General features: G+C 32.2%; 111 protein-coding genes and 2 tRNA genes (2 of these 113 running past the window's edge). 57 read left to right on the top strand and 56 right to left on the bottom strand.

What is annotated here, in order from left to right; translation table 11 throughout:
- Positions 1 to 222, top strand: partial view of a hypothetical protein gene (locus tag T1L09_RS09470; RefSeq protein ID WP_322550717.1) — the 3' portion only. It extends 87 nt beyond the left edge of the window; only the last 222 of its 309 coding nucleotides appear in the window; its start codon lies beyond the left edge, outside the window; it ends in the stop codon at positions 220 to 222.
- Between the two features lie 399 nt (positions 223 to 621).
- Here the strand turns inward: T1L09_RS09470 and T1L09_RS09465 are convergent, their stop codons facing one another.
- From T1L09_RS09465 to T1L09_RS09450, 4 genes are read right to left on the bottom strand one after another with little or no spacing between them, the layout of a single operon-like run.
- Positions 622 to 2,022, bottom strand: coding sequence for an efflux transporter outer membrane subunit (locus tag T1L09_RS09465; protein ID WP_322550716.1), 1,401 nt, complete (start codon positions 2,020 to 2,022; stop codon positions 622 to 624).
- Entirely contained in the window at positions 2,012 to 5,182 is a 3,171-nt protein-coding gene (locus T1L09_RS09460) for an efflux RND transporter permease subunit (RefSeq protein WP_322550715.1), read from the bottom strand. Before T1L09_RS09460 ends, T1L09_RS09465 begins: the two co-directional genes overlap by 11 nt.
- A gap of 8 nt (positions 5,183 to 5,190) precedes the next feature.
- Complete coding sequence (locus tag T1L09_RS09455; RefSeq protein WP_322550714.1) at positions 5,191 to 6,333, bottom strand: efflux RND transporter periplasmic adaptor subunit; 1,143 nt, start codon at positions 6,331 to 6,333, stop codon at positions 5,191 to 5,193.
- A gap of 17 nt (positions 6,334 to 6,350) precedes the next feature.
- Positions 6,351 to 6,839 (bottom strand): GbsR/MarR family transcriptional regulator, encoded by a 489-nt coding sequence (locus T1L09_RS09450; RefSeq protein ID WP_322550713.1) that lies wholly within the window; start codon positions 6,837 to 6,839, stop codon positions 6,351 to 6,353.
- A gap of 245 nt (positions 6,840 to 7,084) precedes the next feature.
- Between T1L09_RS09450 and T1L09_RS09445 the strand changes: the two genes are divergently transcribed.
- Positions 7,085 to 8,131: an endonuclease/exonuclease/phosphatase family protein gene (locus T1L09_RS09445; protein WP_322550712.1), complete on the top strand. Its 1,047-nt coding sequence runs from the start codon at positions 7,085 to 7,087 to the stop codon at positions 8,129 to 8,131.
- Positions 8,132 to 8,247: 116 nt separating this feature from the next.
- On the opposite strand, the gene T1L09_RS09440 is transcribed toward T1L09_RS09445, so the two are convergent.
- Positions 8,248 to 8,321 (bottom strand) — tRNA-Arg (locus T1L09_RS09440).
- A gap of 70 nt (positions 8,322 to 8,391) precedes the next feature.
- Between T1L09_RS09440 and T1L09_RS09435 the strand changes: the two genes are divergently transcribed.
- Positions 8,392 to 8,904, top strand: a complete 513-nt coding sequence (locus T1L09_RS09435) for an adenine phosphoribosyltransferase (protein WP_322550711.1) — start codon at positions 8,392 to 8,394, stop codon at positions 8,902 to 8,904.
- Here the strand turns inward: T1L09_RS09435 and T1L09_RS09430 are convergent.
- From T1L09_RS09430 to T1L09_RS09415, 4 genes are all read right to left on the bottom strand, one after another.
- Positions 8,901 to 9,041 (bottom strand): SsrA-binding protein, encoded by a 141-nt coding sequence (locus tag T1L09_RS09430; RefSeq protein ID WP_322550710.1) that lies wholly within the window; start codon positions 9,039 to 9,041, stop codon positions 8,901 to 8,903. The genes T1L09_RS09435 and T1L09_RS09430 overlap by 4 nt on opposite strands.
- A gap of 63 nt (positions 9,042 to 9,104) precedes the next feature.
- Entirely contained in the window at positions 9,105 to 11,132 is a 2,028-nt protein-coding gene (locus T1L09_RS09425; RefSeq protein ID WP_322550709.1) for a M56 family metallopeptidase, read from the bottom strand.
- 8 nt (positions 11,133 to 11,140) lie between these two features.
- Positions 11,141 to 11,494, bottom strand: a complete 354-nt coding sequence (locus T1L09_RS09420) for a BlaI/MecI/CopY family transcriptional regulator (RefSeq protein ID WP_322550708.1) — start codon at positions 11,492 to 11,494, stop codon at positions 11,141 to 11,143.
- A gap of 77 nt (positions 11,495 to 11,571) precedes the next feature.
- A complete protein-coding gene (locus T1L09_RS09415; RefSeq protein WP_322550707.1) occupies positions 11,572 to 12,819 on the bottom strand; it encodes an MDR family MFS transporter in 1,248 nt (415 codons plus the stop codon).
- Between the two features lie 72 nt (positions 12,820 to 12,891).
- Between T1L09_RS09415 and T1L09_RS09410 the strand changes: the two genes are divergently transcribed.
- The 3 genes from T1L09_RS09410 (at position 12,892) to T1L09_RS09400 (ending at position 14,930) form a co-directional block, all read left to right on the top strand.
- Complete coding sequence (locus tag T1L09_RS09410; RefSeq protein WP_322550706.1) at positions 12,892 to 13,482, top strand: DUF1684 domain-containing protein; 591 nt, start codon at positions 12,892 to 12,894, stop codon at positions 13,480 to 13,482.
- Entirely contained in the window at positions 13,475 to 14,137 is a 663-nt protein-coding gene (locus T1L09_RS09405; protein ID WP_322550705.1) for a TatD family hydrolase, read from the top strand. Before T1L09_RS09410 ends, T1L09_RS09405 begins: the two co-directional genes overlap by 8 nt.
- A 64-nt stretch (positions 14,138 to 14,201) precedes the next feature.
- The gene (locus T1L09_RS09400; protein WP_322550704.1) at positions 14,202 to 14,930 is read left to right on the top strand and encodes a tRNA threonylcarbamoyladenosine dehydratase; all 729 of its coding nucleotides are present in this window, start codon (positions 14,202 to 14,204) and stop codon (positions 14,928 to 14,930) included.
- A gap of 53 nt (positions 14,931 to 14,983) precedes the next feature.
- On the opposite strand, the gene T1L09_RS09395 is transcribed toward T1L09_RS09400, so the two are convergent.
- Positions 14,984 to 16,009: a GyrI-like domain-containing protein gene (locus tag T1L09_RS09395; RefSeq protein WP_322550703.1), complete on the bottom strand. Its 1,026-nt coding sequence runs from the start codon at positions 16,007 to 16,009 to the stop codon at positions 14,984 to 14,986.
- Between the two features lie 298 nt (positions 16,010 to 16,307).
- On the opposite strand from T1L09_RS09395, the gene T1L09_RS09390 reads away from it, so the two are divergent.
- On the top strand, positions 16,308 to 16,691 hold the full coding sequence (locus T1L09_RS09390; RefSeq protein ID WP_322550702.1) for a nucleoside triphosphate pyrophosphohydrolase family protein: 384 nt from the start codon (positions 16,308 to 16,310) through the stop codon (positions 16,689 to 16,691).
- 53 nt (positions 16,692 to 16,744) lie between these two features.
- On the opposite strand, the gene T1L09_RS09385 is transcribed toward T1L09_RS09390, so the two are convergent.
- Positions 16,745 to 17,812 carry a branched-chain amino acid aminotransferase gene (locus tag T1L09_RS09385; protein ID WP_322550701.1) on the bottom strand — a complete coding sequence of 356 codons (1,068 nt, stop codon included), beginning with the start codon at positions 17,810 to 17,812 and terminating at the stop codon, positions 16,745 to 16,747.
- Between the two features lie 240 nt (positions 17,813 to 18,052).
- Here T1L09_RS09385 and T1L09_RS09380 point away from each other — a divergent pair, with 240 nt between their 5' ends.
- The 4 genes from T1L09_RS09380 (at position 18,053) to T1L09_RS09365 (ending at position 20,068) form a co-directional block, all read left to right on the top strand.
- Positions 18,053 to 18,544 carry a DUF4920 domain-containing protein gene (locus tag T1L09_RS09380; RefSeq protein WP_322550700.1) on the top strand — a complete coding sequence of 164 codons (492 nt, stop codon included), beginning with the start codon at positions 18,053 to 18,055 and terminating at the stop codon, positions 18,542 to 18,544.
- Entirely contained in the window at positions 18,544 to 19,011 is a 468-nt protein-coding gene (locus T1L09_RS09375) for a hypothetical protein (RefSeq protein WP_322550699.1), read from the top strand. The genes T1L09_RS09380 and T1L09_RS09375 overlap by 1 nt, the downstream gene beginning before the upstream one ends.
- A gap of 64 nt (positions 19,012 to 19,075) precedes the next feature.
- On the top strand, positions 19,076 to 19,741 hold the full coding sequence (gene mnmC2, locus T1L09_RS09370) for a tRNA (5-methylaminomethyl-2-thiouridine)(34)-methyltransferase MnmC2 (protein WP_322550698.1): 666 nt from the start codon (positions 19,076 to 19,078) through the stop codon (positions 19,739 to 19,741).
- A 132-nt stretch (positions 19,742 to 19,873) separates the two neighbouring features.
- Positions 19,874 to 20,068, top strand: coding sequence for a hypothetical protein (locus T1L09_RS09365; protein WP_322550697.1), 195 nt, complete (start codon positions 19,874 to 19,876; stop codon positions 20,066 to 20,068).
- Positions 20,069 to 20,111: 43 nt separating this feature from the next.
- Here T1L09_RS09365 and T1L09_RS09360 read toward each other — a convergent pair whose 3' ends face one another.
- Complete coding sequence (locus T1L09_RS09360) at positions 20,112 to 21,053, bottom strand: LysR substrate-binding domain-containing protein (protein WP_322550696.1); 942 nt, start codon at positions 21,051 to 21,053, stop codon at positions 20,112 to 20,114.
- Between the two features lie 153 nt (positions 21,054 to 21,206).
- Between T1L09_RS09360 and T1L09_RS09355 the strand changes: the two genes are divergently transcribed.
- The 3 genes from T1L09_RS09355 (at position 21,207) to can (ending at position 23,320) form a co-directional block, all read left to right on the top strand.
- Positions 21,207 to 21,686, top strand: coding sequence for a Dps family protein (locus T1L09_RS09355; RefSeq protein ID WP_322550695.1), 480 nt, complete (start codon positions 21,207 to 21,209; stop codon positions 21,684 to 21,686).
- A gap of 228 nt (positions 21,687 to 21,914) precedes the next feature.
- Positions 21,915 to 22,601: a carbonic anhydrase family protein gene (locus T1L09_RS09350; RefSeq protein ID WP_322550694.1), complete on the top strand. Its 687-nt coding sequence runs from the start codon at positions 21,915 to 21,917 to the stop codon at positions 22,599 to 22,601.
- An 80-nt stretch (positions 22,602 to 22,681) separates the two neighbouring features.
- Complete coding sequence (gene can / locus T1L09_RS09345) at positions 22,682 to 23,320, top strand: carbonate dehydratase (RefSeq protein WP_322550693.1); 639 nt, start codon at positions 22,682 to 22,684, stop codon at positions 23,318 to 23,320.
- On the opposite strand, the gene T1L09_RS09340 is transcribed toward can, so the two are convergent.
- Together T1L09_RS09340 and uvrA are read right to left on the bottom strand one after the other, a co-directional pair.
- Positions 23,317 to 24,513, bottom strand: a complete 1,197-nt coding sequence (locus tag T1L09_RS09340; protein ID WP_322550692.1) for an LETM1-related biofilm-associated protein — start codon at positions 24,511 to 24,513, stop codon at positions 23,317 to 23,319. The two genes, can and T1L09_RS09340, sit on opposite strands and share 4 nt — an antisense overlap.
- Complete coding sequence (uvrA, locus tag T1L09_RS09335; protein ID WP_322550691.1) at positions 24,510 to 27,317, bottom strand: excinuclease ABC subunit UvrA; 2,808 nt, start codon at positions 27,315 to 27,317, stop codon at positions 24,510 to 24,512. The genes T1L09_RS09340 and uvrA overlap by 4 nt, the downstream gene beginning before the upstream one ends.
- Positions 27,318 to 27,629: 312 nt before the next feature.
- Between uvrA and T1L09_RS09330 the strand changes: the two genes are divergently transcribed.
- A complete protein-coding gene (locus T1L09_RS09330) occupies positions 27,630 to 28,214 on the top strand; it encodes an RNA polymerase sigma factor (protein ID WP_322550690.1) in 585 nt (194 codons plus the stop codon).
- 53 nt (positions 28,215 to 28,267) lie between these two features.
- On the top strand, positions 28,268 to 28,411 hold the full coding sequence (locus T1L09_RS09325) for a hypothetical protein (protein ID WP_322550689.1): 144 nt from the start codon (positions 28,268 to 28,270) through the stop codon (positions 28,409 to 28,411).
- A gap of 41 nt (positions 28,412 to 28,452) precedes the next feature.
- Here the strand turns inward: T1L09_RS09325 and T1L09_RS09320 are convergent, their stop codons facing one another.
- The gene (locus tag T1L09_RS09320) at positions 28,453 to 29,106 is read right to left on the bottom strand and encodes an endonuclease III domain-containing protein (RefSeq protein WP_322550688.1); all 654 of its coding nucleotides are present in this window, start codon (positions 29,104 to 29,106) and stop codon (positions 28,453 to 28,455) included.
- 46 nt (positions 29,107 to 29,152) lie between these two features.
- Between T1L09_RS09320 and bcp the strand changes: the two genes are divergently transcribed.
- Positions 29,153 to 29,605 carry a thioredoxin-dependent thiol peroxidase gene (gene bcp, locus T1L09_RS09315; RefSeq protein ID WP_322550687.1) on the top strand — a complete coding sequence of 151 codons (453 nt, stop codon included), beginning with the start codon at positions 29,153 to 29,155 and terminating at the stop codon, positions 29,603 to 29,605.
- 38 nt (positions 29,606 to 29,643) lie between these two features.
- Here bcp and T1L09_RS09310 read toward each other — a convergent pair whose 3' ends face one another.
- Positions 29,644 to 31,125 carry a TonB-dependent receptor gene (locus tag T1L09_RS09310; RefSeq protein ID WP_322550686.1) on the bottom strand — a complete coding sequence of 494 codons (1,482 nt, stop codon included), beginning with the start codon at positions 31,123 to 31,125 and terminating at the stop codon, positions 29,644 to 29,646.
- 110 nt (positions 31,126 to 31,235) lie between these two features.
- Between T1L09_RS09310 and T1L09_RS09305 the strand changes: the two genes are divergently transcribed.
- The 3 genes from T1L09_RS09305 to T1L09_RS09295 are packed head-to-tail and all read left to right on the top strand — an operon-like array spanning position 31,236 to position 34,011.
- Positions 31,236 to 32,000 (top strand): MBL fold metallo-hydrolase, encoded by a 765-nt coding sequence (locus tag T1L09_RS09305; protein WP_322550685.1) that lies wholly within the window; start codon positions 31,236 to 31,238, stop codon positions 31,998 to 32,000.
- Between the two features lie 9 nt (positions 32,001 to 32,009).
- On the top strand, positions 32,010 to 32,504 hold the full coding sequence (locus T1L09_RS09300; RefSeq protein ID WP_322550684.1) for a hydrolase: 495 nt from the start codon (positions 32,010 to 32,012) through the stop codon (positions 32,502 to 32,504).
- 13 nt (positions 32,505 to 32,517) lie between these two features.
- Complete coding sequence (locus T1L09_RS09295; protein WP_322550683.1) at positions 32,518 to 34,011, top strand: aminotransferase class V-fold PLP-dependent enzyme; 1,494 nt, start codon at positions 32,518 to 32,520, stop codon at positions 34,009 to 34,011.
- Between the two features lie 66 nt (positions 34,012 to 34,077).
- On the opposite strand, the gene T1L09_RS09290 is transcribed toward T1L09_RS09295, so the two are convergent.
- Positions 34,078 to 34,950, bottom strand: a complete 873-nt coding sequence (locus tag T1L09_RS09290; protein ID WP_322550682.1) for a lysophospholipid acyltransferase family protein — start codon at positions 34,948 to 34,950, stop codon at positions 34,078 to 34,080.
- 81 nt (positions 34,951 to 35,031) lie between these two features.
- Here T1L09_RS09290 and T1L09_RS09285 point away from each other — a divergent pair, with 81 nt between their 5' ends.
- Entirely contained in the window at positions 35,032 to 35,658 is a 627-nt protein-coding gene (locus T1L09_RS09285; protein WP_322550681.1) for a rhomboid family intramembrane serine protease, read from the top strand.
- Between the two features lie 50 nt (positions 35,659 to 35,708).
- Positions 35,709 to 36,401: an SIMPL domain-containing protein gene (locus T1L09_RS09280; RefSeq protein ID WP_322550680.1), complete on the top strand. Its 693-nt coding sequence runs from the start codon at positions 35,709 to 35,711 to the stop codon at positions 36,399 to 36,401.
- 52 nt (positions 36,402 to 36,453) lie between these two features.
- On the opposite strand, the gene T1L09_RS09275 is transcribed toward T1L09_RS09280, so the two are convergent.
- From T1L09_RS09275 to T1L09_RS09250, 6 genes are all read right to left on the bottom strand, one after another.
- A complete protein-coding gene (locus T1L09_RS09275) occupies positions 36,454 to 37,065 on the bottom strand; it encodes a WbqC family protein (RefSeq protein WP_322550679.1) in 612 nt (203 codons plus the stop codon).
- A gap of 19 nt (positions 37,066 to 37,084) precedes the next feature.
- The gene (gene lepB / locus T1L09_RS09270; protein ID WP_322550678.1) at positions 37,085 to 38,641 is read right to left on the bottom strand and encodes a signal peptidase I; all 1,557 of its coding nucleotides are present in this window, start codon (positions 38,639 to 38,641) and stop codon (positions 37,085 to 37,087) included.
- A 62-nt stretch (positions 38,642 to 38,703) separates the two neighbouring features.
- Entirely contained in the window at positions 38,704 to 39,405 is a 702-nt protein-coding gene (gene dapB, locus T1L09_RS09265; protein ID WP_322550677.1) for a 4-hydroxy-tetrahydrodipicolinate reductase, read from the bottom strand.
- Positions 39,406 to 39,452: 47 nt separating this feature from the next.
- Complete coding sequence (locus T1L09_RS09260; protein ID WP_322550676.1) at positions 39,453 to 40,016, bottom strand: DUF5683 domain-containing protein; 564 nt, start codon at positions 40,014 to 40,016, stop codon at positions 39,453 to 39,455.
- Positions 40,016 to 40,915, bottom strand: a complete 900-nt coding sequence (locus tag T1L09_RS09255; RefSeq protein ID WP_322550675.1) for a ParB/RepB/Spo0J family partition protein — start codon at positions 40,913 to 40,915, stop codon at positions 40,016 to 40,018. The genes T1L09_RS09260 and T1L09_RS09255 overlap by 1 nt, the downstream gene beginning before the upstream one ends.
- A gap of 10 nt (positions 40,916 to 40,925) precedes the next feature.
- Positions 40,926 to 41,690: a ParA family protein gene (locus T1L09_RS09250; RefSeq protein ID WP_322550674.1), complete on the bottom strand. Its 765-nt coding sequence runs from the start codon at positions 41,688 to 41,690 to the stop codon at positions 40,926 to 40,928.
- Between the two features lie 343 nt (positions 41,691 to 42,033).
- Here T1L09_RS09250 and T1L09_RS09245 point away from each other — a divergent pair, with 343 nt between their 5' ends.
- Positions 42,034 to 42,603, top strand: a complete 570-nt coding sequence (locus T1L09_RS09245; protein WP_322550673.1) for a hypothetical protein — start codon at positions 42,034 to 42,036, stop codon at positions 42,601 to 42,603.
- 172 nt (positions 42,604 to 42,775) lie between these two features.
- On the opposite strand, the gene T1L09_RS09240 is transcribed toward T1L09_RS09245, so the two are convergent.
- From T1L09_RS09240 to udk, 5 genes are all read right to left on the bottom strand, one after another.
- Positions 42,776 to 46,465 (bottom strand): DUF7619 domain-containing protein, encoded by a 3,690-nt coding sequence (locus T1L09_RS09240; protein WP_322550672.1) that lies wholly within the window; start codon positions 46,463 to 46,465, stop codon positions 42,776 to 42,778.
- Between the two features lie 96 nt (positions 46,466 to 46,561).
- Entirely contained in the window at positions 46,562 to 48,685 is a 2,124-nt protein-coding gene (gene scpA, locus T1L09_RS09235; RefSeq protein ID WP_422718508.1) for a methylmalonyl-CoA mutase, read from the bottom strand.
- A 2-nt stretch (positions 48,686 to 48,687) separates the two neighbouring features.
- A complete protein-coding gene (locus tag T1L09_RS09230; RefSeq protein WP_322550671.1) occupies positions 48,688 to 50,052 on the bottom strand; it encodes a methylmalonyl-CoA mutase subunit beta in 1,365 nt (454 codons plus the stop codon).
- 11 nt (positions 50,053 to 50,063) lie between these two features.
- On the bottom strand, positions 50,064 to 50,429 hold the full coding sequence (locus tag T1L09_RS09225) for an FtsB family cell division protein (RefSeq protein ID WP_322550670.1): 366 nt from the start codon (positions 50,427 to 50,429) through the stop codon (positions 50,064 to 50,066).
- 1 nt (position 50,430) lies between these two features.
- Positions 50,431 to 51,039, bottom strand: a complete 609-nt coding sequence (udk, locus tag T1L09_RS09220) for a uridine kinase (RefSeq protein ID WP_322550669.1) — start codon at positions 51,037 to 51,039, stop codon at positions 50,431 to 50,433.
- A gap of 245 nt (positions 51,040 to 51,284) precedes the next feature.
- Between udk and T1L09_RS09215 the strand changes: the two genes are divergently transcribed.
- Positions 51,285 to 51,359: transfer RNA gene (locus tag T1L09_RS09215), tRNA-Pro, on the top strand.
- Positions 51,360 to 51,507: 148 nt separating this feature from the next.
- On the top strand, positions 51,508 to 52,455 hold the full coding sequence (trxB, locus tag T1L09_RS09210) for a thioredoxin-disulfide reductase (RefSeq protein ID WP_322550668.1): 948 nt from the start codon (positions 51,508 to 51,510) through the stop codon (positions 52,453 to 52,455).
- 72 nt (positions 52,456 to 52,527) lie between these two features.
- Here trxB and T1L09_RS09205 read toward each other — a convergent pair whose 3' ends face one another.
- The 5 genes from T1L09_RS09205 to T1L09_RS09185 form a co-directional block, all read right to left on the bottom strand.
- The gene (locus T1L09_RS09205) at positions 52,528 to 53,364 is read right to left on the bottom strand and encodes a GIN domain-containing protein (RefSeq protein ID WP_322550667.1); all 837 of its coding nucleotides are present in this window, start codon (positions 53,362 to 53,364) and stop codon (positions 52,528 to 52,530) included.
- 354 nt (positions 53,365 to 53,718) lie between these two features.
- Positions 53,719 to 54,309 (bottom strand): head GIN domain-containing protein, encoded by a 591-nt coding sequence (locus T1L09_RS09200; RefSeq protein ID WP_322550666.1) that lies wholly within the window; start codon positions 54,307 to 54,309, stop codon positions 53,719 to 53,721.
- A 413-nt stretch (positions 54,310 to 54,722) separates the two neighbouring features.
- A complete protein-coding gene (locus tag T1L09_RS09195; RefSeq protein WP_322550665.1) occupies positions 54,723 to 55,433 on the bottom strand; it encodes a head GIN domain-containing protein in 711 nt (236 codons plus the stop codon).
- A 2-nt stretch (positions 55,434 to 55,435) separates the two neighbouring features.
- Positions 55,436 to 57,151, bottom strand: a complete 1,716-nt coding sequence (locus T1L09_RS09190) for a PspC domain-containing protein (protein WP_322550664.1) — start codon at positions 57,149 to 57,151, stop codon at positions 55,436 to 55,438.
- Between the two features lie 5 nt (positions 57,152 to 57,156).
- Positions 57,157 to 57,486 carry a PadR family transcriptional regulator gene (locus tag T1L09_RS09185; RefSeq protein WP_322550663.1) on the bottom strand — a complete coding sequence of 110 codons (330 nt, stop codon included), beginning with the start codon at positions 57,484 to 57,486 and terminating at the stop codon, positions 57,157 to 57,159.
- Positions 57,487 to 57,718: 232 nt separating this feature from the next.
- Between T1L09_RS09185 and T1L09_RS09180 the strand changes: the two genes are divergently transcribed.
- Both T1L09_RS09180 and T1L09_RS09175 read left to right on the top strand, forming a co-directional pair.
- Positions 57,719 to 58,174, top strand: a complete 456-nt coding sequence (locus T1L09_RS09180) for a DUF4442 domain-containing protein (RefSeq protein WP_322550662.1) — start codon at positions 57,719 to 57,721, stop codon at positions 58,172 to 58,174.
- A gap of 120 nt (positions 58,175 to 58,294) precedes the next feature.
- Positions 58,295 to 59,200 carry a TIGR01777 family oxidoreductase gene (locus tag T1L09_RS09175; protein ID WP_322550661.1) on the top strand — a complete coding sequence of 302 codons (906 nt, stop codon included), beginning with the start codon at positions 58,295 to 58,297 and terminating at the stop codon, positions 59,198 to 59,200.
- A gap of 52 nt (positions 59,201 to 59,252) precedes the next feature.
- Here the strand turns inward: T1L09_RS09175 and T1L09_RS09170 are convergent, their stop codons facing one another.
- The gene (locus T1L09_RS09170) at positions 59,253 to 59,918 is read right to left on the bottom strand and encodes a YceI family protein (protein WP_322550660.1); all 666 of its coding nucleotides are present in this window, start codon (positions 59,916 to 59,918) and stop codon (positions 59,253 to 59,255) included.
- 165 nt (positions 59,919 to 60,083) lie between these two features.
- Between T1L09_RS09170 and T1L09_RS09165 the strand changes: the two genes are divergently transcribed.
- From T1L09_RS09165 to T1L09_RS09135, 7 genes are all read left to right on the top strand, one after another.
- Positions 60,084 to 60,647 carry a nucleotide exchange factor GrpE gene (locus T1L09_RS09165; RefSeq protein WP_322550659.1) on the top strand — a complete coding sequence of 188 codons (564 nt, stop codon included), beginning with the start codon at positions 60,084 to 60,086 and terminating at the stop codon, positions 60,645 to 60,647.
- Positions 60,648 to 60,700: 53 nt separating this feature from the next.
- A complete protein-coding gene (dnaJ, locus tag T1L09_RS09160; RefSeq protein WP_322550658.1) occupies positions 60,701 to 61,816 on the top strand; it encodes a molecular chaperone DnaJ in 1,116 nt (371 codons plus the stop codon).
- Between the two features lie 160 nt (positions 61,817 to 61,976).
- Positions 61,977 to 62,897 (top strand): ABC transporter ATP-binding protein, encoded by a 921-nt coding sequence (locus T1L09_RS09155; RefSeq protein WP_322550657.1) that lies wholly within the window; start codon positions 61,977 to 61,979, stop codon positions 62,895 to 62,897.
- A 2-nt stretch (positions 62,898 to 62,899) separates the two neighbouring features.
- Positions 62,900 to 64,210 carry an ABC transporter permease gene (locus T1L09_RS09150; protein WP_322550656.1) on the top strand — a complete coding sequence of 437 codons (1,311 nt, stop codon included), beginning with the start codon at positions 62,900 to 62,902 and terminating at the stop codon, positions 64,208 to 64,210.
- A 7-nt stretch (positions 64,211 to 64,217) separates the two neighbouring features.
- Positions 64,218 to 65,045, top strand: coding sequence for a mechanosensitive ion channel family protein (locus T1L09_RS09145; RefSeq protein WP_322550655.1), 828 nt, complete (start codon positions 64,218 to 64,220; stop codon positions 65,043 to 65,045).
- 5 nt (positions 65,046 to 65,050) lie between these two features.
- Complete coding sequence (locus T1L09_RS09140; protein WP_322550654.1) at positions 65,051 to 66,214, top strand: sigma-54-dependent transcriptional regulator; 1,164 nt, start codon at positions 65,051 to 65,053, stop codon at positions 66,212 to 66,214.
- Positions 66,215 to 66,249: 35 nt separating this feature from the next.
- Positions 66,250 to 66,864, top strand: a complete 615-nt coding sequence (locus T1L09_RS09135; RefSeq protein ID WP_322550653.1) for a DEAD/DEAH box helicase — start codon at positions 66,250 to 66,252, stop codon at positions 66,862 to 66,864.
- A gap of 112 nt (positions 66,865 to 66,976) precedes the next feature.
- On the opposite strand, the gene T1L09_RS09130 is transcribed toward T1L09_RS09135, so the two are convergent.
- From T1L09_RS09130 to T1L09_RS09120, 3 genes are all read right to left on the bottom strand, one after another.
- Positions 66,977 to 67,330 (bottom strand): DsbA family oxidoreductase, encoded by a 354-nt coding sequence (locus T1L09_RS09130; protein ID WP_322550652.1) that lies wholly within the window; start codon positions 67,328 to 67,330, stop codon positions 66,977 to 66,979.
- A gap of 674 nt (positions 67,331 to 68,004) precedes the next feature.
- Positions 68,005 to 69,576, bottom strand: coding sequence for an FMN-binding glutamate synthase family protein (locus T1L09_RS09125; RefSeq protein ID WP_322550651.1), 1,572 nt, complete (start codon positions 69,574 to 69,576; stop codon positions 68,005 to 68,007).
- A 257-nt stretch (positions 69,577 to 69,833) separates the two neighbouring features.
- Complete coding sequence (locus T1L09_RS09120; RefSeq protein ID WP_322550650.1) at positions 69,834 to 70,388, bottom strand: thioredoxin family protein; 555 nt, start codon at positions 70,386 to 70,388, stop codon at positions 69,834 to 69,836.
- A gap of 163 nt (positions 70,389 to 70,551) precedes the next feature.
- Here T1L09_RS09120 and T1L09_RS09115 point away from each other — a divergent pair, with 163 nt between their 5' ends.
- Positions 70,552 to 71,592 carry a quinone-dependent dihydroorotate dehydrogenase gene (locus T1L09_RS09115; protein WP_322550649.1) on the top strand — a complete coding sequence of 347 codons (1,041 nt, stop codon included), beginning with the start codon at positions 70,552 to 70,554 and terminating at the stop codon, positions 71,590 to 71,592.
- Here T1L09_RS09115 and T1L09_RS09110 read toward each other — a convergent pair.
- Together T1L09_RS09110 and T1L09_RS09105 are read right to left on the bottom strand one after the other, a co-directional pair.
- A complete protein-coding gene (locus T1L09_RS09110; protein WP_322550648.1) occupies positions 71,578 to 72,282 on the bottom strand; it encodes a DUF3307 domain-containing protein in 705 nt (234 codons plus the stop codon). The two genes, T1L09_RS09115 and T1L09_RS09110, sit on opposite strands and share 15 nt — an antisense overlap.
- Positions 72,283 to 72,284: 2 nt before the next feature.
- Positions 72,285 to 72,890 carry a SatD family protein gene (locus T1L09_RS09105; protein ID WP_322550647.1) on the bottom strand — a complete coding sequence of 202 codons (606 nt, stop codon included), beginning with the start codon at positions 72,888 to 72,890 and terminating at the stop codon, positions 72,285 to 72,287.
- Positions 72,891 to 73,094: 204 nt separating this feature from the next.
- Between T1L09_RS09105 and T1L09_RS09100 the strand changes: the two genes are divergently transcribed.
- Complete coding sequence (locus T1L09_RS09100) at positions 73,095 to 73,961, top strand: hydroxymethylglutaryl-CoA lyase (RefSeq protein WP_322550646.1); 867 nt, start codon at positions 73,095 to 73,097, stop codon at positions 73,959 to 73,961.
- A 184-nt stretch (positions 73,962 to 74,145) separates the two neighbouring features.
- Here T1L09_RS09100 and T1L09_RS09095 read toward each other — a convergent pair whose 3' ends face one another.
- Complete coding sequence (locus T1L09_RS09095) at positions 74,146 to 74,889, bottom strand: hypothetical protein (protein ID WP_322550645.1); 744 nt, start codon at positions 74,887 to 74,889, stop codon at positions 74,146 to 74,148.
- A 190-nt stretch (positions 74,890 to 75,079) separates the two neighbouring features.
- Between T1L09_RS09095 and T1L09_RS09090 the strand changes: the two genes are divergently transcribed.
- From T1L09_RS09090 to guaB, 7 genes are all read left to right on the top strand, one after another.
- Positions 75,080 to 76,282 carry a DUF4856 domain-containing protein gene (locus T1L09_RS09090; RefSeq protein ID WP_322550644.1) on the top strand — a complete coding sequence of 401 codons (1,203 nt, stop codon included), beginning with the start codon at positions 75,080 to 75,082 and terminating at the stop codon, positions 76,280 to 76,282.
- Between the two features lie 72 nt (positions 76,283 to 76,354).
- A complete protein-coding gene (locus T1L09_RS09085) occupies positions 76,355 to 77,467 on the top strand; it encodes an imelysin family protein (RefSeq protein ID WP_322550643.1) in 1,113 nt (370 codons plus the stop codon).
- Between the two features lie 5 nt (positions 77,468 to 77,472).
- Positions 77,473 to 78,843: an HTTM domain-containing protein gene (locus tag T1L09_RS09080; protein ID WP_422718513.1), complete on the top strand. Its 1,371-nt coding sequence runs from the start codon at positions 77,473 to 77,475 to the stop codon at positions 78,841 to 78,843.
- On the top strand, positions 78,824 to 81,265 hold the full coding sequence (locus T1L09_RS09075; protein ID WP_322550641.1) for a TonB-dependent receptor: 2,442 nt from the start codon (positions 78,824 to 78,826) through the stop codon (positions 81,263 to 81,265). The genes T1L09_RS09080 and T1L09_RS09075 overlap by 20 nt, the downstream gene beginning before the upstream one ends.
- 75 nt (positions 81,266 to 81,340) lie before the next feature.
- Complete coding sequence (locus T1L09_RS09070) at positions 81,341 to 82,507, top strand: imelysin family protein (RefSeq protein ID WP_322550640.1); 1,167 nt, start codon at positions 81,341 to 81,343, stop codon at positions 82,505 to 82,507.
- A 1-nt stretch (position 82,508) separates the two neighbouring features.
- Entirely contained in the window at positions 82,509 to 83,918 is a 1,410-nt protein-coding gene (locus T1L09_RS09065; RefSeq protein WP_322550639.1) for a di-heme oxidoreductase family protein, read from the top strand.
- 152 nt (positions 83,919 to 84,070) lie between these two features.
- Positions 84,071 to 85,543 (top strand): IMP dehydrogenase, encoded by a 1,473-nt coding sequence (gene guaB / locus T1L09_RS09060; protein WP_322550638.1) that lies wholly within the window; start codon positions 84,071 to 84,073, stop codon positions 85,541 to 85,543.
- Between the two features lie 57 nt (positions 85,544 to 85,600).
- On the opposite strand, the gene T1L09_RS09055 is transcribed toward guaB, so the two are convergent.
- The 5 genes from T1L09_RS09055 to T1L09_RS09035 all read right to left on the bottom strand — a co-directional run bounded on the left by T1L09_RS09055 (position 85,601) and on the right by T1L09_RS09035 (position 91,401).
- Positions 85,601 to 87,832: a monovalent cation:proton antiporter family protein gene (locus T1L09_RS09055; RefSeq protein WP_322550637.1), complete on the bottom strand. Its 2,232-nt coding sequence runs from the start codon at positions 87,830 to 87,832 to the stop codon at positions 85,601 to 85,603.
- 125 nt (positions 87,833 to 87,957) lie between these two features.
- A complete protein-coding gene (gene purB / locus T1L09_RS09050) occupies positions 87,958 to 89,301 on the bottom strand; it encodes an adenylosuccinate lyase (protein ID WP_322550636.1) in 1,344 nt (447 codons plus the stop codon).
- A gap of 54 nt (positions 89,302 to 89,355) precedes the next feature.
- The gene (locus T1L09_RS09045; RefSeq protein ID WP_322550635.1) at positions 89,356 to 90,045 is read right to left on the bottom strand and encodes a Sir2 family NAD-dependent protein deacetylase; all 690 of its coding nucleotides are present in this window, start codon (positions 90,043 to 90,045) and stop codon (positions 89,356 to 89,358) included.
- A gap of 47 nt (positions 90,046 to 90,092) precedes the next feature.
- The gene (locus T1L09_RS09040) at positions 90,093 to 90,878 is read right to left on the bottom strand and encodes an anti-sigma factor (RefSeq protein WP_322550634.1); all 786 of its coding nucleotides are present in this window, start codon (positions 90,876 to 90,878) and stop codon (positions 90,093 to 90,095) included.
- A complete protein-coding gene (locus T1L09_RS09035; protein WP_322550633.1) occupies positions 90,871 to 91,401 on the bottom strand; it encodes an RNA polymerase sigma factor in 531 nt (176 codons plus the stop codon). The genes T1L09_RS09040 and T1L09_RS09035 overlap by 8 nt, the downstream gene beginning before the upstream one ends.
- A 71-nt stretch (positions 91,402 to 91,472) precedes the next feature.
- Between T1L09_RS09035 and T1L09_RS09030 the strand changes: the two genes are divergently transcribed.
- Entirely contained in the window at positions 91,473 to 92,135 is a 663-nt protein-coding gene (locus T1L09_RS09030) for a TrmH family RNA methyltransferase (RefSeq protein WP_322550632.1), read from the top strand.
- Here the strand turns inward: T1L09_RS09030 and T1L09_RS09025 are convergent, their stop codons facing one another.
- A complete protein-coding gene (locus T1L09_RS09025; RefSeq protein ID WP_322550631.1) occupies positions 92,136 to 92,909 on the bottom strand; it encodes a carboxypeptidase-like regulatory domain-containing protein in 774 nt (257 codons plus the stop codon).
- A gap of 85 nt (positions 92,910 to 92,994) precedes the next feature.
- Positions 92,995 to 94,923: a DEAD/DEAH box helicase gene (locus T1L09_RS09020; protein WP_322550630.1), complete on the bottom strand. Its 1,929-nt coding sequence runs from the start codon at positions 94,921 to 94,923 to the stop codon at positions 92,995 to 92,997.
- 177 nt (positions 94,924 to 95,100) lie between these two features.
- On the opposite strand from T1L09_RS09020, the gene T1L09_RS09015 reads away from it, so the two are divergent.
- Positions 95,101 to 95,712 (top strand): trimeric intracellular cation channel family protein, encoded by a 612-nt coding sequence (locus T1L09_RS09015; RefSeq protein WP_322550629.1) that lies wholly within the window; start codon positions 95,101 to 95,103, stop codon positions 95,710 to 95,712.
- Here the strand turns inward: T1L09_RS09015 and T1L09_RS09010 are convergent.
- Entirely contained in the window at positions 95,684 to 96,265 is a 582-nt protein-coding gene (locus tag T1L09_RS09010) for a non-canonical purine NTP diphosphatase (protein ID WP_322550628.1), read from the bottom strand. The two genes, T1L09_RS09015 and T1L09_RS09010, sit on opposite strands and share 29 nt — an antisense overlap.
- Positions 96,266 to 96,514: 249 nt before the next feature.
- Here T1L09_RS09010 and capB point away from each other — a divergent pair, with 249 nt between their 5' ends.
- Entirely contained in the window at positions 96,515 to 97,774 is a 1,260-nt protein-coding gene (gene capB / locus T1L09_RS09005; protein WP_322550627.1) for a cysteate-C-fatty acyltransferase, read from the top strand.
- Between the two features lie 55 nt (positions 97,775 to 97,829).
- Here the strand turns inward: capB and T1L09_RS09000 are convergent, their stop codons facing one another.
- A complete protein-coding gene (locus T1L09_RS09000) occupies positions 97,830 to 98,948 on the bottom strand; it encodes a GTP cyclohydrolase (RefSeq protein ID WP_322550626.1) in 1,119 nt (372 codons plus the stop codon).
- Position 98,949: 1 nt separating this feature from the next.
- Positions 98,950 to 99,918 (bottom strand): transporter, encoded by a 969-nt coding sequence (locus tag T1L09_RS08995; protein ID WP_322550625.1) that lies wholly within the window; start codon positions 99,916 to 99,918, stop codon positions 98,950 to 98,952.
- A 106-nt stretch (positions 99,919 to 100,024) separates the two neighbouring features.
- Between T1L09_RS08995 and T1L09_RS08990 the strand changes: the two genes are divergently transcribed.
- The 4 genes from T1L09_RS08990 to T1L09_RS08975 all read left to right on the top strand — a co-directional run bounded on the left by T1L09_RS08990 (position 100,025) and on the right by T1L09_RS08975 (position 105,573).
- Positions 100,025 to 100,276: a DUF4834 domain-containing protein gene (locus T1L09_RS08990; protein ID WP_322550624.1), complete on the top strand. Its 252-nt coding sequence runs from the start codon at positions 100,025 to 100,027 to the stop codon at positions 100,274 to 100,276.
- 85 nt (positions 100,277 to 100,361) lie between these two features.
- A complete protein-coding gene (locus tag T1L09_RS08985; RefSeq protein WP_322550623.1) occupies positions 100,362 to 102,794 on the top strand; it encodes a YfhO family protein in 2,433 nt (810 codons plus the stop codon).
- 9 nt (positions 102,795 to 102,803) lie between these two features.
- Positions 102,804 to 104,102: a glycosyltransferase family 4 protein gene (locus T1L09_RS08980; RefSeq protein ID WP_322550622.1), complete on the top strand. Its 1,299-nt coding sequence runs from the start codon at positions 102,804 to 102,806 to the stop codon at positions 104,100 to 104,102.
- Position 104,103: 1 nt separating this feature from the next.
- The gene (locus tag T1L09_RS08975) at positions 104,104 to 105,573 is read left to right on the top strand and encodes a lipopolysaccharide biosynthesis protein (protein ID WP_322550621.1); all 1,470 of its coding nucleotides are present in this window, start codon (positions 104,104 to 104,106) and stop codon (positions 105,571 to 105,573) included.
- Between the two features lie 164 nt (positions 105,574 to 105,737).
- Here the strand turns inward: T1L09_RS08975 and T1L09_RS08970 are convergent, their stop codons facing one another.
- The 3 genes from T1L09_RS08970 to T1L09_RS08960 form a co-directional block, all read right to left on the bottom strand.
- Positions 105,738 to 106,427 (bottom strand): hypothetical protein, encoded by a 690-nt coding sequence (locus T1L09_RS08970; RefSeq protein ID WP_322550620.1) that lies wholly within the window; start codon positions 106,425 to 106,427, stop codon positions 105,738 to 105,740.
- A gap of 199 nt (positions 106,428 to 106,626) precedes the next feature.
- The gene (locus tag T1L09_RS08965; RefSeq protein WP_322550619.1) at positions 106,627 to 106,953 is read right to left on the bottom strand and encodes a CCC motif membrane protein; all 327 of its coding nucleotides are present in this window, start codon (positions 106,951 to 106,953) and stop codon (positions 106,627 to 106,629) included.
- An 18-nt stretch (positions 106,954 to 106,971) separates the two neighbouring features.
- Positions 106,972 to 107,253, bottom strand: a complete 282-nt coding sequence (locus tag T1L09_RS08960) for a DUF2752 domain-containing protein (protein ID WP_322550618.1) — start codon at positions 107,251 to 107,253, stop codon at positions 106,972 to 106,974.
- 109 nt (positions 107,254 to 107,362) lie between these two features.
- Between T1L09_RS08960 and T1L09_RS08955 the strand changes: the two genes are divergently transcribed.
- Entirely contained in the window at positions 107,363 to 107,548 is a 186-nt protein-coding gene (locus T1L09_RS08955) for a hypothetical protein (RefSeq protein ID WP_322550617.1), read from the top strand.
- A complete protein-coding gene (locus T1L09_RS08950; RefSeq protein WP_322550616.1) occupies positions 107,532 to 108,092 on the top strand; it encodes a Smr/MutS family protein in 561 nt (186 codons plus the stop codon). Before T1L09_RS08955 ends, T1L09_RS08950 begins: the two co-directional genes overlap by 17 nt.
- Before the next feature lie 96 nt (positions 108,093 to 108,188).
- Here T1L09_RS08950 and T1L09_RS08945 read toward each other — a convergent pair whose 3' ends face one another.
- Complete coding sequence (locus T1L09_RS08945; RefSeq protein WP_322550615.1) at positions 108,189 to 108,695, bottom strand: hypothetical protein; 507 nt, start codon at positions 108,693 to 108,695, stop codon at positions 108,189 to 108,191.
- Between the two features lie 123 nt (positions 108,696 to 108,818).
- Here T1L09_RS08945 and T1L09_RS08940 point away from each other — a divergent pair, with 123 nt between their 5' ends.
- Entirely contained in the window at positions 108,819 to 109,940 is a 1,122-nt protein-coding gene (locus T1L09_RS08940) for a cysteine desulfurase family protein (protein WP_322550614.1), read from the top strand.
- A 146-nt stretch (positions 109,941 to 110,086) separates the two neighbouring features.
- Here T1L09_RS08940 and T1L09_RS08935 read toward each other — a convergent pair whose 3' ends face one another.
- Both T1L09_RS08935 and pyrE read right to left on the bottom strand, forming a co-directional pair.
- Positions 110,087 to 110,476, bottom strand: coding sequence for an SRPBCC family protein (locus T1L09_RS08935; protein ID WP_322550613.1), 390 nt, complete (start codon positions 110,474 to 110,476; stop codon positions 110,087 to 110,089).
- A 73-nt stretch (positions 110,477 to 110,549) separates the two neighbouring features.
- A complete protein-coding gene (gene pyrE / locus T1L09_RS08930) occupies positions 110,550 to 111,197 on the bottom strand; it encodes an orotate phosphoribosyltransferase (protein WP_322550612.1) in 648 nt (215 codons plus the stop codon).
- Positions 111,198 to 111,204: 7 nt separating this feature from the next.
- Between pyrE and T1L09_RS08925 the strand changes: the two genes are divergently transcribed.
- From T1L09_RS08925 to T1L09_RS08910, 4 genes are all read left to right on the top strand, one after another.
- Entirely contained in the window at positions 111,205 to 111,807 is a 603-nt protein-coding gene (locus T1L09_RS08925; protein WP_322550611.1) for an NUDIX hydrolase, read from the top strand.
- Between the two features lie 56 nt (positions 111,808 to 111,863).
- Positions 111,864 to 112,262 (top strand): hypothetical protein, encoded by a 399-nt coding sequence (locus T1L09_RS08920; protein ID WP_322550610.1) that lies wholly within the window; start codon positions 111,864 to 111,866, stop codon positions 112,260 to 112,262.
- A 108-nt stretch (positions 112,263 to 112,370) separates the two neighbouring features.
- Entirely contained in the window at positions 112,371 to 113,459 is a 1,089-nt protein-coding gene (locus tag T1L09_RS08915) for an efflux RND transporter periplasmic adaptor subunit (RefSeq protein ID WP_322550609.1), read from the top strand.
- 21 nt (positions 113,460 to 113,480) lie between these two features.
- Positions 113,481 to 115,343 carry the 5' portion of an efflux RND transporter permease subunit gene (locus T1L09_RS08910; protein WP_322550608.1) on the top strand. It continues 1,335 nt past the right edge of the window, so the window shows 1,863 of its 3,198 coding nt (coding positions 1-1,863); its start codon is at positions 113,481 to 113,483; its stop codon lies beyond the right edge, outside the window.

Raw genomic sequence — 115,343 nt, 5'->3', positions numbered from 1 at the left:
GTGATACCAAATTTAAATCTAAAGTTCAAAGACAAATCAACAGAATTTATATTCACAGCTAAAGAAATGACTTTCTCATATTTTGTTTATGAAAAAGACAAAAAAATAACTATAAAACTTAATAGTTACGATAATCCTGAAATTTTAAATTATACTTTTTGGACAGAAACGCAAGTTGATAAAATTCCAAAACTGTTAGAAGTCTTAAAAAAAATTAAGTAAATAAATTGCCAGCTGTTAACACACGTTTGTGGCTATTGCGGAATTTAGTGGAATTACCGTTTTTTTCATATTTTCGTTTAGCCCAGAATATACGGTTTCGAAGTCCGCAACTGCCATCATCTAGAGAGCGGTAACATTATATGGACAATCTTGCGGTTCTAGCGCTAAATCTAAAATTCTTGCTATTTACAAAATCTATTCATTACTGGAAGTTTCAGAGTTTAAAAATTCTCATTTTCTTAAAACCACGAAACAGTAAATGCATTAGTATTTCCGTAAAGGAAAATTCATAAAATTACTACTAGCAAGAATATTTGCAAAATAGATTACAAACAAAAGCCACTAAGTATTGCTACTCAGTGGCTTTAAAAGCAAATTAACCAAATTATAATTTATCGCTTATTGCCATCCACCACCAAGGGCTCTGTACAATTGGATGATTGCTTTGTATTGCTGAAATTTATTATCTACTAAACTCAATTCTGCATTTAATGCATCGTTTTTAGACGTTAAAACTTCTAGATAATTTGCTAAACCATACGTTAATAATTCATCTGAAAAATCAGAAGCTTTCTTCAATGCATCAACTTGTTTTTCTCTAACCGTTAATTTGTAAGTCTCGTTGTTGTATTGTGCTAACGCATCTGAAACTTCTTTTCCAGCGGTTAATAACGACTGTTCAAACTGTAAATAAGCTTTTTCTTGATTGGCTTTCGCTATTTCAAATTTAGTTTTTACCTGACGTTGGTTGAATATTGGTTGAGTTAAACCCGTAATGATATTCGCGAAAAGTGAATTCGCACTAAACCATTCTTTTAAATCAATACTCTGAAGTCCGCCTGAAGCTGTAACTTTAAAAGTTGGATAAAAGCCACTTCTTGCTACATTCGTCATTTCGAAATTCGCAATCAAATTGTATTCTGCAGCCACAACATCAGGTCTGTTTCTTAACAAATTTGCAGGAACACCTAAAGTGATATTCGGTTGCATCGTTTGTGATTCAAAAGTATTACGTTCAATATTGGTTGAAGCTTCGCCTAATAAAACACTCATTGTATTCTCTAAGAAAATAAGATTGTTTTTTAAATCCGCGATAATAAGTTCGGTTGCATATTTCTGTGCTTCGGTTTGTTTTACACCAACTTCAGAAACGTTGCCCGCTGTTTTCAACGCTAAAATAGTTTCGATGCTTTGGTCTCTGTTCACTAAAGTTTTTTCAGCTACTTTGATTTGAGCATCTACCGAAAGTAATTGGTAATAAGTGGAAGCAATAGTAGCAATCAATTGTGTTTTTATCGCCTGATTTACTGCTGTTGTTTGTAAAAATGCGGCTTTTGCACCGCGTTTATTACTTCTTATTTTCCCCCATATATCAGCTTCCCAAGATAAATTTCCTGCTAATTGATATTGATCGGTGCTTCGGTCTGAAAGTAAAGCGCCAAACTGACTATTTTTAGACAATTCTTGGTGCGTCCAATCCGTACTAGCAGAAAGCGTTGGGAAATAACCTGCTTTTCCTTGTTTCATAGTTGCTTCAGCAGCCACTAAATTTTGCATCGCAATGCGAATGTCCAAATTGTTTTCCAGTCCTTTTTTAATGTAACCTTGTAAAAGTGGATCGGTAAAAATTTGATCCCAAGACACATTTCCTAGTGAAGTAGTGTCGGTTGCCACTACTTCATTTCGGTATAAATTTTCTGTTTTTAATTCAGGTCGTTTGTATTCTTTGGCAACAAAACACGATTGCATAATTGTTGCGGTGATTACTAATAATGCACCTTTATATAGTCTATTTTTCATTTTCTTCTTCTAAAAGTGGTACTTCAACTTCTTTTTCTGCAAATGGTTTTCCCGAAATTCTTTCTTGCAAACTTTGGAAAATAATGAACAAAATTGGAATAACAAATACTCCTAAAATGGTTCCTACTAACATTCCACCCACAGCTCCCATTCCGATAGAACGGTTTCCTACAGCTCCAACTCCAGAAGATAATGCAAGAGGCAATAATCCGAAGATAAAAGCTAAAGATGTCATTAAAATTGGACGTAAACGTGCTTTTGCTCCTTCAATCGAAGCGGCAACAAGATCCATTCCATGTCGACGTCTTTGTATTGCGAATTCCACAATCAAAATGGCATTCTTGGCGAGCAGTCCAATTAACATAATCAGGGCAACTTGGAAATAAATATTATTTTCTAATCCAGCTAATTTTACAAATCCAATCGCACCAGCAATTCCTACAGGGAGAGAAAGCAATACCGAAAGTGGTACTAAATAACTTTCATATTGGGCACTTAACAAAAAGTAAACAAAGATTAAACTCAATAAGAATACACCAATTGCTTGACTTCCAGCTAAGATTTCTTCACGCGTCATTCCTGAGAATTCATAGGTGTAAGTTTTCGGTAAATGTTCGGCTGCTACTTCTTGGATTGCTTTAATTGCATCTCCAGAACTGTAACCTGGTTTCGCTTTTCCAGTAACGTTAACCGCTTTTAGCATATTAAATCGAGCGACAGCTTCAGGGCCGTAAATTCTTTCAAAATCTACAAATTGTGATATTGCTACTTTTTGTCCTGCTGCATTCTTAATATAGATATTGTTAATCGATTCTAAGTTTTCACGATCCGAGGCTTTTGCTTGAATCATTACACGGTATTGTTTTCCGAATTTGTTGAAATCCGTCGTATACAATCCACCATAATAACCTTGCATTGTGTTGAAAATATCTGTTACAGAAACACCAGCATCTTTTGCTCGTTCCACATTAATATCCATTTGGTATTGTGGGAAATTCGGGTTGAAGTTGGTAATCGCGTATTGAATTTCAGGTCGTTTCATTAATTCACCTAAGAATTCATTACTTACTTTACTCATCGTAGCCCAATCGTCATCACCTTTATCTTGTATTTTTAGTTCGAAACCATCTGCTGATCCAAAACCTTGTACACTTGGAGGTGTGAAGAATAATGCTTTTGCATCTTTGAAATGAGCGGTTCTTCCAAATAACTCGCCAACAACGGCGTCAACCGATTGATTAGCTTCTTTACGATCTGCCCAGTCTTTTAAACGAATTACTGTAAAGGCATAAGAACCTCCATTTACTCCATTTAATAAACTGAAACCAACAACGTTCATTCTAGCTTCGATAATATCCATTGAGGCTAAGATTGAATCCAATTCTTGAACTGCTAATTGGGTTTTTTCTAAGGTTGTTCCAGGAGGAAGCGTTAAATCTCCCATAATAATTCCACGGTCTTCATTCGGAATAAATCCAGAAGGCGTAGATTGGAATAATAAAATAGTAATTCCTGTAAAAGCTAACAAACCTACCACTGTAATCCATTTTTTTCTAGCTAAGAATCCAAGAGACTTCACATATTTATTGTTCATTCGGTCAAAACCTGCATTAAAAGCTAGGAAGAATCTCTCTTTGAAGTTTTTCTTGCTGTGATCTGAATCTGCGTGAGGTTTTAAAAACAAAGCACATAAAGCCGGACTCAAAGTCAAAGCATTAACTGCAGATATCAAAATAGCAATAGCTAAAGTAATTGCGAATTGTTTGTAAAACACTCCAGAAGGTCCGCCTAAGAATGAAACAGGGATAAATACCGCTGCCATTACTAAGGTAATCGAAATAATTGCTCCAGTAATTTCGCTCATTGCAGAATGCGTAGCTTCTTTTCCGGTTTTAGCACCTTCATCAAGCTTAGCGTGGACGGCCTCGACGACGACAATTGCATCATCGACCACAATTCCAATCGCTAAAATCATCGCGAAAAGCGTTAACATATTGATAGAGAAACCAAATACTTGTAGGAAGAAAAATGTTCCAACAATAGCAACTGGTACTGCAATAGCAGGAATTAAAGTCGATCTAAAATCTTGTAAGAAGATATAAACCACTAAGAAAACTAGTAAAAACGCTTCAATCAAAGTTGTGATCACTTTACTAATAGAAGCATCTAAGAACGTTTTAGTATTATAAGGAATTACATAATCTAATCCATCAGGGAAAGACGGTTTTGTATCATTAAGAATAGTTAAAACTTCGTCAATAATATCTTGTGCATTAGAACCAGAAGTTTGGAATACACCAACGGCAACACCTTGTTTACCCATTGCAATATTCTTAGTTCCGTAGTTAAACGCATCTAATTCAACCGTTGCAACATCTTTCAGGTGAAGGAAATTTCCATTTCCAGTCGCTTTAATAACGATGTTTTCGTAATCTTTTACTTCAGACAAACGCCCTTTGTATTTAATTACGTATTCGTAAACTCCTTCAGCATTTTCTCCAAATTTTCCAGGAGCGGCTTCTACGTTTTGTTCTTGTAAAGCTGCTTGAATGTCTTTTGGTGTTAAGTTATAAGTTGCCATTTTTGCTGGATCAATCCAAATTCGCATCGAATAATCTTTCGCACCAAAAACGTTTACTTGTCCAACACCTTTTACACGTTGTAATTTCGGTACAAGGTTAATTTTTGCATAATTCTGAATATACGTTTCATCATAAACGTCATTATTAGAATATAAAGCAAAAAACATCAAAGCACTCGTTTGACTTTTCACAGTTGTAACTCCAGTCTGCAATACAGCTTGTGGTAATTTTGAAGTAGCACGCGCCACTCTATTTTGAACGTTTACGGCAGCTAAATCAGCGTCAGTTCCTAACTCGAAGTAAACTGAAATTTTAGCAGAACCGTCATTGGCAGCAGAGGAAGTCATATAAGTCATTCCTTCTACACCATTGATTTCTTCTTCTAGTGGAATTACTACACTATTTAATACTGTTTCAGCATTTGCACCTGTATAAGTTGCACTAACTTGAACAGTTGGCGGAGCAATTTCCGGGTATTGTTCTACGGGTAATGACATCAATCCTAAAACACCTAAAATGGTAATTAAGATGGAGATTACGGTGGAGAGAACGGGTCTCTCAATGAATATTTTTAACATCTCGATTCTTATTTGTTAGCAGTTGTAGTTTTTGTTTGTACCGAATCTTTAGCAACAGCTTCAACTTTTTCAGGAGTAGCCGTTTTTGCTTGTGGTACAATTTCCATATCATCTCTCAATTTAGAAGTTCCTTCAATTACGATAACTTCACCATTTGAAAGCCCAGAAGTAACAATAAAATTCATCCCAGAAGCTCCATTAGTTTCAATGATTCTAGATTTTACTTTGTTGTCTTTTTCAACTACATAAACGATTTGTTTTCCCTGTACTTCAAAAACAGCGTTTTGTGGTACAATAATAACGTCTTTACTTACAATTGGTATACGAATAACACCGCTACTTCCACTTCTTAAGATTCCTTGTGGGTTTGTAAATTCTGCTCTAAACTCGGTTGTTCCGGTTGTAGCATTCATTAATCCATTAATCGCAGTGATTTTTCCTTTTTGATCGTATTCTGAATTATCTACTAAAAGTAAAGAAACTTCAGGAACTGATTTTAATTTTTCTGCTGTCGTGGCGCCGTTGAATGTTTTATTAAAAAACAATAATTGTTTCTCATTCATAGTGAAATAAGCACGAACATTTTTAGTATCTGATACTGTTGTTAATGGCATTTCGCTAGTTGGATTTACTAAACTTCCTGCTTTATAAGGTAAACTTCCAACAACTCCATTTACAGGAGAATAAATTGTTCCGTAGCCAATGTTTGCTGCGATACTTCCATAAGCACTTTTCGCTTGTGCTAATTTTGCTTTGGCAGTTTCTAATTGAACATTACTTATAATTTGACGTTCCACAAGTGGTTTTAAACGATCTACTTCAACTTGCGCCGCTTGAACCATTGCTTTTGCTGCTGATCCATCTTGATTTAAAGTTTGAGTTTCTAATTTAAATAAGATTTGACCTTTTTTTACAACCTGACCTTCATCAACATAAATTTTTTCAATAAATCCATTAACTTTTGAACGAATTTCAACATTTTGTTGTCCTTCAATACGTGCTGTATATTCTTGGAATACCGTTGCGTCTTGAGTCGTTACTGTTTGAACCGGAAAAGGTGCTGGACCTTGAGGTGGCGCTTGTTGTTCATTTTTTCCACAAGAGGAAATAACAAGCAAAACAGCTAATATAGGAACTAATTTTTTCATCATTTTGTTAATTTAATTTATTATTTATTTAAGGTTTCTATTTCTTTAAAATCGGATATTGTCCTCACTATTAGATCTTCCACTTGTTCTAAATGTGTTTTGTAAAATCGCACATTCTCTAAGCTAAATTGTTCTTCGGAGCAAGACACTGTTTTTACTCTGTAGTGAATCATCTTATCAATTATCAGTTGTTCTGACTTTAGCATTTTTAGATAATTTGAAAAACGATCGCTCAGAGGAGCTGGTTTGTAATATTTTTTGCGGTCACCTGCAATTGTGAAGTAGGTGATTTTTTCCATTTTAAGAAGTAAATTCAAATTAGTAGAAATTGAACTTTTACTGGCCCCTAGTTTTTCAACTAAGTTTTCAAATGTCAATCCGGTTCTACAGCCATCAACAATTAACATCCCTAAAATCCTTCCTGCTAAGGGTGAAATGTCAAATACAGACTCAAAGTGAATACCGAACATTTCGATGATTTCTTCTCTTTCTTTATGTGTCGATTCCATTATTTTTTTTGCAAATATACGACAGGTTCGTAAAACACCGAACCAACAGAACTTAAATTTTTGTTAATTAAATTTTAACTCAGAAAAATAGCGGAAGCTTATTTACGTACGCTAGAAAGATTTCAAAAATTACAATAAAGCGGATAATTAAAAATTTCAGGATTTAATTAACACAATAAATTATAATTATTATCTTAGTGTTTCTTAAGTATTACAAGCGACTTCAATAAAACCTATTCAATTAAATGCAATTATTATTAATAATATTTTCGATACTAATTATATTAGCAACCTTAATTCCACTTGTAAAAAAGGAATATTGGGTGTTTCGCGTTTTTGAATATCCTAGATTGCAAAAATTAGTTGCTAATTTATCGTGTATTGTTCTATGGTTAGTTTTTCCATCTTTAGACATTACAATAAGTAGTTTTTTTTTGATTGTACTAGTTCTTAATGCAATTTATATTATTTATCTAATTTTGCCATTTACTAGAATTTGGAAGAAACAAGTACTTAATTTTACTAAGGAAATTGAAGGCAATGAAATTAGTCTGATGATAGCCAATGTGTATCAAGATAACACAAATTATAAAGGTTGTTTGAAGGAAATAAATAGAGTCAATCCTGATGTAGTTTTATTATTAGAAACGGGTCCTAAATGGGAAGAGGAAACTAGAATTCTTGAAAATGATTTTCCTTATTGCATAAAAGCTCCGTTAGATAATACTTATGGCATGTTGTTGTATTCCAAATTGGCTTTAGAAGATAGCTCGGTTAGGTTTTTAGTAGAAGATGATATTCCATCCATTCATGCAAAAATTATACTTCGTAATGAAAAGAGACTTCAGTTATATGCTGTTCATCCAACGCCACCAGTTCCAAATGAAAATCCAACTTCTATGGAACGTGATAAAGAATTACTGTTAATTGCTGATTTAGCAAAAGATTCAGATATTCCTGTAATTGTTATTGGCGATTTAAACGATGTAGCTTGGAGTTTTACAACAGCCTTATTTCTAAAGATGAGTGGATTATTAGATCCAAGAAGAGGACGAGGCTTTTTCAATACATTCAATGCACATTATCCTTTTTTGAGATTTCCATTAGACCACGCATTTATTTCGGTAGATTTTAAGTTAAAAAAAATTAGACGACTTAATAATTTTAATTCTGATCATTTTCCTATGTTTATAAGCCTTCAATATGAAGAAATTGCAAAGTTTCAACAAGAAGGATTAGAGCCTGATGCGGCTGATATTCAAACTGCTAATGAAAAAAAACAAGCGGTGTAGTTAAGGCTGATTTTAGAAAAACGCTACAAAATGTGCTGTGTTTTAAAATCATCGAGATATTCAAAACAAAAAATCCTTAAACTACTGATTAACAGTGTGTTTAAGGATTTTATTAGTGACCTCGACTGGATTCAAACCAGTAACCTTCTCAGCCGTAATGAGATGCGCTATTCAGTTGCGCCACGAGGCCTTATTGCGGGTGCAAATATAGGAATAATTGTGTACATTGCAAGACTAAACTAAAAATAAAAGTAAAAAAAATGAACTTACAAGACTATATCCGTGATATTCAGGATTTTCCAAAAGCAGGAATTGGCTTTAAAGACATCACACCTTTATTGATTTCACCAGAAGCTACTAACTTTTGTTTAGAAAAATTAGTAAAATCACTTGAAAATATAAAAATTGATAAAGTAGTAGGAGTAGAGAGCCGTGGTTTTTTCTTTGGTACTTTGTTGGCTCAACAACTAAATGCCGGTTTTGTTCCCGTAAGAAAGCCTAAAAAGTTGCCTTATGAAACTATTAGCGCATCCTACGAATTAGAATATGGAAGTGATACTTTAGAAATGCATATTGATGCCATTAAAAAAGGAGATAAAGTACTGATTCACGATGATGTTTTAGCCACTGGAGGAACTGCAAAGGCCGTTTGTGAATTGGTAGAGCAATTAGGAGGGGAAATCGTTCAAATGAACTTCATTATGGAATTAACATTTTTAAACGGAAGAGAAAAACTAGGAACCCGACCTATTTTTTCCGCATTAGCGTATTAATCTAGGCTGTTCACAGTTACCCAATAGCGATAAGCGATAATTGCTTTTTGCCAATTTTTAGCATAAATAGGATTCAAGCCTTGCTTGGTGAAACTTGGTAAAATGATTTTATTAATCTTGGCCAAAACTTTAAACATTGCTATTTTTTTTGCAAATATAGTAAAATAATAAATCCCGAAGTTTTTCGGGATTTATTTGTTTTATTTCGTTTTTACATCAATACGTTTTATGGTAATAACTCCATTTTCAGCTTGAGATTGATCCGTTACTTCTACATAATAAATTTGTTTTGGATCCATCTTTAAAAACTGTTCTGGATTTGATAACATCTTTCCATTCACATATATGGATGGACCATTTTGATCAATTTTAACACTTGGTGAACCTGGGATTTTCAATCTATTATTATCATAAACAACAGTTTGGTTTCCGTTTTCAGTTTCGATTATTGTGGTGAATTTGACATTATTCTCATTTATTTTTTTTCTCTTTTCAATTCGATCTTCAATTTTTTCATTGTTAAGTTTAGAATTTTGTTGGGCTTTTATTTCTCTTTCTTTTTTAGAAAGCTCCATATTAGTTCTTCTTTCGGTTTTGCTAGCAATATATTCTTTACTAAGTTTAGAATTTTGTTGTGCTTTTAATTCTTTTTCTTTTTTAGAAACTTCCAATTCATTTGTCGTAGTTCCTTTTGGTTCTTCAAATGATACTGTTTTTCCATCTATTTCAAAACTGCAATTTCCAGTAATTATAATAACACCATTTTTTCCTTTCTCACCATATTTTTTAATTCCTTCTTCCTTATTTAGTACCTTTATCTTTTCTGCATATTGAATATTCGTCCTAGAAAGTTCGTTGTATAAATACTCTTCACCATTAATAATGTAAAGTTGATTATTGGTTGGTTGATCTGATTCTGATGAATTAGTTTCTTTAATTTCTAGATTAGAAACTTCAACAACTGCTACAGCAGCATCTTTTATTTCAATTTGATTCGGACTATTTGTCGACAAAAATTTAAATTTTTCTTTGATAGATTCTCCTCCAAATCCAATTTGTCCTTTGCTGTTTTCATCTAATTCTTTATAGAAACGAATAGGGTTTATAGGATTTCCAGAATTATCTTTGTAGTCCATCGCACCTTCATTCCCCATTTTGTCTTTGAAATTTATTTTTATGGCGGTTATTTCATTATTTTTATTTCTCTTTATATTGTTAACATTTAAAATAATATCATATTCGTTTTTTAATGAATTAACTTCATTTTGAATGTAATCGTTTGAAGAATTTTTATCTATTATTACTTCAATTATTTCTACAGCTCTTGCAGCTAACAGTTCTTTTTCCTTCACCTGAGCAACAGTTTCTACTTGAAACAATAACATAAAACCGACTAAAACCGGAAGTATAAAAGCATACTTCAAAACATTTCTTTTGTGTGATTGATTGGTGTGTAACATAACGATTCGTTTTTTGATTAATGATTGATAAAATTGATTGGTAATACTTAAATTGTGTTGATGAGTCACAACTTTTAATAAGGTTCTTTGATAGTCATATTTGTTTTCGATTTGCTCAAAACTCAACTTATCTGCTATATATTCAAGATTTTGTAAAATGGCTTTTCGATACAACCAAATAATAGGGTTAACCCAAAGTAAAGCACAGAATAATTTCGAAAGCAGTACATCCAACGAATGTTTTTGTGCTACGTGAATGCTTTCGTGCGTTAAAATATGTTGCAATTCATTTTCGGAAAATCTATTTTTATTAATTACAATATAGTTGAAAAATGAAAAAGGATTTTCAGTGGAATTAGAATGAACCAAAGAATAATTATTTAACTTTTGAATGTTTTGATTGCTAATTTTTTTGAAAAATGAGGCTAATTCAATACCAATTTTCAGTAAGATTAGTAAACTAATAGTGCCGTAAATAGTAAGAAGGATGACAGACCAGTCAAATTGAGGTTCTTGAATTGCTTGCATATTTTCTAGATTATCAACCATAATATTTCTTGTTTGAAATTCAGGAATTGGAGTAGTTTCAATCCAAATAGTTTTGGTAAATGTCAACAATGGCAATGTTACCGAAACAAATAACCCCGTCAATAAATACCAACGATTTGAAGTGAAGAATGTTTCTTTTCGTAAAAATAAAACATACATGAAGTAGAACAGAATCAAGAGTCCGTTAACTTTCGCGAAATAAATTAGGTAGCTTTCCATATTTATTTCTATTCTTCGATTAATGCTAAAATTTCACGCAATTCTGATGCCGAAATCTTTTCTTCTTCCGCAAAATAAGAAACTAAATTTTTATAAGAACTATCAAAATAGTTATCAATAGCGGTCGACATAAATGCTTTTCGATACTCTTCAATCTTCACAATGGGAAAGTATTGATGCGTTTTTCCATAAGCAGTATAGCCTACGTATTCTTTCTCCTCCAAATTTCTAACTATGGTGGAAAGTGTATTATAATGCGGTTTATCTTCTGTAATTTCTTCTAAGATGTCTTTTACAAAAGCTTTTTTCAGCTTCCATAAAATGTGCATAATCTCTTCTTCTTTGTTGGTTAACTTTTGCATAGCTATAGTTTTGTTATTCTGAATTATCGAAGAACAAACTTATAACTATATTTTTAGTTACACAACTATTTATATAGTTAATTAACTTCTTTTTTAGTTAATAGATTGCGTGGCGGTTCTTTTTTAACTAATTTAATTACCCAATAAAACAGTAAAACACCAATAAAGCCTAACGTTCCCATAAAAAACCAATTGCCTTGATAACTAAAACGATCAATTATTTCCATTCCGGTTTTTGCACTTAAAATGTGCGCCATACTAAAACTCATTGTAAAAATTGCCATATAACGGCCTTCGTGACCAATAGGAGCACGACTCATAGCAAAGGAATTCGAAAATGGAAAAGCTAGCATTTCTCCAAAAGTCATAAAAAGCATCATAATAATTAAGAAACCTGCCCAACCATTCCAAAGAAGAATGTAAAAACTACCAGCCATTGCAAAACACCCGTAAGCAAGTATTTTTAGTTTGTTGATTTTGTGTTTCTCAATATAGCTCACAATTGGCATTTCTAGAAAAAAGATTAAAAGACCATTTAAAGTCAGCAATAAGCCCGATTGAAATTCCGTTAAATTAAATTGTTCCTTGTGGTATAGCGGTAATGTAGTAAACAATTGAAAAAATAAAATACCAGTAATTAAAGTTCCAAACAAGAAAATCCAGAAGGGTTTGTCTTTAAAAACAGAATGCGTCAATACTTCACCTGGATGTTCCTTATCCGTGTAAATGGATTTCTTTTTCTCTTTTACTTGCCACCAAAATATTGAGATTGCTAAAATACAACTGGCACCGTCTACCCAAAATAGGCCTTTATAACCAACGTTCATAATTAACAATCCGGCCATTGCGGGTCCGGCTGCGAAACCTAAATTGACAGCCAAACGTACTAAAGTTAATGCTCTAGTTCTGTTTTCTGGTTTGGCATAAGCGCCTAAGGAAACGAACATTGCTGGTCGAAACATATCGGCAACTGCCATTATTAAAAAAATCGCCAATAATAATCCGTGGTAACTTGTAATTGTTTGTAAGATAAAGAATCCGATTCCGCTAACTAATAAACTGAAAATCATTATTCTATAAAATCCGATTTTGTCTGATAATTTTCCACCTAGCCAAGATCCTAACATCGAACCACAACCAAAGCTTACCATTATCCAGCCGACTTGGCTGTAAGAAAACCCTAAATCTTCCTTCAAATATTTCGATAAGAAAGGAAGCACCATCGTTCCTGCACGGTTGATAAAAGTAATTAAGGTAAGAATCCAAATTTCGCGAGAAAATCCCCTGAAATTATTAATGTATCTATGGAAGGCTCGTTGTAACATTATGCAAATTTACAAAAGCCAAATTGATTAAAATGTTATAGAAATTATATATTTTTGTAAAAATCGAATCCAATGAAAATAATACTAGTTTTTCTTTTTTGTTCCACACTAGCTTTTGCACAAAAAGACTTGTCAGATGCTATAAAATTTCAAGCTGAATTAAATATGAGTTTTTCGGATTCATTAAAAAGTCCGTTGATGATAGAAGATTTGAACCAATTCGAGGGTTTAGATTTTTATCCAATTAGCGAGAAGTTCATTGTTGAAGCTACTTTTATTCGTACTAAAAAAGAAAAGGCATTTCAAATGAAAACTACTACAGCGCGCACTCCAATTTATAAAAAATACGGTGAATTACATTTTGAAATCGATGGGAAAGAGTTAAAGTTGAATGTGTATCAAAATATTGAATTGAATAAAAAACCGGGTTTTGATGATTATTTATTTTTGCCCTTTTCGGATGAAACTTGCCAAAAAGAAAGTTACATTGGCGGAAGATATGTAGATATGAAGATTCAAAAAGGGAAGAAGTGGATTATCGATTTTAATAAAGCTTACAATCCGTATTGTGCTTATAATTATAAATATTCTTGTCCGATTGTACCTTTGGAAAATGATTTAGCGATAAAAATTAATGCAGGCGTAAAAAAATTCCATGACTAAATTTATCAATTTGCACACGCATCAGTTTTTAAATTTATCAGATGTAATTGCGGTCGTAAATCAATACCCGTGGGAGTTTAACAATTCAATTCCTAATTATTCCATCGGAATTCATCCTTGGTATATAGACGAAAACCGATTAGAACTAGATTTAAATACTATATCAGAAAAATTACAACTTTTCGATTGTTTAGCGCTTGGCGAATGTGGTTTAGACAAACGAATCGAAACTCCGATGGAACTTCAAACTGTAGTTTTCAAACGACAATTGGAATTAGTAAAGCAAACGGATAAGCCAATTATTTTACATTGTGTGGCAGCCTTTGACGAAATAATTGCAATTAAAAAAGAATTAAAAGTCGAAAATCCGATGATAATTCACGGTTTTTCAAAAAATGAACAAGTTGCTAATTCCTTACTAAAAAACGGATTTTATTTATCTTTTGGAAAATACTTACTTCGTTCCCGAAATATCGGGACAGAATTGGAAAAAGTATTTAAATTTGCACCGGAAAATAAAATTTTGTTAGAAACGGATACCGTTGAAGAATCCATTTATGAAGTGTATGAAAAAGCAGCGGTCATCAGAGGAATTTCAGTTGAAAAAATGAAAGCAATCGTATTTCAAAATTATTCAAATATTTTCAAAATATAAACCCGTAGCGACAAGTTATAACTTGTCTTTTTTAAGTAATTTATAAAAAAAATAGTCAACAAATATGACAAAGTGGAAAGAGAGAGCTGTTTTATTGTTTAAAGAAGAAGGAATTCATAAATTAGAAAACGCAAATGTTTTAATTGTAGGCTTAGGCGGCGTTGGTAGTTTTGCAGCCGAATTTCTTGCACGGGCAGGAATTGGAAATATGACAATTATCGACGGCGATGTGGTTGACATAACTAATATTAATCGCCAATTACCAGCTTTGCACAGTACAATTGGTCAATCTAAAGTAAAAGTTGTAGGCGATCGATTGCTGGACATTAATCCGGAATTAAAATTGGTACGAATAGAAGAATTTTTGTCTCCTGAGCGAGTTTTCGATGTTGTTACAGCCGAATTTGACTACGTTTTAGATTGTATCGACAGTATAACGCCAAAAGTAAATCTGATTCTTGCTTGTAAGCGCAAAAGAGTGAAAGTTATTAGCAGTATGGGTGCTGGTGGAAAATATCATGGCGAAAAAGTAAAAGTAAAAGATATTAGCAAAACAGAATACTGCCCATTGGCTAAAAACATCAGAAAGCGTTTAAAGCTAGAAGGAATTTCAAAAGGCGTGAAAGTTGTTTTTACCGATGAACGTTCAGATCCTGATAGTTTGCAAATGACGGATGGTAAAAACTATAAGAAATCTTTTTATGGAACAAATAGTTGGATGCCTGCTTTGTTTGGATTGTATGCTGCTGAAACGGTTGTGAAGCATTTGATTGGAAAAGGAAAAACGAAATAAGAATAAAAATAAAAAAATCCCTCTAATGAATTACTTCTCTCAGAGGGATTTTTTTATTCTTGAGTTTGCGGTTCTTCATTTGGAATTACAACTTCGGTTGTTGCAGTTGGAGTAATTGGTCTTACGAATTTAGGAGCTTCTTTTCTTTTAATAGGTACATATATTTCAGTTACCCATTTTGACGGTTTTCGTTCTTTTGGTAAACTTACTTTGTAAATCTCAATATATTTACCGAAAACGTCTTCAATTAATTTTTCTTTTTTGACGTAATTTACTGTTTTTGCCCAAGCTTCTTTCTTATGAGAATAATCGCCAGTTAAAATCGTTTTAATCGCTAAAAACTCGTCAAAATGGCCACCTGAAATATCACTTCCTTCTGTTGTTAGAATTTCTTCTTCCACTGGAACACACATCGCAAAGCTGATTTTATTTTGTGGCAACTTTTTATTATCAAAAACAATAAAAGGTAAACCAGTAATTTTAATTTCATTTTGCGCTACAAATGAAATCATATTCTGCAATAAGCGTTTCGATACTTTTTGAAAATCTGCAGCAGCACAAGTATCAATTTGTTGAATGTAATTTGTAGCGTGCTTAGTAACTAATCCTTCTATTTCGATGGTGTAAGTAGACAATTCTTTTACTAAATAATTGTCAATATTAATTAATCCGTCAACTAACTTGTCGCCAATTACATTGTGTACTCCGCCTTGTAATGCATTTGCTAATTTTGATTTGAAATCCATTTTCCCATTCAATTCCCAAGTAACTAAAGTTCCTTTTTTAGTATTTTCAAAACGAAATAAAGACTTGTTTGGGTTTTCAGCAAAAAATAGCTGTTGTGATAAAGTGTCGTTTGAAGTGATGCTATCATTTTTAAAAACAACTTCGTTTTGATTCCATGGACTCCAATTTTGCAATGCACTTGTGTCGGAAACAAAATTAAAGAGAATGTCTTTTGATATTTTAATTTCTTTGCTACGAATTATTTTGTAATCACCTGGTTGCGTAGCGACAAACACTACAAAAGCTAGGCTGAATAATAGGAACAAAAGAAATATATATTTAAGAATTCTCATTTAAGGTTAAATTTGGTTTATCAAATGTAAGAAAATTATTCTTTCATAAGGTATTTGATGACAAAGAGTAGACCAATACAGATTAGAAATCCAATAAGTACCCAATAAGTTCCTTTATAAAACGGTTTCAATGATTTTAAATCTCGGCGATAAACAATAACCATTGTAATAATAAAGACTATCACAAAAATGACTGCAAAATAATTTTGTCCTGTTGAAAACATATTGAAAATTTTTACAAAAATAACGATAAATTAGGTTCAAATTTTTTAATTTTAGTAAAATTAATACGACAAAGATGCAAAAACAATTAAATGCTGTAAAATTATTTCACGAAACCTTTGGATTAGGGGTTAGTACTGAAATGAAAGCCGATTTAGGTATGTTAAAAAATGAACTTCGTTTTAACTTAATGAAGGAAGAAAATGAAGAATATTTAGAAGCAGTACAAAACAACGATTTAGTTGAAATTGCCGATGCGTTAGGCGATATGTTGTATATTTTATGCGGCACAATTGTAGAACACGGATTACAACATAAAATAGAAGCTGTTTTTGATGAAATTCAGCGCTCAAATATGAGCAAATTAGATGAAAACGGAAAACCAATTTACAGAGAAGACGGAAAAGTGATGAAAGGTGCAAATTATTTCAAACCAGATTTCACACAAATTTTAAAATAAAAAAAAGCGATTTCAACTGAAGTCGCTTTTTTATAAATCATCGCTACTAATTATTATATTTTAATCGTCCAACCAAAAGTATCTTCTTCTTGTTTATATTGGATATTAGTCAATTTTTCTTTGATTTCTAAAGCTATTGAATTTTCAATTTTAGGTAATTCGAAATACTCCTGTTTGTACCCAAATCCTACAATAGGATTAATTACGGCAGCAGTTCCAGCTCCAAAAATTTCTTTTAGAGAACCGTCTTTTGCAGCAGCAATCAATTCTTCTACTAAAACCGAACGAACTTCAACTTTAATGTTTTCCCTTTTTGCCAATTCAATAACACTCTTACGCGTCACACCGTCTAAAATACGTTCGCTTGTAGGAGCAGTGTAAAGGGTGTCATTAATTCTAAAGAAAACATTCATTGTTCCTGCCTCTTCTAACTTAGTATGCGTTGCATCATCCGTCCAAATAATTTGCTGGTAACCTTGTTCGTTAGCTAATTTTGTTGGATAAAATTGTGCCGAATAATTTCCGGCAGCTTTTGCAGCACCAATTCCACCATTTGCCGCCCTACTAAAATGTTCAGCAATAATTACTTTTACTTCACCTGAATAATAAGCTCGCGCTGGCGATAAAATAATCATAAAACGATACGATTGCGAAGGTGCAGCTATTACACCATGACCTGTTGCAATCATAAAAGGTCTAATATATAAGGTGTTTCCTTTTCCTTTTTTTACCCAATCTTTTTCAATTTCCAAAAGTTTGTGTAAACCGCCCATAAAAACGTCTTCAGGAACTTCTGGCATTGCCATTCTTGTAGCACTTTTATTAAAACGGTTAAAATTTTCATCAGGTCTAAATAACCAAACTTCATCTTGCTCGTCTTTAAACGCTTTCATTCCTTCAAAAATAGCTTGTCCGTAATGGAAAACTTTTGCAGAAGGATCAATTAAAAAAGGAGCATAGGGTTTTATAACAGGTTTTTGCCACTTCCCATTTTCAAAATCACAAACCAACATGTGATCTGTGAAAACGGTTCCGAAAGTTAAATTTTCAAAATCAACTTCCTTAATCTTTGAATTTGAAACAGTAATTATCTCAATATCACTTAAAGTTTTTAATTCCATTTGGCTAAATTGTTATATATTATGTATTTTAAATTATTGGCAGTTAAATTGCCGAATTTCATCAATTTTGTACAAATTTAGTAAAAAAAAGCATCTTTATTTTTTCTTTTCTAAAAATAATTATCAACAACTAACAATTCAATATTTTATTATACGATTTGGTAAATCATCAATTTCTTTTACTTAACCTATGGATAAGTAAAAAATAAAGTTATTTTTGCTACATAAATTATTAAAGAAATGAAAAAAACGATACTATTTTTAGCATTAGCGGCCTTTTTCGTTGGTTGTGAGCAAAAGAAAGAAGTTACTCCAGAAGTAGCAAAAGTAGAATATGCAAAATTTGGCGATTCAATTTCTGACGAAGGTGCTTTGTCAAATGAAGCAATGTTGGAGAAATTTGCGTCTTTAAAAGAAGGCGATACGCTCGATGTTAAATTTAAATCTGCAATCAATGAAGTTTGTCAGAAAAAAGGATGTTGGATGTCTGTTAATTTAGCCGGAGACGAAAAAGTTTTTGTTAAATTTAAAGATTATGAATTTTTTGTCCCAATGAATGCTCAAGATAAAGAAGTGGTACTTAATGGCAAAGCGTATGTAAATGTAGAAAGTGTTGCCGATTTAAAACATTATGCAAAAGATGCTGGAAAATCACAAACCGCTATCGACAGTATTACAATGCCAGAAGTTAGATATTCCTTTATGGCAGATGGTGTTTTAATTGCGAAATAATGAAAAAAGTAGCCTTAATTTTATTTATCGGAATTTTCCTTAATTCTTGTGGAAAGAAAGAAGCTGAAGTTGCTGATAAAACAACTGATTCTGTAGCTTGTGCAACGGATGCAAAATCAAATAAGGAAGGTTTTGAGATGTATGAAATGTCTGAAATGGCAGCTTTAATGGAACAAATGTATGTTGATAATGAACGTTTGAAGGAACGAATTATTAAAGGTGATACCATTGGCAAATTTCCGCAACATTTCATCAGAATACATAAATCCGTGATGACGGATGAAACTGATAAAGATGCTTTTTTTGATGAACAAGCTGCCAAATTTATAAAAGCACAAGAATTGATTTATGAAGATCCAGCCAATGCAAAAGAACACTTTAATAAAGGAATTGACGCTTGTATTAAATGTCACGAAGTAAAATGTGGCGGACCTATTCCTAAGATTAAAAAATTATACATAAAATAATATAATTGCAATAAAGAGTAAGGTTTAAGATTGATTTCTTGAACCTTTTTCAATTTAACTAGTTATGAAAAGAGAAATAATAATAACAAAAGACGGTTCAACTACTATAAGAATTCCGGAATGGGATGAGAATTATCATTCGACGCATGGTGCCATTCAAGAAGCAAAACACGTATTCATCAAAAATGGATTGGATTTATTTCAAACTCAGAATTCCGTTTCAATATTAGAAATTGGTTTTGGAACAGGTTTAAATGCTTTCATTACTTTTTTGGAAACCAAAACCAAAGAACAGGTCAAATATGTAGGTGTAGAAGCCTATCCAGTAGCTGCGGAAGAAGTGAGCCAAATGAATTATGCGTCACAGTTAGATGCTGCTTCAGAACAATCTGTGTTTGATTTACTGCATTCAAGTAATTGGGATATTGAAAATAGTATTACTGATAATTTCAATTTAACTAAAAGAAAGCAATTTTTTCAAGATATTACGGATAAAAATTGTTACGATTTGATTTATTTTGATGCGTTCGGATTTCCATTACAACCGGAATTATGGAGTGAAGCAATATTTCATAAAATGTATGATGCACTTTTACCAAATGGAGTTTTAGTGACTTATGCTTGTAGAACACCAATAAGAAAAGCAATGTTAACTGCCGGATTTTCAGTGGAGAAATTGCCAGGAGCTCCAGGAAAACGCGAAATGCTAAGAGCTACCAAAAAGAGCTGAATTTTAGTGTTAAATAATAATTTAGCAAAATATTAGCTTTTTTTTAAGAATGTAAATGTTTTTTGAGTCTTTTTTTGTTTATCTTTACTAAGAGTTCTTACAACAAGATTTAACAAATACATTAAAATAAATATGCCCCAAAGTATGTTTTCTTTCACCAAATCAATTTTGGAAAGAGTAAGTTTTGATGCTAAATTATTTCGAAAGGAATTAGAAAAAGCAGTTCGCAATCTGCTTCCTTATGAAATAGAGCAACTGCGCGATTGGCTTTTACAGTTTACTGAGGAAAAGCCCGAATTAAGACAGTGTTTGATTTATATTAATTAATCCATAAAAGAAAGTCCCGTTTTAGCGGGACTTTCTTGTTTTACTATCTTTTTGGTTTTGGACTTATAATTTGAACATCACTAAATGCTATTGCTCCTCTAACAACTCCCGATATTACATCGCGCAAAGCGTTAATAATATGAATTTTCAATTCGTTCTTTGGATAAATTAAACTGACTTCTCTTGCTGGCTTTGGATCTTTAAAAGGTCTTAACTTTGTTTTGTTTTTATCGTTTAAATCTAAAGTGTGTAAATAAGGAAGCAATGTTGTTCCCAAACCCTCATCTGCTAGTTTAATCAGCGTTTCAAAACTTCCACTTTCAATTTGAAAATGACTATCTGCTATGTATTTGTTGTTTTTACAAAGGTTTAAAATCCCATTTCTAAAACAATGTCCATCTTGTAAAAGTAATATGGTGTCTAAATCTAAATCATCGATAACAATCTCACTTTTTTCAAAACTATTATGTTTTTCAGGAATATAAGCTACAAAAGGTTCGTAATAAAGTACAATTTCTTTTATACTTTCTTCTTCTAAAGGTGTGGCCGCTATAGCACAATCTAGTTGACCATTCTTTAACTTTTTAATGATTTGTTCCGTAGTTAACTCTTCAATAATTAAATTAACTTTTGGGTATTTTTTAATGAAATTCGTAAGAAACATCGGCAATAAAGTGGGCATCACCGTTGGTATAATTCCAATTTTAAATTCACCGCCAATATATCCTTTTTGTTGATCTACTATGTCTTTAATTCTTCCTGCTTCATTGACAATGCTTTTGGCTTGCGTTACAATTTTTTCACCAATTTCTGTAAGTATAATTGGTTTCTTGCTTCTGTCGAAAATTAAAATGGCTAATTCATCTTCTAATTTTTGAATCTGCATACTCAAGGTTGGTTGCGTAACAAAGCATTTTTCAGCAGCCAAAGTAAAATTCTTGTGCTCGGCAACTGCTAAAACATAATAAAGTTGTGTAATAGTCATTGTATTGATTTATTTGATGCAAATATAAAAACAATCAATTTAATTTATAGGAATTATGTCCGATATTTCGTAAATTTGAGATAGAAAATAAGTATAAACGCTGAATTTCCTTAAGAATTTGGAATAAGTAGTTTATTAATAAATAATACAGTTATGAAAACAAATAGTTTAGGATTGCCTATCAAAGAATCAGAAGAATTAGTAAATGAGTTGAACGGATTATTGTCAAATTACCAAATTTATTATCAAAATTTAAGAGGATTGCATTGGAATATTCGAGGAAAACGATTTTTCGATTTGCATATTAAATTTGAAGAATTGTATAACGATAGCCAACTTAAGATTGATTTAATTGCCGAACGTGTTTTAACATTAGGCGGAGTTCCGTTACATACTTTTTCAGATTATATCGCTAACAGTAAATTGAAAGTGGGAAAAAACATTTCTAAAGATGTAGATGCGATTCAATTGATATTAGAATCATTAAGTACATTATTACAAGTTGAACGTGTGATCTTGAATAAATCTGGAGCTATCAATGACGAAGGAACGAATGCAATGATGAGTGATTTTATTGCCGAACAAGAGAAAACGAATTGGATGCTTAAAGCGTGGATGGAAGAAGAAATATAATTTTTTTTTAGATTTTTTTTTGAAAAGAGTATAATTTATTAAGAAGTTGTACTCTTTTTTTGATTTACGGTATTCAACTCTAATAAATTAATTATTGTTGATTAAAAAAATGAAATTTTAAAAGCTGATTGCGTTTTTACGTTTAAATTTGTATCCGAAGTATATTTAAAAATTACAAAAAAAAAATAATTTCGCCGTTTTATTATAATTTCAAGTGAACAGTACTAAATGAAGACACACAATAAAGAAACCCAATCACAAATGACTCCGAGAAAAGCTTTAAAGTTTTTAGAGGAGGGAAATAATCGTTTTATAAATAACCTAAAAGCCAATCGCAATTTATTAGAACAAGCAAATGACACCAGAGATGGGCAATGGCCATTTGCCACAATTTTAAGTTGCATTGACAGTAGAACTTCTGCAGAATTGATTTTTGATCAAGGATTAGGTGATGTTTTTTCAGTACGAATTGCGGGAAACATTGTAAATACTGATATTTTAGGAAGTATGGAATTTGCTTGTAAAGTCGCCAATTCTAAATTAATTGTAGTTTTAGGTCATAGTAAATGTGGTGCTATTAAAGGCGCTTGTGATCATATCGAAATGGGAAATTTAACAGAACTATTATCGAAGATTCAACCTGCTGTCTACGAAGAAAAAGAAACCAAAATAGATCGAAATTCAAGTAATACCGATTTTGTAGAAAATGTGGCGGTAATCAATGTAAAAAGAAGCGTAAGAAATATAATCGAAAGAAGTTATGTCTTAGAACAATTACTAGAAAATGGTCAAATTGGTGTTGTTGGCGCTATGCATGATATCGATACTGGGAAAGTTACTTTTTATGACGATGTCACTTATATAAAAGATGAACTAAATCCAGACTTTTCATTTGCAGCCAGAAGAGAAATGTAGGATTGTATCTGAAAGTAATTATAAAATTGAATTGCTATCTTTTTTTATTTTACATTTGACTTCAATATTAGAAATTAAAAATGAGTGATTTTTACAAAAAAATATTAGACAACAACAAGAAGTGGGTAGAAGAAAAAACGAAGCATAATCCAAAGTTTTTTTCTAATCTCGCGCAAAGTCAAAATCCTCCTTTATTATGGATTGGTTGTTCGGATAGTCGTGTTCCGGCTAACGAAATCATTGGCGCACAACCTGGTGAAGTTTTTGTTCATAGAAATATTGCTAATATGGTTATTCATAGTGATATGAACATGTTAAGCGTGGTCGATTATGCCGTAAATGTCTTGAAAGTACAGCACATTATTGTCTGCGGTCATTACGGTTGTGGAGGTGTAAGAGCCGCAATGGGAAACAATTCTTACGGCGTAATTGACAATTGGATTCGTCATATTAAAAGCATATACAGACTTCATAAAGAAGATTTAGATGCTGTTGAGAACGAGAGCGAACGCTTCAATAAGTTTGTAGAAATCAATGCTAGAGAACAAGTTTTAGACTTAGCAAAAACTTCAATTGTTCAAAATGCCTGGAAAAACGGGCAAGAATTGCATTTACACGGTTGGGTTTATGGTTTAAATTCTGGTTATGTAACCGATTTAGACGTGAATTTTAGTTCTAACGATGATTTAGATGATGTGTATCAACTTTATTTCAGTTAATCTTCCAAGTTTTCATTAAAAGCCGAAGGCAATAATTGCGGAATAAATTTTATCAAAATAGGCAGTAACAAGCCACCACCAGGAAGTAAAAAGATAGTCAAAGATGGAATTGTTTTACAAACATCTAACAACTGTTTTTTTACTTTCTTTTTTTCGTCTTTACTCAAATCTTTTGTGGTTGATTTGGCTAAAAGTTGCATCAATTCGCCACTTTGTTTTATTTCCTTAGTTAATCTATCTTTATTTCGAATGATTAATTTTGTTACATTTTTATTCGCTTGATCATAAAAATGCTTTATCGGGTTGGAATAATTAAAAAAAGGAATTTCCTTTTTATATTTTTCGATAAATAGGTAAATTTCGGTTTCGCTTTTCTTTAAAATAGTTTCGTTTAAGCCTAAATCTCTAGCTAAATCTTCAAGAAAAAGTGTTTCATTTGGTTCAAGCTTTTCATCGCTCCATAAAGCCATTTGGGCAATATCCAATAAATATAATTGCTCTAATAATGATTTATAACGCGGGAATTTAATGTCTGAAAAAGCAATATTTTCACTTGTATTAAACTTCGTATAGCGAATTGAATTTTCAAACAATTTTACAATTAATTCATCGTATTTTGATTTTCTTTCTTTGATTTTTAAAGCAATTGAAATGATTTTTATACAATCCGATTCAATGTTCTTTAAATAATCAGCTGGTAATTTACTTTGAATTAAATACTGTTCGAAAGCCAAAACATCAATAAAAAGTAAGGCATTCGTAATAATGTGCGAAAAGTTTTTACTAATTGTATTATTATTCGTCTGAATTCTATCGTCAATTACTTTTTCTAATCTTGAACTGTGCGTTCCTTCTGGAAGTAATTTTCTAATGAAATTTATATTTTCAGGCTGAATTATTTTGTAGAATTCGTAAACTAAATCAATGAAATCTTCCTTGTTTCCGTCTAATTTTTGAATTCGGTAAACGGAAAATAGCGTATTTAAGAATCCAACTTTCGTAATTTCATCATACGACCATTTGGATACATCAATTTGGTTTTGCAATTGAAATCGAACTACATAACCATATATAAATCCCGTTGCTCTGCAATCTTCATAAAAAGACAAAGTTTCACCATAAAAATCAACAAAATTATCTTGATTTTTACTAAAAAACTTCTCGATCCATCCATTTGCAGAAGGGTTTATCATTTTTTCAATTTCTCTTTTAAATATTTTCCAGTGATTGAATTCTTGTTTTTAGCTACTTCTTCAGGTGTTCCGAAAGCGACTAATTTTCCGCCATTTTCACCACCTTCTGGTCCAATGTCTAAAATATAATCGGCACATTTAATCATATCTAAATTATGTTCAATTACGATAATTGAATGGCCTTTTTCCAATAATGCTTCAAACGAAGCCAATAATTTCTTGATATCGTGAAAATGCAAACCCGTTGTAGGTTCATCAAATACAAAAAGAGCTTTGTCCTTAATCGTTCCTTTTACTAAAAACGAAGCCAATTTAATACGTTGGGCTTCACCACCAGATAGGGTTGAAGAGGATTGTCCTAATTGCACATAACCCAATCCTACATCTTGTAAAGGTTGTAGTTTTTGACTAATTTTCGGTTGATTATTTGCGATAAAAAACAATAAAGCATCATCAATTGTCATTTTTAAGATGTCATCGATGTTCTTCCCTTCAAACGTAACTTCTAAAACTTCTTTTTTGAAACGTTTTCCGTGACAAGCTTCACATTCTAAATGAACGTCTGCCATAAATTGCATTTCAATCGTCACTTCGCCATCACCTTTACAAACTTCACATCTTCCGCCATCAACGTTGAATGAGAAATGTTTTGGTAAATAATTTCTTAATTTTGCTACATTTTGTTTCGAAAATAAATCACGAATATCGTCGTAAGCCTTAATATACGTTACCGGATTAGAACGCGAACTTCTTCCAATCGGATTTTGATCTACATATTCGATATGTTTTATTCTTGAAAAATCACCTTGTAATTCTGTAAATTGTCCAGCTTTTTCACCAACGCCTTCCAGTTTTTTCTGCATCGCTGGAAACAAGATTTTCTTTACTAATGTACTTTTTCCACTTCCAGAAACGCCTGTAATTACCGTTAAGCATTCCAGTGGAAAGGTGAAGTTTTCGTTTTTTAAGTTGTTTTCTCTCGCACCAATAACTTCAATATGATGTTTGAATTTTCTTCTTTTTGAAGGAACAGCTATTTCTTCCTGACCGTTTAAATATTTGGCTGTAAGTGAATCTGATTTTAGAATTTCTTCATACGTTCCTTGAGCCACTAATTCACCACCGTGCGTTCCAGCTTCCGGACCAATATCGATAATCATATCCGAAGCTTTCATAATGTCTTCATCGTGTTCCACAACGATTACGGTATTTCCTAAATCGCGTAAATCTTTCAACACTTCGATTAATCTTTCGGTATCTTTTGGATGTAAACCGATACTTGGCTCATCTAAAATGTACATCGAACCTACCAAACTACTTCCTAATGAAGTGGCTAAGTTAATACGTTGTGATTCACCACCAGAAAGTGAATTGGAGTTTCTGTTTAACGACAAATAACTCAAACCAACATTGAATAAAAAATCCAATCGGCTGTTAATTTCGATTAATAATCGTTTGGCAACTTTGGCGTCGTATTCGTTTAAGGTTAGATTTTTGAAAAATTCAATCAAATTTACAATTGGTAAATCCACCAAATCTGAGATTGTTTTCTCTGCAATTTTAATAAAATTCGCTTCTTGACGCAGACGTTTTCCTTTGCACGTTGTGCATTTTGTTTTGCCTCTATATCTTGATAATAAAACTCGGTTTTGAATTTTATAGTTTTTTTCTTCTAATTCAGAAAAGAAATCATTCAATCCGGTAAAACACTTATTTCCGTCCCAAATCAATTGTTTTTGTTCAGCAGAAAGTTCAAAGAACGGCTTGTGAATTGGGAAATCAAACTTATAAGCACTGTTTACCAACTGATCTTTAAACCAGCTCATACTTTCGCCACGCCACGCATAAATCGCATTTTCATAAACCGATAAAGCCGTGTTTGGAATAACTAATTCTTCGTCAATTCCGATGATGCTTCCATAACCTTCACAAGTCGGACAGGCTCCGTAGGGATTGTTAAAGCTGAATAAGTGGATGTTTGGTTCTAAAAAAGTAACACCATCTAATTCGAAATTTGAACTGAATTCAATCCTTTTTTTGCTATCAACTTCTTGCAAATAGCAATTTCCTTTTCCTTCGTAGAAAGCAGTCTGAACCGCATCGGCTAATCGATTAAAGAATTCCTCTTCTCCTGAAGTTTCTGGGTTAATTATTATTCGGTCTACAATTAGTAAAATATCTTTATGGTTCAATTGAAGTTCTTCCAAAGCATCCAATCGCACCATTTCATTGTTGACTAAAATACGAGCATAACCTTGTTGTAGCAATACTTTTAGTTTGTCTTCCAAAGCTCTTCCTTCTTCCAAATGAATAGGAGCAAGTAACAGCCAACGACTATCCGCTGGAAATTCCTTAATAGCATTAATTACATCTGAAACCGTATCTTTTTTCACTTCCTTACCTGAAACCGGCGAATACGTTTTTCCAATACGAGCAAAAAGCAGTTTCAAATAATCGTAGATTTCTGTTGAAGTTCCTACAGTTGAACGAGCATTACTAGTATTTACTTTTTGTTCAATAGCAATTGCGGGTGCAATTCCTTTTATGTATTCTACTTTTGGTTTGTCTAAACGGCCTAAAAATTGACGGGCATACGAAGATAAACTTTCCACATAACGTCTTTGTCCTTCGGCATATAAAGTATCGAATGCCAAACTCGATTTTCCTGAACCCGACAAACCGGTGATTACCACTAATTTATTTCTTGGTATGGCAACATCAAGATTTTTAAGGTTGTGCAATGACGCACCTTTTATCAGGATGTTTTTCTTAGGTTCTAATGTTGAAAAATCGGGTCTTTTCATTGTTTTTTATTATGGAATTGCAAAGATAACAATTGTTTAGAACATTATAATAGCTAGTTTTATTTACTTTTAGAATTAACTAATGTTGCAAGCTGTCTTGTGTATTTTTATGTGTAAAAAGTTAACAATTGTGTAACGATTTCCTTGTAGATTTACATTATTATTAAATAAAATCAACTTTTGTTGTGCATAAATTTGGTAGTTCGAAATAAAAAGTGTTAAATTTGGCTCTTAAACTTTAACACAAAGCCTATACAATAAAATTACTTTTTAGAATCCGAATAATTTAAAATTAACTAAAAAGGTATTGTTATGGCTAATCTTGTACTCCCTGATGCGGTATTGGTAAAAAACTACATAAGTGGCGACGAGTCGGCTTTATCGGTTTTAATTACCAGGCATCAATCAAAAATCTACGGTTTTATTTATTCAAAAGTTTCTGATAGAGATTTGTCAGATGACATTTTTCAAGATACGTTTATCAAAGTAATTAAAACACTAAAAACAAAATCATATAATGAAGAAGGTAAATTTTTACCTTGGGTGATGCGTATCGCACATAATTTGACGGTAGATCATTTTAGAAAAGCAAATAAAATGCCTTTTCAAAGAGAAACGGAAGAGTTTTCAATATTCGACTATATGTCTGATAATTCGCCGACAATTGAAAGTAAGATTATTACAGAACAAGTTGAAAGTGATTTGACGCGATTATTAGATGAATTACCTGATGATCAGAAAGAAGTTTTGGTAATGCGTATGTATCAAGATATGAGTTTTAAAGAAATTGCTGATTCTACGGGAGTTAGTATTAACACAGCTTTAGGGAGAATGCGTTATGCCTTATTAAACTTGCGAAAAATTATTGAAAAAAATCAAATTATTTTGACTAATTAATACTAAAAGTAAATTATTGTCGTTATCTATTAAAAGCAATTTAATACATATATATGGCGAAACTTTACTCTAAGAAAAAATTAGCAATTCAAAATATGAAACCTAAAAAAGAAACAATATCCTTTTTATTAAGTTTTTCCAAAGCGATGAGTATTCATAAAGTTGGAAATTTAACTTTTGAAATTAATGCTAATTAATAAAAATGCCTCAAAGTAATTTGAGGCATTTTTTGTTGCTTTTATTTTTTCTTATAATATTCATCCAAGACTTTTTTCCTTCCAATTGTTTTTGTAATAAGGTCTTTTTCTAAATCCCAACCGCGAGCAGGTGAATATTCGCGTCCATACCAAATGATTTGCAGGTGCAAGTTGTTCCATACTTCTTCTGGAAACAATCGCTTGGCATCTTTTTCGGTTTGTTGCACATTTTTTCCATTGGTAAATCCCCAACGATATAGTAAACGATGAATATGGGTGTCAACCGGAAATGCAGGAACCCCAAAAGCCTGACTCATCACAACACCCGCAGTTTTATGTCCGACGGCCGGAAATTTCTCCAATTCTTCAAAACTTTTGGGCACTTCGCCATTGTGATGTTCAATAATCATTTGGGATAAACCGTGAATTCCTTTTGATTTCATTGGCGACAGTCCGCAAGGACGGATAATTTCTCTAATTTCTTCCACAGACATTTTTATCATATCATACGGATTGTCTGCTTTCGCAAATAATAATGGTGTGATTTGATTTACTCGAACATCTGTGCATTGTGCAGAAAGTAAAACGGCAATTAATAAAGTATAAGGATCTTTATGATCTAAAGGTACTGGAATTTCAGGATATAATTCTTTTAACGTATTTATAACAAACGTTACTTTTTCGTTTTTGGTCATTTTTCGTATATTTATATATCGTAAAACAAATTTAAACTAAATATAGATGACAACATTAAAAAAAGGGGATAAAGCACCTAATTTTTCAGGTTTAGATCAAAACGGAATAGCACATAAATTAGCAGATTATAGCGGTAAGAAATTAGTTGTTTTTTTCTATCCGAAAGCAAGTACGCCAGGTTGCACTTCTGAAGCGTGTGATTTAAGAGATAACTTCGAACGTTTTCAAGAAAATAATTATGCCTTACTTGGTGTTAGTGCTGATGGTGCGAAAGCGCAAGCGAAATTTATAGAGAAAAACGAATTACCATTTCCATTGCTAGCTGATGAAGACAAATCAGTAATTGAAGCTTTTGGCGTTTGGGGCCCAAAGAAATTTATGGGAAAAGAATATGATGGCATTCATAGAACAACTTTCATAATTGATGAAAACGGAATCATTGATGAAGTAATTGATAAAGTGAAAACCAAAGAGCACGCAAATCAAATTTTAAAATAAAAAAATGGCTACAAATTGTAGCCATTTTTGTTTTGTATCTAATTCATTTTTTCTGCTTCTTTCTTGAAATCAACCTCACATGCAAAAGAAAATAATTTGTCTTTCTTAATTAATTCGGCAGATCCTTTTGGTAGTAAATCTTCCCAGCCATCCTCACTTCTGCAGATCATTTTTAGTACTTTTCGAGAGAAAATATCTAAGTTTTTTTCTTCATAATCTTTTATGTCTACTACTTTTCCATTAAATTTAAAAAATTTGTATAACTCTTTCATTCTTGGATGTACTTTTAAGTTTTCTGAAGTAATAATATTGCCCATTGGATCTTTCATCGGGTACAAATATACTTTTAAGTCGCGGTAGAATAATTTACCGAAGGCTTCCAGAATTCCACCTGATAAGTGACGGTAGTATTTTTCATCAAAAATTTCGATTAAATTATTTACGCCCATTGCTAATCCCATTCTTGCTTTGGAAAAGCTTGAGAAGTATTCTACTACTTTGAAGTATTCTTGGAAATTGGAAATCATTACAGTTTGTCCTAATTTACAAAGTAATTCGGCTCGGTCTAAGAAATCGCGTTCATCAATTTCACCTTCTGCTTTTAAATTAGAAAGTGTTATTTCGAAGACTACGAAAGTATTTTCTTTATCAACTTTATTTTCCTTGATAAACATATTGTATGATTCTTCATACATATCCATATTTACTTTGGTAACTGGTCTAAAGCTTCCTCTTAAAGCTAAAATATTTTTCTTGTATAAAACCGTTGCTGGAAGAATATTTTTACCATCAGGTCCAAACATTACAGCATCTGTCATTCCATTTTTCACCAATTGCAAACTCATTAATCGATTATCAACTTCGGCAAAACGAGGTCCTGAAAAGTTAATGTTGTCGACTTCAATTTGGTCTTTATCTAAATGATCGTATAAATAACGAAGTAATTTTTTTGGGTCATTATATTTGTAAAAAGCGCCATATATTAAATTAACACCAAGAATCCCCAAGGTTTCTTGTTGTAATTTGGCATCATTTTCTTTAAATCGAATGTGTAAAGTAATTTCGTTGTAGGCTTCATTTGGTTCTAATTGGTACACAATACCTACCCATCCGTGTCCTTTATTCTGTTTTGCAAAATCGATAGTAGCAACCGTATTTGCATAACTGAAAAACAATTTATCAGGATGTTTTTCTCTGCTTAAACGCTCTTCAACTAAATTAATTTCGTGCGTAAGCATTTTTTTTAGTCGACTTTCAGTAACATAACGTCCATCTACTTCTTCGCCATAAATTGCATCACTAAAATCTTTATCATAAGCTGACATCGCTTTTGCAATCGTTCTTGATGAAGCGCCAGCTCTAAAAAAATTACGAACCGTTTCTTGTCCTGCACCAATTTCAGCGAAAGTTCCATAAATGTTTTGATTAAGATTAATTCTTAACGCTTTGTCTTTGATAGATGGAACGTGTTCAATTTCTCTATCGCCACTTATTTTGATGTCGGTTAATTTATTTATCATTAATTTCACTTATTTTACAACTAATTTAACACTTTAACTTAGATTGCAAAGTTAATCATTTTGATAGAGATTATCATATTTATTGTTATTTTTGTAAAAAAGAAAAGACTTTGAAAATTTACTTTTTAGGTACAGGAACTTCTCAAGGAATTCCTGTAATTGGTAGTAATCATTCCGTTTGTTTAAGTAGCGATACCAAAGACAAAAGATTGCGTGTTTCTGTTTGGGTTGAGGCTAACGATACTTCTATTGTTATTGATTGCGGTCCTGATTTTAGACAACAAATGTTAACTTCAAAATGTACAGTTATTGATGGATTGCTTTTTACCCATGAACACGCAGATCACACGGCTGGTTTAGATGATATTCGTCCTTTTTACTTTAAACAGGGTGATATTTCGGTTTTTGCACACCAACGTGTTTTATTTAATTTGTCGAAGCGATTTGATTATATTTTTGAAAATGAAAATAAATATCCAGGTGCTCCGAGCGTAATTGCAAAAGAAGTAAACAATAATGAGTCGTTTGAAGTGAAGAATTTGGAAGTAATTCCTATAAATGCAATGCACGGTAGTTTGCAAATTTTTGGTTATCGCATTCAAGATTTCGTTTATTTAACCGATGTAAAAACAATGGAAAATGCCGAAATTGATAAAATAAAAGGATGTAATGTTTTGGTAATAAATTGTTTGAGAGAAGAGTATCATACTACACATTTTAATTTAGAAGAAGCTTTACATTTTATATCTTTGGTGCAACCTAAGAAAACCTATTTTACGCACATCAGTCACGTTTTCGGATTTCACGAGGAAATTCAAGCGAAACTACCTGAGAATGTGTTTGTAGCGTATGATAATTTAACAATTAATATTTAACTAATTTTTATGAAAAACGTAATTTTGTACGCGTTAATTTTTTCGCTATTGTTTAATATTTTTCAATATGTGAATTCAACAAAAATTTTGGAAGCGAAAGAGCAAGACGTTTCTAAGACTAAAGAGCGGTTACAAATAGCTCGCGATTCAGTAGCTAATTTAACTATGGCTAATTATTTTGCTTTGGAAAGTGATGAAGATGCGCAAGAATATTTTTATAAAAACGAATTAGACTATCAAAAAGTATCCTTAAAAGTGAAAGAAGATTTGTTAGTTTTGAATGAAAATAAAAACGGTAATAAATTAGTTCCTTATGAACCAATTGACGGGAAACCCTTTTTAGTAAATACCTCAAAAATTTTAAATCACCGTTGGATTGTGGCAGAATTTTCAAATGGCGATTTATGGGGGCAAATTTTAGTAAAATACTTTGTTGCAGAAGGGAAACCTACGGATTTTGAAACGATAGAAACGGTACTGTACGAAAGACAAACAAAAGAATAATTAAAGAAACACAATGTCAACTACTACAACTACTACAACTACAAAAACCGAATTAGAAGTTTATTTTGATCAATTCAGAAAAGACATCATCGGAATCAATAAAGATTTTGAATCACCTTTTGGAATACGCAAAATTGTTTATACCGACTGGACAGCAAGTGGAAGATTATATCGTCCAATTGAAGAAAAACTAATGAATCAGTTTGGTCCTTTTGTCGCTAACACCCACACCGAAACTACGGTTTCAGGTACGGCAATGACCATGGCGTATCACAAAGCAAGAAATATTATCAAAAAGCACGTAAACGCTGATGATAATGATATTTTAATTACCGATGGAACAGGAATGACCGGAGTTGTAAATAAATTTCAACGTATTTTAGGACTTCGTATCCCAGAAAATTTGAAAGAATTTACGGCTATTCCCGATGCAATTAAGCCTATTGTTTTCATTTCTCATATGGAACATCATTCAAATCAAACCTCTTGGTTGGAAACAATTGCAGATGTTGTTGTAATTCCAGCGAATGAAGAAGGTCTGTTTTGTTTGAATGAATTTGAAAAATTAGTAGCGCATTATGAAGACCGTGTTTTTAAAATCGCTTCAATTACTTCTTGTTCGAATGTTACTGGAATTCGTACACCTTATTATGATGTAGCTAAAATTATGCACGATAATAACGGTGTTTGCTTTGTAGATTTTGCTTGTTCAGGACCTTATGTGGAAATTGATATGCATATTGACAACGAACGTTATTTAGATGCAATTTTCTTTTCACCTCATAAATTCTTAGGTGGGCCTGGTACTTCGGGTGTGCTTGTTTTTAATAAAAATCTGTACAAAAATAATGTTCCTGATGCGCCAGGAGGAGGAACCGTTAGTTGGACAAATCCTTGGGGTGAACATAAATATATCGACAATATTGAAGACAGAGAAGATGGTGGAACGCCGGGTTTCTTACAAGTTATTAAGACCGCTTTAGCCATTCAATTGAAGGATAAAATGGGCGTTGATAACATCTTAAAAAGAGAACACGAATTAGTAGATTATATTTTTTCGGAATTAAATGCGATTGATAATTTACATATTTTAGCAAATCAACATCAAGATAGATTAGGGGTGATTTCTTTTTATGTAGATGATTTGCATTTCAATTTAGGGGTTAAATTGCTAAATGATAAGTTTGGTATTCAAACACGAGGAGGTTGTAGTTGTGCTGGAACATACGGACATTTTTTATTACACGTTGACCAAGAAACATCAGAAAATTTAGTGTGTCAGATTTCTTCGGGCGATTTGATTTTAAAGCCAGGATGGATCAGAATGTCAATTCACCCAACTACAACATCCGAAGAAATTCAATTTGTATGCGATAGTATTAAAGCTGTTGCAGCAAATCATCAAGAATGGGCAAAAGAATATGAATACAATCCAAAAACAAATGAGTTTGTACATAAAAACGCAGTGCATTCAGAAAAAGAAATGGTTACAAAGTGGTTCGAATAATCGCTATAAAATAATATATCAAAAAAGAGATGCTAATTCAGTTAAGCATCTCTTTTTTGATATATTTTAGTCTTTCCTGTGTTTCCATCGTTTGTGTGTCCATAAGTAAAATTCGGGTGCTTCTAAAATCTGTCCTTCTACTAGTTTTAGAAATTGGTCGGTGATTTCATAATTTGGAACTGATTTGGCATCTACAGACAAAATTTCGAAACTTGCTTCATAATAACCTCTTTTCACTTTTCTAGTCTTTAAGAAAATCACATTCATATCAAAACGTTTTGCTAGCATTTCTGCACCTGTGTGAACTGGTACAACGTGTCCCATAAATGAAGCCCAATGATGTGTTGCATTTAATTTTGGCGATTGATCACTTGCGAAACCATATATGCTCAAAATATTATTTTTATAATTGTGATGAATGGTAGGAATTGTTTCTTTTGTAGTAATTAAAACGGCTTTAAATTTCGAACGAATATCTCGCACTAATTTATCAAAATACGGATTGGCTAGTTTCTTATAAATCCCATAACCTATAAAATTTAAGTGATAATTCATTGAAATCGCCCATTCATAACTGGCATAATGTGCGCACAACAAAGCTACGCTTTTATTTTTTTTCTCTAATTCCTTATAAACCTCTATGTTTTTAAAAGTATAGCGTCTTTCAATTTCTTCTTTTGAAATACTAATTGTTTTTATCATTTCCAAAAACAAATCACACAAGTGTTTGTAGAATTTTTTTTCTACCACACGTTGTTCTTTTGCAGATAAATGGGGCAGCGCTAAAGAAATGTTTTCACGGACTATTTTTTTTCGGTACCCTATAATGTTGTAAACTAAAAAACAGATAAAATCCGAAAATATGTAGAAAATTCGAAAAGGTAATATTGAAATTAGCCATAAAATTGGATACAATATTATATAGAGAAGTAACTGCATAGCACTTTTTTTTACAAATATAGTTTTTTAATCCTTTAGTAAATAACCAAACTATTGCTAAATTTACCAAAAATTACTCCTATGAATTTTATTTTGATTGCTATTATTTTAGCAAATGCATTAGTCAGTTTTAAAGCCTTTAACGATACGTTTTTCTTCAGAAAATACGAATTTCACATCGGAAGCATTCGTGCGGGAGAACAAATTAGAATGTTTACTTCAGGATTTCTGCACGTTGATATGTCACATTTGTTTTTCAATATGTTTACTTTGTATTTGTTTGCACCTTATGTAATTGAGAATTTAGATGTGTTGTTTTTTGTTTATATCTATTTTGCAAGTCTAATTGCGGGAAATTTACTAACTTTATCTTTCCATAAAGAAGATTACAATTATAGAGCAGTCGGTGCTTCAGGAGCCGTTATGGGAATTATTTATAGCGCTATTTTATTAGAACCAAATTTGTATATGTATGGTTTTATTCCTGGATATATTTTCGGATTTATCTATTTGTTATTTTCTATTTATGGAATGAAAGCTAAGAAGGACAACATTGGTCACGTGGCACATTTTGGTGGTGCAATTGGTGGTTATTTAATAACTCTAGCCAGAAGGCCTGATCTTTTTCAATCAGAAACGATTACGGTTATTGCCTTATTGATTCCAATTGTAGTATTGTTTTTCTTGTTAAAATTTAATAAGCTGTAAAAAAAAAGTTTGGCACAATAGTTGAAATTATAAATATAAAAGAACTTATTATGAGAAAATTATTTTTAGTACTAACTTTAATTACAACTATGGTACAAGCGCAAGAGGTGAAACAAATTCCTCAAATTAGTGTTTCGGGAGAAGGTAAAATTAAAGTAACTCCTGATGAAGCTACAATTACAGTTGCTGTTGAAAACACAGGTAAAGAATCAGCTGAAGTAAAGAAGAAAAATGATGAAGCTGTTGATAAAGTTTTGAAGGTTATCAAACAAGCTGGGATCGCTATGGCTGATTTTCAAACGCAGCGTGTCAATTTATATAAAAACTACGATTATAACACGAAGAAATATTCTTACGTAGCGAATCAAACGATATCAATTCATTTGAAAGACCTTGTAAAATATGATAAATTAATGATGGATTTAGTAGATTCGGGTATTAATAATATTCAAGGAGTTGAATTTCAATCTTCAAAAATTAAGGAATTTGAGCGTCAAGCGCGAAAGGAAGCAATGCTTAATGCCAAAGAAAAAGCAACCGATTATGTTTCTGTGTTAGCAGGACAAAAAGTTGGGAAAGCCTTGTTGATTTCTGACAATTCGTCAACAAATTACCCAAGACCACCAATGTATGCAATGATGAAAGAGTCGATGGTAGCTGGTGAAACAATGCCAAGAGAAACTTTAGCCATCGGAGAAATCGAAATTACGTCGACAGTTACTGTTAGTTTTTTATTAGAATAATAGCATTAATTTAGATTCAAAAAAAGCCAGGATGTAAATGCTGGCTTTTTTCTTATATTTTTTGTTTTTCTAAGTAATCCACTGCATATCTACCTTCATTAAAGAGTAAATCTAATATGCTGAGATTGTTTAAAAACCCGTATTTTTCATTAAAAACTTGGGTATATTTTTCAACTTGTGTTGTATCTTTTTTTCCATTCACCAAGGTTCTGAAATCTTTAAAATCAGTTGCTTCGTGATTGTATTCCGCTGTCTTTTCAACATCAAAACCAATTCCTAAGCATGCATTAATGACTTCAAAGGTTTCGAAATTTAAATCCATTATAAATTCGTGTTTCTTACCGAATAAAGGTCTTAAATCATCTTCAAAATATTCAAAAAAAGGAGAAGTTCGATAGGCTGATTCTAAGGATTTCCAGTGATTTTTTTGCCATCCGGATGCATTGTCAATTCGAACTTCTTTGAATTTTTGATGTTTTTCATTGCTTTGTTTCACAGGAATATTCAACAGTTGTAAACCATTCGCACCATAGATATACATTCTATTCCGGTTAGTTTGTTTCTGAAAACTATCTTCCATTTCAAAAGTTACTGAATCCGCCTTAGCCATAGCAATATAATGACTTATGGATGGGAAATACGTTGGATGGATTAGAATGTTCATTGGTAAAACGATGTGCTACTTACTGATTTTCTTCTCTTTTCTTCTTTTTATTTCTAAAATAATCAAAAGCAAAATAGCCCGCTAAAGCAAATAAGAAATATTTAAAATATGATTGAGGTTGGCCTTCACCACTAACGGTTGTAAACAATCTGTCCCAACGGATGCTCCAGTTTTTGATACCATCATTTATCCCTGCAATACTCATCCAAATGAAGATAGGTTTTCCAACGATATGATCACCTGGAACAAATCCCCAATAACGAGAATCTAATGAATTGTGACGGTTATCTCCCATCATCCAATAATAATTCTGTTCAAATGTGTATGAAGTAGCTACTTTTCCGTTAATTCTGATTTCATCACCAGTTATTTTTAAATCTTTTCCTTCATATTCACCAATTACTTTTTTATAAAAAGCGATATTATCTTTGTTTATTTCTATAGTTTTTCCAGCTTCAGGAATATAAATCGGACCCATATTATCCACATTCCATTCTTTTGTGAAAGGGAAAATAGATTTGTCAGTTTCTTTATGAATAATTCGTTCTACCTTAGTTAAACCTGGAATGTTTTTCATACGTTCCGCAGAAGCGTAAGGCAAAGCGCTAAAAATCAAAGTGTCTTTTGCAATTTGTCCAAAACCATCTGTAATGTCTAATTCCTTTTTTAGGTAATCTAAATCAACAGCTGTTTTACCGTCCCATGCCACTTTATAAGAGTACTGTGGTCTGGCTCTTTCAGGAAGAATTGACTCTTTTCCGTTAATAAAAACAATACCATCTCTGATTTCAAATTGGTCACCGGGAATCGCCGTACAACGTTTTACATAGTTTGTTTTCTTGTCAATTGGTTTGTCATAGCGTTTGTCCGCCGCTTTATACATGTGAAATAATGTATCTGCTGGCCAGTTAAAAACTACAATATCATTACGTTCAATTTTTTGAATCGCTGGGAATCTGAAAAACGGAAGCTGTGGTTTTTCTAAATATGATTTTACTTTTATAATAGGTAAAGTATCGTGAACCATTGGTGCAGCAATTGGCGTCAAAGGTGTTCGCGCACCATAATGAAACTTACTTACAAATAAAAAATCGCCAACCAATAGTGACTTTTCTAACGAAGCCGTTGGAATAGTAAAGGGTTGAATAAAATAGGTATGAACCAAAGTTGCTACAACTATTGCAAATGACAAAGAACCCAAAGTATCCATTGTTTTATTTGGAGCTTTTAAGTCGCGATTTGCATAATATGTTACTTCTTGTGTATAATTTACATAGGCAATATAAAATCCTAATGTAACAACACCCAAAACCATATCCAAGGTAGATTTTTTACCGAAAGTTCTGAGTGTTTCAATCCAAATAATAGGAAATATAAACAAGTTAATTACCGGAATAAATAGTAATAAAATCCAATATTTTGGACGGTTGATGATTTGCATCAAAATAATACCGTTGTACACTGGAATAAATGCTTCCCACGCTTTTCTACCTGCTTTTACATACAATTTCCAAGTTCCTAATCCGTGAATTATTTGTACTATTAGAATAAAAAACAACCAACCTGATACTTCCATATTTTTATTTTTTATACAGAAAAATCAAATTTTTATTGAGATTCTTCTGCTTTTTTATTTTTTTATTTTAATCCAAGAACATCTTTCATAGTGAAAACACCTTTTTTACCCACTAACCATTCTGCGGCAACAACAGCTCCAAGGGCAAAACCTTCTCTACTGTGAGCGGTATGTTTTATTTCAATTTGGTCTACATTACTGTTATAAAATACGCTATGTGTTCCCGGTATATTTTCAATTCTTTTGGCTTCGATGTGAATTTCTTTACTAATTGGAGTTTCTAAGGTCCAATTTGTATAATCTGAATTCTTAATGATGCCGTCTGCCAACGTAATCGCTGTTCCGCTTGGTGCATCTAACTTTTGCATGTGATGAATTTCTTCCATTGAAACATTATATTGTTTCAAATTGGTCATCATTTTAGCCAAATATTCATTCAATTCGAAAAAGACATTTACGCCTAAACTAAAATTCGAAGCATAGATAAAACTACCTTGTTTGGCTTCACACAAATCCACGATTTTTTGATAATTAACTAACCAACCTGTTGTTCCTGAGATTACTGGAATTCCGTTATTTAAACATGCTGTAATATTCACTGCAGCACTGTTGGGAACACTAAAGTCAATTGCTACATCTGCTAACTGCAAACCATCAAACGAAATATCCTGATCTTTTCTTAAGACAATTTCGTGGCCGCGTTCTAAAGCTATTTGTTCAATAACCTTTCCCATTTTTCCGTATCCTAAAAGTGCTATTTTCATTTGAAGAGTAAGTTGCGTTTATGGAGTAATTGTTACCTAATATTTTGTTAAAAATTCAAGGTAAGCGATAAACCATAACTATATTTATAATCAAGTTCGTTTTGATTCAAGTCGGGTTTTACGGTTAAATTGTCATTTACGTTGAATTGCATTAAATGGGCGTCAACATTTGCATCAACGATATTTAAGATATAAATTCCTGCTGTTATCAAAGCAGATAAATCTCTATTTCTTTGATGAAATTTTTGACCTCTGATTAATTGGTCATCAGAAAAATCACCATATTTTGTATCTAATTCACCTAAGGAGGTTCCTGCTAATCGTTTTTTATATTCATTTCTAAAGCCTTTGTATGCTTTTTGGTTAAAAGTATAAAAATAAATACCAGCACCCATACCACCATAAACAATTGGAATTTTCCAATATTTTTTATTGTATGCTTGTCCTAATCCTGGTACTAAAGCAGAAAGGAAACCCGCTTTTGCAGGAGCATTCGGATCGATAACATTTTTTATGGTATCGGCCGCACGCAATTGCATTTCTTGTTGTGCGTTTGCCCCTAAAGTCAGAAACAAACACACAATAATGGCTATGTAACGAAAGCGCTTCACTAGGAATTAATTAATTTCAAGATACGATTAAAGTCTTCTTCTGAATGAAAAGGGATCGTTATTTTACCTTTACCATTTCCAGCTACTTTAACATCAACTTTTGTTCCAAAATAGTTTGCAAAAACCTTTTTCTCGTCTTCGGCTATGTCAAAACTATTATCTTTTGTTGTTTTATCCGTTTTTGGTTTTAAGCTATCTTGATAATTTTTTACCAAGGCCTCTGTTTCTCTAACCGATAAGTTTTGAGTAACTACTTTATGATAAATATCACTTTGAATGTCTTGATTCTCGATACCAATTAACGCTCTTCCGTGGCCCATTGAAATAAAACCATCTCGCATTCCAGTTTGAATAATTGGATCTAATTTAAGTAAACGTAAATAGTTAGTAATTGTAGAACGTTTTTTTCCTACACGTTCACTTAGTTCTTCTTGTGTTAAACTTATTTCTTCAATTAATCTTTGATAAGAAATCGCTACTTCAATTGGATCTAAATCATGGCGCTGGATATTTTCTACCAATGCCATCACTAACGATTCGTTATCATTCGCTAAACGAATGTAAGCTGGGATTGTAGTTAATCCAATTAATTTTGTGGCACGCAAACGACGTTCTCCAGAAATTAGTTGGAATTTATTAAACTCTAATTTTCTTACGGTAATTGGTTGAATTACACCTAATTCTTTTATCGATTTGGCTAATTCTTGTAATGTCTCTTCATTGAAATTCGTTCGCGGTTGAAACGGATTAATCTCAATAGATTCAATATCTAATTCAATAATACTTCCTACAACTTTATCTGCATTTTTGTCCTCAACCGATTTAATATCGTTGTTTGGGTCTTTTAATAAAGCGGATAATCCTCTTCCTAAGGCTTGCTTTTTTACGGCTTTTGTCATCTTCTAAATATTATTGATTTTTCTTAATAATTTCTTCCGCTAAACTTAGATAATTTGAAGCTCCTTTACTTGTAGCATCATAGTTAATGATACTTTCTCCAAAACTTGGTGCTTCACTCAATTTAGTATTTCTTTGAATGATAGTGTTAAAAACCATATCGTTGAAATGTTTTTGTACTTCTTCAACAACTTGATTTGATAATCTCAAACGAGAATCAAACATCGTCAATAACAATCCTTCAATATCTAAATTTGGATTATGTATTTTCTGAACACTTTTAATTGTATTTAATAATTTACCCAATCCTTCCAATGCAAAATATTCACACTGAATAGGAATAATTACACTATCGGCCGCCGTTAAAGCATTTAATGTTAATAAACCTAATGATGGTGCGCAGTCAATTATGATGTAATCATATTGATCTTTTACACTTTCCAAGGCTTGTTTAAGCATATATTCGCGATTTTCCTTATCAACTAATTCAATTTCAATCGCGACCAAGTCAATGTGAGCAGGAATTACCGAAACATTAGGTGCAGAACAAGATACAATCGCATCTTCTGGAGTTGCGCTATGTTCTAAAACTTGGTAGGAACCTATTTCAACACTTTCCACATCAATTCCTAAACCAGAACTGGCATTGGCTTGCGGATCGGCATCAATTAAAAGCACTTTTTTTTCTAAAACGCCGAGTGATGCTGCTAAATTAATAGAAGTTGTAGTTTTCCCTACGCCACCTTTTTGATTGGCAATTGCAATGATTTTACCCATTTGATAGTTAAAAAATTTAAGCTGTAAAAATACAATTATTTATGGTTTTTTCAAGTCAATTTTGTTAACAATAGTCTAAAGTGTTGTTTCACTGATTTATATCGATCAAAAAAAGGTATTGTAAAGATTATGCAAGACAAATTTTAATTTTTTAATCACTTCTGGGAAGCTTTCTTTTAAGTTTTGCTCCGTATTAATTTTATTTATTTGCCGAATAATGTGTGAAATATGAGCTACTTTTTAGTTGATATTCTACTATTTTTTTTATTTGGTTTAATAATTTTTAAAATATTCCAATGTTCTTTACTTTTGTCTTTTTTTAATTTTTTATTCCTAAAATAACTTGAAAATTATCATCCTAACTCCAATGGATATTGAGGAAGCTAAAGTCCTTGATGCCCTTTCACGTTTGCCAAATTTAAACCATACTTATGAAGTAATAGTTTCAGGAATTGGTAGAGAAGGTACGGCTAAAACCTTGCTGAATTTACCAGCACATGATGTTTGTGTGCTTATGGGATTTGCAGCAATAGTAGGAAAAGAAGCAGCTTTACCCATTGAATTAGGCTTTGGAAAACCAATAGAAATTACAAATGCCTCGCTATACGGTTACGAAGGCGGCTTATTTGAAAACGGAAAACCCATCATCACCGAAAAACCAAAGCTAAATTTACCTTGTTTATCTTCTTTAACTTCTGATAAGTTTGTAAGAACGACCGATTTAGCTGAAAAAACGGTTGTAAATATGGAAGATTACACGTTTAAATTTTTGAAAAAACCACAAGATTTTATCGTGCGCATCATCTCCGATTTTTTACCTCACGAAACCGAAATCGACTTTTTTGAAGAAGTAAAAAGTATTGATTTTTTGGAAGGTGTGATGGCGGTGGATGATTATTTGGAACGAAGATAGCACTAATGTTTTTACAACGCTGATTTTACAGATTTTATTAAAAGAAAACACCAACATTTTTGCTGGTGTTTTTTAGAATCTAAAAAAAAATATTTAATATTTTTTTTATTTTGATACAAATAATTTATTTACAAAATTTCTTATTGTTTATAATGCTATTATGAATTTTCTGTTAATTTTTAATAAAAGTTTTATTAATAATACCTTTATTGGTATTTAGTTTTAATATGTAATTTCCTGGTTTTAAATTTGTTAAATCAATTGAAGCGTTGGGATTTAACGTAACTAATATAACTTGTCCAAGTAAATTATAAATTTCTAATTTATAAATTTCAAAATCACTGCTAATACTTAGATAATCATTTACGGGGTTAGGATATATCAAAATATCGTCTAATGGTTCTATGTTTTGGTTGCTTAAAGAAGCTATTGTAGTATCATAATTATTAGTTGTTACAGCATAATTATAATCAAAAAGTATATTAACTTGATTACTGAAAACATCTCCCACAACTAAATTAGGTAAAGTTTTAATTTTGAAAGATAAATATCCTTTATTGTTGTTTGGGAGAAAATCTAAATTAATGTTTTCAAAAATAAAATCTACTTTATTATTGATAATTTTTGTGACAAATGAATGACTACTATTTAAAGGAGTTAGAGTTGAAATATTAAATTTTGTAACATCAATTAAATCTTCTATAACAATTTTTTCAGCCTTGTAGGAACCTGTATTTTCGAAACGAATAAGATAATGAGCATAGTTATCAATTATACTCGCATCTACAATTGTTCCTTGTAGACAAGTTTTGTCATTAGGGTCGTATGAACCTACAACGGTTTGATTTAAATTAAATGTATTGTCTTCAACTGATTCATCAGTGTTTGTTGTTGAAATTAAAATATTAAAATTTAAAACATCATCATTGTTAACTGGTGGGGTTTCAATAGTTGAATTTAGGTTGAAAATTATATTAATTTCTCTTTCTTCAAAAGGCAGTAAATTTGAATAATTCCATGTGAAACTATTTGATGTAGAACTATTGAATGGTAGACTTGTAGATACCAAATCTAAAACTGAATTTTCAAAGGTTAAAGTAAAATTTCCGTTTTCAGTTTGGTTTCCTTTGTTTTTATAAACCAATTTATAATTTGCGTCAAAACCTGGGCGAGCACTGTTTATTGGTAAAATTACTATTTCCACATCAGAATGAATGCCATTTGGTGTAATACAAAAATCTTGTATTAGTGGACTTGTTTGAGATGGAAAGCTAGCCGTAAAACTCGTTGGAGAAATATTAAAATAACTTGAATTTTCAATATTTGGAACTAAAGTATAATTACCTGATTCTACTGAAAAACTGTATTCTCCTGATGAATTAGCAATAAAAGTTCTAGTGTCTGTTCCATTGTTAATTTGCAAATTTAAATTAGGAAGATTTAAATCAGAATCACTACACCCATTGCTTTCAAAATCAAATTTATTTTCACCTTTAATGGTGTAATAATTTCCCCCTAATAATTTTGCCATTCCATAAACTGGAACATTATTTATAATGTTAAAACGCAAGTTAGATCCATAATCAAGATTATATAAAAGAATCCCATTATCATTTAGTGTTTTTAAACCACTTACTATAGATTGTAAATTTAATGGAGCAACATCAATGTCAACTTCACCATTTTCTTTTAATCTTAATAATTGATGATTATAGGTAGTATATCCATTTGGCGCAATTGTTGTTTCTTGTGTACTACAAATAATCTTATTATCCGAAGTCAATGAGAACGCTTTAATTACTTTATTTGTATTTGAATCATCATAAATAAAACTTAAGTCTAAACTTCCGTCATTATTTAATTTAATAATTTCTTTGCTAACTCCATTAACAATAAAAGTGCCAGACATTATAATTTTGTCGTCACTCGTCACTGCAATATGATCACAATTTATGGACGTAATTAGTGGGTCAACAATTAGTGAATTATCATTTAAAAGATTTCCAGATGAATTAACCCCATATCTTTTTAAACCCGTTCCGCTTACTAGAATTTTTCCATCGTTTTGATAAATCAATGAATATACAGCAAATGTTGTAGTATGATTTAATATTCCACTTCCATTACTAAGTACGCCTAGATTGTTGCACGTATTTGTGCTATTATATGTGTTAAATACACCACCCACAAGTAACTTGTCGTTTGGAAGTGGTAAAATTGCATTTATGTTTCCAGAAAAACCTGCCCCAACAATAGAAAACGAGTTATCATGAGAACCATCTAAATTTAGCTTTATTATTTGTTTAAAAGTTGAACTATTATAAGTTCTATTTCCATTATCGTTACCTACAGATAAAAATATTTTGTCATTAGTGAGATTTGTAGTAATATCTTTTACATAATCTCCTTGAGATATGGTAGTAGAAAATCCAACTCCATTACCATAATTCATTGAATTATCAATACTTCCATCACTGTTTAATCTAATAAAAAACTTTTTGACTTCACCATTGTATAAATGAAAATCACCACAAGCATAAATTTTATTATCAGCTGATTCATGAATATCTAACACTTTACTATCAAAAAAATCTTTTGAAATATTATTGAAATTGATGTTTTTTGTGCCATCGGGATTCATTATTGAAATAAAAATATCAGAACCCAGAGTTGTTGGAATTGATAAATAAAAATTATCATAATTACCACCTGAAGCTAGAATTTTGTTGTCGGAAAATAATGAAACTGTTTTAATGAAATTTAAATCTAAATGAGAAGGATTTAAAAAATTAGTGTCTCTACTTCCATCATTATTTAATCTAACAATGTTATTAGTGAGGCCATCAACATTTCCATTAAACCTATTAAATAAACCAGCTACAAGTATTTTACCATCATCTTGTTTTTTGATTTCATAGACACTTGCTACGTTATAATATGATGAAGATGTGAATCCTGTACCAATATTAAAAGTTGTATCAAGTGTTCCGTCTAAATTTAAGCGTAATAAACATCTTCTGTTAAATGCACTGGTGCTTGATACTAATCTAGCAAAATTTCCACCTACATAAATATGATTGTCATCAATTAAAATTTTATTGATAGTTGTTAAATAATCATTAACGGGTAAAAAATCAACAACAGGGAAAGAACTATCAAATGTTCCATTTGAATTTATTCTAGCTAAACTTTTCATATTATAATTACTACCAATCGTAAGCTGAAAAGAAACATAATATTTATTGTTTGGCGCTAAACATATCGTTCCGTAATATCCGTTAGCGATATTAAATGTGGTGTCCCTAGTGCCATCTGGATTCAATCTTGTAATATTTCTAAGGTTACCATTTCCGATATCACCAATAATAATAATTTTACCATCATCTTGAATCAAAATTTTATTGAATTCATTTGAAGTTACTTTTGCTGTAGAATAACTTGGTAAAAAATTAAATGTATTGTCTAAACTTCCATCTGTATTTAATCGAATCAAAGAATGCACATTTAAATTGTTAAATCTATTAAACTCCCCCATCACTAAAATTTTCCCATCAGGTTGAACAGCAAAATCATTTAATTCAAGCGAACGACTAAGTGTAGTTATATATTTAAAACCCGTTCCAGTATTAAAACTGTCGTCAATAATATTATTGCTACTAATTTTAACTATTTTAGAATTAGTTAACACTAAATTTTTTTGATTGTCTATAACTTCACTTTTTATAACATTTTCGTTAATAAAATTATGACCAATTGGTAGCGTGAAATTATTGAAATTAGGATCCCTATTAAATGAATTAAAATTTTGAGAGTAAGAGAAGTGAAAACAAAATAAAATTAAAATATAAACTAATTTTTTCATGTATAAACTTTTTTTAATTTGTAATGTTATAAAACAGAACTTGTTGAATAAACTTAAGAGTTTTTAATTAAATTTAAAAATAACATTTTAATATATTTACTCCTCCAATAAAACCTCCAATATCGTAATCGCGGCATCGCTAATTTTAGTTCCAGGACCAAAAACAGCTACAGCACCAGCATCGAAAAGGAATTGATAATCTTGTGCTGGAATTACACCACCCACAATTACCATAATATCCTCACGACCATATTTTTTTAGTTCGGCAATTACTTGAGGAACTAAGACTTTATGTCCGGCCGCTAAAGACGAAACGCCTAAAATATGAACATCATTTTCAACAGCTTGTTTGGCGGATTCATAAGGAGTTTGAAATAACGGACCAATGTCCACGTCAAAACCTACATCAGCATAACCTGTTGCTACCACTTTGGCACCACGATCGTGACCGTCTTGTCCCATTTTTGCAATCATAATTCTTGGACGACGTCCATCTTTCTTTGCAAAAGCATCGGCTAATTGTTTTGCTTTCGCGAAACTTTCGTCGTTTTTGATTTCTTTACTATACACGCCGCTAAAACTTCTAATTTGTGCTTTATATCTTCCGTAAACAGTTTCTAATGCATCACTTATTTCACCTAAAGTGGCTCTATATCGCGCTGCTTCTACTGCTAATTTTAATAAGTTACCATTTTTAGTTTTTGCACATTCAATAAGTTTGGCTAAACATTCGGTCACTTTTGCGTTGTCTCTTGTTGCTTTTATTTGGTCTAAACGTTCAATTTGTTGTTTCCGAACCATATTGTTATCTACATCTAGAATGTGCAATGGATCTTCTTTTTCCAAACGGTATTTATTAACCCCAACAATAATATCTTGACTACTGTCAATTCGAGCTTGCTTTCTTGCAGCAGCTTCTTCAATTCTTAATTTTGGAATTCCTGCTTCAATTGCTTTGGTCATTCCGCCTAGTTCTTCTACTTCTTGGATTAAAGCCCAAGCTTTTTCAGCAATTTCAGCAGTTAAACTTTCCACGTAATAACTTCCCGCCCAAGGGTCAACTGTTTTACAAATTTTAGTTTCTTCTTGTAAGAAAATTTGTGTGTTACGTGCAATTCTGGCTGAGAAATCGGTTGGTAAGGCAATTGCTTCGTCCAAAGCATTTGTGTGTAAAGATTGCGTTCCACCAAATGCCGCAGCGGCTGCTTCAATTGCAGTTCGTGCCACGTTATTAAAAGGATCTTGTTCTGTTAAACTCCAACCCGATGTTTGACAATGAGTTCTTAAGGCTAATGATTTCTCATCTTTTGGATGGAATTGTTTTAGTAATTTTGCCCAAAGCATACGAGCCGCACGCATTTTTGCAATTTCCATAAAATGGTTCATTCCAATTGCCCAGAAAAACGACAGGCGAGGAGCGAAGGTGTCAATATCCATTCCGGCAGCTAAACCTGTTCTAATGTATTCTAAGCCATCAGCTAAAGTATACGCTAATTCAATATCTGCAGTAGCTCCCGCTTCTTGCATGTGATAACCTGAAATAGAAATAGAGTTGAATTTTGGCATATTTTTACTTGAATATTCGAAAATATCAGCAATAATTTGCATCGATGGCGTTGGTGGATAAATATAGGTATTTCGCACCATGAATTCTTTCAAAATATCGTTTTGGATGGTTCCTGAAAGCAAGCTCGGAGCAACACCTTGTTCTTCCGCTGCAACTATATAGAAAGCCATAATGGGTAAAACTGCACCATTCATTGTCATAGAAACAGACATTTCATCCAAAGGAATTTGGTCGAATAGCACTTTCATATCTTCAACAGAATCAATAGCTACGCCAGCTTTTCCTACATCACCAAAAACTCTTTCGTGATCCGAATCGTAGCCTCTATGCGTTGCTAAATCGAATGCCACTGATAAACCTTTTTGCCCAGCAGCCAAATTTCTTCGATAAAAGGCATTACTTTCTTCAGCAGTTGAAAATCCGGCATATTGACGAATAGTCCAAGGTCTTCGTACATACATTGTGGTGTAAGGTCCGCGAAGATTTGGTGCAAAACCAGCTCCAAAACCAAGATGTTCTAAATCAGCAATATCTTCTTTTGAATACGTTGGTTTGACTGCTATGTTTTCTGCAGTTAGAAAGTTTTCTTGTTCAGAAACTTCTGCTTGCTGACTTTTAAGGTCTAATTTTAAATGTTGTATGTTTTTTCTCATGATTAATGTTCTTGAGATAAGCGTTCTTGTTCTAATTTTTCAGCCAGTCGTTTTTCAATAATCGGTTTGATTAATGTCTTTCTTTCATATTGCTTCACGAAAGGAAACAACTCTAAATCATCTTTCATTCGATCGTTTTTGTTGGGATATTTATTGGTTCCTAGCAAAACTTCTTTCCCTGAATCAAATAATTCTTGTTCCTTCTTAGCACTTTCGTTGATTTTTCGTTGAATTGTACCTTCAATTAATTGGGAAATCAAACCGCCATTTGTTTCAATATCTTTAAACAATTCCAATGCTTTTTCTGCTAATTGACTGGTTAAAGATTCAATATAATAAGCACCATCTGCAGTATTGTTTACTTTGTCAAAATAACTTTCGTGCTTTAAAACTAACAATTGATTGCGTGCAATTCTGTCGCCAAACTCATTGTCTTTGTGGTAAATAGCGTCATAAGCCAAGTTCGCTACAGCATCGGCTCCTCCTAATATTGCCGACATACATTCCGTAGTTGTCCGCAACATATTTACATTGTAATCGTATAACGTTTTGTTGCGTTTTGTAGGAGTTGCAATGATAATGCAATCCAAATTATGGTTGTATTCTTTAGCTAACGTGTTGAATAGAATTCGCAAAGCTCTCAATTTTGCAATTTCAAAGAAATAATTCGTTCCAACGGTTACTTCAATTGTAATGGGTTGGTTTATTGAGGAAATTCTGTTGAAATATTCATTAAGATGTGCTAAAGTGTAGGCTAATTGTTGTACCATATTAGCACCAGCATTTTGATAAATTCCGGTTGCAATTGTTATGTATGGGATTTTTGTTTTAGAGGCAATTATAGTTACTTTTTCGAAATCTTTTTCAATGTTCTCATACCAATTACCATCTTTAGATAATTGGCCAATCGGGTCAATTTGAAGAATGAACTTCGCATTATTTTTCGAGGCGAATTCGTCTACTTTCGAAATAAATTCAGTTGATAAGAAAGGCAAATTGAAGTAATAAGTTGTATTTTCTAAAGGCAGATTTCGCATTAAATCTTCAATCGAAGTTGCCTCACTTTCAATCGTAAAACGAATGCTTTCAGCACCTCTTTGCAATGTATCTAAAGCTCTCGCATTCGATTTTTGAACATCGTGTACAAAAATATTCTGAACAATTACAAATGGAGTAGATGATGAAAGGATAGCTGCATTGATTTCGGTTTCATCGTTATGATAAAACGGTTTTACTTTTATGCCTTCTGGGCTTTCCCATACTAATGTTTCGTTGTAATCAGCACCTTTTAAATCGTATTGAATTTGTTGCTTCCACTGTTTAGAAGTAACGGCTTCAAAATCGGAAAATAGATTATTGTTAGTCACGATTCTTATCTTTAATTGTTACTAATTGATTTTTTAGCCCCAGCTTCTTTTTCTGCTTTTTTATCATCCTCAAAATCGATGATGTAAATATCTTCATCGGCACGTTTCATATAATACTTCTCGCGCGCGTAACGTTCAACTTGGTCATCATTCTTTAGTTCTTTGATACTGGTGCTATCTTTTTTAATTTCGGTTTTATAATAATTGATATTATCTTCAATTTCATCGATTTCTCTATTTAAAACACGATGTTCTAAATAGGAATAATTATCTAAAAATAAAATCCAAACGGCAAAGAAAATCAATACCAAAACATAGCGATTCGCTAAAAATTTCAGGAACGGATATTTGGTGATTAAATTCTTTAACTTGTTCATTTTATGAAATTCTTTGGTTAATTACAGCACGAACTACATCAATGGCAACAGTGTTGTATTTATCATTTGGAATAATAATATCTGCAAATGCTTTTGTAGGCTCAATAAATTGTTCGTGCATTGGCTTTAAAGTCGTTTGATAGCGGTTTAAAACTTCTTGCATATCTCTTCCACGTTCGGCAATATCACGTTTTAATCTTCTAATTAAGCGTTCGTCAGAATCTGCGTGAACGTACACTTTAATGTCGAATAATTCTCTTAATTCTGGATTAGTTAGAATCAAAATACCTTCAACTATCATTACTTTTCTTGGGTGTGTGATGATTTTATCATCTGTTCTGTCGTGCGTTACGAAGGAATAAACCGGTTGCTCAATAGTATTCCCTTCTTTCAAATCCTTAAGATGCGCCACTAATAATTCGAAATCAATCGCTCTTGGATGATCAAAATTAATTTTCGTACGCTCCTCATACGATAAATGATGCGTTTCTTTATAGTACGAATCTTGTGAAATGATTCCCACTTCCGTAGAGGGTAACTCATTCATAATCTGATGTACAACAGTTGTTTTTCCACTTCCGGTTCCTCCGGCAATTCCAATAATTAGCATATAAAAGAGATAGATTGATTCTGTTAGCAAAAATAGAAATAATAATCCAAGGGTTTTTGTTTTCTACAGAAACTTTTTCAGAATAGCTGCTAAAAAAATATAGTCGTAATTCAACTTTTGATTAATGATGATGGATGTTTTTAATGCGTAAGAATTTCTAATACACGATTATATAAATTATTTCAAAAATATAGTTTGATTTATTTGTTACACTAAAATTTAATGTTATATTTGCACTCTGTTTTCGGGGTGTAGCGTAGCCCGGTCATCGCGCCTGGTTTGGGACCAGGAGGTCGCAGGTTCGAATCCTGCCACCCCGACAAAACCTTCTTGATTTATTTCAAGAGGGTTTTTTGTTTTTAAGATCTTATGAAAATAGTATTTCATCGTCAATCGTTAATTCTAATTTAAATTTGAGACTTAATTTTAATTAAAAACTTACATTTGTATTTTTAAAAGAATAAAGTTATGTCAGATACAATTGAAAAAGTAAAATGTTTGATTATAGGTTCCGGACCGGCAGGATATACCGCAGCTATATATGCTTCTAGGGCTAATATGTTTCCGGTTTTATATCAAGGAACGCAACCGGGTGGTCAATTAACAACAACAAATGAAGTAGAAAATTGGCCTGGAAATCCGGAAGGAATTACTGGACCGGAAATGATGATTGGCTTACAAGAACAAGCGCAGCGTTTCGGCGCAGATGTTCGTGATGGATGGGTAACAAAAGTAGATTTTTCTGGGGATACCCACAAAGTATGGATACAAGATGATAAAGAAATACACGCTGAAACGGTTATCATTTCAACAGGAGCTTCTGCAAAATATTTAGGTTTACCTTCGGAGCAAAAATATCTTAATTTAGGTGGTGGTGTTTCTGCTTGTGCAGTTTGTGATGGATTTTTCTACAGAAATCAAGAAGTTGTAATTGTTGGTGCAGGTGATAGCGCTTGTGAAGAAGCACATTATCTATCTAAACTATGCACAAAAGTTACTATGTTAGTAAGAAGTGAGCAATTTAGAGCATCGAAAATAATGGAAGCACGTGTTCGTAAAACAGCAAATATTGAGATTTTGATGAATCACGAGACTGTTGAGGTTTTAGGAGATGGGCAAGTAGTTACAGGTGTAAAAGTGTTAAATAAAACAACTAATGTTGAGAATGAAATTCCTGCAACTGGGTTTTTCGTTGCTATTGGGCATACACCAAATACACAGATTTTCAAGGATTTCTTAAACCTTGATGAAACGGGTTATATTATAAATACTCCTGGAAGTTCAAAGACTAATATTGAAGGCGTATTTGTGTCAGGAGATGCTGCTGATCACGTATATCGTCAAGCTATTACTGCAGCTGGTACAGGCTGTATGGCTGCTTTAGATGCAGAACGATATTTAGCTTCTAAAGAGTAATTTTTATAAATATAGAAAACAAAAAATCCGACTTAAGTCGGATTTTTTGTTTTCTATATTTTTTTTGACTTCTTATTTTTCTTTCTTACGAAGCAACGCGTTATTTATAAATTTATTGATGACAATCCTCGGCTCACCTAATAATTCAATTTCTGATTTTCCTGATGCTTCTATGATAATTTCTTTTGTTACCTGAACTTTACAGTTTACATATTGCTCTGCATTTAGATCTAAGTTTTTAATAGAATATTTAGGTCCGCTTATGCTTGCATTGTTGTCTAGTCTCATTTTAACATTTGCGCTCGTTCCTTCAATAGTTGCCTTACTTTTTTGGTACATATCAATTTTTGCCTCAGTTGCGTCTACTAGCGCTTTTAATTCAGAATTTTTACTTAATTCTAAGGAGATACTTTCTGCTTTTACATTTATTTCTGCTTCTGATTTATCGTCCAGAACTAAGTCAAAATATTTAGATTTTACGTTTAAAAAGGACTTTGAATAATCGTAATTTTTAATCGTAATTTTTTCTAATTCCAAATCAGCTAATGCTTTAATTTGTGCTTCATTTCGAGCGGTAATTAATTTCAATGAATCTGAATAATTTATACGAATGGCAAATTTTTTATAATTTGAGGGAGTTTTTAAAGCAGTTACACGCAAAGTGTTGCCGGCTACTTCAAAATTAATGATGTCATGTAAATTGTCATCAGCTTCTATCTCCAATGTGTGGTTTTCACTCTTTACTAAAAAAACTTCAAAATTATCGTTGATTTCTATATTCTCAAAACTGTTTATTTCTTTTACTGCTACGGTTACAATTTTAGAACCTTTTATTTTTTCTTTTTTTTGGGCAAAAGATAATTGGGTTACTAACAAAGTAACTAAAAGAAATTGGATGTTTTTAAACATTTTAATAGGTTTTTGTTTTTACAAATATAAGATAAAAACATCAGTGTAAATGCTGATGTTTTTATCTTATATACTATAATATGGCTTCTATCAAATTTATTATGAATGTGGCTACAAAATCGATAATTTGAATGACTAACTTTATCATAGGGATTGACTTTAGTTTATTACTACAATTGCTTTGTAAAAATAGCGGAATACGTTGGTTTTTAATGTTAATAGATTATTAATAGTTTGTTAAATTTATTAATAACTTTAATTATCGTATCTATTTACTCTATCTTTTTAAACAATTCTACCTAAAATACTTAAGTTAATTTTAATAGTAAATAAATAAAGTATTAGTCTTATATTTTAGTTTATTGGCTGGTCTATGATTTCTGTTGCTTCAAGTTTGTTTGTATCAATTTCACTACCACTTGAAAAGTCCGTGTACAACTGTTTCGCTTTTCCTGAAACAATAATAGTACTTCCACTAGATGCTACACAGTTAACTTTGTCAAATTCTAATGCTGCAATTATTTGACTTCCATTACTTGTTTGAATATCGATTTTATTTCCCGCCAATGTGTTCGTTGTATTTATTGTAGCGCCACCTGATGCCTTTAATCCGGCAAATGATTTGGCAGTTACGCGAATGTTTATTGTAGACATAAAACTTACTTTACCCTCAATTTTCAGCATTAAGATACCGTTTTCAACTTTTGTTATAACACGTTTCAGCAAATTATCGTCAGTTTCTACTTCCACTTGATTTGAAGTTCCCTGCGTTACTGTCACATTTAGACCGGCAGTTGCTATAACTTTATCAAAATTTTCGGTAATTGTTCTTTTCTCAGTGATAACAGATCCGCTTCCCTCTTCGTCTTCACTAATACGCGCATTAGGATTACATGAAGCTAATGTGATAGCAAATATCAATACTATTTTCGTAATGTTTCTCATAATTTTAATTTTATAGGTTAAGATTTTTATTTGGATTTATTATTTATTTGCGATTTCTTGTGATTATCAATTGTAGAAATCGCTAAAAGTCAACTGTCATTCGATTTTAATTTACGATTCTTGCAATTTTATTTTTTTCTCTCACTTGATTATTAACAAAGAAAGTAAAAAAAATGGAATTATTGATGCATTTTCTTAGGATTTCTTTTCACAAATATAAAAAAAAACATCAGATTTTATACTGATGTCTTAATTTTATATGTTAAATAATAGTTTCTGTTAGGTTGATGATAATTGCTGCTAAATATTCTACTATTTGAAGGACTAATTTTATCATAAGCTTCGAATTTATTTCGTTAATGGATAATATTAAATGCTAGTACTAAATAAATTAGTATTCAGATTGTTACAGATTAATCTTTGTCTACGCTTCCACCTGAAGATTCAATTTTTATTAGTTTTTTTGGTATCTTAACATATTCAATTGTACTACCGCTTGAGGCATGCGCATCAAGTTTCACTATTGGATTTACTCTGGTTCCGCTTCCGCTGGATGCCTTTGAGAAAGCTTCATTTGTGACAAGTTCATTTGCATCAATGTCACTTCCACTTGACGAATTGGTTTGTAATTGTAAAGCTTTTCCAGAAATTGTCACTGTACTTCCGCTTGATGTTTCGCAACTTACATTTTCATATTCTAGCATAGCGTTGATATCGCTACCACTGGTAGATTTCAACGAAATAGAAGTTCCTCTTAAAGTATTTCGCGTATCAATTGTTGCACCACTTGAAGCTTCTAAACCTGCTATTTTCGGCATTTGCACTTTCACATCGATGCTAGACATTGTATTAGTATTTTGCTTTAATTTAATAATTAATACACCATTTTCTACTTTAGTTACTACATATTTCATTACGTTATCGTCTGTTTCAACAACAATTTCTTGCAGATTTCCTTGCGTAACAATTACATTTATACCCGTACTCGCATCAATTTTATCAAAACCTTCTGTAATGCTTCTCTTTTCCGTAATAATATTTCCACTTCCAATATTAACATTTCCATTGCAAGAAACTAATCCAATTGTTAGAATTACTAAAACTATTTTAAGACTATTCTTCATGATTATTCTTGTTTGTTAGTTGGTTGATTTTTTGTGTTGATTTCAATTTTAATACTTTCTACTTCTTGTTGATTTTCTTTGATTGGCCTTTTTACTAAAACACCATTTTCATCATAAATAATAGTAGCATTCGGATCATTTTCGATTGTATTATTACCGTCTTCATCGGATGAATAATTGTAAGTTGAAGTTTTCTTTTCTACGCGATAAATATTATTTAAAGAGTTTCTAAAATCAAAATAATCAGTATCAGATTGATTAAAATTTTCGAAATTATCATCTGTTTTAAACATAGTTCCTTTTGGTAAGTACAAAAATATTTCTACCCCTTGACCTCGAAATTTATTTTCAATTGATGATAAAATATAATTGTCTAAAATTAAAGTGTTGCCTTCAATTTTATAACCATATTTTATTTTTTCAGCTCGTTTCTTAGCTTCGTTGATACTTTTGCCTTTAGCTATTTTTTCAATTTGAAGATAAGCGACATTCTCATCCGTTTCCATAATTTCTATAGAAACATTGTTGGAATATATGACATCTTTACTGTTTTCATCTTGCGTTAGTTTAAAACTACTATTGCGGACGCTGTTTTTAGAATAGAAATCATTATTTTTAAATTTGATAAATAATGTATCATTTGGTGTAATAACTAAGGCTGCTTTTTGAATTACTTTTCCGTCAAAAGCTATTTTTGTTACCTCATTAATTCCTAAAGTGATAAAACTTCCTACAGCTATAATCCAAAGTGCTAATAAGATATACTTTATCGGATTTCCAATTGATTTTAGGTTGGTAATCAATATCTTCAAAGACAAGATTAACAAGAAAAATAATGGAATTCCGAAAGCTAAAATAAACAAGATACCTTGTATCCAAAGTGGTGTTTCTAAACCGATTGGTGAATTAATGTGATTCAAAATGTAATTATCAGGCATTGCAGAAGAAAAAATCATTACAACTCCAGTTATAAAAATTCCTAGTAAAGAAAGTGAAGCAAAGATGAATAATAATCCTCCTAAAAATTTACCTGCTACTGTAAACAAAGTCGTTAGTATTGTTGACAAGGAGCTACCAACTTTTCCGGCACCGTCTGCTATTTTCTGATGGTCTAAATTACTTATTTTATCTGCAATTCCATCTATTCCATCTTTCACTTTTTTTTCAATACTCGATATATTGATAGGTTCGCCTTTCATTTCTAACTTTTGAGAGGTTGTTAATGCTTCCGGAATTAAAATCCACAATATTAAATAAATAAGTAATGACGTTCCAAACGTAATCCATGGAGAAATGATGAAAAGAATTCTTATCCATAACGGATCGATATTTAGATAGTGACCAAATCCTGAAGCAACTCCTCCTAAAATAGAATTATCGTGATCTCTATAAAGACGTTTAGATTTTTTATTAGAATCGTTTGAAGAAGTAAAGCTGGAGAAATTAGTGTTTTCATCATCAATTTTATAGTCCTCAGGTTGCCCCATAATTGCTATAACCTGGTCGATTTCTACTAAACCAACAACTTGTTTTTCGTTTTGCAAACGTTCTTGAAACAATTCTGCAATTCGAGTTTCAATATCGCTCATAATTTCATCTCTTCCGTCTGGTGCAAGAGAGCGTTTCACCGCATCAAAATAACGCGATAATTTTTGATAGGCATCTTCATCAATATGGAAGAAAAAACCTCCTAAATTTATACTTATTGTTTTGTTCATGACTGTTAGTTTTGATGAGTTATTATGTTTACAGCGTCTGCTAATTCTTTCCAAGTGCCGTCTAATTCTTGCAAGAAATTCTTTCCTTCGGCGGTTAAACCGTAATATTTTCTAGGCGGTCCTGAAGTAGATTCTTCCCACCGATAGCTTAATAAGCCATCGTTTTTTAATCGGGTTAATAAAGGATAAACTGTACCTTCTACTACAAGTAATTTTGCGTTTTTAAGCGATTCAAGTATTTCAGAAGTATAAGCATCTTTTTCTTTAAGTACCGACAAGATGCAGAATTCTAAAACGCCTTTACGCATTTGCGCTTTAGTGTTTTCGATGTTCATAATTCATTTTGATTTTGTTGATTAAACTGGTCATTTTTTGATTTTTTGGCTTGGGCCATTTGATTGATTTGATGATTGAAACTATATAACCTATTATTTTCTTATACAAAGATAATGCTAAAAGAAGGTAGTATGTAAGGCATAGTACTAATATTTAACATAAATTTAACAAATAAAAAAATACTAGGAATGCATAGTATTTTTTGTATTTTTACAAAAAAATCAATGAATTATGGAGTTTACACCTGCTAAATTAAATCTTTTTACCTTTTTTAAATTGCCTTCTGCTTTTTGGAGTGGTGTGCGTGTAAAATCGGTTTCTCCCGAAGTCTGTGAGGTAACTGTAAAACACCGATGGTTTAATCAAAATCCTTTTAACTCAATGTATTTCGCTGTGCAGGCAATGGCTGCCGAATTTACCACAGGAGTTTTGGTAATGTTCCAAATCAAACAATCAGGAAAGAATATATCCATGTTAGTAGCGCAAAATAAAAGTGTCTTTACCAAAAAAGCCACGGGAAGAATTACATTTTGTTGCACTCAAGGTGATTTGATTAAAGACACTATTCAAAAAGCAATTGATACAAAAGAAGGACAAACAGTTTGGTTAACTTCCGTTGGAAAAAACGAAAAAGGAGAGCAAGTTTCGGAAATGCAATTTGAATGGACTATTAAACTAAGAGCTTAATGATTTATTAATTTTGAATGGATTCATCAAGTTTTGAAGCCTAATTTTCCTTCCTAAACATAAGTTAATTAGCTTTTATTCCCTTTTATTTGGTTGTAACTTTGATGAAAACAGAAAAAGATGACCATTTTAATTACAGGAGCAACGGGTTTAGTTGGACAGGAATTAGTGCAATTACTGTTAAAAAACGGACACATTGTTCACTACTTATCTACTTCAAAAAACAAACTTGTCACAGAAGAAGCTTACAAAGGCTTTTACTGGAATCCCAAAACAGCTGAAATAGACTTAAATTCTTTAACTAATGTTGAAGTTGTAGTGCATTTAGCAGGAGCAACTGTTTCTAAAAAGTGGACAAAAGCTTACAAACAAGAAATTATTGAAAGCAGAGTACTTTCTACTCGTTTATTATATCATACATTACAAAAAAATGGCAATCAAGTAAAACAAATTGTTTCTGCTTCTGCAATTGGAATTTATCCAGATAGTTTAACTAATATTTATCACGAAACCGATTTAGAAGTTGATCCTTCCTTTTTAGGAGATGTTGTTAAGCAATGGGAAAATGAAGTGAGTCAGTTTGAAAAACTAAATATTTTAGTGGCTAAAATTAGAATTGGATTAGTTTTGGCAAAAAATGGCGGTGCTTTGCAAGAAATGATAAAACCAATTAAATTTGGAGTTGGTGCGGCTTTTGGTTCAGGACAACAATATCAATCTTGGATTCATTTGCACGATTTGGCAGCGATATTTTCGCATGTAATTGAAAACAATCGTTCTGGAGTTTATAACGGTGTTTCGCCTTATCCTGTGACAAATGAAGTGTTGACGCAAGCCATTGCAAAGACATTAGAAAAGCCTTTATTCTTGCCTAATATTCCAAAATTCGTAATGAAAATACTTCTTGGTGAAATGCATATCTTGTTGTTTTCAAGTCAGCACGTCAGTTGTAGAAAATTATTAGATGAGAATTTTCAATTTAAATTTGCTTCTTTAGACAAAGCTTTACACGATTTATTAAAATAAAAAATGTCCCAATAAATTAATATTGGGACATTTTTATTTAGCTTATTTCGAATTATTTTTTCGTTGCGTTTAATTTTACAACTAATTCAATTTCGTCATTTACAAATTTGTCTTTTAAATCATCAAAAATAGATTTAGACGCGTAGTTTACATTCCATTCTGTTCTGTTAATCATAAAAGCATCAGAAACTAACATCATATTATCACCTTCATAAGTAACCGTTGCAGGGAAACTTACTGGTTTAGTAATGTCTTTAATAGTTAAATTACCGTTTACAGTAGCTTTTCCTTCTACAGAAGTTACACTTGTAATTTCAAATTTTCCTTCTGGGAATTTAGTTGCGTTGAAGAAATGATCTTCTCCAGCTTTATCGCCAGTTCCTTTTAAATGTGCTTCTAAATCTTCTTTTCCATCTCCAGCTACTAAATCAGTAACTACAATTGAATTCATATCGATAACAAACATTCCGCTTTCGATTGCATCATTTGTAACAGCTAGTTCACCAGATTTTAAATTAATTGTTCCGTTATGTTTTCCAGAAGGTTTAGAACCTGTCCATTCAATTACAGAACTTTCAGTGTTTACTACATAAGTTGTGCTTTCAGCAGAAGCAGTTGCAACTTCACCAGCTTCGCCAGTTTCATTTTTTTCACCTTTACAAGCTACATTCATTGAAACAGTAGCCAATACAAACAAACTTAAGATAATTCTTTTCATAGTGTTGGATTTTTTATTAACTGCAAACATAAAAAATCAAAAGTTAAAACTGTCTTAACAACTTGCTAAAATTTAACTGTTTTGTCAAAAAAAGAAAAGTGGCTGACAATTTGACATTTTTATACATTTGGCAACACATTTGCAATTGCATTTACTAAAGTAAAAATGTTTAAAAAAATATTCAAAAATATGAGTCAAGATAGTACTGAAAACATCGAGAAGGAAAACATTAACGAAGAGAATGTTTCAGAAAATCAAGAAATTCTTACACCTGAATTGTCGGTAGAAGAGCAACTACAATTAGATTTAACTAACGAAAAGGATAAATTCTTACGTCTTTTTGCCGAGTTTGAAAACTTTAAAAGAAGAACCGCTAAAGAGCGTATTGATTTGTTTAAAACAGCTAATCAGGATGTTTTACAAGCAATGTTGCCCGTTTTGGATGATTTTGACAGAGCTTGGAATCAAATTTCAAAGTCAGAAGATGAAGCATTAACTACGGGAGTTCAATTAATTCATGACAAACTTAGAGCAACTTTAGTAGCTAAAGGTTTAGAGGAAGTTGAAGTAAAAGCGGGAGATATTTTCAATGCAGATTTTGCAGAAGCAATTACTCAAATTCCTGCTCCAAGTGCTGATTTAAAAGGGAAAATTGTCGATGTTATTGAAAAAGGCTATAAGTTAGGAGACAAAATTATTCGTTTTCCAAAAGTAATTCTTGGCCAATAATTTTTTGAGTTATAGATGTTTTTTTAGCATCTAACTTTTAATCAAAATTAAAAATGAAAAAAGATTTTTACGAAATATTAGGCATTTCAAAAGGTGCTACACCAGAGGAAATTAAAAAAGCTTATCGCAAGAAAGCTATTGAATTTCACCCAGACAAAAATCCCGGGAATAAAGAAGCAGAAGAAAACTTCAAAACAGCAGCAGAAGCTTACGAGATTTTAAGCGATCCAAACAAAAAAGCAAAATATGATCAATATGGTCACCAAGCTTTTGATGGCGGCGGCGGTTATGGCGGTGGTCAACATATGAATATGGACGACATTTTCAGTCAATTTGGTGATATTTTTGGTGGAGGTGGTTTTGGTGGCTTTGGCGGAAGAAGTGGTGGCGGTTCACGAAGAGTGAAAGGAAGCAATTTACGCATCAAAGTAAAATTAACTTTAGAAGAAATTGCCAATGGCGTTGAAAAGAAAGTTAAAGTAAAACGAAAAGTACAAGCAAAAGGCGTAACCTACAGAACTTGTCCAACTTGTAATGGCTCTGGTCAAATTATGAAAATTGCTAATACCATTTTAGGTAGAATGCAAACTGCAGCAACTTGTCATAACTGTGGCGGTTCGGGTCAGATGTTAGACCAAAAACCTGCGGGAGCAGATGCCCAAGGAATGGTCTTGGAAGAAGATACCGTTTCAATCAAAATTCCGGCAGGAGTGGTAGATGGAATGCAGTTAAAAGTTTCTAATAAAGGAAATGAAGCGCCAGGAAGTAATAGTATTCCCGGTGACCTAATCGTGGCTATAGAAGAAATTGAACACGAATTTTTAAAACGTGAAGGCGAAAATCTTCATTATGATTTATATATTAGTCTGTCAGAAGCAGTATTAGGTGCTTCAAAAGATATTGAAACAGTTTCAGGAAAAGTTAGAATAAAACTAGATGAAGGCATTCAATCTGGAAAAATTTTACGTTTAAAAGGAAAAGGTATTCCAAGTATTAATTCTTATGGAACTGGCGATTTGTTAGTCCATGTAAATGTTTGGACACCAAAAACTTTAAATAAAGACCAAAAACAATTCTTTGAGAAAAATTTGACGGACGAGAATTTTATTCCAAATCCCGAAAAGACAGATAAATCTTTTTTTGAAAAAGTTAAAGATATGTTTTCTTAATCGAATTATATTTAATACATTTGAAAATCACTTTCTTAGGAGAGTGAGTTTTTCTTTTTCATAGCAATTTTTCCCATCCTTTAGCAATAACGGGTGGGTTTTTTTTGTAACAAATCAAGCTTTTTTGGACTAATCTATAATTTAAAATTCAAACGTATCTATGAGCAATATTCTCGAAGTACAAAATGTAGTGAAACAATACGGCGATTATACCGCTCTGAATAATGTTTCGTTGCAAGTTCCTAAAGGAAGTATTTATGGCCTTCTTGGGCCAAATGGTGCCGGAAAAACATCATTAATCCGTATTATTAACCAAATCACAATGCCAGATAGCGGTACAATTTTGTTAGATGGCGTAAAATTAAATCCAGATCACGTTAAATATATTGGTTATATGCCAGAAGAACGCGGCTTGTATAAAAATATGAAAGTAGGCGAGCAATGTCTTTATTTGGCTCAATTAAAAGGAATGTCAAGCGCAGATGCTAAAAAACAGTTGAAATATTGGTTTGAAAAATTTGAGATTCAAGGCTGGTGGGACAAGAAAATTCAAGAACTTTCGAAAGGAATGGCGCAGAAAATTCAATTTATTGTTACCATTTTGCACCAACCAAAGTTGTTAATTTTAGACGAACCTTTTTCAGGCTTTGATCCGGTAAATGCCAATCTAATTAAAGATGAAATAATAGAACTGAATAAAAAAGGCACTTCAATTATTTTTTCTACACATCGAATGGAAAGTGTTGAAGAAATGTGCGATTATATTGCATTAATTCATAAATCAAATAAAATAATCGAAGGTAAATTAGAAGATGTGAAACGTCAATACCGTTCGAATACCTTTCAAATTGGTATTTTAACGAAAGATGTAGAAGGTTTAATGTTCCAACTAACTCAGAAATTCTTGATTACGCAAACGAATTTCAAATCCTTGAACGACGATTTGAAATTAGAGGTGCAACTAGGTGACCATGCTTCAAATGAATTATTGGCTATTTTAACTAATTTTGGCCAAGTAACTCATTTTGTAGAGAAAATTCCAAGTGTAAACGATATTTTTATTCAATCTGTAAGCAATTAGTCATGAGCATATTATCATTAATTATAAAAAGAGAATTTATTGCCAAAGTACGCAATAAATCATTCATTGTGATGACTTTTTTAAGTCCGCTTTTATTTGTGGCAATGGCTGTTTTAGTTGGCTATTTAGCCTCAATGAGCAAAGATTCTGTCACTAAAATCGCTATTCACGATGAATCGGGTTTATTGGTTAACGAATTTAAAAGCGATAAAAAAACCCAATATACGAATTTGACAGCTATGCCTTTTTCAATTGCAAAAGATTCGGCAAGTGTAAATTATGAGGGTTTAATTTATATTCCCAAAATAAGTACTATTCAAGATTTGAAAGACAAAGTCGAATATATTTCAGAAGACAGTCCAAGTTTAGAATTTATAAGTGGTGTAGAAAAAGTTATCGATTCAAAAATTACACAAGACAATTTACAAGTTTTAGGTTTTGATGCCTCTAAAATTGATCAAGCAAAAGGCGATTCTTCTTTGAAATTATCAAAATTTTCTGGAGAAGAAAGTTTAAAAGGTTTAAATGAAATAAAAGTGGTAATTGGTGGTCTTTCAGGTTATTTAATTATGATGTTCATTATCATTTATGGAAACTTCGTGATGCGAAGCGTAATTGAAGAAAAAACTTCTCGAATCATAGAAATCATTATCTCATCAGTGAAACCATATCAATTGATGATGGGAAAAATCATTGGTAATTCATTAGCGGGAATATTACAATTTTTAATTTGGGCGCTCGTGGGAACTTTATTGTTCTTTATTGCATCAACTTTTTTAGGAACTCAAATGGGGGCTTCCGCTGCGGTTTCTCCCGAAATGATGGATGCGGCTACCGGAAGTGTTTCTAAAATGGCAAAAATTCAAATGTATTTAAATGAAATTTGGAACCTTCCGTTAGCAACAATGTCTATTGCTTTTATAATTTATTTTATTGGAGGTTACTTTTTATACAGTTCAATGTATGCAGCAATTGGTGCAGCAGTTGATTCTGAAACTGATTCACAACAATTTTTATTACCTATTATAATGCCTTTGATGTTAGGGGTTTACATCGGATTTTTCACCGTAATTAACGACCCACACGGTACAATTGCGACTGTCTTTTCAATGATACCTTTCACGTCACCAATTGTGATGCTAATGCGTATCCCTTTTGGCGTTCCGTTATGGCAATTAGTGCTTTCTGTAGTTTTATTGTTTGGAACGTTTATCTTTGTTGTCTGGTTTGCAGCAAAAATTTACCGAATAGGAATTTTAATGTATGGTAAAAAACCATCTTGGAAAGAATTATATAAATGGTTGAAGTACTAAAAAATAGATGGTAGAACAATTATTATCACTTTTAAAATACAAAATAATCGATACAAAAAATATCGATTTCACAGTGCTTAATGTGCTTTTGTTGGTAGTTGCTTTTGTTTTTACCTCAGTTTTTCTGCGATTCATACGTAAAATTGTAACTCGTAATCTTCCTGTTGCGGATAAAAATAAGTTTATTAGTGTTTTTCAATTCGTTAAATATATTGTTTACGTTTTAGTTTTTATGTTTACAGTGCAGTCTTCTGGTATAAATATGAATGTTTTTTTTACCGCGTCAGCTGCAATTTTTGTGGGAATTGGATTTGCTTTGCAAACTTTTTTCCAAGATATTATTTCAGGAATATTTATAATTCTTGATCAATCTTTGCACGTCGGTGATATAATTGAAGTGGACGGAAAAGTCGGTCAAGTACGAGAAATTAAACTTAGAACAACTAGAGTAGTTACAAGAAATGACAGAGTTATGATAATTCCAAATCATAAATTTATGACAGAAACACTTTTTAATTGGACTCAAAATACTACTACTAATAGAGAAAATGTTTCTGTTGGCGTCGCTTATGGAAGCAATATTAATTTAGTGAAAGATTTATTGATTGTGGCCGTAAAAGAAGTGGAGGGTGTGGAGGAAAATAAAGACATTACAGTGCTTTTTGAAGATTTTGCGGATTCGTCATTAAATTTTTCAGTTTATTTCTATGTTAATAATGGAATGAAAAGTCCAAGTATTAAAAGTGATGTTCGTTTTAAAATTGACGAATATTTTAGATTAAATAATATTGAAATTCCATTTCCACAAAGAGATGTTCACCTTATAAATAAGTAAAATATATGCCAAAAATATTAGTTATAGAAGACGAAGCATCCATCCGAAGAGTTTTAATTAAAATTCTTTCGGAAGAAAACGATTCTTATATACTGGAGGAAGCAGAAGACGGATTAAAAGGTCTAGAAAAAATCAAAAACGAGGACTATGATTTAGTTTTATGCGATATCAAAATGCCAAAGATGGATGGTGAAGAGGTTTTAGTAGCCGTAAAAAAAATAAAACCAGAAATTCCAATGGTAATGATCTCGGGTCATGGTGACTTGGAAACTGCCGTAAACACAATGCGCCTGGGTGCTTTTGATTATATTTCAAAACCACCTGATTTGAACCGTTTGTTAAATACGGTGCGAAACGCTTTGGATAGAAAACAATTAGTGGTTGAGAACAAAATCTTGAAAAAGAAGGTATCGAAAAACTACGAAATGATAGGGAATAGTGAGGCAATCAATCACATTAAGACGATGATTGATAAGGTGGCGCCAACCGATGCTAGAGTTTTAATTACAGGTCCAAACGGAACAGGAAAAGAATTAGTTGCGCATCAGTTGCATAAAAAAAGTGAGCGTTCAGGCGCGGCGATTATTGAAGTGAACTGTGCTGCGATTCCTTCGGAGTTAATAGAAAGTGAATTGTTTGGTCATGTAAAAGGTGCATTTACTTCTGCCGTAAAAGACCGTGCGGGAAAATTTGAAGCAGCAGACGGTGGAACCATTTTCTTGGATGAAATTGGCGATATGAGCTTGTCAGCTCAGGCTAAAGTGCTGCGCGCTTTACAAGAAAATCTTATTCAAAGAGTAGGAGCAGACAAAGACATTAAAGTGAATGTTCGTGTAATTGCAGCTACCAATAAAGATTTGAAAAAGGAGATCGAAGAAGGACGATTTAGAGAAGATTTATACCACAGATTAGCGGTTATTTTAATTAAAGTACCTGCATTAAATGACCGTAGAGAAGATATTCCAGCATTGATTGAACATTTTACAACAAAAATAGCTTCGGAGCAAGGAAATGCAGTTAAAATATTTTCAAAAACAGCTATCAAATTGTTGCAAGAATACGATTGGACCGGAAATATCCGTGAATTAAGAAATGTGGTGGAACGCTTAATTATTTTAGGTAATACTGAAATTTCTGAGCAAGATGTGAAATTGTTCGCAAGTAAATAAATTAAAAAAGTAATTCGAAATTACTAGAAGAAAAAATGCAATTAAAAAAAATAAACCCGAACCTTCAAAAAGCTTTAATTGAAAATGATTTCGTTGAAGCAAATGAAATGCAAGAAGAAACGTTTTCAGCCATTAAAAGTGGTGTTGATGCCGTAATTCAGAGTCCAAAAAAGAGCGGAAAAACGACGACTATCATTATGAACGTGATTCAGAAAATGGACAAACCATCAGGAGAAAGCACTCGTGCGTTGATTTTGGTGCAAGACAAAGAGAAAGTGTTGGAAGCAGTAGAACAGTTTAAACGTTTTAATCATTACAATAATTTACGCGTAATTGGTGTGCACGAAAAAGGTGATATTGATTATGATAAAAACCTGATTTCTGTGGGAATGGACGTGTTGATTGGAACGCCAATTCGTATCAACGAAATGTTTACTTCGGCAGGTTTTAATATGAATACTATTAAAATGTTTGTGGTGGATGATGTAGAAGAAATGTTGCGGAAACGTGAAGATACGCTTATTGACAGACTTTCTTCAAGTGTGGATAAAACCCAACGATTATTTTTTTGTAAGCAAATTACTGAAAAAGTGGAAATTCTAGCAGATCGTATAATGATTGAACCGCTTTTCTTTGAAATGGAAGATTAATGAATTACAAAAAACCAACTCTAGAGTTGGTTTTTTGTATTATATAAAATTGTGAGTTTTTATGTTTTCAAGACTAACAGCTTTTAAAAAAAAGGTGTACTTGGCGACTCTGTTAACAAATTCCGTCTGGAGTACAACTTGGACCATTTGATGCCATTTTTAATTTACTTTCGGGATTTAGTTCGCGCCATTCTTTAAAAGCTCCTTCTAAATTTTCTAAAAATACTGCGGGCGGTTGTGCTCCTGAAATACCATATTTTCTATCCAATACGAAAAATGGAACCCCTTGAACCCCAATATGACGGCCTTCAGCAATATCTTGTGTGACCCTATAAGCATAAGAATCATCTGAAAAAGCTGTTTGAAGTTCGGTTTCATCCAACCCAATTTCTTTTCCTAATTGTGTTAAAGTTGCTAAATCGGCAATGTTTTTTCCTTCTCTAGACTTCCTACAAACACAACTCAAAATAGCAATAAATAGACTATTGGTGCACCTATCAACTATTTTAACTTGCTTATTTAGAAATTTTTCAATTCGAGCTTTCGATAAAATGCAACCATAATATACAGTAGATTATTGTACATTTTTTCAAAAAATTCAACCTTTTTATTCTTGTCCGCATCTGATAAAGTGTTTATTTTTGGAATGTGACAAAACTGAAGACATTTCGTTGGGCTAGACTATTCAAGCCTTGCTCCCGAAACTTCTCGAAGTAAAGTAAACCTTGAAAATGAACAAAAAAGAATGCTTGTTAAGTGATCTTTATTCTTAAAACGCTTTATATGTCTACAAAAATTATGTGTTTTAAACGTATTTTTTTACATCAATTAAAGAAATCAGCTGTAAAATAAGGAATTTATTAGGAAAATAATAACATCAACCCATTTCTATTTGAATTGTGCAACTCTAAATTACGGTAACTTTTAAGAAAACATTAATTTGGCTTCTTTTTTATCGAACAACGATGATTTTAAATCTTAGCACATAAAAAAATACAATTTGTGATTTTCAATAAAGTTTGGAGTTCAAAATTTCTCAATAAAAAAAAAACACTTGTAAAAGAAAATTTACAAGTGCTTGATTAAGTATTTTTTTAAAAAATTCATCTTATTTAGAAATTATTTTTTGATTTTTCATTACTAATTCAAGTAAATCTTTTCTTGTAATTGTATCTTCTCCTTTTCTTCGTGAGAGAAATAAATGTCTTTGAAACTCGCATTGGTGTTCTCATTAATTCTTCTAAAGAATGTATCCGGGTTAAGTTCCGAAGGATTTTCGTATCCACAAGCGCCAATAAATTCTGACAAAGCTTTTAAAGTATTTTTATGGAAGTTAGCCACACGAACTCTTTTATCAGTAACATCTAATCCTTTGTATAACGATTTGTCTTGAGTCGCAATTCCTACAGGACATTTTCCGCTATCGCACTGTAAAGCTTGAATACATCCTAGAGCAAACATCATTCCTCTTGCACTATAACAAGCATCAGCACCAAGTGCCATTGTTTTTGCCATATCAAAAGCAGAAATAATTTTTCCAGAAGCAAGAATTTTAATGTCTTTTCTTAACCCATAATCTTTTAAAACTTGGTTCACTAAAACAACAGCATCTTGCAAAGCCATTCCCATATAATCAATAAATTCTAATGGAGCAGCTCCAGTTCCACCCTCAGCACCATCAACAGTAATGAAGTCAGGAATAATATTAGTAGCTAGCATCGCCTCAACGATATCCACAAATTCTTGTTTTTTTCCAATACAGATTTTAAATCCGATCGGCTTCCCGTTTGATAAAGTTCTTAATTTTTTTAAGAAATATAATAATTCAGTAGCATTTGAGAAAGCAGAGTGACCTGAAGGCGAATGAACAGTTGTATGTGGTTGTATCGCTCTAATTTTAGCAATTTCGGGTGTGTTTTTCTCAGCTGGAAGTAATCCTCCGTGACCTGGTTTAGCCCCTTGAGAAAGTTTAATCTCTACCATCTTAACCTCTTTATAATTTGCTCTCTCTGTAAACAAAGCATCATTGAAGAAACCTTTATCATCTCTACAACCGAAATATCCAGTTCCAATTTGCCAAATTAAATCACCGCCTTTTAAATGGTAGTCACTTATTCCACCTTCGCCCGTGTTGTGTGCGAAGTTTCCTAATTTTGCACCTTCGTTTAAAGAAGAAATAGCGGTTTTACTCAGAGCACCATAACTCATTGCACTAATATTAAAAACACTAGCGCTATAGGATTGTGTACATTGCGAGTTTCCAATTAATGTTCTAAATTGACTAAAGTCATTCACTTTTGGATAAACAGAATGTGCCGCCCATTCATAACCAATACGGTTAGGCTCATCTTGCATACCAAAAGAAATAGTTTGTTTTTCGTTTTTCGCTCTTTGGTAAACAATAGAACGTTGTCTTCTGTTGAAAGGTTTTCCATCTAATTCACCTTCAAAAAAGTATTGACGGAATTCAGGTCGTACCGATTCAAAAAAGTAACGTAAGCGACCAATAAGAGGATAATTTTTTCTAACAGAATGTTTGGTTTGGAACGTGTCGATAGCAACTAGTGCTGCCAATAAAATAGGACCAGTTAAGAATATAAAATGTAATTTTGTAAATAAAATAAGAAATAAGGTTCCTGCAAAAAAAGATGTTGCGATTAACCATATTATTTGTCTTGCGTGAAGCTTTCCAAAAGGATTTTTTTGTGACATTATTCTAAGGATTTTTTAAAAGTATTCTTGAATTAAAATTCTGTAAATGTGGCAATATTAAGTAAAATATATCCTCCGTCTTAAGAAGTAATTATACAGACGGAGGGCTCAGTGCCGAAGGCCTTAATGTGGCAAAATTTTGATACTTTAAAAGTCAAAATACAAACGGAAAAAATACTATGTAAACTCTTTGATCCCAAACGATTTTGTTTTTGAAAGTGCAAAGGTATAGAAACTTATTAGTTATATAAAAGAATTTACTTCCATTTAACATTGCATCCAAGACTTGGTTTTTGCTCAGGGTTAATTCCTCTACCAGAAACGACACCGTCAATAGCACTTCTTAAATCAGAACCACTTATGGAAACCCCATTACCTGGGCGACTGTCGTCCATTTGACCGCGATAAACTAACTTGTTTAGTTCATCAAAAAGATAGAAATCTGGTGTGCAAGCAGCTTGATAGGCTTTGGCAACTTCTTGAGAAACGTCAAACAAATAAGGGAATTCGAAGCCGTTATTGTAAGCAAATTCTGTCATTTGTTCTGGGGCATCTTGCGGATACTTTATAATATCGTTACTTGAGATGGCTACAAAGCCAATTCCTTGTACTCTGTAATCATTTACAATGCGAATCATTTCTTCAATTACGTGCAAAACAAACGGACAATGATTGCAGATAAAAAATACTACGGTTCCCTTTTCTCCTTTGCAATCTTCAAAACTTAACCAATCGTTGGAATTGGTATCTTTTAAATAGAAATCAGGTGCAATTGTACCTAAATGAATCATAGTGGAAGATGTGTTTGCCATTTTAATTTATAATTTAGAAATCAGTAGTGTAAAATTTGTTCTTATCTTTGATTTTGAACTTGTTCTCGCTAATTATACGTACCAAATCTTTTATTGTTACAAAACTTCGGAATACTTTTTTCTTGGATTACTATTTTATACTTTTGCAAAACAACACACAACTATGTATAAAATTTTAATTCGTCCGATACTTTTTTGTTTTGATCCAGAAAAAGTACATTATTTCACCTTTTCATTAATTCGTTTTTTGAATAAAATCCCCGGATTTTCGGCTTTATATCAAGCTCTTTATGAAGTAAAAGATGTTAGATTAGAAAGAGAAGTTTTCGGAATTAAATTTAAAAATCCAGTAGGATTAGCAGCAGGATTTGACAAAGACGCTAAATTATATCAAGAATTATCAAATTTCGGATTTGGATTTATTGAAATTGGAACTTTAACGCCAGTCGGACAAGAAGGAAATCCTAAAAAACGTTTGTTCCGATTAAAAGAAGATAATGCCATTATTAACCGAATGGGTTTCAACAACGGCGGTGTGAAAGAAGCGGTGGAACGTTTAAAAAAGAATAAAGGAGTTTTAATTGGTGGAAACATCGGGAAAAATAAAAGTACTCCTAATGACCAAGCGGTTAAAGATTACGAAATTTGTTTTGATGCTTTGTTTCCTTATGTAGATTATTTTGTTGTGAATGTGAGTTCGCCAAACACACCAAATCTTCGTGAACTACAGGATAAAAAACCTTTGACTGAATTGTTGCAGACGCTTCAAGATAAAAATAACGCAAGACCTGTCATTTCGAGCGGAGTCGAGAAGCAAAAACCAATTCTACTAAAAATTGCTCCCGATTTAACGGATGAACAACTTTTAGATATTATCGATATTATTAAGGAGACGAAAATTGCGGGTGTAATTGCTACCAATACCACTATTTCTCGGGAAGGTTTGCAATCCGGTAATAAAACAGAAATGGGTGGATTATCAGGAAAACCATTAACTAATCGTTCTACCGAAGTAATTCGTTTTCTTTCTGAAAAAAGCAATAAAGCCTTTCCAATCATTGGAGTAGGAGGAATTCACACAGCAGAAGATGCGATTGAAAAATTAAATGCTGGAGCAAGTCTTGTTCAATTATACACGGGTTTTATCTATGAAGGTCCGGCTTTAGTTAAAGCCATTAATAAAAAGATTTTACAAAATACTTAAATAGTGAACTAATAACCCAACTAAAAGAGCAATTCCAAAACTTAGTAAGGTTCCTATTAATACATATTCTGTAAGCTTTCTATCTTTTGCTGCTTTTAAATCGCCAAATCGAAATATTGATTTTGCAGCTAATAAAAAGCCTATCGCTTCAAAATGATTGGTTAGAATGAAACAAAATATAAACAAACGTTCTAAAATTCCAATGTAATTTCCTGCGTTTTCAAGCGAATTATCCTTTGCTTTTTTCTCAGGTGTCCAAATGGATATGATATTTCGTATAATTATCGATGTCGGTTTTGTTAAAAGAACAATCCCTGTTATTAGTATCCAAAAATTATTTCCAAAAAAAGCTGTATCAATTGTGGTATTTGTATAGCTAAAAGCAACCGCTATAATTGTGATTAAATGTAAAAATTGATCAGTTAAGAACCAGAAACGTTTGGTTTTATTCTTTTGTACTTTCAGTTTTGTATAATCAATCATTCCGTGTAGAACAGCTAAAACGATTGCGTACCAAAAGAATTTTTGTTCAAATACGATAATTAAAGCTAGTATTCCGTGCAAAAGAATATGCAAATACAAATAAATACTTTTACCTTTTTTCTGTTCTTTATCTATAACCCATTTTGTTGGTTGCAATAGGAAATCACCAATTAAATGAGCTAAAAGAAGTTTAATGAGTATCATCATATTTAAAGCATTTTTAATTTTTCAACATAAGCCTGATTAATTTCTAGCATCAAATCAAAATTAGCTCTTTTTCTTCTTTTGCTAACGGCAGCTTGGTTAATTTTTAATATTTCACCCATTTCTTCTTGCGAAAGTTTTGGATTATTAATTGCTAAAAGCACATATTCGGCTTGTTGAGCCAACCAATTATCCATAAAAGAAAGCCCCAATCGAATTAATAAATTCATATCTTTATTAAATTGGTTATCAGCTGATTGCACCACTAAATTAATCTTATTTTTTTTCATTACATCAAAAGCTTCGCCCGAATATACAAAAGCACTACCATTACTTTCAGAAATGCGTTTCGCTGTAGAGGTTTTCTCCCCAATTCCAATACTCATTCTTGCATCTAAAGAAATAGTTCTTAAAAAAGCTTTTATTTGAAACGCTATAAGCAAAGCTTCTTCGCAATCTTTGATTTCTATTTGAAATTCATCACCTCTATAAATTTCCCAATCCGTGGGTTTTTTTCCAAATTGTAGAAAAAGTTCTTTTAATTCTGCTAACCAATTTTTTGATTTTGCTTTACGCGAACCTTTTATATCACCAGTTAAAATACAAATCATCGTATTTATTTTTTAGTTATGAATTTCAAATATAACAAAACAATTATTATATTCCTAAAATATGGAATAAAACTAATTATTCCCATTTTATGGAATACAAGGTATTATTCCATAATATCGGAATTAAAGTTTATTTCGATAATAGAGAATAGACTTTTTTTTCATTCAAAATCTTATTATCTTAGCCACTTTAAAAGACAAAAGTTGAAATCAAGTATCAAAATTATCGAATGTCCACGCGATGCTATGCAAGGCATTAAACCTTTTATTCCTACAGAAAAAAAGGTGAAATATATCCAATCGTTATTGCGTGTAGGTTTTGATACGATCGATTTTGGAAGTTTCGTTTCGCCCAAAGCCATTCCTCAAATGCAGGATACGGTTGAAGTTTTGGCCCAATTAGATTTGTCGCAAACCACTAGTAAATTATTAGCGATTATTGCCAATACAAAAGGTGCTGAAAATGCTTCGGTTCATAAAGAAATTCAATATTTAGGTTTTCCATTTTCTATTTCGGAGAACTTTCAAATGCGAAATACTCATAAAACAATTGCCGAAAGTCTAGTGACTTTACAAGAAATTCTAGAAATCGCCGATAAAACAAATAAAGAGGTTGTTACGTACATTTCAATGGGTTTTGGTAATCCATATGGTGATGCTTGGAATGTGGAAATTGTAGGCGAGTGGACGGAGAAATTAGCGAATATGGGTGTAAAAATCCTATCGCTTTCGGATACCGTCGGCAGTTCTACACCAGAAGTCATAGATCATTTGTTTTCAAATCTGATTCCAAAATACTCAAACATTGAATTTGGAGCCCATTTGCACACCACGCCAGACAAATGGTTTGAAAAAATTGATGCCGCTTACAATGCGGGTTGCCGTCGTTATGATGGTGCAATTCAAGGTTTTGGTGGTTGTCCAATGGCGAAAGACGATTTAACAGGCAATATGCCAACTGAGAAATTATTGTCCTATTTTACCACTAAAAAGGAAAATACCAATACAAGTCCTATGAGTTTTGAAAGTGCTTATAACGAAGCAACTAAGTTATTTAGTGAGTTTCATTAGGAGCTATTTCCAGCTATCCATTACAAGATTTTAGAAACAATTCTTTTTTTGCAAGCACTAAAAAGTCCCGAAACTTCGGGATTTTTAGCACAACAAAAAATAGAATTCTTTCCTAAAATGCTTTTCATTACTATCTGGGCTAAAAAACAACTAATACTTCCTTAAAAACACTATTGAATTTTGATTATTTAAAGTTAAAAATTTTCAAAACATCTTTAATTTTCTTAGGATTTCCACTTCTTGCTTGTTTACCAATTAGGGTTAAATAAATATAAATTGCTAGCGAGAAGAAAAAAACCGTGATTTGTTTACCTATAATATTGCTAATAATTAAATCTACAAAATTATCTTCCGCATAATAATTCAAAGAATAAAAGACAACGGAATCAAATAAACAAACAACGGATACGGGTATGAAAATTTTAAAAAATAGATATTTCGTCTTAAATTTATAATTCATTACTTCGTATAAAATTATCAAAATAATAGAATCTAAATATAAAAGTAAAGTTCCAACTAAGAAGATGTTAACATCATAATTAAAAACGTTCTTTATAAATTCAATATTTTTCGACTGATTGTCTATGTATATTTGCTGCAATGATATATAAGATAATAGTGTAACGGCCACGTTAGCGAATAATAGACCATAAATCATACTCCTTACTTTTTTGATGCTTTCTGTATGGAAAACTAAAAGAATGCAAAATAAAGTTGAAGTAAATAAAACAATTGCACCAGGTGAAAAAATAAATTTATCGAAATAAATGTTATAGACGTTACTTGTTAAAATGATTAGAAAAAATTGAAGCGAACCCATTAAAATAAAGAGTGGACCTAAACCAAAGTTTCTAATGGCGCTGTGAAAAATAATCACCATAAAGGCCATTAGGAAGGTTTCTAATAAAAGGTATAATAATGCGTCCAATTTTTTCGATGATATTATTTTGCTGTAAATTTATACTTTTTCATAGAGTATTAAAGTTTTTTTTAAAAACAAAACAAGTACGTATTTTTTTCAAATGTTTATTTAAAACTATTCTAAATAAAACTTGTATAATTTAAAATCTCGTATTATTTTTGTTTTTTAATTTTTATATAATCTAAATAACAATAATATGCGTTTAAACAAGATTACATTTGCATTGCTATTTGCTACTTTATTTACTGCTGTTTCATGCTCTGATAATGATGACAATCAATCAAATTCAGTGGAAACTCCTGCAACTTATACATTTTTAAGAAACGGAATCACTTCAGTCGATTATGGAGGTCAATCAAGTAGATTACTTATGCTGGAGGAAATGGGAAATTATATTAAAAATCAAGCCGCTTTAGGTTTAGTAGTAGAAGAAACTACTTTAACGGCTATGTATAGCAATACAAATAATCCTTTTTCTACAACAGAATTGAATACTTCTGGTAAACAATTGAATAATAAGGTTGCTGCATCTAGAGATTACTTTGTTAATTTAGGTGGAGGCGGTTCTACTACAGAGCAAACTAATGTAAGAAATTATTTTGCTAGTCAATTTGGTATTTTAGCAGCTGCAAGCGATGGAAATAATGCTTCAGAAAATGTTGCAGGTTCATATGTAGACGGATCTTCTACGCGTTTATTTGGTGCAAACGGTTTAGAACCACAACAAATCTTACTAAAAGGAATGATGGGAGCTGTTTTTATGGATCAAATTTTAAATCATTATTTAAGTACTGCTGTTTTAGATGAGAATGGTAATAGATTAGAAAATACTAATAAGGTATTAGAAAGTGGTAAAAACTATACTACAATGGAACATAATTGGGACGAGGCATACGGTTATGTTTATGGTGCTGGTGGTTTAAAATACTGGGATACTTATATAAATCAAGTAAATGAAGATTCAGATTTTAATACTATTAAAGAAGCTATTGAAGTAGCATTTAAGAGAGGAAGAGCGGCAATCGTTGCTAATAATTATGAAGTACGTGATGCTCAAATTGCTATAATTAAAAGTAAAATGGCAATGATACCAGCTGTTAGAGCAGTCTATTATTTAAAAAGTGGTAAAGAAAAATTAGTTACAGATAATGGAGCTAAAGGTTTTCATGCAATTTCTGAAGCTTACGGTTTTATAATGGCAATTCGTTACACGCAAAATCCAGTAACTAATCAACCATATATGTCTAAAGAAGAGGTTGATGCACTTTTAGAAGAATTAACTGCCGGAACTAATGGTTTGTGGGATATTGATTACTTAAATGTGCATTTAGATAGCATTGCTTCTGAAATTGCAGCACGTTTTGGTTTCACAGTAGCACAAGCGCAAACGGTTAACTAGGAAAGTTTAAAAATAAGTAGTTTGTATCAAATCACTTACTTATTTTCTTAATTTTGTAAAAAAAAATAAACAATGAGAAAGATTCTTTTTTTAACAGCTATTTTAGGTGTTTTTGCATCTTGTAGTAGTGACAATGAATCTCCCACTTCGGGTGATAATTTTGATAGAGTAGCTCTCTTAACAAATTGGGCTGACAATATAATTATACCACGATTTGAGGATTATCAAACCAAAATAGTTTTATTGAACAATGATGTAGCTACTTTTAATGCATCCCCAAATCAAGATAATTTAGATAACTTGCGAGTATCATGGTTGAATGCTTACAAATCATATCAATATGTCAATGTGTTTAATATTGGTAAAGCAGATGAAATTAATTTCACAAATTGCACTAATATTTATCCGGTAAACACCGCAGGAATTGAAGCAAATGTAATGTCAGGAACATATAATTTAGAATTGTTATCGCAGTTTGACAAACAAGGTCTTTCTGCTTTAGATTATATGTTGAATGGTTTAGCATCTCCTGATACAGAAATATTAGATTTTTATACAACAGATGCAAAAGCTCTAAATTATAAAAAGTATTTATTAGACTTATCAGCTAAATTGAAAACAAATGCTGATGCTATTGTTAACGATTGGAATGGAGCGTACAAAGCAACTTTTATTGCAAGTAGTGGAAATTCGGTAAGCAGTTCGTTAAATAAAATGGTAAATAATTTCGTAAAAAACTTTGAAAAAGATATTAGAGCAGGTAAAATTGGAATTCCAGCAGGCATTTATTCAAACGCTACGAAGTTTCCTGAAAAAGTAGAAGCCTATTATAAAAATGATATTTCTAAAGTTCTTTTAAACGAATCTGTAAAAGGTGCTCAAGATTTTTTCAACGGAAAACACTTTAATAGTGCTACTGAAGGTGAAAGTCTAAAATCATATTTAAACTTTTTAAATACGGTTAGAAATGGTCAAAATTTAAGCACTATTATAAATAATCAGTTTGCAATAATTAATAACACCAATGCAACTCTTAGCGATAGTTTTTCATCTCAAGTGAACACAAACAACGCTAAAATGATTTTAAGTTTTGATGAATTACAAAAAAACGTAGTGTATTTTAAGTTAGATATGATGCAAGCTTTAAATATTACTGTGGATTATGTAGATGCTGATGGCGACTAGTAATGATAAAAGAAAAAATAAACACCTATTTAAATAGGAAGGTATCTGCTTCAACGCTAGCTTTTTTTAGGCTAGCGTTTGGTTTAATGATGCTTTTCAGTATCATTCGATTTGTAAGTTATGGTTGGGTAAATAAATTTTATATTCAACCTCAATTTCATTTTACATATTATGGTTTTGAATGGGTACAACCATTTGGAGATTTAACCTATTTATTATTCATTATTTGTGGTTTGGCCGCTTTTATGGTGGCAATTGGCTACAAATATAAAATAGCGATAATTACGTTTTTTCTGACTTTTACTTATATTGAGTTAATGGACAAAACAACTTATTTAAATCATTATTATTTTATTTCAGTTGTCAGTTTTATACTTATCTTTTTACCTGCAAACGCAAATTTTTCAGTAGATGCTTATCGAAACGTTAAAGTTAGATCTTTAGTTATACCTAAATATAGTGTAGATGTTTTGAAATTGATGTTAGCTATTGTGTATTTCTATGCGGGTTTAGCTAAATTAAATTCAGATTGGTTATTAGATGCAATGCCGCTTAAAATTTGGTTACCCAATCAATCTAATATTCCATTAATTGGAAATTTATTACATCAAACTTGGGTACAATATAGTTTTTCTTGGGCTGGTGCATTTTACGATTTAGCAATTCCATTTTTATTATTCAATAAGAAAACGCGGAACTTTGCTTTTATCTTAGTAGTTGTTTTTCATATCATGACAAAGGTCTTATTTCCTATTGGCGTTTTTCCTTATGTTATGATTATCAGTTCGTTAATTTTTTTCGACTCATCTTTTCATAATAAAGTTTTAAATTTTATAGGAAAATTATTTAAATTAAATACAACTATTTTTAGTGTTTCGGGAATTAATGCTTATTCCATTTCAAAAAGAATTAATACCTTAAAAATTAGTTTTTTAGCCTTATTTATGGTCTTCCAGTTAGCCTTCCCCTTTCGATATATGTTATATCCTGGAGAGTTATTCTGGACAGAAGAAGGTTTTCGATTTTCGTGGCGTGTTATGTTAATGGAAAAAGCAGGCTACGCTCAATTTTACGTTACTGATTCAAAAACAAATGAAAAAATATTTGTACGTAATACACATTTTTTAACCGCTTTTCAGGAAAAACAAATGGCTTTTCAACCTGATTTCATTTTGCAATACGCTCATTTTTTGCACGATTATTATGAAAAAGTTGGTTACAATGACCCAAAAGTTACAGTCGATAGTTATGTAGCATTAAATGGACGACTAAGTAAACGATATATTGACCCCAAAGTAGATTTAGCAAAAGAATATGAATCATTCCAACATAAAACTTGGATTTTACCATTTAACGATGAAATTAAAGGATTTTAAATTTTTAATAGTACTTTTAATTAGTGCATTAAGTTTTTCTCAAACAAGTATAAAAGGTGTTGTGACAAGTGATTTTGATGAGCCGCTAGCAAATGTTGAGGTTTACAATAAAACTACAAGTAAGCAAATTAATACGAATGCAAAAGGAGAGTTCTTTTTTCCTAATGCAATAAATGGGAAGAATGAACTTGTTTTTTTCTTATACGGTTATTCAATTGTAGAAAAAAATGTTGAAGCAACGTTAGCAAATACTACGATTAATATTAAATTGCAAAGTTTAGCAACCAATTTATCTGAAGTGGTTGTAATCCAACAAAAGCAGAAGGTTTTTGCACTCAACAAATTAAAAGATGTTGAAGAAACTGCAATTTATGCAGGTAAAAAAACAGAAGTGATTTCAGTTGAAAACTTAACTGCTAATAAGGCAACAAACAATGCACGTCAAATTTATGGACAAGTAGTTGGTCTAACGATTAATGAAAGTAATGATGGCGGTTTGCAATTATCAATCGGTGGAAGAGGATTAAACCCAAATAGAACGTCCAACTTTAATACGCGTCAAAATAATTATGATATTAGTGCCGATGTTTTGGGCTATCCCGAAAGTTATTACGCAACGCCTACAGAAGCTTTAGAATCTATCCAAATTATTAGAGGTGCCGCTTCACTGCAATATGGAACGCAATTTGGTGGTTTAGTAAATTTTAATATTAAAAAGCCAACAACTAAACCAATTGAAATTTTATCTCGAACAACTTTAGGTTCAAATAATTTATTCACAAATTTTACTAGTTTAAGCGGAACTAATAAAAAATTCAGCTACTACAGTTTTTATAATTACAAGCAAGGTGACGGGTTTAGACCAAATTCTGAATTTGATTCTAAAACATTTTTCGTTAATTTAAATTATCAATTTACAGAAAATACTTCTTTGCATTTTGATTACACTCATTTTGACTATTTGGCTCATCAACCTGGCGGCTTAACAGATGTAATGTTTTCTCAAGATCCTACGCAAAGTAACAGAAGTAGAAATTGGTTTAAAGTGGATTGGAATTTGTTTGCATTGCGATTGAAACATCATTTTGAACATAATGCTGATTTTTCGTTACAATTATTTGGACTAGATGCTAGTAGAAAAGCAATAGGATACCGATCAAACCGTGTTTCAAATTCAGATACTCCAGGAACTGTTCGTGATTTAATTTTGGGGGATTTTGTGAATTGGGGAGCAGAAGCACGTTATTTAAAACGATACGATTTCTTCGGAAATAACAATGCATTTTTAATAGGTATGAAGTATTATCAAGCAAAAAATTCTGGAATTCAAGGTCCAGGAAGTTCTGGAGATGGTGCCGATTTCAATATTGCGAATACAGAATTCCCAACGTATGCCAACCAATCTGAATACACATTTCCAAATATAAATGTTTCTGTTTTTGGTGAAAATATTTTTAGAGTTTCATCCTCTTTTTCAATTACACCTGGTTTTAGATACGAAACCATTAAAACCCAAGCGGATGGATATTTTAGAGAAATTAGAACAGATTTAGCCGGAAACATTATTTATGACGAAATAGAGAATGAAAATAATATCAAAGAAAGAAATTTCTTATTATTGGGAATTGGATTAAGTTATAAAATGAATAACGGTGCTGAAGTTTATGGTAATGTTTCTCAGAATTATCGATCGGTTACATTTAGTGATATTCGTACGGTTAATGCGAGCTCGGCAATTAGTGAAAGCATTACTGATGAAAAAGGATACACTTCCGATATTGGTATTCGAGGGAAAATTAGAAATATAATTTCGTATGATGCAAGTGTTTATGGTTTGTATTACAATGACAAAATCGGAGAATATTTAACTCAAGTCGCAAATGCAGCTAGTTTAGTGCGTTTCAGAGATAACATAGGAACAGCATTTACTTACGGTTTTGAATCATTAATCGATTGGAATGTGGGAAATACCTTTTTTCAAAATAACGAAAACTTTATTTGGAATTTATTTTCGAATGTAGCGATCACGGATTCTAAATATTTAAAATCAGATGTTGCAAATGTTGAAGGAAATAAAGTAGAATTTGTGCCTAATTATAATATAAAATTAGGAACGGGTATTGGTTATAAAAACTTCTTAACAAGTGTACAATTTAGCTACGCTTCGTCTCAGTTTACAAATGCAGAAAACAATAAAACGGACGTAAACGATAATACATATGGTATTTTTGGAGAAATTCCTTCCTATAATGTAGTTGATTTTTCAGCGTCATACAAATGGAAAAACTTTAAATTAGAAGCAGGTATAAATAACGTTTTGAATAATTGGTATTTTACGAGAAGAGCAACTGGTTATCCTGGTCCTGGAATAATTCCTTCGGAACCAAGGGTATTTTACACAACTTTAGAAATTAAATTTTAATTAATCTTTAATTTTATTTGGATTTAATATAAATAACGATAAATTTGTAAAACAAATTAGTCAAATTTATATTGTATGAAAAAATCAGGAATATTAAAGTTATTTATTGGTGTTTTAGCAACAACTACTATTGTGTTTTCGTGTCAAAGTGACGATTCTAGCGGTGGTCCTTCTGAAAAAAGAGAAGTTATAGAAAATTATGCGGAAGTAGTTTATCAGAATTACTTAAAGGCGTATAATGATGCTGTTCAACTTAATACAGCGATTAGTAGTTTCAATACTAATCCTACTGAGTCTTCTTTTACTAGTGTAAAACAAAGTTGGAAAGAAGCTAGAGAAAGTTATGGAACAACAGAAGCTTTTAGGTTTATTGACGGTCCTATTGACGATGCAAATGGTCCAGAAGCATTTTTAAACGCTTGGCCTTTAGATGAAAATTTTATAGACTATGTCGATGGTGCTACGAACTCTGGAATTATAAATAATACAACAGATTATCCTACTTTATCTAAAACTTTATTAGAGAGTTTGAATGAGGACGGAGGTGAAAAAAATATTAGTATCGGTTATCACGCAATAGAATTTTTACTTTGGGGACAAGACTTAACTGCTCCTTCGGCTAATTTAGCAGGACAAAGACCATATACAGATTTCGTCGATGGCGGAACAGCTGCCAATCAAGATAGAAGAAGACAATATCTATCTATTTGTGGTGACTTATTAACGGATCATTTAGATTATTTAGTACAGCAATGGAAACCAAACGGTCAATATAGAAATTACTTTTTAGCACTGAATGAGGATGAGGCTATCAAGAAGATTTTTACCGGTGCTATTGTTTTAGTTTATTCTGAATTAGCTGTAGAGCGTGTTGAGGTAGCTTTGTACAATCAAGATCAAGAAGATGAACATTCTTGTTTTAGTGACAATACGCATAGAGATGTTCGTCTTAATTTGCAAGGTGTAGTGAACGTATACAAAGGAAGTTACAGTACTTTTTCAGGAAAATCGTTAGAATATTTAGTAAGAAAAATGAACCCTACAGTTGCAGCTGATATTGAAGCTGCACTTAATGATGCCGTTTCAAAAACCAATGCAACTATGATTCCTTTTGACATAGCAATTCAAGACGGACCAACATCTGTTGAAGGTGCAAAAGTAAAAGTTGCTGCTACGGCAATGCAATTGGCGGGATCTAATTTAATTGCAGGGGCAAGTGTTTTAGGAATTACAATACAATAAGATGAAATTCATTTTAAAATATAATTTATTATTTCTAATCCTATTTAGTCTTTGCACAAGTTGTGCTTCTGATGATGGCGAATCATATGAAAATATTCCAGAAGAAAATGAACAATATTCTGGAGGATTAAATGGAACAGTATTTAATACTTCCGTCGAATCTTTTGGCTTTTTTTCATCTGGATTAACAGCAAGTCAGCAAACAGATTTTGGTATTGGTAATTCATTTTTTAGACAAAGTTGGATTACTTCTCCTGCAACCGCAACAGCAAGAGATGGTTTAGGGCCTTTTTTCAACGCAATTTCTTGTGCTAGTTGTCATTTTAAAGATGGAAGAGGCAGACCGCCAATTTTTGATGGTGAGCTAGGAACAGGATTATTATTACGTCTCAGTTTATTAGAAAATGACCCACATGGTGGTAATTTGCCTGATCCGATCTATGGAAATCAATTAAAGGATGTTGCAATTTCAGGACAAGTTGTACCCGGAGCTTATTCAATAACGTACGAAAATTATACTGAAACGTATGCGGATGGAACGCAAGTAACACTGCGAAAACCGATTTATACCATTAAAAATTTAGGTTACGGTCCGCTCGCTAGTGCCGTGCAAGTTTCGCCAAGAATTGCTAACCAAATGGTAGGAATGGGATTGTTAGAAGCAATTCCTGAAGCTACTATTTTAGGTTTTCAAGATATTTCAGATGCCAATGGCGATGGGATTTCAGGAAAGGCAAATTATGTTTATGATGTAAGTTCTCAAAGTACAAAAATGGGAAGATTTGGATGGAAAGCAAATCAACCAACTGTAAAACAGCAAGTTGCTAGTGCTTTTTCTGGCGACATCGGCATAACTTCTTCAATTTTTCCAAATGAAAATTTGCCTGTGGGTTTTGACGGTTCAACTATTCCAAATGGTGGCAATCCAGAGATTACAGATGAAACTTTAAATAAAGTCATATTATATTCTAGCTCATTAGCGGTTCCTGCTAGAAGAAATGTTGCCGCACCAAACATAGTAGCTGGGAAGAAAATATTTGAAGAAATAGCGTGCAACAAATGCCACATTCAAAAAATTACTACTAGTAATACTTATTATATTGAAGCTTTTAGAAATCAAGTAATTAGACCTTATACCGATTTACTTTTGCACGATATGGGAACTAAGTTAGCGGACAATGCACCTGATTATTTAGCAAGCGGAACTGAATGGCGAACTCCGCCTTTATGGGGAATTGGATTAATTTCAACGGTAAATGGCCATTCATTTTTATTACATGATGGAAGAGCACGATCGATCGAAGAAGCTATTTTATGGCATGGTGGGGAAGCCGAAGTTGCTAAAAATAATTTTAAAAACTTAATACTATCAGATCGTAATAAAGTACTTGAATTTCTGAATTCTCTTTAACAAGATATAGTTAAAGCCTAGAAGTTTTAAAATTTCTAGGCTTTTTTATTTTTTTAATTAAATTATTTATTAAAAAAAGCTTATATCTAACTCCTAACTTCTATTTTTTAAGTAACTTTGCTTGCAATTTAACAACTACAACAAAATTGCACATGAAAGCACACGCATCTAAAATCGTTGGCGAAGGACTTACATACGACGATGTTTTACTTATCCCGAATTATTCAGATATTTTACCGAGAGACGTTAGCATCAAATCTAAATTTTCAAGAAATATTACATTAAACGTTCCGATTGCTTCGGCTGCTATGGATACTGTTACTGAAAGTTCTATGGCTATTGCTATGGCACAAGAAGGTGGTATTGGAGTTTTGCATAAAAACATGACTATTGAGCAACAAGCTGCGAAAGTGAGAAGAGTAAAACGTGCTGAAAGCGGTATGATTATCGATCCAGTAACTTTGCCATTAACTGCAACTGTTGGTGATGCAAAAGCTGCAATGAAAGAATTTAGTATTGGTGGAATTCCAGTAGTAGATGAAAACGGAATCTTAAAAGGAATCGTTACAAATCGTGATTTGCGTTTCGAAAAAATAAATTCCCGTTCTATTTTAGAAGTTATGACTACTAAAAATTTAGTAACGGCTGCACAAGGAACTACTTTGCAAGAAGCAGAAGGGATTTTGCAAGAAAATAAAATTGAAAAATTACCAGTGGTTGATGCCAATTATAAATTAGTAGGCTTAATTACTTTCAGAGATATTACAAAATTAACTCAAAAACCGCAAGCGAATAAAGACCGATTTGGACGTTTACGCGTTGCTGCTGCTTTAGGCGTTACGGCTGATGCTGTTGAAAGAGCTACCGCTTTAGTAAATGCAGGAGTTGATGCTGTAATTATCGATACAGCTCACGGACATACAAAAGGTGTGGTTGATGTTTTAAAAGCAGTAAAAGCTAAATTTCCAGATTTAGATGTAGTTGTTGGAAATATCGCAACACCAGAAGCTGCATTGTATTTAGCAGAAAATGGTGCTGATGCTGTAAAAGTAGGAATTGGACCTGGTTCAATTTGTACAACTAGAGTAGTAGCAGGTGTTGGATTTCCTCAGTTTTCTGCTGTTTTGGAAGTGGCTGCCGCTTTAAAAGGAACAGGTGTTCCCGTCATTGCAGATGGTGGAATTCGTTATACAGGCGATATTCCAAAAGCAATTGCAGCTGGAGCAGATTGTGTAATGTTAGGTTCATTATTAGCAGGAACAAAAGAATCACCAGGCGAAACTATTATTTTTGAAGGAAGAAAATTCAAATCATATAGAGGAATGGGTTCAATTGAAGCGATGGAAGATGGTTCTAAAGACCGTTATTTCCAAGATGTTGAAGACGATGTCAAGAAATTAGTACCAGAAGGAATTGTTGGTCGTGTACCCTATAAAGGAGAATTAAATGAAAGTATGCAACAATTCATCGGAGGCTTAAGAGCTGGAATGGGTTATTGCGGATCAAAAGATATTGAAACCTTACAAGAAACAGGACGTTTCATTAGAATTACTGCAAGTGGAATTGGCGAAAGTCATCCCCATAATGTGACAATAACTAAAGAAGCTCCCAATTATTCAAGATAGATAAGGAATAGTATAAATAGTAAAAACCTGACAGATTTAATTAGCTGTCAGGTTTTTTTATGCTTTCAAAAAGGCTTTAATCTTTTTTTTGTTTCCAGCTAACCACAGAATATCATCAGGTTGTAAAATTAAATTAGATTCAGGATTTAATATTCTTTTTCCATCCCGCTCTAAACCAACAATAATACTGTGTGTTTTTTCTCTGATCAACGATTCTTTGATACTTTTTCCAATGCAGATCCTATCTTTTAATTCTAACTGTTGCAAGATAATATCTTCTTTTTCTTCGTCTTCAGGATCTTCTCGTTCGTTTTTATCTAAATAATTTTCGAATAATTGAACTTGTTCATCTGTTCCAATGATACTAATTTCGTCTCCAGGAAATAAACGTTCATTACTTTTCGGAATATTTATAGTAACTTCTCCTCGTCTTATTGAAGCAATATTAATTCCAAAGTCTTCTCTAATTCTTAATTCATCTAATGTTTTTCCTGCTAAGTTAGATTCTTTGGCAATAATAAAATTTGCCATATGCCCGTCCCAAGGCGAAAGTACAATTTGTCTTTTATTAGGTTTTTGACTATTTTCTCGATCGTTATAATTGCGAATAAACTGTCTTTCAATTTTGTTATAAAACGCATGGAGTCTTTTTGGAAATAAAACATAGGAAATAAGCGCAATTACTAAAGCTACAAAAGCAACAATCGGAGAGAAAAATACATTCAATATAAATCCGAAATAGAATAAACTAAGTGCTATTCTGCTGAATATTAATACTATAATAGGTCCTTGATATTTTCTAACTTGCATTAATTCATGTACTTGTTCCACCGCGACTCTTCGTAAAGATAGAGCCCATAGAAAGGGAGATAAAATCACTACTGTAATCATAGCTGCTATAGCGTTTCCAAATCTAGAATCTTCTACTATGGGTAATAAATATTTTGATGAAAGTATAATGATTGATACAATAATGATCGAGTGAATTATTACTTGTGTTAAATAAGCTTTTAATACGATTTGCCAGGTGCTTACTGACTTTATAGCTTCAGTGTTAGAACTATATCTTGCAATTCTCTTAACCCATCTTCTGGGTAATTTTTTCTCTAAATAATTGGAAAAAGGAGTTGAAAGTTTTATCATAAATGGCGTAGTAAATGTTGTAATTGCAGAAACCGCCACAACAATTGGGTACAAGAAATCACTCGTTACTTTCAATGTCATTCCTAATGTGGCGATGATGAATGAAAACTCTCCAATTTGTGATAAACTCATTCCGGTTTGTATAGATTGTTTCAACGGTTGGCCCGAGAGTAATGTACCAATGGTAGCACTTAGAGACTGACCTATAATTACCACCAAAGTTAAAATCGCTACCGGAATGCCATATTTCACTAACATTTCAGGATCAATCAACATTCCTACAGATACAAAGAAAACTGCTCCAAATAAATCTTTTACAGGTTTTACTAAATGTTCAATGTGTTCTGCTTGTGTAGTTTCGGCAATAATTGAACCCATAATAAACGCACCAAGAGCTGGCGAGAATCCTACATTTGCAGCAAATAATACCATTAACAAGCAAAGTGCTAAAGACACAATCAAGAGCATTTCGTCAGTTAATAAGTGTTTTGCTTTTTTAAGTAAAGTGGGAATGAAAAAGATTCCTGCTACAAACCATATTATTAAAAAGAATGCTAATTTTAAAACGGATTGCAATAATTCGGTACCAGAAAACTGTTGACTAACGGCAATTGTAGACAGTAAAACCATCATTAAAATAGCTAAAATATCTTGTACAATTAAAGCACCAATTACATTTCCAGCAAATTTTTTGGTTTTCACACCTAATTCATCGAATGTTTTCAAGATAATGGTGGTAGAAGATACCGATATAATTACTCCTAAAAATAACGAATTCATTTTCCCCCAATCCATTAATTGACCTACATAATAACCTAGTGCCACCATACAAATCATTTGGGTGAGGGCTGTTATGGAGGCAGTTCCCCCAACTTTCATTAGCTTTTTAAAACTAAATTCAAGTCCTAAACTAAATAATAAGAAGATTACACCAATTTCTGCCCAAACATTTACACTATTTACGTCTTTAACGGTTGGGAAAAATTCAGATTGACTACCAGCTAAAAATCCAGCTACTAAATAACCTAAAACCAATGGCTGTTTTAACCAGCGGAATAATAGAACAGCAATAGCTGCCGTGACTAGGATTAATCCCAAATCACTAATTAGTGCAGGAACGTGAAGTGTAGATGCAGCAAGGTACATTGGCGTTTATTTGATTTTTTACTAAAATAGTAAAAATGATTTATTAATCAAAGTTTGTGAAAAATAAAATCTCGTTAAAATTGCTTCTAACGAGATTTTTTACTAATATTTATGAAATTGTAGTATTAAATTCCTAAATAATTGCTTGGAGTAATGTGCATTAATTCGGCTCTAACTTCTTCTGAAATTTTTAAATTTTCGATGAAATTATGAATTGCCTCTTTGTTGATTACTGTGTTTGTTCTTGTTAAATCTTTCAACGCTTCGTATGGATTTGGATAGGCTTCACGACGCAAAATAGTCTGAATTGCTTCCGCAACAACCGCCCAATTTTTCTCTAAATCTTCAGCAAATTTATCTTCGTTTAAAAGTAATTTATTCAATCCTTTTAAGGTTGCTTCGAATGCAATAATTGTATGACCAATTGGCACACCAATATTGCGTAAAACCGTACTATCTGTTAAATCGCGTTGCAATCTTGAAAGTGGTAATTTAGCCGAAAGATGTTCAAAAATAGCGTTTGCAATACCTAAATTTCCTTCTGAATTTTCAAAATCAATCGGGTTTACTTTATGTGGCATTGCCGATGAACCAATTTCACCCGCTTTGATTTTTTGTTTGAAATATTCCATCGAAACATAGGTCCAAATATCTCTGTCTAAATCAATTATAATTGTATTGATACGTTTTAAAGCATCAAAGAACGCTGCGAAATGATCGTAATGTTCTATTTGGGTTGTAGGAAATGAATGGTGTAATCCCAAACTGTTTTCAACAAAATTAGATCCAAATTTCTTCCAATCTGTGTTTGGATACGCTACTTTGTGTGCGTTATAATTTCCAGTTGCTCCACCAAATTTAGCTGCAAAAGGAACATTGAATAACAAACGCATTTGCTCTTCTAAACGCTCTACAAAAACCAAAATTTCTTTTCCTAAACGAGTAGGAGAGGCCGGCTGACCGTGAGTTCTTGCTAATAAAGGAATATCTTTCCATTCCATAGCCAATTCTTTTAATTTCGCGATTACGCTAATTAAACTAGGTAAATATACGTTTTCAAATGCCTCTTTTGTAGAAAGTGGAATCGCCGTATTATTAATATCTTGAGAAGTTAATCCGAAGTGAATAAATTCTTTAAATTCATCCAATCCCAAACTTTCAAATTTTGTTTTGATGAAATATTCAACCGCTTTCACATCGTGGTTCGTTGTTTTCTCCGTTTCTTTGATCCAAAGTGCATCTTCGGTTGAGAAGTTTTTATAAATAGTTCTCAAAGATTCATAAACCGATTTGTCGATTTTTGCTAATTGCGGCAAATCAGCTTCGCGCAAAGCTATGAAATATTCAATTTCAACTAAAACGCGATACTTTATTAAAGCTTCTTCCGAAAAATAAGGAGCTAGGGAACTGGTTTTGCTTCTATAACGACCATCAATTGGCGATATAGCATTTAATTCTGTTAATTGCATTGTTGTTGTGTGTTGTTTAAAGAAGTGCAAATTTACTAATTACTTAGGAGTTTTTTACGCTAATTTTAATAATTCTTCTTGTACGATTTTCATCCCTTCAACTGCTGTTAAAGGCAAGATTTTTAATTCATTCGGCAAATCATAAATAGTTGCAGGTTTTGGATCAACATAATAAACTAAGACATTTTTATCTACATAATTCATCAATCCTGCAGCCGGATAAACTTGCAATGAAGTTCCAATAATAATTAAAATATCAGCAGTTTCTACTATTTCAATTGCTTTTTCAATCATCGGTACCTCTTCACCGAACCAAACAATATGGGGACGTAATTGATTGTCTTCCAAATCGAAATCACCTACATTCAAATCATTTTCCCATTCTACAATATAATCTTTATTTGTGGTGCTTCTCACTTTTGTAAGTTCACCGTGTAAATGCGTAACCATCGTGCTTCCTGCTCTTTCGTGCAAATTATCTACGTTTTGCGTTATTATATGTACATCGAAATCTGCTTCTAATTCGGCTAATATTTTGTGTGCTTCATTTGGTTTTACAGTTGATAGTTGAGCTCTTCTTTTGTTATAAAAGTCTAAAACTAATGGAATGTTTTTGTTCCATCCCGCTGGTGATGCTACTTCCATAACATCGTGCCCTTCCCATAATCCGCCTGCATCACGAAAGGTTTTAATTCCGCTTTCGGCACTAATTCCAGCTCCAGTAAAAACCACTAATTTCTTCATCTTCGTAATTATTAAAAAAAATGCGTCTTAGTACGACGCATTTAATATTATACTTTTCCTAAGGTATAGAGTTGCTCCATCGTTGGTCTGGCACTTCCGCCAGCTGGTTCTAATGTAATTCCGAAGGCTTGAGGTGCTTCGGCATTAGCAACTTTAATCACTTTTGTTTTACTACTTGCATACGTATCTAACAATCCAATACTTGTAGGTGTTAAAATTGGTTCTAATTGTAAAGCCCAAACTTGATACACCATTCCTTTTGGCGGTTCTGGCAATCCAGAAGCGTCAATATAAACTGCTTTCGTTGTTTTGTTGTAATGAGCTTTCGAGTATGCAGTTGGATTCACTTGTTGACCGGCTAATGCAACACTAACACTTCCATTATCTCTCAAAACGGCTAAAACTTCATCTGATTCTTTGTTTTTCAACTCTAAATCTACTACTGATTCTTGTAATTTAGTTCTTTCGACAGCTAAATTATCGATAATTGAATTCGATTCGTTGAGTTTGTAAAATTGAACGCCCATTCCCAATACGAAAACGGCAGCCGCAGCCCAGCCCATATATTGTGTCCAAGGTGTTTTTGTTTGTATTTGCACAACCTTTTGCTTTTCCAGGAGTTGGTTTCTGATTTTGTCAAAATTTGCTGCTGATAAATGAGGTGCAATTCCATAGGATAAATTGATTACTGCTCTTTCTATAGCGGTAATTTCGTCTTTTACTTCAGGATGTTGTGTTGCCATTTGGTTCACTTCTGCTATTTCGTCGTCAGTAAGTTTGCCAAATACATATAATTCTAAAATCCCTGATTCGATATATTCTTTACTATTCATTGATTAATAGTCTTAATTCGTTCATACAATTTCTATTTTGAGTCTTCACGGTACCTAAAGGTATTTCTAATTCATCGGATGTTTCTTGTTGCGTGTAGCCTTTAAAAAACAACAAATCAATAATTTGAATACACTTTGGTTTTAATTTCTTAATAAACTCCTTTATACCAATCGCGTCTATTTTGTTGATTGCTTTCGAGTTGTCATCATAGAGATGTACGAAATTATCGGCAGACAGGTTTTTTTGATTGTTGTTAAAGTTTTTAGAACGTAGCTTATCAATGGAAGCATTTCGAGAGATATTTAACATCCAAGTGTATAAACGCCCTTTTGAGGTGTTATATGTATCGATATTTTTCCAAATTTTAATAAAAACTTCTTGAAGCACATCTTCAGATTCTTCTTTGTCTCGGATGAGATTGTAGATGACACCATATAAACTCTTGGCATAATTGTCATAAAGCAACGTAAACGACCTATCATCTTTTTTCAATAATAGAGGCAATAATTCTTCTTGTGTCATGCAATTTAAATTTTCCACTAAAATAATAAAAAAAGTAGTATTATGTTTGCAAATAAAATATAATTACAAATATGATTGATTTAGATTTACTAAATTATCTTGAAGGTTTTATTACCGAAAATAGAAAAGAAGGTTTTTTACGCGTTTTAGAAAATCGTACGAAGCATTTTACAATTGTGATGGAAGACGTTTTTCAATTGCACAATACCAGCGCTGTGATGCGGAGTTGTGAAGTTTTTGGTATTCAAGAATTAAATGTTATTGAGCAGAAGTTTGGCAAACGAATTGATACCGAAATTGCAATGGGCGCTCAGAAATGGGTAGATGTAAATCGATTTAATTCGGTTCAAAACTGTATTGATGCCATGCGGTCAGAAGGCTATCAAATTATTGCGACAACGCCTCATAACGATTCGTGTTTGTTGCATGAGTTTGATGTTTCTAAGCCTTCAGCCTTGTTTTTTGGTACCGAAAAAGACGGACTTTCGGAAGAAGTAATTGCACAAGCAGATGGTTTTTTGAAAATTCCGATGGTAGGATATACCGAAAGTTTGAACATTTCAGTTTCTGCGGCAATTGTTATTCAAGATATTACAAATCGCTTAAGGCAAACGGATATTAATTGGCATTTAACGGAAGAAGAAAAATTAGATAAACGTTTAGACTGGACTCGGAAAACAATAAAAGATATTGAATTTATTGAACGAAAATATCATGAAAATCAACAAAAATAATTATTTGTTCTTTTTCAATATTTTATATTCTTCATAACAGGCATTAATTGCATCCATGATTTGTAAATCATTTGCTGTTTTAATGAAATATTCAGAATAATTGCAGTTTTCTAAAATTATAGGAATGTCATCTTTGCTAATTTCTAATAAAGATGCTAAAGTTTCTCTGTCAAATTTGGTAGCTAAAAGATTTCTAACGGTATCGTCTTTTTTCATTTCCTTTAGTTTTTTCATTTCTTTAGAACGTTTTCCGAACGCATTATAGAGAAAATCTGCAGGATTGAATATAGAACCCAATACTCTAGACACAGCGCCAGGAGATTTATCGCCCACTTCATAGCCTCCTTGAATTCCGGTAATATTATAACGATAACTGTCTGAAGACACGGGAATCAATTTGGTGTCTACTTGAATAAATCCGGTTAAGTTATATTTATAGACTGTTACTTCATCTAAAACATACGATTTTTCACTTAAATATATTTTGGTAGGATTTTCTTTAGCCCAGTCATTTGTGACTTTTACTTTTATAGTTTCAAAACCCAAATAGCTAAATAATAAAGTATCATTTACTTGTGCAGCGATTTCAAAAAGACCACTCGGAGTGGTGATTGTTCCGCTCACTCTTGTGGCATTAATTACGTGCACACCACCCATAGGTAATCGTGTTTCGTTGTGAATTACGGTTCCTTTAAGGTTTTTTACGATGCTGTCATTCTGTGCCCAAGCACAATTAAAAAGTAATGTAAAAAGAAAAACTACAAAATATCTCATTTCTTTATTTAATGATTCAAAAATACGAATCTAAAGATGATATATTGTAGTTTCTCTAAAAATTATAAGAAAATTAACGAATTAATTAACTTCTTCTTGGTCTTTTTGGTCTTGATTCATCACCAGAACTTTCAGAACGTCTTGGAGCTCTTTCAAAAGCACCTGGTTCTCTTCTTGGAGCAGAACTACTTCTTTCTCCTCTGAATCCACCTTCTCTTTTTGGAGCTGATCCTCTGTCGCTTCTGAATCCACCTTCTCTTCCGCCAGAATCTCTTCCGCCTTCTCTTCTTGGTGCAAAACCACCGCTTCTTTCACCTCTAAAACCACCTTCGCGTTTTCCTCCACCGAATCCACCACCAGAACTTCTTCCGCCATGGTCTCTTCTAGAATTGCTTCCGCCGTCGTTTTTAGAAATTTCTACGTTGATTCTTCTTCCGTTTAAGTCATATCCGTTAAGTACGCTCATTACTTTATCAGTAAATTCTCCGTCTGTATTAAAGAAAGAGAAACCTTCTTTAACGTCAACTTTGAATACGTCATCACGACCTAAATCTAAAGTGTCCTTCAAGAAATCTTTCAATTGCATCCAGTCGAAATCATCTCTAGAACCAATGTTAATGAAATATCTAACAGGATCACCTGCTCTAATTTCTCTTGGCTCCGAACTTCTTTCTCTGTCATTACCTCTGCTATCACCTGATAAATCACGTTTAGTTTTGTAATAGTTGATGAATCTGTTAAATTCTACAGATACCATTTTCTTAATTAATTCTTCTTTAGATAAACCTTCTAAAACGTCATTAATTGCTGGTAAGTAAGATTCAATTTCTGTTCCTACTTCCGTATCTTTAATCTTATTAGCTAAGTGCAGCAACTGAATTTCGCAAATTTCAATTCCAGAAGGAATCGTTTTTTCTTGAAATTTTTGTTGAATAGTTCTTTCAATTGAAGAAATCTTGCGTAATTCACTTTTAGTAACAATTATTATAGAAGTTCCTAATTTTCCAGCTCTACCAGTTCTTCCTGAACGGTGATTGTAGATTTCGATTTCGTCAGGTAATTGATAATTCACTACGTGAGTAATGTTATCAACGTCAATTCCACGAGCAGCAACGTCAGTCGCAACAAGCATTTGTATTTGTCTACCTCTAAATGATTTCATAACTCCATCACGTTGTGCTTGAGATAAATCTCCGTGCAACGCTGCAGCGCTATATCCGTCTTCAATTAATTTTTCAGCAACAGCTTGTGTATCTCTTTTAGTTCTACAAAAAACTACAGAGAAAATATCTGGATTAGCATCTGCTAATCGTTTCAAAGCCTCATAACGATCACGAGCATTTACTAAATAATACTCATGTGATACCGTTGCAGATCCCGAGTTTTTATGTCCAACTGTAATTTCTACAGGGTCAGACATAAATTGTTTTGCAATACGAGCTACTTCAGCTGGCATTGTTGCAGAGAATAACCAAGTGTTTTTCTCTTTTGGTGTGTCCGATAAAATGGAACAAATATCTTCGTAGAATCCCATGTTTAACATTTCATCTGCTTCATCTAAGATACAGAAATCAATGTTTTTAATGTTAACAAGACCTCTGTTAATCATGTCTTGCATTCTACCCGGTGTAGCCACAATAATTTGGGCTCCGCGTTTAATGTCTCTAGCTTGATCTGTAATACTTGCACCACCATAAACAGCCACTGTATGTAACCCTTTAATGTACTTAGAATAGTCTTTAATTCCGTTGGTGATTTGTAAGCATAACTCACGTGTTGGCGATAAAATTAATGCCTGAGTATTTCTGTTCTCAGGGTCAATTTTTTGAATTAGTGGAAAACCAAAAGCTGCGGTTTTCCCTGTACCTGTTTGCGCTAGGGCAACTAAATCTGTGTTTTGTTCCAATAGTATTGGAATCGCTTTTTCTTGTACTTCTGACGGATTCTCAAATCCTAGATCTTTAATCGCCAGCAGTAGCGACTCATTCAATCCTAATTGTTCAAATTTATTCATATATTGTTTTAATATTGGCTGCAAAGGTATGACTAAAAATTTAGATTAACTAATTTGTTAAGCATTGATTTTCAATTAATTATATTTTTAATTCGTTAAGCCACATTGTAAAAATTATTATAAAACGGATATTGTGGTTTGAAAAATGAAAAACTTAGTTATTTTTGTAAAAAAACAATGTTTGAATTTTTAGACAGTATTGGAACCTTGGTGTTTGCCATTTCTGGAGCATTAACTGCTATTTATAAGAAGCTAGACTTGTTTGGTGTTTATTGTATTGCCTTTGTAACTGCGTTGGGTGGAGGAACTGTGCGAGATGTAATGATCGGAAGAACACCAGTTGGATGGATGCAAGATATGAATTATGTCTACATAATTACTTTTGGTTTTTTGCTTTCGATTGTATTTAATCGTTATTTAGACAAATTGCGCATTTCAATGTTTCTTTTTGACAGCATCGGATTGGGAGTTTTTACCTTAATTGGTTTGGAAAAAGGAATCGAATATGGCTTGAGTCCTTTAATATGTGTAATATTAGGAACGCTAACAGCAACTTTTGGAGGAGTTATACGTGATATCTTGTGTAATGAAATTCCGGTTTTATTTCGAAAAGAAATTTATGCTACACTATGTATCGCAGGAGGAATGCTTTATTTCATATTAAAAGAATTAAATTTTGAACAAAATTTTATCTCTTTAGTAGTAACGATTTTTATTATCGGATTTCGTCTGATTTCCTTTAAATACAATTGGAGTTTACCTAGTGGGACTCTTTTTGTAAGAAAGTAATCAATTGTTTTACAGCAATTCCTCGGTGACTAATGTTTGATTTTTCTTCCATATCCAATTCCGCAAAAGTTTTTTCATACCCTTCAGCCATAAAAATTGGATCATAGCCAAAACCGTTTGTCCCCACTTTTTCTCGAGTAATTTTCCCGAATATCATCCCTACAAAAAGTTCTTGCTTCCCGTTAAGGTTAAGTGCAATTACAGTTTTAAAATTAGCATTTCTGTTCGTTTCCTTTTCTAATTGAAATAATAATTCATTCATATTATTATTGTCATCTTTGGGTTCACCCGCATATCGTGCTGAGTAAACTCCTGGAGCCCCATTTAATGCTTCAACTTCTAATCCGGTATCATCTGCGAAACAGTTCAAACCATATTTCTCTGTTACATAATTGGCTTTCAAAATAGCATTTCCTTCAATTGTATCAGCGGTTTCCGGAATATCTTCTGTACATCCAATGTCTTCCAAACTTACTATTTCGATAAAAGCTGGAACCAATAATTGAATTTCTTTGATTTTATTTTTATTGTTGGATGCGAAGACTAATTTCATAAGATGATAATATTAGAGAGAAAAAAAACAGAATCAGCTATAAAGTACAAAAGCCGATCTGGAGCGATCGACTTTCGTGATGAACGTGTAACCACATTTCTGTGTCGTTCGGTGCAAATGTAAGGCCATTAATCGGATAAACAATAATAAATTTCTAATTATTTTAAAACATATCTTTTCTTGCCAAATAAATTATTAAAAAACCTTTTTTCTTCTTACTTTTGTAGCGTTTAAAAACACCTATGTATTATGGTAAAAGATTTATTCGAAAGAATTCAAAACAATAAAGGTCCTTTAGGAAAATGGGCTTCACAAGCAGAAGGATATTTCGTATTTCCTAAGTTAGAAGGCGAATTAGGACCAAGAATGAAATTCCAAGGGAAAGATATATTAAATTGGAGTTTGAACGATTATTTAGGATTAGCAAATCATCCTGAAGTTAGAAAAGCTGATGCTGATGCTGCGGCTCAATATGGTGCGGCATATCCAATGGGTGCACGTATGATGAGTGGTCATACTGATATGCACGAACAATTGGAAAATGAATTGGCTGCTTTTGTAAAAAAAGAATCAGCGTATTTGTTAAATTTTGGTTATCAAGGTATTATGTCATGCATTGATGCTTTGGTTACTAAAAATGATATTATTGTTTATGATGTTGATGCTCACGCGTGTATTATAGATGGTGTGCGTTTGCATATGGGTAAACGTTTTACCTACAAACACAATGATTTAGAAAGTATGGAAAAAAACCTGCAACGTGCTACTAAAATGGCTACGGAAACAGGTGGAGGAATCCTTTTCATCACTGAAGGTGTTTTTGGAATGCGTGGACAGCAAGGTAAGTTGAAAGAAATTATTGCAATGAAGGAAAAATATAATTTCCGTTTGTTGGTTGATGATGCCCATGGTTTTGGTACTTTAGGAAAAACGGGTGCTGGGGCAGGTGAAGAGCAAGATTGCCAAGATGGAATTGATGTTTATTTTTCAACATTCGCTAAATCTATGGCTAGTATTGGTGCTTTTTTAGCTGCTGATAAAGAGATTATTGATTATTTAAAATATAATTTACGTTCGCAAATGTTTGCAAAGTCGTTACCAATGATTCAAACGATTGGTGCTTTAAAACGATTAGAATTATTGCGTAATCATCCTGAATTGAAAGATAAACTTTGGGAAAATGTAAATAAATTGCAAAGCGGATTAAGAGCAAAAGGATTTAATATTGGAGACACAAATACTTGCGTAACTCCTGTTTATCTTGAAGGAAGTGTCCCTGAAGCAATGATTATGGTTAATGATTTAAGAGAGAATTATGGAATTTTCTTGTCAATCGTAATTTATCCAGTTATTCCAAAAGGTATGATTTTGTTGCGTGTAATTCCTACTTCATCACATACTTTTGAAGATATTGATCAAACTTTAGAAGCTTTTGAAGCAATTCGTGAGAAATTAGTAAACGGAACATACGCTAAAATTGCAGAATCTACAGTTCAAAATGTAGACTAAACATTAAATACTACATATTAATACAAAAAAGGGATTCCAAATAGGAATCCCTTTTTTATAGCTCTTTTTTATATGTTCGTCTTCTTTTCGTTATCTTAGAGTTGAAGTTTTTCCATAAATTATGGATTGCGTGATTTTCTTCTAATTCTGGTGTTCTTATGCAAAGATCAATTCGTTTTTCAAGAGAAATTTTGTAATATTCATCAAAAATAATTGCAGTAACTCCTTTACTTTGATATTCCGGTGTAATTCCAATTAGATAAAAAACAATTTCTTTCGAATGTTTTCTAGCTTTCAGTAGGTGGTAAAATCCAAAAGGGAATAATTTTCCATTTGCTTTTTTCATGGCGCTTGCAAAACCGGGCATTACAATTGCAAAAGCAATCATATTATCATTTTTGTCCATCACAAATTTAATATATTCTGGATTTATAAAACTAATATACTTCTTTTTAAAATAAGCTTTTTGAACAGTATTAATTGGAACAAAAGATTGCAAATTAGCATAAGATTCATTGAATAAATCAAACATTTTATCCACATAAGGCATAATATCTTTGGTCTTAGTAAAGTTCAAAGATTTTAATTCGTATCGTTTTTGAATTAACTTACTAGCCTTTTGAAATGGTTCTGGATTGATATTATGAAAAGAAAAATCACTTTCTTGGTATTCCTTTTCAATCGTTAAACCTAATTTTTCAAAATGGGTAATATAATAAGGTAAAGAATACCAAGTAATCATATTTCCCATTTGATCAAAACCTTCACTAAGAATTCCTACTTTGTCTAGATTTGAAAAACCCATTGGACCTTCCATATGATCCATAGCGTGTTTTTTTCCTAATTCTTCGACCTTTTGCAAGAGCGCTTTCGTCACTTCAATATCGTCTACTACATCAAACCAACCAAAACGAACTTTTTTCTTTTTTAATAGATTTACTTCTTCCCAATTGATTATTGCTGCTAATTTTCCCACAATCTTATTGTTTTTGTAAGCCAAATAAAAATGTGCCTCTGCAGTTTGAAGTGCAGGATTTTTAGTTTTGTCAAACGTTTCTAATTCGTCAGCAATTATGGGTGGAATCCAGTTAGGATTGTCTTTGTATAGTTCGAAAGAAAACATAACGAATTCTTTCATCTCCTTTTTGGTAAGTGCTTCTTTTATTGTTATCATTTTATTCTCCTACTGCGTCTTTACGTTTTTTTTCTTCTTTTTCTGCTTTCTTCTTTACTTTTTTGTCCATCTTGCTACCTTTATCTATTTCAATTTTAACTTCTTTGTAATTTTTGGTAAAGCGCCACGAAAAACCAACGCCAGCGGTCATTATGCTCGGCGTGTTTTTAATATTTTTTCCGACAGAAGCGTCAATTTGCATGTCTTTATTGAACAAATAAGCTGCGCCGAGTCTAAATAAGCCATCTGAATAAAAATCACTATTATAACCTTGATTTTCAATAAAACCAGACCATTGTTTATTAAACCCTCGTGTTAATGTAATAATATAGTCAATGCTTGCAAAGTCAGTTCCTATTTTGTTATATGATAAATTTGTTACTAAAACCCAACGACTTCCAAAGTGATTTTGAGCAATAAGCATCGCTTTTGGACTAATAGCAGATTCTTCAATGCCAACAGGAGCATAATTAAAAGGATTGTCTGAAAAGTTCAAATTAACTCCTGCATAAACACCTACAGCCGGAATTAATTGTCTCCATTTGAAGCTGTGGTTGGCTTTCCAACTGTATAAATTTGGTTTTTCTTCATAATTTTTAAATGGATCATAAACCAAATATTTTGCTCCTAATAATGTTTTCTTTAAAGCACTTCTATTTTTGTCTATTAAATCAGAAGAATAACTGTCGTTTTGGTATTGAAGTTCTGCAATTAATTCTAATTGTTCAAAAAATAATCCCCAGCGGAAGTCGAATTCCGCCATAACACCACTTGCTTTATAATCAAGTGTATTGTGATCTTCACTCACGTAATGCACACCAGTTTCAGTTTGCATCACGGTTTTTCCGACCGAGAAAGCCATCATGGAACGACCAGGACGATTAGAGTTAACATCATCGGTAAATTGACCAAATGAATTTTGACAGCATACTATAAAAATTAATAGTAATAATGGTGAGTGTACTTTCATAACTAAAGATTTATCCTCAAAAATAGTTATTTTATAATAATTTTAAGATACAAATTTGAAGTTTTCCATGGAATAGCTGTATTTTTGATTTTTAAAATTTACATAAATGGAAATGGCTTCTTTTTCGGGTTTTTTAAGAACCTTAGGAATTATAGTTTTGGTTTATTACTTATTTAAGTTTGCTTTGCGAATTTTTGCACCTATCATTATGCAAAAAGCAGTAAACAAGATGCAAGAAAAAATGCAAGACCAATTCAAACAACAACAAAATCAACAAAGCAATACTACTACCACTAAGGAAATGCCTAAAGAAAAAAAGAAAGTAGGGGAGTATATTGACTATGAAGAAGTAAAATAATTTTATTTTTCGGATACAGTAAAGGATATTTTAACGATATCCTTTTTTTAGTTATTTTAGCACCTTATTATATTACAAACCATCTATGAAAAAAATTAAAGCAATAATTCCTCATCTATTAGTTCTTGTCGGATTTATTATAGTTTCACTTGTCTATTTTTATCCTGTTTTACAAGGAGATAAAATTTACCAATCGGATATTGTGCAATATACGGGAATGGCAAAAGAGCAAAACGATTTTAGAAAAGAAACGAAACAAGAACCGTTTTGGACAAATAGTGCTTTCGGAGGAATGCCAACGTATCAATTAGGAGCAAAATATCCTAATGATAGCATAGGAATGTTAGATGATGCATTGCGTTTTTTGCCACGACCTGCTGATTATTTGTTTTTATATTTCTTAGGGTTTTATATTTTACTAATCGTATTAAAAATTGATCCATTGAAGGCATTTTTCGGAGCTTTAGCCTTCGGATTATCTACCTATTTGATTATTATTTTGGGTGTGGGTCATAATGCAAAAGCCCACGCAATAGCTTATATGCCGATGGTAATAGCTGGTGTTTTATTGGTTTTTCAAAGAAAATATATCCTAGGAGGTTTGTTAACAATGGTCGCTGCTGGACTAGAAATCAACACGAATCACTTTCAAATGACTTATTATTTATTGTTGTTATTAGCCATTATTGCAATTTATTATACTATAACGATCGTAAAAAATAAAGAATACAAAGAATTTGGAAAAATTATTGGAGTATTTTTAATTGCTGGAATTTTAGCTATTGGAGCAAATGCTACGAATTTAATGGCCACATCAGAGTATGCTAAATTTTCTACCCGTGACAAAAGCGAATTAACGGTTAATCCTGATGGCACACCTAAAACGGATAGCAACGCAATGTCTTACGATTATATTACCGAATATAGTTACGGAATTGCAGAAAGTTTAAATTTAATTGCACCAGGACTTTTTGGAGGGTCAAATAACGAGAATTTAGGTGTTGAATCGGAAACTTTTCAAAATTTTGTAGCACAAGGTTATCCGGCTGATCAAGTGAAAGGTTTTGTCGAACACGCTCCGGCTTATTGGGGAAATCAGCCGATTGTAGCTGCTCCGGCTTATATTGGAGTAGTGGTTTTCTTCTTATTCGTAATGGCATTTTTTGTAGAAAAAAGAAGCATTAAATATTTATTTCTTGCAGGAGCTATTTTTTCATTAGTATTGTCTTGGGGTAAAAACTTCAGTATTATTACTGATTTCTTCATCAATTATGTTCCTTTTTATAATAAATTTAGAGCTGTTTCTTCGATTCAGGTTTTGTTAGAATTATGCGTTCCTGCTCTAGCGATTATTGGATTATACCAATTTTTCAAACAAGACGACAAGCAAAAATGGAACGCTCTTTGGAAATCTGGAGCAATTACTTTTGGACTTTTAATCGGATTATTTTTGATAAAAGGATTGTTTAATTTTTCTTCAGCAAACGATTCTATGTATGCACAAGCGTATGGTCCTGAGTTTATTCGTACTTTAAAATTAGACCGAGAAGCACTTTATACTTCAGATGTATTGCGTTCGATGTTGTTTGTTGCCTTAGCTTTTGCGGTTTTATACTTGTTCGTAAAAAACAAGATGAAAGAAACAACGACGATTATAATCGTTGGACTTTTAATGGTTTTCGATTTATTTATGGTCGATAAACGTTATGTGAACAACAATCCAGACCAATTTAAAAGTGCAAGCCAAGTAGATATTCCTTTTCAAGCGACTGAAGCCGATGAAATGATTTTATCAGATACAACTCATTTCAGAGTTTTTGAAGTGGAAGCTGGTTTAAATAGTGCTAGAACTTCATATTTTCATCAATCAATTGGAGGTTATCACGCTGCAAAACCAAGACGTATACAACAACTATTTGATTATCAAATCACAAAAAATAACGTACGCGTTTTGAATATGTTGAATGTGAAATACGTAATTCAATCGGATGAAAAAGGTGAAAAAATACCTTTAGCGAATCCTGCAGCTAACGGAAATGCTTGGTTTGTTGAAAAAGTGAAATTTGTGAAATCAGCCGATGAAGAAATGAAAGCATTGGATAGTCTAGATACGAAAAATGAGGTTGTACTTAATTCTTTGGTAAATGATTATAAAGGAGCTACCACTATTTCAAAAGATTCAACAGCAATGATTAATTTATTGGAATATCAGCCAAACCATTTAAAATATGTTTCAAATAATGCAAATGCAGGTTTTGGAGTTTTTTCAGAAATGTATTATAAAAACGGCTGGATTGCTACTATTGATGGAAAAGAAATGCCAATTTATAATGTAAATTACGTTTTAAGAGGATTAGAAATTCCAGCAGGAAAACATACGATTGAATTCAAATTTGAACCTCAAGTGGTAAAAACCGGAAGTTCGATTGCCTTAATGAGTTCGATAGCAATGCTTTTATTAATAGGAGCAGGGGTTTATTTTGAAACGAAAAAAGAGAAAAAAAGTATAAATAGTTAGGATAATATTTTGGAAAATAATCGCAAAAAAGTTTTGATCATTTCGTACTATTGGCCACCAGCAGGCGGACCAGGAGTACAACGATGGCTGAAATTTGTGAAATATTTACCAGATTTTGGTTTTGAACCACACGTTTATATTCCTGAGAATCCAACTTATCCATTAATAGATGAAAATTTACTGGATGAGGTTACTACGGATGCAATTATTATAAAACGTCCAATTTTTGAACCTTACGGATTGGCCGCAGTTTTTTCGAAAAATAAATCAAAAAAAATCAGCTCGGGAATTATTCCTAATCCTAGAAAACAATCCTTTGTTGAAAAAACGATGCTTTGGGTTCGAGGAAATGCTTTTATTCCAGATGCACGCGTTTTTTGGGTGAAACCTTCTGTTAAATTCCTGAAAAAATATATTGAAGAAAATCAAATTGATACAATAATTACAACAGGTCCGCCTCATAGTTTGCACTTAATTGGTTTGGGTTTGAAGAAAGAATTGAAGATTACTTGGTTGGCCGATTTTCGTGATCCTTGGACCACAATTGGCTATCATAAACAATTGAAATTAAGTGTTTCTTCTGCTAACAAACATAAATATTTAGAGAAGGAAGTAATGACGACTTGCGATGGTTTAATCGTGACTTCTCCAACCACAAAAAAGGAGTTTGAAGCGATTACTTCGAAACCAATTACAGTGATTCCTAATGGTTATGATGTTGAAAAAGTCATTAAAAAACCATTGGACGAAAATTTTACTGTAGCTCATATTGGTTCTTTTTTATCAGCTCGAAACCCTCGAATATTATGGAAAGCGTTCACCGAACTCATCAAAGAAAATTCCGAATTCAAGAAGAATTTTCAACTGAAACTAATTGGAGCAGTTAGTATAGAGGTGCTTCAGGCGTTAAAAGAATTTAAATTAGAGAAATACGTCAATCATTTGGGGTATTTGCCGCATAATGAAGCGATTTCAGAACAAAGAAGTTCGCAAGTTTTATTGTTAATCGAAATTGATTCAGATGAAACGCAATGTATTATTCCTGGAAAACTATTCGAATATATGGTTTCAGATCGACCAATAATCGCAATCGGACCGGAAAATGCTGATTTTGCACAGATTATTAAGGAAACCAATTCAGGAACGTTCTTTAAATATGATGAATTAGAAGCTTTAAAAGCACAAATTCTTACTTGTTTCGAGCAATATCAGCAAAATAATTTGAAAGTTTATCCCGTAGGATTGCAGCAATATAGCCGAAAATCGTTAACCGAAAAGTTAGCTAAACTTCTAAATTCATACGTATAAAATGGGAATCGTCATCAAACAATCCATTAGAAACACCATCATTACCTTTTTGGGTTTCGGAATTGGTGCTTTGAATACCTTATATATGTATCCCTATTTTCTAGGAAAAGATTACTTCGGAATTACGGGCTATGTCTTGGCTACGGCGAATGTTTTGTATCCAATTATGTCTTTTGGAATTCAGAATACATTGATTAAATTCTTCGATGAAAATAACAAATCAGAGCGAGAGTTGAATAGTTATATTACGTTTATGCTGCTTGTTCCACTGTTTTTTATCGTTCCGATCTTAGGATTATTTTACTTTAATTACGATATAATTGCTGTTTATGAATCTCAAAAAAATAGCGTGGTCTATCCTTTTGTTTGGGTAATTCCAATTATTGCGATTTTTATGGGCTATTTTGAGATTTTTTACGCTTGGTTGCGAGCCCATATGAAGTCTGTTTTTGGTAGTTTTGTTAAAGAAATTTTCGTCAGAATTTTAGTTTCCTTCTTACTTTTTGGCGTTTATTTCAAATATATAACACCTTCTGATTTTATTTATTCGTTGGTATTGGTTTACGGAATTGCACTTTTATTAATCCTTTTTTACGCGAATAAAGTTCGAAAAATTAGGATGCATTTTAAAACACCTAAGTCGAGTAAAGCAATTTTAACCTATACCGTCTTCATTATTTTATCGGCAAGTATTGCAAATATGTTGCTAGATATTGATAAATATATGATTAAACACTATATGAATATTGATAATATTGCTTTTTATTCGGTCGCTATTTTCATTGCGATGGTAATTTCAGTACCGAGTAGAGCGATGCATCAAATTACTTATCCTATCACTGCAAAGCTAATGAGTGATGGTAAATGGGATGAATTAAACGCTTTATATAAGAAATCTTCTATAACATTACAAGTTGTTGGAGGACTAATTTTAATCGGAATTTTAGTCAATATTAAGCAACTTTATTTGCTTTTACCAGCAGAATATAGTCAAGGTTTATTCGTGGTTTTTACGATTGGATTGTCTAAATATTTCGACTTAATATTGGGAAATAACAATGCAATTATCTTTAATTCGAAATATTATCGAGCTGTTTTACTGTTGGGATTGTTGTTGGTAATCCTTGTAATTACCTTAAATATGTACTTTATTCCGAACTTTGGCTTAAATGGAGCAGCAATGGCGACTTTAATTTCAATTTCTTTGTATAGTATTGCCAAGTTATTATTTGTGGTTTTAAAAATGAAATTATATCCATTTACCTCAAAAACACTAGTAGCTTTAGCGATTACAGTAGTTAGTTTTGGCTTGTTTTACTATTGGGAATTTACTTTTCATCCCATTATCAACATTGTGTTGAAGTCTGGTTTAGTGAGTTTTTTTTATGTGGGATTATCTTATTATTTCAAAATATCATCGGATATTAACTATGTAATTAATACTTTTTTTAAGAAAATAGGAGTGAAGTAATAGCAATGACAAGTAAATATAGTAATGATAAAATGCTGTATTTGGCATATAATTGAGTGCTAAAATTGTTATTAAATAAAAAATCCTGCTTCATCTTCTCAGATTCCACAGGATTTAATTAACAAACTAATCTATTAACAAACTTAACTAACCAATCAAACTATTTATTTTCTTTTAATTTCTACTGTTTCTCTTTTGATTTCTTTTACATCATCAGCCTCCATTTTGGCTTTTGTGCCATCTTTTCTGTAGTAGTAGAAATCTTCGTCTTCATCGTCATAACCATTATCATAACCGTTGTTTCCGTAGCCGTTGTTTCCATTTCCTCCAGAATAATGACCTCCACCAGGATTGTAGTTTCCGCTGTTTGAAGCATTCACATAGCCTGAAATATTGATAATTCTTCCTCTTCGGTCGTATGTAATTCTCATATTTCCTACTTTAGTTAAGGCGAAGCTATTGTAGCTCATATAAACAGTTCCAACACGTTTTACTCTTCCATTAGCATCATAATTGATGTATACATTTCCAATTCTTCTTACTCTACCAGAGTTATCGTGTTCTACTTTTACACCTCTTTCAGATGTTCCATAATAAACTCCAGATCTTGGCGCTCCATAAGTTCCATTTGTTCTTGGTTGTATAGTTGGTCTTGTGTTAAAGTCAAATTCGCCATTCGGGAATAACATAAACTCAATTCCACGCTCATTAAAAATAATTGGCTCCGCATCGCGATAATCGATAGAATAGCCTCTGTTGTTTGTTTTGTCAGAAAAAACAGGATTTCCTGACGCATAAGCCATACTTCCTACCAGTATGAAGCTGGCTACTACTAAAAGTGTAATTTTTTTCATAATACAAATTATTAGAGATTAATAAACAACTTCATTTTAAAATTCGTTTCTAAAACGGTTGCTTGAAAAGGTATTTCCAATAGCTGTGCCAAACTCAAAAAAAGCATTGTGAATAACTTGTTAATGAGTTGTTATGAAACAAAAAAAGAACGCTAACTTGTTGATAGCGTTCTTTTTAATTTATTTTATATAAAGAGGATTATTGTAATCCCTGTCTACGAAGTAATTCTTGTTGCATTTGCATTAAGCCTTCTTCTCCTAGAGAAACAACCATTGCAATTATAGCGATTAGAAAAACAGCACCTAATACAAGTCCAATAATGTTTAACACTTTTCCTATTTTTAGATTACTGTAATTTGTATAAAGTGTTGGGTTCATAGCATAAAGTTTTGCGTCTTTATTAGCTAAAACTAATCCGATTGCACCTAAAATAACACTAAAAATTCCATAGCAACAAATGGTAAGAACGGATAAAATTCCTAAAACGAGTACGATTGTGGCATTGGGTAATTTCTGATTTTCCATAAATATAAAGTTAATTGATTACGAGGTTGGATACATTTTGAGAGCATAAGAAACTAAAATCACAACGCCATTTAGTATCGCAATTGCAATAACTATTTTGGTGTAATTTCTCTTTTTGTCTGTTAAATGAATTAATAAAAAGATAAAAAATAAAGCTAAAGTATAGATGGCAGGGAAGATTTTAAAAGCTTCTAAAAAGTCTCCTTCCAATAAAAAAGCAATAGCTCTTTGGGTGCCACAACCTGGACAATCAATTCCAAAAAGTTGCTTATTCATACAAGGCAACATATGTTCTTCCATCTGTTTTTTTTCACTATCTGATTACTATGCAAGTTTACAAAAAAAAGATTAGAATCGAATACTAAATTTAAAAAGACTACTTTTGAATGCATAAAATAAGTAGTAAATTATGAAGCAATTTTTATACGTTTTGCTGTTTGCAGCAGTCGGAATTTTATCCTTAATTGAGCAGTCAAAAGAAGTTCCAAATCAATTTATTATGATAGGAGCATTGGCAGTTTTTATGTATGGTTTATTCCAAATTATGAAGAAAGTACCCACTAAAAAAGAAGAAGATAATGATACAGAAATTTGAAATAGGAGATAAAGTTGCCGTTTTAGATGATGCAATTTCAGGAACAGTAATTAAGATAAATAAGGATGATATTTCGATAGAAACAACCGATGGATTCACGATGACATTTTTTGTCAACGAATTGGTTAAAATAAATAATACTAGTGAGTTAAGTGGTTTTTTCTCTACTCAAAGTTTAAGTTCTGTTTTGAAAGATAAAGAAGCGCCAAAAAAGTATAACTTTGCAAAAGAAAAGAAATCTCGAAAGGAGGAATTTGTATTAGAAGTCGATTTGCATATCGAAAAATTAGTACCATCAAAACGCGGTATGAGCAATTACGATATTTTGAATTTACAGATGGATACAGCCAAAAGACAAATGGATTTTGCCGTTAGAAATAGGATGCCGAAACTTGTATTTATTCACGGCGTTGGCGAAGGGGTTTTGAAGGCAGAATTAGATTTTTTATTAGGGCGTTATGACAACATTTCGTTCCAAGATGCCAACTATCAAAAATATGGTTTGGGTGCAACCGAAGTGTATTTTAAGCAAAATCAAAAATGATTTTTTAGCGATAATTTTAGTCACATTTTTTATTTTATGAAATAAAAAAAGGGCCGTTCAAAATAGAACGGCCCTTTTTTTGCTATCGTCTTTTTTCTACAAAGTGGTCACATAATTTCCAAAAATATATTCCGTAAAACTGAATGAATTATCAGGGTTTGAAAAATTCACATTCTTGAATTTAATGTTATGTGTATAACTTGTAATTGTAATTCCATCTGCTGCATAAATTGCATTGGTGATAATTTCAATTGTGCCTCCTGTTGCATTCCATTCTTTTTGAACTACCGGTGCAGCCGGAGGCAAAACAGAACAAATTGTTGTCGAAGTTACGTTATCAGAATACAACCGATAAACAATTCGATTTTCTGCATTTACGTTTACAATTCTTGGACTTCCAACAACAGTGACCTCGTTAGGAAAATTTGTTTCTGGAATACTAATCAATAATAGTTCATTGCGATTAATTTTGTAAACCAAATTGTTGGTTGTACAATTTTGAACCGTTACCGTATCAAAATTAAATGACTCTAAAGTAATATCTCCATCATCGCAAGCTTGCAACATAAATACCGAAGCCAATAAAACAATTATTTTTTTCATCTCAAATTTTATTTAAAAGAACAAAAATAAATGATTTAATCTATTTATTTACTATAACGTTGCGATTTTAAAATTGAGCTATATTTTTTATTTAGTCAATTATTGCTTTTGTATCTTTGCATCATGAAAAAAGTATATTTAGACAGTGCCGCAACAACGCTTATTCATCCGGAAGTAATTGCTGTGATGTTAGACGTTCTTCAAAATGATTTTGGAAATCCTTCTTCAACACACAGTTTTGGTAGAAGTGCCAAAACCTTGTTAGAGTCTTCGCGAAAATCTATTGCTAAAATAATAAATGCTCAAGCGTCGGAATTGATTTTCACGTCAAGTGCTACAGAAGCTACCAACTGGATTTTAAGAAGTGCTGTAAAAGATTTAAGTGTAAAACGTATTCTTACCTCGAAAATCGAACATCACGCAACATTACATACCATTGAACATTTAGCATCCGAGTTTGGAATCAAAGTCGAGTATATTGCCATTTTACCATCTGGACAAATCGATTATCAAGATTTAGCCGCTAAGTTATTGTCGGATGAGTTTACATTGGTATCATTAATACACGTTAATAACGAAATAGGGACGGTTTTAGACGTGAAACGCGTTAGCGACTTGTGTAAGTATGCCAAAGCACTTTTTCATTGCGATACGGTTCAATCTGTAGCGAAAATGAAAATCGACGTGCAAGAATTAGGAATTGATTTTTTAGTGGCAACTGCTCATAAATTTCATGGACCAAAAGGTGTTGGATTTGCTTACTTAAAGAAAAATTCAATGTTACAACCGATGTTATTCGGCGGCGAGCAAGAAAAAGGAATGCGTGCCGGAACCGAAGCCGTTCATCAAGTGGTGGGAATGGCAAAAGCAATGGAATTGGCTTATGCGAATTTAGAAGAAGATGTCGCGTACATTTCCGATTTGAAAAACTATTGCTTGTCTGGATTAGAAATCATTTTTCCAAATCTTAAAATTAACGGAACCGAAACATTTTATAATTTGATAAATGTGCAATTGCCCTTGTCGGACGAAAAAACAGCAATGTTGTTATTTACATTGGATATGAAAGGTATTGCTGTTTCAAGAGGAAGTGCTTGCCAAAGTGGAAGCATAAAACCATCACACGTTTTAGCCGAATTTTTATCAGAAGAAGAAAGTAAAAAACCAAGCCTTCGAATTTCATTTAGTCATTTCAACACGAAAGAAGATATTGACTTTTTGTTTGAAGCTTTGAAGACGGTTTAAAAAAAAGGCGTTAAATTTATTTTGGTGAGCTCGTTTTCAGCATCTCGAATTATAAGTTTAGATTCTGAACTGAATTCAGAATGACATAAAACAAAAAAAAACACGAATCCATAAATTCGTGTTTTTTTATAAATCAATTTAGAGAATTATAATTTCCCCATATTTTGAGCTAACGTCTCAATAAATTTTGTGATTGGCCCTTTAATCATCATTGCCATCATTGGATTGAAATCGCCATCAAAAAGCAATTGCACATCAGTTGTGTCATTTACTTCTGTAATGTTAGCTGTTAAAGTAAAAGGCAATTTGCTGGAAGCTGCTCCTAAAACAATTTTAGAATTTGGAATTGCTTCTTTTTTCACCAATTTAATTTCGGGCATTCCTTTTAATCCGAATTCGAAACAATTTTCATCAATTACTTCAAACTTCGCGATATTCTCGGGCATTAATTTTTCAAAATTCTTAACATCACACAATTCATTGAAAATATATTCAGCTGATTTTGCTACGTTTACTTTTGGACTTTCTAAGTTCATTTTTTTTTTGTTTAAAAGATTATAAGTTTAAAAGCGAAGTCGTACTTCCAACTTTAAACATTTAAATATAAATTTATACTTCTGGATTCCATTCAGCAGGATTCGAGTTCCAAGCGCTCAATGTTTCTAATTCATCTTCTGAAACATAACGTTTGTCCACCGCTTTTTGTAATAAATTTTCATAATTACTCAAAGTGATCACATCGATATTCGCTGCTTCAAAGCGTTCTTTAGACACCGCGAAACCATACGTGAAAATAGCTGCCATACCTTTAACATTGGCACCTTCATTACGCAAAGCTTCTACGGCTAATAAACTACTTCCTCCTGTTGAAATTAAATCTTCAACTACTACTACATTCTGACCTTTATGCATAAAACCTTCCACTTGATTTTGTCTTCCGTGCTTTTTTGGCTCGGGTCTAACATAAACAAAAGGCAGTCCCATAGCTTCTGCGACAAGTATACCAATACCTATTGCACCCGTTGCTACGCCTGCAATTACATCAGGTTTACCAAATTTTTCTTCGATAAGCTTTGTGAATTCATCTCGAATATAATTTCTAACCGCTGGAAATGAGAGTATTATGCGGTTATCACAATAAATAGGTGACTTCCAGCCTGAAGCCCACGTAAAAGGATTTTTAGAATTTAATTTAATTGCGTTTATTTGTAAAAGCAATTCGGCTGTTTGTTGTGCGGTGTTGTTATTAAAAATCATAGTGCAAATGTATAAAGTTTTTGTCAACGATAAGCCACTTTTTTTAACAAATGAAGTTCAGAAGGAAACGGACTTCAAACTTTTTCTGTTAGAAAGTGTAGATATTGAGAAATTGATCGTAAAGTTTTTTCAAAATAAAATACAGAAGGCCTTGCTGTATCATCCAGATGAAAAACTAATTATGAAAATGCTTCGTGCAAAGCTACCTATTGAAAAAGCGGGTGGTGGTTTGGTTTATAACAAAGACGGCGACGTGCTGTTTATTTTCAGAAATGGAAAATGGGATTTACCAAAAGGTGGCATGGAGAAAAATGAAACTATTGAAGAAACTTCCATGCGAGAAGTAGAAGAAGAAACCGGTGTTAATAATTTAGTAATTACTGATAAATTACAAAAAACTTATCATATCTTTAAGCGAAATGATCGGTATAAATTAAAAATCACTCAATGGTTTGAAATGCAAACCACTTTTGAAGGAACTCCCGAAGGACAAGCTGATGAAGGGATTGACAAAGTTGCATGGGTGCACCCAAATGATATTGCAGCACATTTAGAAAATTCGTATGAAAATATTAAATTATTGTTTGAAAATAAAACATCTTTGGATTAGTATTTAACACTTTTTTATGAAATTGGTTTAATGACTTTATTTACTTTTGTGCTCTTATGATTCAAAAATTAAAAAGTTGTTTTTATTTAATTACATTAACCGTAATTGGAATTTTGTCTAGCACAAATTGCAGTTTTTTTAGTTTTGATACTAGTATTCCAAATTTACTTTCGCAGGAATCAAATTGGACGCACAAAGATTTAGAATTAAAGAACGCAGTAACAACTAAAAACTTAAGTGCTAAGCTTGAAATATCTGAATCTGAAGTAGAATCTAAAGAGTTTAACACGCCCAATTGTAGTTTATCTTCAGATTTTTCTTTATTCTTTAATTTAGCAAATAATTTTACTAGTTCGGGTACATTTATTCAAAATAAATTTGCTTTTAGTAAGTATATCAATTATCTGTCCTCTATTACTTCACGCACGATTTCCTTCTGTGTATTTAGAATTTGATTTGCATTTGATTTTTTTAGTTTAATTAATTGAATAAAACTTTATTCAATTGGTATTTTATTTTAAACAATCATTATTATTATCAATTTTTTATAAAAGAATAAAGCTATGGCTAAAAGATATTTAATGCTTTTAAGCTTAGTTGGTACATTGATACTAGCTAGCTGCGGAGCAAAAAATGAAGAAAAAGAAGTGGAGCCTAAATATTTGGTTTCTAATCCATTACTAAAAGACACAATTGTAGAAAGAAAATATGTATCGCAAATACATGCTATCAAAAATATTGAATTACGAGCATTGGAACAAGGTTATTTACAAAAAATCTATGTAGATGAAGGTCAGTCTGTGACCAAAGGACAAAAAATGTTTAAAATAATGCCAAATGTATATGAATCAGAATTAATGATTTCAAAAGCAGAGGCCGAATCTACATTCATTGAGTACCAAAATACAAAAGCTTTAGCTGATAAAAATGTAGTTTCCAAAAACGAATTAGCATCAGCGAAAGCAAAATTAGACAAAGCAAAAGCAGAAGTTCAATTAGCACAAACTCACTTAAATTTTACAGATATAAATGCACCATTCTCTGGAATTATGGATCATTTCCACGCGCGAGAAGGCAGTTTGTTAGAGGAGGGAGAACTATTAACCACCTTATCGGACAATAGTAAAATGTGGGTTTACTTTAACGTTCCTGAATCGGAATATTTGAACTACATGTCCAGTAAATCTAAAGGAAAAATGTTAAAAGTAAATCTTGAAATGGCTAATGGAGAACTTTTTGACCAAGAAGGAATTGTAGAAACAATTGAAGGTGAATTTAACAATGAAACCGGAAATATCGCGTTTAGAGCGACTTTTAATAATCCTAATAAATTATTGAGACACGGTCAAACAGGAAATATTGTTGTAAAAAACAAGTATACAAACGCTTTATTAATTCCTCAAAAAGCAACTTTTGAAGTTTTAGACAAAAAATACGTGTTTGTTATTGATAAGAACAATGTAGCACAACAAACGGAAATAACAGTTTCTCAAGACGAAATTCCCTACTTATTTATTGTAACTAAAGGAATAAACAAAGCGGATAAAATTTTATTAGATGGTGTAAGAAAAGTTAAAAATGGTGAAAAAATCCATTTGAACTATCAAGAGCCAAGCAAAGTTTTCTCAACTCTTTCATTAGAATCAGAATAACCTTCTAAAAAATATCAACTTATGTTTAAAAATTTTATAAAAAGACCCGTTCTAGCAATAGTGGTCTCACTGCTAATTGTTTTCCTTGGACTACTGTCTATAAAAATGTTGCCTGTTTCTCAATTTCCAGAAATTGCACCACCTAGGGTGATCGTAACTTTGGCTTATCCAGGAGCGAGTGCTGATGTTTTGGTAAAATCGGCGCTAATTCCTTTAGAAAGATCTATAAATGGTGTGCCAGGAATGAAATATATGGTTTCAGATGCAACTAGTGCAGGTGAAGCAACAATTCAGGTTATTTTTGAATTAGGAACCGATCCAAATCAAGCCGTTGTAAATGTAAAAAACAGAGTAGACAAGGCAATTAATAACTTACCGCATTTAGTTCAATTAGAAGGTGTTGTTGTAAATGTCGTACAGCCAAGTATGTTAATGTATATCAATTTATACAGCGACGACAAAAATAGTGACGAAAAATTTCTCTATAATTATGCCAATGTAAATATCATTCCAGAAGTTCAACGAATCAGTGGTATTTCGCAAGCCCAAATTTTAGGAAATCGAAATTATGCAATGCGTGTTTGGTTAAATCCAGATAGAATGCGAGCTTATAACGTTTCGACTGAAGAAGTAATGGAGGCTTTAGCAGATCAAAGTATCATTGGTCGTCCGGGTCGACTTGGACAAGCAACCGGAATACAAGCACAATCATTAGAATATGTTTTAGTATATCAAGGGCGTTTTAATAAACCGGAACAATATGAAAATGTAATTATTAGAGCCAATTCGGAAGGACAAATTATTAAACTGAAAGATATTGGAAAAGTACAATTTGGTAGTGAGTTTTTCGATATATATTCCAATAAAGACGGACATCCATCAGCGGCTATTCAACTAAAACAAGTTTATGGAAGTAATGCAAGTGATGTGATTGAGAAAGTAAAAGCGCAAATGGACGAGCTAAAAGCCTCGTTTCCTCCAGGAATGAAATACGAAGTAAGTTATGACGTTTCAAGTTTTTTAAACGCATCCATAGACAAAGTAATTCATACTCTAATTGAAGCTTTCATACTCGTTGCTTTGGTAGTTTTTATCTTTTTAGGTGATTGGCGTTCTACGTTAATTCCAACAATAGCTGTTCCAATTTCACTTGTTGGCGCTTTTATGTTCATGCAAATGTTTGGCCTAACCATCAATTTAATAACACTATTTGCTTTAGTTTTAGCCATTGGAATTGTAGTTGATAACGCTATTGTCGTCGTCGAGGCAGTCCATACAAAGATGGAAGAAGAAGAAGATATTACGCCTTATAAAGCAGTTCAGAAAGTATTAGGAGAAATTGGTGGTGCCATTGTAGCTATTACGTTATTAATGACTTCAGTGTTTATTCCCGTAGCATTTATGAGTGGACCGGTTGGTATTTTTTATCGTCAGTTTTCTATAACTATGGCTTCTTCTATTGTAATTTCTGGAGTCGTAGCGCTAACACTTACGCCAGTTTTGTGTGCAATGATTCTAAAAAACAATCATGGGAAACCAAAGAAAAAAACACCAATTAATCGTTTTATTGAATGGTTTAATAAACAATTTGAAAAATTAACGGGAAGATATACTAACATTTTAGAAAAAATTGTAACCCGTAGAATGGTAACATTTTTTATTTTAGGAATATTTTCTGTCGGAATATTTTTTGTAAATCAAACATTGCCATCTGGTTTTATACCAAGTGAAGATCAAGGTATGATTTATGCCATTATTCAAACGCCACCAGGTTCAACGCTTGAAACAACGAATGAAGTTGCAAGAAAACTTCAAAATATTGCAGAAAAAGTTGATGGCGTAAAATCTGTTTCCTCATTAGCAGGATATGAAGTTTTAACTGAA

It is taken from the genome of Flavobacterium psychraquaticum, assembly GCF_034497725.1.
Lineage (GTDB): Bacteria > Bacteroidota > Bacteroidia > Flavobacteriales > Flavobacteriaceae > Flavobacterium > Flavobacterium psychraquaticum.
This window is presented reverse-complemented; position numbering and strand designations above follow the sequence as displayed.

Coding starts and splice junctions, on each gene's coding strand:
- T1L09_RS09465 (WP_322550716.1), bottom strand. CDS start 2,022: ATGAAAAATAGACTATATAAAGGTGCATTATTAGTAATCACCGCAACA.
- T1L09_RS09460 (WP_322550715.1), bottom strand. CDS start 5,182: ATGTTAAAAATATTCATTGAGAGACCCGTTCTCTCCACCGTAATCTCC.
- T1L09_RS09455 (WP_322550714.1), bottom strand. CDS start 6,333: ATGATGAAAAAATTAGTTCCTATATTAGCTGTTTTGCTTGTTATTTCC.
- T1L09_RS09450 (WP_322550713.1), bottom strand. CDS start 6,839: ATGGAATCGACACATAAAGAAAGAGAAGAAATCATCGAAATGTTCGGT.
- T1L09_RS09445 (WP_322550712.1), top strand. CDS start 7,085: ATGCAATTATTATTAATAATATTTTCGATACTAATTATATTAGCAACC.
- T1L09_RS09435 (WP_322550711.1), top strand. CDS start 8,392: ATGAACTTACAAGACTATATCCGTGATATTCAGGATTTTCCAAAAGCA.
- T1L09_RS09430 (WP_322550710.1), bottom strand. CDS start 9,041: ATGTTTAAAGTTTTGGCCAAGATTAATAAAATCATTTTACCAAGTTTC.
- T1L09_RS09425 (WP_322550709.1), bottom strand. CDS start 11,132: ATGGAAAGCTACCTAATTTATTTCGCGAAAGTTAACGGACTCTTGATT.
- T1L09_RS09420 (WP_322550708.1), bottom strand. CDS start 11,494: ATGCAAAAGTTAACCAACAAAGAAGAAGAGATTATGCACATTTTATGG.
- T1L09_RS09415 (WP_322550707.1), bottom strand. CDS start 12,819: ATGTTACAACGAGCCTTCCATAGATACATTAATAATTTCAGGGGATTT.
- T1L09_RS09410 (WP_322550706.1), top strand. CDS start 12,892: ATGAAAATAATACTAGTTTTTCTTTTTTGTTCCACACTAGCTTTTGCA.
- T1L09_RS09405 (WP_322550705.1), top strand. CDS start 13,475: ATGACTAAATTTATCAATTTGCACACGCATCAGTTTTTAAATTTATCA.
- T1L09_RS09400 (WP_322550704.1), top strand. CDS start 14,202: ATGACAAAGTGGAAAGAGAGAGCTGTTTTATTGTTTAAAGAAGAAGGA.
- T1L09_RS09395 (WP_322550703.1), bottom strand. CDS start 16,009: ATGAGAATTCTTAAATATATATTTCTTTTGTTCCTATTATTCAGCCTA.
- T1L09_RS09390 (WP_322550702.1), top strand. CDS start 16,308: ATGCAAAAACAATTAAATGCTGTAAAATTATTTCACGAAACCTTTGGA.
- T1L09_RS09385 (WP_322550701.1), bottom strand. CDS start 17,812: ATGGAATTAAAAACTTTAAGTGATATTGAGATAATTACTGTTTCAAAT.
- T1L09_RS09380 (WP_322550700.1), top strand. CDS start 18,053: ATGAAAAAAACGATACTATTTTTAGCATTAGCGGCCTTTTTCGTTGGT.
- T1L09_RS09375 (WP_322550699.1), top strand. CDS start 18,544: ATGAAAAAAGTAGCCTTAATTTTATTTATCGGAATTTTCCTTAATTCT.
- mnmC2 (WP_322550698.1), top strand. CDS start 19,076: ATGAAAAGAGAAATAATAATAACAAAAGACGGTTCAACTACTATAAGA.
- T1L09_RS09365 (WP_322550697.1), top strand. CDS start 19,874: ATGCCCCAAAGTATGTTTTCTTTCACCAAATCAATTTTGGAAAGAGTA.
- T1L09_RS09360 (WP_322550696.1), bottom strand. CDS start 21,053: ATGACTATTACACAACTTTATTATGTTTTAGCAGTTGCCGAGCACAAG.
- T1L09_RS09355 (WP_322550695.1), top strand. CDS start 21,207: ATGAAAACAAATAGTTTAGGATTGCCTATCAAAGAATCAGAAGAATTA.
- T1L09_RS09350 (WP_322550694.1), top strand. CDS start 21,915: ATGAAGACACACAATAAAGAAACCCAATCACAAATGACTCCGAGAAAA.
- can (WP_322550693.1), top strand. CDS start 22,682: ATGAGTGATTTTTACAAAAAAATATTAGACAACAACAAGAAGTGGGTA.
- T1L09_RS09340 (WP_322550692.1), bottom strand. CDS start 24,513: ATGATAAACCCTTCTGCAAATGGATGGATCGAGAAGTTTTTTAGTAAA.
- uvrA (WP_322550691.1), bottom strand. CDS start 27,317: ATGAAAAGACCCGATTTTTCAACATTAGAACCTAAGAAAAACATCCTG.
- T1L09_RS09330 (WP_322550690.1), top strand. CDS start 27,630: ATGGCTAATCTTGTACTCCCTGATGCGGTATTGGTAAAAAACTACATA.
- T1L09_RS09325 (WP_322550689.1), top strand. CDS start 28,268: ATGGCGAAACTTTACTCTAAGAAAAAATTAGCAATTCAAAATATGAAA.
- T1L09_RS09320 (WP_322550688.1), bottom strand. CDS start 29,106: ATGACCAAAAACGAAAAAGTAACGTTTGTTATAAATACGTTAAAAGAA.
- bcp (WP_322550687.1), top strand. CDS start 29,153: ATGACAACATTAAAAAAAGGGGATAAAGCACCTAATTTTTCAGGTTTA.
- T1L09_RS09310 (WP_322550686.1), bottom strand. CDS start 31,125: ATGATAAATAAATTAACCGACATCAAAATAAGTGGCGATAGAGAAATT.
- T1L09_RS09300 (WP_322550684.1), top strand. CDS start 32,010: ATGAAAAACGTAATTTTGTACGCGTTAATTTTTTCGCTATTGTTTAAT.
- T1L09_RS09295 (WP_322550683.1), top strand. CDS start 32,518: ATGTCAACTACTACAACTACTACAACTACAAAAACCGAATTAGAAGTT.
- T1L09_RS09290 (WP_322550682.1), bottom strand. CDS start 34,950: ATGCAGTTACTTCTCTATATAATATTGTATCCAATTTTATGGCTAATT.
- T1L09_RS09285 (WP_322550681.1), top strand. CDS start 35,032: ATGAATTTTATTTTGATTGCTATTATTTTAGCAAATGCATTAGTCAGT.
- T1L09_RS09280 (WP_322550680.1), top strand. CDS start 35,709: ATGAGAAAATTATTTTTAGTACTAACTTTAATTACAACTATGGTACAA.
- T1L09_RS09275 (WP_322550679.1), bottom strand. CDS start 37,065: ATGAACATTCTAATCCATCCAACGTATTTCCCATCCATAAGTCATTAT.
- lepB (WP_322550678.1), bottom strand. CDS start 38,641: ATGGAAGTATCAGGTTGGTTGTTTTTTATTCTAATAGTACAAATAATT.
- dapB (WP_322550677.1), bottom strand. CDS start 39,405: ATGAAAATAGCACTTTTAGGATACGGAAAAATGGGAAAGGTTATTGAA.
- T1L09_RS09255 (WP_322550675.1), bottom strand. CDS start 40,915: ATGACAAAAGCCGTAAAAAAGCAAGCCTTAGGAAGAGGATTATCCGCT.
- T1L09_RS09250 (WP_322550674.1), bottom strand. CDS start 41,690: ATGGGTAAAATCATTGCAATTGCCAATCAAAAAGGTGGCGTAGGGAAA.
- T1L09_RS09240 (WP_322550672.1), bottom strand. CDS start 46,465: ATGAAAAAATTAGTTTATATTTTAATTTTATTTTGTTTTCACTTCTCT.
- scpA (WP_422718508.1), bottom strand. CDS start 48,685: ATGAGAAAAAACATACAACATTTAAAATTAGACCTTAAAAGTCAGCAA.
- T1L09_RS09225 (WP_322550670.1), bottom strand. CDS start 50,429: ATGAACAAGTTAAAGAATTTAATCACCAAATATCCGTTCCTGAAATTT.
- udk (WP_322550669.1), bottom strand. CDS start 51,039: ATGCTAATTATTGGAATTGCCGGAGGAACCGGAAGTGGAAAAACAACT.
- trxB (WP_322550668.1), top strand. CDS start 51,508: ATGTCAGATACAATTGAAAAAGTAAAATGTTTGATTATAGGTTCCGGA.
- T1L09_RS09205 (WP_322550667.1), bottom strand. CDS start 53,364: ATGTTTAAAAACATCCAATTTCTTTTAGTTACTTTGTTAGTAACCCAA.
- T1L09_RS09200 (WP_322550666.1), bottom strand. CDS start 54,309: ATGAGAAACATTACGAAAATAGTATTGATATTTGCTATCACATTAGCT.
- T1L09_RS09195 (WP_322550665.1), bottom strand. CDS start 55,433: ATGAAGAATAGTCTTAAAATAGTTTTAGTAATTCTAACAATTGGATTA.
- T1L09_RS09190 (WP_322550664.1), bottom strand. CDS start 57,151: ATGAACAAAACAATAAGTATAAATTTAGGAGGTTTTTTCTTCCATATT.
- T1L09_RS09185 (WP_322550663.1), bottom strand. CDS start 57,486: ATGAACATCGAAAACACTAAAGCGCAAATGCGTAAAGGCGTTTTAGAA.
- T1L09_RS09180 (WP_322550662.1), top strand. CDS start 57,719: ATGGAGTTTACACCTGCTAAATTAAATCTTTTTACCTTTTTTAAATTG.
- T1L09_RS09175 (WP_322550661.1), top strand. CDS start 58,295: ATGACCATTTTAATTACAGGAGCAACGGGTTTAGTTGGACAGGAATTA.
- T1L09_RS09170 (WP_322550660.1), bottom strand. CDS start 59,918: ATGAAAAGAATTATCTTAAGTTTGTTTGTATTGGCTACTGTTTCAATG.
- T1L09_RS09165 (WP_322550659.1), top strand. CDS start 60,084: ATGTTTAAAAAAATATTCAAAAATATGAGTCAAGATAGTACTGAAAAC.
- dnaJ (WP_322550658.1), top strand. CDS start 60,701: ATGAAAAAAGATTTTTACGAAATATTAGGCATTTCAAAAGGTGCTACA.
- T1L09_RS09155 (WP_322550657.1), top strand. CDS start 61,977: ATGAGCAATATTCTCGAAGTACAAAATGTAGTGAAACAATACGGCGAT.
- T1L09_RS09150 (WP_322550656.1), top strand. CDS start 62,900: ATGAGCATATTATCATTAATTATAAAAAGAGAATTTATTGCCAAAGTA.
- T1L09_RS09145 (WP_322550655.1), top strand. CDS start 64,218: ATGGTAGAACAATTATTATCACTTTTAAAATACAAAATAATCGATACA.
- T1L09_RS09140 (WP_322550654.1), top strand. CDS start 65,051: ATGCCAAAAATATTAGTTATAGAAGACGAAGCATCCATCCGAAGAGTT.
- T1L09_RS09135 (WP_322550653.1), top strand. CDS start 66,250: ATGCAATTAAAAAAAATAAACCCGAACCTTCAAAAAGCTTTAATTGAA.
- T1L09_RS09125 (WP_322550651.1), bottom strand. CDS start 69,576: ATGTCACAAAAAAATCCTTTTGGAAAGCTTCACGCAAGACAAATAATA.
- T1L09_RS09120 (WP_322550650.1), bottom strand. CDS start 70,388: ATGGCAAACACATCTTCCACTATGATTCATTTAGGTACAATTGCACCT.
- T1L09_RS09115 (WP_322550649.1), top strand. CDS start 70,552: ATGTATAAAATTTTAATTCGTCCGATACTTTTTTGTTTTGATCCAGAA.
- T1L09_RS09110 (WP_322550648.1), bottom strand. CDS start 72,282: ATGATGATACTCATTAAACTTCTTTTAGCTCATTTAATTGGTGATTTC.
- T1L09_RS09105 (WP_322550647.1), bottom strand. CDS start 72,890: ATGATTTGTATTTTAACTGGTGATATAAAAGGTTCGCGTAAAGCAAAA.
- T1L09_RS09090 (WP_322550644.1), top strand. CDS start 75,080: ATGCGTTTAAACAAGATTACATTTGCATTGCTATTTGCTACTTTATTT.
- T1L09_RS09085 (WP_322550643.1), top strand. CDS start 76,355: ATGAGAAAGATTCTTTTTTTAACAGCTATTTTAGGTGTTTTTGCATCT.
- T1L09_RS09075 (WP_322550641.1), top strand. CDS start 78,824: ATGAAATTAAAGGATTTTAAATTTTTAATAGTACTTTTAATTAGTGCA.
- T1L09_RS09070 (WP_322550640.1), top strand. CDS start 81,341: ATGAAAAAATCAGGAATATTAAAGTTATTTATTGGTGTTTTAGCAACA.
- T1L09_RS09065 (WP_322550639.1), top strand. CDS start 82,509: ATGAAATTCATTTTAAAATATAATTTATTATTTCTAATCCTATTTAGT.
- guaB (WP_322550638.1), top strand. CDS start 84,071: ATGAAAGCACACGCATCTAAAATCGTTGGCGAAGGACTTACATACGAC.
- T1L09_RS09055 (WP_322550637.1), bottom strand. CDS start 87,832: ATGTACCTTGCTGCATCTACACTTCACGTTCCTGCACTAATTAGTGAT.
- purB (WP_322550636.1), bottom strand. CDS start 89,301: ATGCAATTAACAGAATTAAATGCTATATCGCCAATTGATGGTCGTTAT.
- T1L09_RS09045 (WP_322550635.1), bottom strand. CDS start 90,045: ATGAAGAAATTAGTGGTTTTTACTGGAGCTGGAATTAGTGCCGAAAGC.
- T1L09_RS09040 (WP_322550634.1), bottom strand. CDS start 90,878: ATGAATAGTAAAGAATATATCGAATCAGGGATTTTAGAATTATATGTA.
- T1L09_RS09035 (WP_322550633.1), bottom strand. CDS start 91,401: ATGACACAAGAAGAATTATTGCCTCTATTATTGAAAAAAGATGATAGG.
- T1L09_RS09030 (WP_322550632.1), top strand. CDS start 91,473: ATGATTGATTTAGATTTACTAAATTATCTTGAAGGTTTTATTACCGAA.
- T1L09_RS09025 (WP_322550631.1), bottom strand. CDS start 92,909: ATGAGATATTTTGTAGTTTTTCTTTTTACATTACTTTTTAATTGTGCT.
- T1L09_RS09020 (WP_322550630.1), bottom strand. CDS start 94,923: ATGAATAAATTTGAACAATTAGGATTGAATGAGTCGCTACTGCTGGCG.
- T1L09_RS09015 (WP_322550629.1), top strand. CDS start 95,101: ATGTTTGAATTTTTAGACAGTATTGGAACCTTGGTGTTTGCCATTTCT.
- T1L09_RS09010 (WP_322550628.1), bottom strand. CDS start 96,265: ATGAAATTAGTCTTCGCATCCAACAATAAAAATAAAATCAAAGAAATT.
- capB (WP_322550627.1), top strand. CDS start 96,515: ATGGTAAAAGATTTATTCGAAAGAATTCAAAACAATAAAGGTCCTTTA.
- T1L09_RS09000 (WP_322550626.1), bottom strand. CDS start 98,948: ATGATAACAATAAAAGAAGCACTTACCAAAAAGGAGATGAAAGAATTC.
- T1L09_RS08995 (WP_322550625.1), bottom strand. CDS start 99,918: ATGAAAGTACACTCACCATTATTACTATTAATTTTTATAGTATGCTGT.
- T1L09_RS08990 (WP_322550624.1), top strand. CDS start 100,025: ATGGAAATGGCTTCTTTTTCGGGTTTTTTAAGAACCTTAGGAATTATA.
- T1L09_RS08985 (WP_322550623.1), top strand. CDS start 100,362: ATGAAAAAAATTAAAGCAATAATTCCTCATCTATTAGTTCTTGTCGGA.
- T1L09_RS08975 (WP_322550621.1), top strand. CDS start 104,104: ATGGGAATCGTCATCAAACAATCCATTAGAAACACCATCATTACCTTT.
- T1L09_RS08970 (WP_322550620.1), bottom strand. CDS start 106,427: ATGAAAAAAATTACACTTTTAGTAGTAGCCAGCTTCATACTGGTAGGA.
- T1L09_RS08965 (WP_322550619.1), bottom strand. CDS start 106,953: ATGGAAAATCAGAAATTACCCAATGCCACAATCGTACTCGTTTTAGGA.
- T1L09_RS08960 (WP_322550618.1), bottom strand. CDS start 107,253: ATGGAAGAACATATGTTGCCTTGTATGAATAAGCAACTTTTTGGAATT.
- T1L09_RS08955 (WP_322550617.1), top strand. CDS start 107,363: ATGAAGCAATTTTTATACGTTTTGCTGTTTGCAGCAGTCGGAATTTTA.
- T1L09_RS08950 (WP_322550616.1), top strand. CDS start 107,532: ATGATACAGAAATTTGAAATAGGAGATAAAGTTGCCGTTTTAGATGAT.
- T1L09_RS08945 (WP_322550615.1), bottom strand. CDS start 108,695: ATGAAAAAAATAATTGTTTTATTGGCTTCGGTATTTATGTTGCAAGCT.
- T1L09_RS08940 (WP_322550614.1), top strand. CDS start 108,819: ATGAAAAAAGTATATTTAGACAGTGCCGCAACAACGCTTATTCATCCG.
- T1L09_RS08935 (WP_322550613.1), bottom strand. CDS start 110,476: ATGAACTTAGAAAGTCCAAAAGTAAACGTAGCAAAATCAGCTGAATAT.
- pyrE (WP_322550612.1), bottom strand. CDS start 111,197: ATGATTTTTAATAACAACACCGCACAACAAACAGCCGAATTGCTTTTA.
- T1L09_RS08925 (WP_322550611.1), top strand. CDS start 111,205: ATGTATAAAGTTTTTGTCAACGATAAGCCACTTTTTTTAACAAATGAA.
- T1L09_RS08920 (WP_322550610.1), top strand. CDS start 111,864: ATGATTCAAAAATTAAAAAGTTGTTTTTATTTAATTACATTAACCGTA.
- T1L09_RS08915 (WP_322550609.1), top strand. CDS start 112,371: ATGGCTAAAAGATATTTAATGCTTTTAAGCTTAGTTGGTACATTGATA.